Below are 112,891 nucleotides of genomic sequence, written 5' to 3' on the forward strand. Positions count from 1 at the left end.
AACGGTGAGGTCCCAGGTCGTGGTGTAGCTTTCGGTGGCCATCGGGTTTCTCGGTAGGGTCGGGTTGCTGACACCAACCTGAACCGAGGGATGCCCCCGATGACCAAACCCATGATGGACCTGCGTGCGCTGGTAGAGAAGAGCGCCGATGCCGACCTGCTTCGCGAGATGATCGGCTTTGCTGCCGAACGGCTGATGGAGTTGGAGGTCGGCGCCAAGACCGGTGCTGACTATGGTGAGAAGACCAGCGAGCGCCTGGCGCAGCGCAACGGGTATCGCGATCGGGACTGGCAGACCCGGGCCGGCAGCGTCGAACTGCGCATCCCGCGCCTGCGCACCGGCTCCTATTTCCCCTCGTTCCTCGAGCCGCGGCGCTCTGTTGAGAAGGCCCTGACGGCCGTGATCCAGGAGGCCTATGTCCACGGCGTCTCAACGCGATCGATGGACGACCTGGTGCAGGCCATGGGTGGCACCGGGGTGTCGAAGAGCCAGGTCAGCCGACTGTGCGAGGAGATCGACGAGCGCGTGGATGCCTTTCTGACACGGCCGATCGAGGGCGAATGGCCCTACCTCTGGATCGATGCCACCTATCTCAAGGTGCGCCAGGGCGGCCGGATCGTATCGGTTGCGGTCACGCTCGCGGTGGGCGTCAACACCGACGGCAGGCGCGAAGTGCTGGGCATGGCGATCGGGGCCTCCGAGGCCGAACCCTTTTGGACCGAGTTCCTGCGTGATCTCGTCCGCCGTGGCCTCAGCGGCGTGAAGCTTGTGATCAGCGATGCGCATGAGGGCATCAAGGCCGCCACCGCCCGGGTCCTGTCCACGACCTGGCAGCGCTGCCGCGTCCACTTCCAGCGCAATGCGCTCGCCCATGCCGGCAAGAACAGCCGCCGGGTGGTCTCGGCATTCATCGCCACGGCCTTTGCCCAGCCCGACCACGCGGCGGCGAAGGCCCAGTGGCGTCTCGTGGCGGACCAGATGCGCGGCAAGCTCCCCAAGCTGGCCACGCTCATGGACACGGCCGAGGAGGACGTCCTGGCCTATATGACCTTCCCGGCCCAGCATCGCACCAAGCTGCACAGCACCAATCCGATCGAGCGGCTGAACGGCGAGATCAAGCGACGCACGGACGTCGTCGGCATCTTTCCGAACGAGGCTTCGATCCGGCGCCTCGTCGGCGCGATCCTCATGGAGCAGACCGAGGAATGGACAGTCCAGCGCGCCAGATACATGACGCTGGAAACGCTCGCGCCCGTCTGCGATGATCTCGGTGTCAGTCTGCCTGCAGCGCAGAGCGACTGACCAGCTCGGCCCGCTCGAAAGCGCGAGGCCCATGAGGAGCTACACCACTTCCCGGGACATCATCCGGCGCATCCCGCCAGCGTAAGCCATTACGGTTTATGAAGATAATCCCGCTCAGCACACGTCTATCATCGACGCGAGGCTTGCCGTGGGACTTCGGGAAATAGGGTTCAAGACGCGCCATCTGCGCGTCGTTCAGCCAGAAGAGATCAGACATGTCACCGCTCGTTTTCCGAACGCTGAATCACGCTGCTCAGGGAAAATCAATGGGGCCTGAGCCTACGTCACCGAAGATGGAAGCGTATCTCCACAAAGGCAGCTTGTCGTTGCGATCTCAGAGTTGAAAGCTTGGGAGTCAACGCTGTAATAACCCGATAGGGATCTTCATCGTCTGATTGCAAAGGCCTTAGGTCTAGCTCGTAAATGCTACCCAAATGATACCCACAGCCAATCGCGCTGCCACTACAGCCCAAGCGAGAGGGCATAACGCCTTGCTTTTGTTGGGTTTTAATGGTGCCCGGGGGCGGAATCGAACCACCGACACGAGGATTTTCAATCCATGCTGCGGTCTGATCGAGTTCTTTGCATCAACGGTGTAGCTACGTAAATGCAAGTTCGCTTCCGGACGGAGTTGGGGGAGCTTTCGCGCACTTTGACTGCCGGTAGCGTGCCAGCTATTGCCCGAAGACAGCGTCGGCTTCGCCAGTGTCAGGCATGTCCGGAGTTGCAGCGCAGACGCATCATTTCCTTCGCGAAAGGGCTGCGCGCAGGTGCCTCGATCTATCTCGCGGCCGACCTGTTTCTATGAATCTGTTGCTCCCTCCAAAGCGTCACGGCGTTCCGGATACGCTTGGAACGGCCGTCAGGCTGGAACATCCGAATTCAGATGAAACATCACCCGATCCACAAGCTCATCGATTATTGCAATGCGATGCGAGCCGCTCGGGCGGATTGCGTAGTAGGAGACCGGTATGTTCGGCGAGAAGGGGATCGTCACCAGCCCAGCATTCGCAGCACGCGTAGAGATTTCGTCCACGATGGCGACACCCATGCCTTCCGCGGCAAAGTGGCAACAGTTCAGCATCGATGTTTCGATTACGCTCGCGGGAGCACTCATCGCTGTCGAAAGCGCGCTGTCGAAGGCGATGCGCACCGGAGAATTGCGGCCGGGGATCAGGATCCGTTCGTCGATCAGGTCATCGGGAGTGCAGACATCCTTGGTTGCGATTGGATGTGACGGCGGCACCGCGACGACAGCAGGCATCTGTCGCAACTTCAGGGCCCGATCACTCATGCGCTGGCGCCGATAGACGAAGCCGATGTCATACTGTGCCTTCTCGACCATCTCCCAGATGTGTCGGCTGTTTTCGACGTCGACGATCAGAGGGACATCCTTGCGGTCCCCGATGACCTCTCGGATCGCGGTCTGCAGATAGGGGCGCACCAGCGACGTCACCGTGCCGATGCGGATGACAATATTCTTGTGCGCGCGAATGTCTTCCGCCGCCTGTGCGATCTGGTCGAGGCCGAGATACAGTCTCTCGACCTCGCGATAGAGCATGAGGGCTTCGGCGGTCGGATCCAAACGGGCCCCACGACGACTGAAGAGTTGCAGGGCAAGGGTCTCTTCTAGATCCCGGACCAGGCGACTCACAGCCGGTTGGGTCACATGCATCAGGTCTGCCGCAGCAGTGATCCCTCCGCTCATCATAACGCAGCGAAACGCCTCAACTTGTCGGTGCTTCAAATGCATCTTAGAGCTCCAGTATAACATTTGGTCATGATGTAAGTATCAGATACAATTTTATCGCAGCTGTGAAGGCCGCTAGCTTGCGTTTTGCCCGATGGGAGAAAGCGGGCACAAAATCGAACGGAGGAGTTCCCTGATGAAACCTGTTGCCTTGGCCGCGCTGCTCGCGGCCAGCACCGCGCTCGCGCCTGCCGCCCTGTCAGCCCAGGAGCTGACGGTCGGTCTTGCCGCATCGACCACGTCGATGGACCCGCAGTTCTACGTCGTTGGTCCGAACAGCGCCATGGCTCGGAACATCTTTGACGGGCTTGTGAACCAGGACGAGAACCAGCAGATCGTGCCCGCTCTCGCGACATCCTGGAAGGTCGTTGATGACACCACATGGGAATTCACGTTGCGGGAAGGTGTCACGTTCCACGACGGGAGCGACTTCACCGCCGAGGATGTGGTGGCGAGTATCAACCGCGTGCCCCAAGCGTCGACCAACAGTCCCAGCTCCTTTATGCCCTACGTCAAGGCGATCACGGATGTGCAAGCCGTCGATCCGTCGACGGTCCGCATCACCACCGACGAGCCAACGCCGCTCCTGCTGAACAACCTCAGCCGGATCGCAATCCTGCCGGCCGAGGCCGCCGAGACTACCACCGAGCAGATGAACTCGGGCGAGGGCGTGATCGGCACCGGGCCGTTCCAGTTCGTCTCCTGGGTGCCCGACAGCGAAGTCGTGGTTGAACGCAACGACGCCTACTGGGCCGAGCCCGCAGCTTGGGAAGACGTGACTTTCAAGGTCTTCAAGAACAACAGCGCCCGCGTTGCTGCGATGCTCTCGGGCGACGTTGATATGATCGAGAGCATTCCCACCGCCGACACGCGTCGGCTTGTGGACGCTGACGATGTCGAAGTCGTCTCGGTTGCGGGCAACCGGGTCATGTATCTGCATATGGACCAGGGGCGTGAGGAATCTCCCTTTGCCACCGACGCCGAGGGCAAGAACCCACTGCGCGATCCGCGCGTGCGCCGTGCCCTGTCGCTGTCGCTGAACCGCGAGGCCATCGTCGATCGCATCATGGATGGGCAAGGGGTCCCCGCGGGTCAGCTCGTCCCTGAAGGCTACTTCGGCTATGACAGCGAGATCGCGCCGGATCCGTATGATCCCGAAGCGGCGAAGGAACTGCTGACCGAAGCGGGCTATCCCGACGGTTTCGAGCTGACCTTCCACGCCTCGAATGACCGCTATCCCAACGACAGCCGAGTTGCACAGGCCATCGGGCAGTTCTTCAGCCGCATCGGCATCGACACCTCGGTCGAGACGCTGCCAGCGAGCGTCTACTTTTCGCGGGCATCGAACCTCGAGTTCAGCTTCATCATGGGCGGTGCCGCGGTCGAGACAGGTGAGGCGTCGGGCGTTCTCGGGCCGTTGCTCGAGACCTATGGCGAGAGCGCCGGTCGCGGCAACCGCGGACGCTACTCCAACCCCGAGTTCGACAGCGCTCTCTCGGAAGCGCGCCAGACGCTTGACGAAGAAACGCGCCGCGAGCTTCTCGAGAATGCGACAGAGATCGCCATGACCGACCTTGGTGTGATCCCGGTCTTCTACCTCGCAAACACCTGGGCACTTGAAGACGGTATCGACTACCCTGGACGCTCGGATGGCTACACGTTGGCCTATGACGTGCGGCCCGAGTGATCCGGAGCCGTTCGGATGTCCTTTGAAGGAGTATTTCCTTACCTGGTCTCGCCGCTCAATCAGAGCGGCGAGGTGCGGGGCGATGTGATCGAAGCTCTGGTCGAACGCCTGATCACGGCAGGCGTCCACGGTCTGGCGCCGCTCGGCAGCACCGGCGAGTTCGCCTATCTCGATGGACGCCAGCGGTTGGCTGTGGCGAAATCTGTTATCAAGGCCTCGAGAGGACGCGTCCCGGTCATTCCCGGCGTGGCTTCGACATCAACCGCGGACGCGGTTTCTCAGACCCGTGCAATGGTGGAGGCCGGGGCGGACGGCATTCTTGCCATTCTCGAGGCTTACTTCCCCATCGATGAGGATGGCGTCGAGGCTTATTTCACCGCGATTGCCGAGGCGGCCGAGGGGCTGCCGGTCGTGCTCTATACCAACCCGAACTTTCAGCGCTCCGATTTGACATTGCCTGTGATCGAGCGACTGAGCCATTTCGAGAACATCCGCTACATCAAGGACGCTTCGTCGAATACAGGTCGTCTCCTGTCGATCATGGAACGGACCAAAGGTCGGCTCGAGGTCTTCGCGGCCTCCGCCCATATTCCGACTTGTGTCATGATGATCGGCGGCAAGGGCTGGATGGCGGGACCGGCGTGCATCGTGCCGGAGCAGAGCATCGCGCTTTACGAAGCCGCGAAAGCTGGCGACTGGGGCCGCGCGATGGAGTTGCAGAGACCGCTTTGGCGGATCAACGAACTCTTCGCCCGCCATTCTCTGGCTGCATGCATCAAGGCCGCGCTGGAGCTGCAGGGCTTCGAGGTCGGTGATCCGGTTGCCCCGCAGAAGCCGCTTGGCGCTGCCGCGCGCGATGAAGTGGCTTCGGCGTTGCGCGACTTAGGGGCTCTGTAGACCCACAGGCTCGGACAACGAGATTCCCAAGGAACCAGTATGACAATATCCACTCCCGTCATCTTCGATTGCGACCCGGGGATTGACGACAGCATCGCCTTGCTCGGTGCATTCGTCGCTCCCGAACTCGACATTCTCGCGATCACGCCGGTTTGCGGCAATCAGCCGCTTGATCGGACCGTGCGCAACGCGCTGCAGATCTGCGAGCTGGGCGGTCGTGCCGACATTCCGGTTCATGCTGGCTGCCATCGCCCTTTGTGCCGCGAGCCGATCCACGGGCAGTTCCACGGCACCACGGGTCTGGGGAGCACCGTGCTGCCCGATCCGAGCAAGACGGTCGAGCCGACCACGGCGGTTGAGGCACTGATTGCGCACCTCGGTCGTGCAGCACGCGGAGAGCGCAGCAAGATCACGATGTGCTGCCTTGGTCCGTTGACTAATCTTGCGCTGGCGTTGCGGATCTGTCCTGAGATCGCCGGCGGCATCGACCGGATCGTGATGATGGGGGGGGCCTTTCGCGAGCCGGGCAACCGGACCCTCACCTCGGAGTTCAACATGCTTGCCGATCCGCATGCCGCGCAGATCGTGTTCGCGGCAGGAGTTCCAATGACGACACTCGGACTCGACGCGACCCATCAGGTCATGCTGCTGCCGGACCATGTCGCGATGTTCGCGCAGAAGAGCGGCCGTATCTCGCAGACCGTGGCGGAACTCATGGCATTCTGGGACCGCAACGACGTCCGCCGTTACGGGTCCCGCGGGGGGCCGCTTCATGATCCGCTCGTGACGGCCTGGATGCTGAGCCCGAACTTTTTCGAGAGTGCGCCCGCCCGCGTGTTCGTCGAAACAGAAAGCCCTCTCTGCCTCGGACAGACCGTGGCGGACTGGTATGGGAAATCGGGCGAGCCCGCGAATGTCGATGTCGTGACGAAGGTGGATGCGCAGGGGGTCATCGACCTCTACCTTGACCTGATGTCCCGCTACGAGGAGCGCGGCGCTGCATGACCGTCACGCGGATCATCATAGACACCGATCCCGGCGTGGACGATGCGGCGGCCATCTGGCTGGCACTGGCCTCGCCCGAGATCGAGCTTCTGGGCGTCACAACTGTGGCCGGGAACGTGCCGCTCGAGGCGACATATGCCAACGCCTGCCGCATCGTGGGTCTCTCCGGACGTGCTGATGTGCCGGTCATGGCCGGGGCGCGGGGCCCACTGCTGCGTGACCAGGTCTTCGGGAAATACGCCGCCATCGGCGCCTTTCCGAAAGCGTTGGTGCCCGACAGCGGCATGACATCTTCGGATGAGAACGCCGTGGCCTTTATCGCCCGAACCGCACGCGGTGCCGCCCGAGAGGGCCGTCCCGTCACGATCTGTGCCATAGGGCCTTTGACCAATGTTGCCATGGCCTTGCGGCTGCACCCCGAGGTGGCCCAGGGCATCGAGCGGATCGTCGTCATGGGCGGTGCATTTCGTGCGCTCGGTCACCGCACGCCATGGGCCGAATTCAACGTCTATGCGGATCCGCACGCGGCGCAGATCGTCTTGGGTTCCGGCGTTCCCATAACGATGTTCCCGCTCGACGTGACTCTTCAGGCATTGTTCACGGCAACGCATATCGAAGAGCTTCGGGAGCAGGGAGGTGCGCCCGGATGCGCTCTGGCCCGCCTGTTGACCGAATTTGACCGCAGCGATCCCGAAAAATACGGTCGCCCTGGAGGACCGCTTCACGATCCCATGACAATTGCCTGGCTCGTCGCGCCCGAGCTTTTCTCGGGGCGGCGTGCAGCCGTGGGGGTCCAGGTGGGCGGGAGCACGAGCGGCCACACCTACGCAGATTTCAATGACAGTCAGGCACGAACCACCGTCATGACGGATGTGAACGAGCCGGGCTATATCGCGCTGGTTGTCGACCGGATCGCGGCGTTGGGCGCCGCGCCGGAGAGAACCGCGCAGGAGGAGACTAAAAAATGAGCGGATACCTGTTCAGCCGACTACTTCAGACCGCCGTGACGCTGTTCGTCATGTCGGTGCTGGTCTTCGGCGGCCTGCACATGGTGGGCAACCCAGTGGACGTGCTGTTGAGCCCCACCGCAACACCTGCGGAACGTCTTGAAGTGATCAAGTCCTTCGGCCTCGACCGGCCCGTGTGGGAGCAATACTGGATCTTCCTCAAGAACGCGCTCACCGGAAATCTCGGCAATTCCTTCGTGTTCAACCAGCCTGCGCTGGACCTGATCCTGCAGCGGATGCCGGCAACTCTGGAGCTGGCTGCTGCTGCCTTGCTCATGGCGCTGGTGCTGGGCATCCCGCTGGGCATTTACGCCGGGCTCAAACCTAACGGTTGGTTCGCCAAGTCGATCATGACGTTCTCGATCCTCGGCTTCTCACTTCCGACCTTCTGGATCGGTCTGGTGATGATCATGGTCTTCGCCGTGCAGCTCGGATGGCTGCCATCATCCGGACGCGGGGACACGGTGGATGTGCTGGGAGTGCCCGTCAGCATCTTTACAATGGATGGGCTCGCCCACCTTGCGCTGCCCGCCTTCAACCTGGCGCTCTTCAAGATCTCCTTGGTGATCCGGATTACCCGTGCAGGTGTGCTCGAGACCATGCAGCTTGATTTCGTCCGTTTTGCCCGGGCCAAGGGGCTGCCCGAAAAGCGCATCGTCACGGTGCATGTGCTCAAGAATACTCTGATCCCGCTCATTACCGTCATCGGTCTCGAACTCGGTTCGCTTATCGCCTTCGCGGTCGTGACCGAGACGATCTTCGCCTGGCCCGGAATGGGCAAGCTGATCATCGACGCCATCGCGGTGCTCGATCGGCCCGTCATCCTCGCTTACCTCATGATTACCGTCGTGATGTTCAGCCTCATCAACCTCGCCGTCGACATCCTCTACTCGGTGGTCGACCCGCGCGTCCGACTGGAGGGCAACTGATATGACCGACCTCTCTAAGACCACTTCGGTTCACACCGGCGGCAAGACCGACAAGAGCAGAAGCCACTCGGTTTCGCCTTTCCGTATCATCATGGGCAAACTGGTCCGCGATCCGCTCGCGCTCACGGGGCTCGTCATCGTCTCGATCCTCGTCCTCGCCGCGGTCTTCGCTCCGGTCATAGCGCCGCAAGATCCGTATGATCTCGCGCAGCTCGACATCATGGACGGCCGGCTGGCGCCGGGCGCTGAGAGCTTCACCGGCATGACCTACCTGCTCGGCACCGATGATCAGGGCCGGGACCTCTTCAGTGCCATCCTTTACGGGTTGCGCACGAGCATCCTCGTCGGTGTCGCGAGTGCGGCCATCGCTCTCCTGATCGGCGCCGCCGTGGGCCTGCTGAGCGCCTACGCCGGAGGGCGGACCGACGCCTTCCTGATGCGCGTGGTGGACATCCAGCTTAGCTTTCCGGCGATCCTTGTGGCGCTGATCCTGCTTGCGGTGCTGGGGCAGGGGGTCGACAAGATCATTCTCGCGCTGGTGGTGACGCAATGGGCATACTATGCCCGCACCATTCGGGGCTCTGCCCTGGTCGAGCGCAAGCGCGCCTACGTCGACGCGGCACGGTCGATGGCGCTGCCGGATCGCCGGATCCTGTTCCGGCACATCCTGCCGAATTGTCTCGCGCCATTGATCGTCGTGGCAACCATGCGCGTGGCCTACGCGATCATGCTCGAGGCGACCCTGAGCTTTCTCGGCATCGGCTTGCCGGTCACTGAGCCGTCGCTCGGACTTCTTGTGTCGAACGGGTTCGAATACATGCTCTCGGGCGACTACTGGATCAGCTTCTTCCCGGGTGTGGCGCTGCTGATCCTCATCGTGGCGATCAACCTCATCGGTGACTCGCTGCGCGACATTCTCAATCCGCGCCGGGAGGGCTGATCATGAATAACCCCATTCTTTCGGTTCAGGACCTTACCACCTCGTTCCGTGTGGACGCCCAATGGCGGGACGTGGTGCGGGGCGTGAACTTCGACATCGGTGAGCGCGAGACGGTGGCCGTCGTGGGTGAATCCGGCTCCGGCAAGAGCGTCACCGCCATGTCGATCATGCGACTGCTCTCGCCGGGGAATTCCCGCAGTGCCGGACGTATCGAGTTCGAGGGGAAGAACCTTCTCGACATGCCGCTCGATGCGATGCAGTCGATCCGCGGCAACCGCATCGGCATGATCTTTCAGGAGCCGATGACGTCGCTTAATCCGGTGCTCAAGATTGGCGAGCAGATCACCGAAGTGCTGCGCCAGCACCGCGGCATGGACGGCGCGCAGGCAGAGGCCGAGGCGGTGCGCTTGCTCGACAGGGTTCGGATACCGTCCGCGAAACAGCGTCTGAACGAATACCCGATGAACTTCTCGGGCGGCATGCGGCAGCGGGTCGTGATTGCGATCGCGCTGGCCTGCTCGCCGAAGCTGCTGATCGCCGACGAGCCGACGACCGCGCTCGACGTGACAATCCAGGCCCAGATCCTCGAATTGATCAAGACGCTGCAGGAAGAGGAGGGCATGTCAGTGCTCTTCATCACGCACGACATGGGGGTCGTTGCCGAGATCTCGGACCGCACCGTGGTGATGTTCCGCGGCGACGTGGTCGAGACTGCGTCCACCGCCGAGATATTCCGCGAGGCGCGTCACCCCTATTCGCGCGCTCTGCTCTCTGCGGTTCCGCAACTCGGCGCGATGACTGGAACCGACAGGCCGCTGCGGTTCCCACGCGTCGACATGTCTTCCGGAGAGATCCAGTCGCCGCCTGCAACGGCGGACACCGTGCGCGCCGACGCGCCGCCTGTGCTCAAGGTCGACAACCTCGTGACGCGGTTTCCCGTTCGCAAGGGGATCCTGCGCAGGGTCGTTGGCCGCATCCATGCGGTGGAGGACCTGTCATTCGAATTGCGGCAAGGCGAGACCTTGTCGCTCGTCGGCGAGTCCGGCTGCGGCAAGTCGACCACGGGGCGCTCTCTCATCCGGCTCGAGGAACCTGCGGGCGGCGCGATTTCGGTCGCCGGTCAGGATGTGCGTGGCGCTGGTCATTCGGATCTCACGAAAATCCGGCGGGATGTGCAGATGATCTTTCAGGATCCGTTCGAAAGCCTCAATCCGCGGATTCGCATCGGCGACGCGATCGCCGAGCCGATGGTCACTCACGGACTGGCCACCCGCCGCGATGCCGAGGCCAAGGTCACCGATCTGCTCGAGCGTGTCGGGTTGTCGGGCGACATGATCTCGCGTTTTCCGCACGAGTTCTCGGGCGGTCAACGTCAGAGGATCTGTATCGCGCGCGCTCTGTCCCTGGAGCCGAAGCTGATCATCGCCGATGAATCCGTGTCGGCTCTGGATGTCTCTGTGAAGGCGCAGGTGATCAACCTCATGCTGGACCTTCAGGAGCAATATGGCCTGGGGTATCTCTTCATCAGTCACGACATGGCGGTCGTTGAGCGCATTAGCCACCGTGTCGCGGTGATGTATCTTGGAGAGATTGTCGAGATCGGTCCGCGTGCGTCGGTTTTCGAAAATCCTCAGCACCCCTACACGCGCAAGCTCATCGCGGCGGTGCCCATTGCCGATCCATCCCGCCGTCAGCGGCGTCTGGCGACTGCTGACGAAATTGGAAGCCCCTATCGAACAGCCGATTTCGTGCCGCCGAAACGCCATTACCGCGAGGTGGGCGATGGCCATTTCGTGATGGTTGATGCTGGCGAGGTGGCTGCATGATTGTCACCTTCGGCTCGATCAACGCTGACCTGATCTTCGATGTCGAGACCCTGCCGACCGCAGGGCAGACCTTGATGGCAAAGAGCCTCCACACCGAGCCAGGTGGGAAGGGGGCCAACCAGGCGCTTGCCGCAGCACTGGGTGGCGCGGAAGTCCACATGGTGGGTGCCGTCGGCAAGGATGGCCTTGCCGACATCGCGCTGCAAGGACTGCGGCGGGCGGTGGATGTCAGCCTCGTGGCGCGTCTCGATGCACCGACGGGCTGTGCCTCCATCCATCGTGACCTGGACGGGGGGAACGAGATCGTCGTGGCGGGCGGAGCGAACCTCGCCGTTTCGTCGGACCTCGTGGACGACGCGCTGCTTGATCGGGCGAGCGTTGTCCTGTTGCAGATGGAGAATGACCCGCGAGAGACCGCGCGACTGATCCGTCGATGCCATGAAAGACAGACCCTCAGCATTTTGAACCTTGCGCCTGCCTATCGGCTCGATGCCGAAGTGCTCTCGCTTTGCGGACTTGTGGTCGTCAACGAGGACGAGGCAGAGGCGATGGCCGGCTGGCTTGGCTGCGGCAAGACTGCCGCGGCCCTCGCGGAGGCCACCGGAACCGGCGTGTTGCGCACGCTCGGGAGCGATGGGGCAGAGCTAGCCTGGCGCGGCGAGCATGTCTCGGTTCCCGCAGTCCCCTGCAAGGTGCAGGATACCACGGCTGCCGGAGATTGCTTCGTCGGCACCTTCGCGGCCGCTCTCGATCGCGGCCTGCCTCTCGCGGATGCCATGCATCGCGCAGCGGTGGCGGCGTCCCTCACCTGCGCTCGCAAAGGAAGCCAGGAAAGCATGCCGACCGCAGCGGACGTCGATGCACATGCGAGCCTCGTCTCTGGGTGAGCGCGGCGCGGTTCTTGCGCCGCGCCGGCTTGAACCTGACCTCGAACGAGCTTCTGGTGCGGTCTGGACTTGGCGATCTTGGGATCATGCGGCGAGGAGATCACTCTCGAGCTTCGCGAACATCGAGACATCCTCCTCAGCGTTCTCGAAGAGGTGCCCGTAGACGTCCATCGTCATCGTGATCGACGCGTGGCCGAGTAGCGTCTGGATCTTCTTCGGGTTCCAGCCCTGCTCGATGAAGAGCGACGCAGCGGCGTGTCGCAGCGCATGGAGGCCGAACTTCGGCTCACCGGCTGCGTCGACGATGCCGTTCGCGACGAGCATCGGCTTGAAGACGCGATTGTAGATGTTCGAATAGTTCTGGATCTTGCCCGCGCCATTCGGGAATACAAGGTTCTGCACTGTCACGGGCACCGTTCTTTGCCATTGCGCTAGTGTGTCGCGCACGAGCGGCGTCATAGGGATGTCACGGTGGCCGGCGCGGCTCTTGGGCTTGCCGAGCACGCAGTGCTCGTCGGCGCGCTGGCGAACATGCACAAGGCCGCGGTCGAGATCGACATTGTCCCAGGTCAGTCCGCGCAATTCCGAGATCCGCATGCCGGTGAAGATCGCGGCGATGAACATGGCGCGGTGCGAAGCCGGCGCGTTCTCGACGATCAACCTGATCTCGTCTTTCGTCGGGATGACGCGCTCGTCGCTTTCGGAGCGGCGCCGGCGGCGCATCTTCACGTCGGTGGCGACGTCGTGCTCGATCCACTCCCGCTCGACGGCTTCGGACAGCACGGCGCGGAGGCTGACCATGACCTTGCGCACGAGTGCTTGCGAGATGCCGTCATCGAGCAGCTCGTGCATGAAGTCCCGCACCTGACCCCGGGAAAGATCGCCGAGCAGAAGATCACCGATCTTCGGTTCAATATGAACGCGCGCGTGGCTGCGGTAAGCCTTCAGCGTCGACCGCTCGAGCTGATTGCGTTCGCAGGTCTTGAGCCAGCTCTCGCAGGCGTCGGTTACGGTTTTCGTCATCGTCTGGGGCATCTTGGCCTCTTCTTCGTTGCTGATGACTACATTATACCCTGCGTGGGCGCGTCCGTCGGGCGTAAACGCCACAACCTGAATTTTTTCCATATCGATTAGGGCGTTGGCGCTGTTGCCTCGCCGCTCTCGGCGCGACTGAGAGCATGCGATCTAGAACAGTTGTTGAACGTAACTTATACAGGAATTTGCCATTCTAGATCTTATACGGAGGCAAGGCTGGCGCATCGCGTCAACGTAGTCGAAACGTCAATGCAAAAACCTTTCACCGGATACCTGCTAGCAACACACGGACGGCGTGGCCTGCACCGCGATCATCCGGCCGTTCGCCAACAGATCGCCAACTTGGAGGCATTTGCCAAGCAATGGAGCCGGCATATAGAGATCGAGACCCACAGAACGGTCTTTATCGCTGACTACGCGCGTTCGGTGCGTGGGCTGAATTCGTTGCCGCGACTTCGTGACTATCTCCAACAAGGCGGACCGATTATCATCGATGATGCCAGCCGGCTATTCCGGGCTTGTCCTGATGCCGCCACTCAGCGCGCATTGTGGGAGGAGTTGTCTCCATATCACTCGGCCATACTCCACCTGCGTTTGATGAAGCCTTTGTCAGAAGTCACAGGCGCGAAAAGGGAACTCTTGGTGCGGGGAGCGCTACGAGCAGATTACTCTCTCGCTCCGCGGCGGCGGTCACAACTTGACCTTGAAGACCGTCGCGACCAAACGGCTTTGGCGACCACAGCGTCATCGAAAGCGAGGCGGCGAGCTTCGCACAAGGCTGGCGAGCAATTGTCGCGCGTGAAGGCATCGATTGAAAGCGATGACGAGACCGCGACGCTCGCGAAAATCGCGGCGCGTGCAAACGATGAGGGCCTACGGACCTCACGCGGGACGCTATGGCGAACTGATAGCGTGTCTCGCGCACTGAAGAGATACGACGGGGGCGAGGAGTAGCGCTAGGGCCATCATAAGCGCGCCAGGTGCGTGCCGCGCGACTATCTAGAGCAAAGGGGGCAGACGAGGCGGAACGCACACCTACGCGCGGTTCTGCGAGTTACAGCGCCCGGCATCGAAAACGCGGGAGCATTGGCTCTTGTGGATCGAGGTAGCATGCCTTGCCCGCCTCTCAGCCTAGACGCGTCGCTTGAAGCATGCGAGCAAGATGGTCTAAGAGCGAGAGGGGCGAGCGCAGATGGAAGAAGACGAGCCGAATGTCGTGATGTCGGGAAAGTGCCAGACCGTCACATTGAGCGGTTATCCCTTCTCCGTCGAGATCTACCGCCTGGAGACGGAGAGCTTGTGGACGCTCGAGGTCGTCGACTGCGACGGGACAAGCCACGTCTGGGACGACCAGTTCCGCTCCGACAAGGACGCACGCACCGCGGCGCTCGAGGCCATTCGGAGCGAAGGACCGATCGCGTTCATGCGCGGCAGCAATGTCATCCCATTCTCGCAGGACTGATCGGGGCAGGGGGCGCAGGTCTGGGGCGGCTGCTCGAGTTACAAGGATTGGGATGTTGGGCGGCGGCCGACGCATTGCTTGCGCCACGGCCGCGGCGACGCCTTGTATGCGCTGCGCGGCGCCCACGAGACCGACGCGCTTGCAACTTTTTGTCTCGGATCCTCAGCGCCCGACGCGGCGCGGCCGTCAACTGGGATCTCAATCTCGACCTTGCAGGCATGGCGCGGACGGGTTTGGCGCATGCCGTGACCAAGCGCCGCTGTCAGTCAGTCCTTATTGACTGGTTATTTCCCCTCCCGTGCTCCCGTCTCCATCACTCTTCAGCATCCTTACCCAGGCTCGTCTTCTACCTGAGGCAAGGACCCGAATACGGGCCGGGCCGCTGCCTCAGTGAGGCTTCTCTTGGAGGGTCACCTCGTTCAGAGCGAGGACGACCTTCTTGTTCAACGACGACCACATGCAGCTGTATCCTCTGCGGCCCAGCCTTCGAGGACCACCTTCTCGACGGGCGCTTGCGCCCGTGATCTTCGCATGGTCCCAATGCCCCCGCTGATAGAGATCCAGCCCCAGCGAGCCGCTCCGCTTCATCACCTCCACCTCCTCTTCCTTCGGCGCGCCCGTCGCGGCTCTTTCCATCGTCGGCAGCTGGAAGCCGAAGAATGCCTTGCGTAGCTTCTTGAACTCGAACGTTCGAAGATCCTCCACCCGCTCAATCTTCAGCCCGCCGAGGATGTTCAGCTCCTCGGAGTTTTTCATCTGGATCTCAATCCGCGAGCGTCGCTGGCTGGGTTCGAGATCGATCGCGGTCTCCCCCTTCCTCTGATCTTGCACCTTGTCCTGCAGCCGGATCATCAGCGTGCGGCTTTTGCCACCGATATACATCGTGGCGCTCAGCGGCACCGCCGAGTGCTGCTTCACATCTCGTGCCCACCAGCGGATCTCATCCATCTTCTTGCTGAGGTCTGGCGGCGTCCCCGGCTTCGGACGGATCAGCTTCTGCGTCTTCTTCTCCGCTTTCGTCATCCCTGGCTTCTGCAGCGTCTCCACGAACCGCGGCCAGTCGTCCTTCTCGCCGAAATCTTCGTGCTTGAGCCACTCACCATCGAGAATGACATGTTTGCGTAGCACGTCTGACATGACGGCACGCCGCGCCCAGAGATCCCTCGGCGTGTCGTCATCTCTCTTCTTCGGGTAGACGTCGACGAAGACCTCGAGCCCCACCACGCGGTGCTTCGGCATGAAGGTGCGCGGGGCCTGTAGCTTAGACCAGAGTGCAAGCAACATCTTGTGGATGCGCTCCTGTGTCGGGTCGTTCATCCTGATGATGAAGTCGGTGCCGGAGTAGTTCTCTTCCCACTTCGGCCCGAAGACGAACACTCCGCCTTTGCCAGCGCACTGCACCGCCGGCTTGATGATCGTGCGTAGCTCGCGCCAACTCGTCCAGCTTACGAGTGAGACCTGCACCGCGATCCAGTCGATCCCGGCTTCAAAGCTATAGTCATTCAAATCGATCACCGGCTCCGCGATGAGCCTGCCACGCGTCACGGGCTGACCGGCCGGCGCGTCCTTGAGAGTGTAGCGCAGAGACAAGTCTCTGAAGCCTGCTTCATCGTCGACGCGCTTTTGGTTGATTTCGATCGGGATCTTGAAGCTGTGCGGCATGGCGTCCAGTGCGTTGTGGAGCCGGTCATCTATGATCCGATCCCGGTCCGCACAAGTATGCGGAAACACGACAAAATCAGCTTATTTGGTCCGGTCCTCAAATCGGCCGCTGAAGCGCGTCTGACCCAGAGGGCGCTTAGGGTAGCTCCCGGGGCGAGGTGCCTAATTGGCAGCGATTTTGAAGGCTCTCAGAGCATTCTGAGTGCCGAAGGGCGCCAACGCGGAGCCGGCGCGCCCGATTTTCGACAGGTCAGACCATCTTCTCGACGTCGCCATCCCATACGTCGAGCAAGAGCCCAAGCATGTCGCCGTAGTTGCGGCGCTCGGTCTGGCAGACCGCCTTGAAGCGCTCGACGACCGCGCTGGGCGCGCGGATGTTGAGCTGAACTTCGTGCACCGGGACCGCGGTCGGCGCGAGCACGTTCCAAGTCTGCGGCATATACTCGGACATCGCGATACGGGTTAGCGCCAACGGGTCAATGCCCGTGGCGGCGGCGAAGGCAGGGATACGCTCGATTGGCATGCGCATCTCGCCGGATTTCAGCATGGAGATCACGTTGCCGCGCTCGAGGCCCATCTCGGTGGCGATCTCCCGCAGCGTCTTCCCGCTTGCCTCGACGGCGTCGGCGATCATGCGGGCGGTGGGACTGGTGGTCATGTCGAACCTCTTCATCTCGTTGACTTCGACGTGATGATAGAAGGCGCGGGGCGGGTCCTCGTCGGGGCGTGGTTGCAGGAAGTCCTAGGTGCGGTGGGGGTCTCCTTGAGGGGCATGCCGGGGCTCGGCTCACGGCCTGGTCGGATCCTTGGACTTTATAATGAAATGCGCCGGTTGAAGGTGGAGCAAGGCAGGTGGATATGCGGTGCGTCTTCCCTAAGTCTGCAACCAAGGCGCTTTTGCGGGCGGATTTTTCGTTGTGCCGCGCAGGTTGAGCCCGGAAAACGTTTGGAACTGGAACAAGGCAGGCAGCGCCTATCACGGGGCAGCGCAGACGTGCATCGTCAGACGCTTCTCCCAGTAGAAAGTCACCTGCGAGAACATATTCACAAAGAATTGCCTCATGGTTCTAAGTGCGTAGTATGAGCGGAAGAGTTGCGGAGGTCGTTCATGTCACGCTTATGGATTGTAGCGCTTTCGCTCTTGTCGAACGTCCTCGCGCTCGCCCTTCCGCTCACGCTCATACAGGTCTATGACCGGATCCTTCCGAACCAGGGGCTCGGCACTGCGGCGGTGCTGTTTTCAGCTGTTCTCGTCGCCTTGCTGTTCGACGGGCTCGCGCGTTTTGCACGTTCGGCGATCTTGGCGCGCATCGGTAGCGCCGAGGAGCACCGTCTGTCGCTTCAGGTGGCGCGCCATGTGCTGACAATGCCGCGCGCGGCGTTCAGTCGACTGGGGATCGGGAGGATCGACGGGCTGTTCTCGTCCGTCACACTGTCTCGTGACATACTTGAAGGGCGGACACTCATGGGGCTGTTCGACGCGCCCTTCGCAATCGTCTTCCTGCTTCTCGTCTGGTTCCTCGGAGGGGCGGTCGTGCTCGCGCCTTTGGCGGTGATTGTCGTGATCGGGGCATTGGCAAGCCGTGCCGCGCGGCTCAACAAGCAGGCTGTGGCTGATCGGTTCGAGGCCCAATCTTCGAAGACCTCCCTACTAACGGCGGGCTTCGCTTTCGCTGAGCTTTTCCGCACACAGGGGCTGCCCGGTCAGTTGATGGGCCGTCTGCGCCGCGCGACGATCTCGGAGGCGCAGGCCGTCGAACGTTCCGAGCGGCAGACCGGAAAACTGATCGATCTGACGCAGATTTCCAGCCTCGCAACGTCCGTTCTGGTGCTGGGCGTTGGTGCGCTGATGGTGCTAGAGGGCTCCATGACCGTCGGAGCCCTGGCGGCCTGCCTCATCCTTGGCCAGCGCGCTGTGGCTGGACTGGTCGGGCTATTCTCCGGGCTGGCCCGTCGGCAGACGGCTGCGTCCGCGTATCGGGGCCTGCAGGAGGCCCTGGCCGAGACGAAACCCGGATCCGGGAGCATTGCAAGAGATGAGGGCGCGCGCACGCCTCTCGGTCTGTCTTGGGTCGCGCCGGACGGGCGCCGGGTCGAGATCGCTCCGGGGCACGTGACGGTTGTTACCTTCCCGAATTTCGGCGCGGCGGACGCTGCCTTCTCGGCGTTCTACGACGCGCTGCACGAGACAGAGCAAGGCGCAGCTGACACGTTCGCGCTGAGCTCGGGTGCCGCGGATGAGGGCACGCCGCAGGCGCTTGCGTCGCGGATTGCCATGGTGCGCGCGATGCCGAGCCTGTTCCGCGGCACGATCCTCGACAACATTACCGGTTTCGATCCATCCCGGACCAACGTCGCTATGGAGCTCAGCGAGGCGCTCGGTCTGCAGCGGTCGGTCGGGCGCTTGGCAAAGGGCTATCAGACGGAGGTTGGCATCAGGCTCGGAGCGCCGCTTTCGAGTGGTGCCATCAAGCGGATTGGACTGGTCCGGGCCCTCGCCGGCAGGCCCAGCTTGGTGGTGCTGAACCATCCGGCCTACGCGCTCGACAAGGACGGCGTCGACCGGCTGTTTTCCGTCTTGCGGCAGGTGACTTCGACCACGACGATTGTCGTCCTCACCCGCGAGGAAGAGTGGGAGGATCGCGATCTGTCTGTTGTGGAAGGCGTAGACGGCACAATTGGTGGGCAGGCGGCAGCATGAACCTGAGCGGAGCTGACGAGGCAGAAAAGACCATCGTGCCACAGGGGGGCGGCACCCCTCCGGCGGAGGTCTCGACCCGTAGACGAAGCGCGCTCGAGCACCTGGTTCCGGAGGCTCTCGCGCGGTTGGGCTGGCAACGCGACCCGGCGGTGTTCGACAGCGCTTTGTCAGCGCAGGACACGCTTGAGACATTGGACGATGCGTCGATGCTTCTGACCGGCCTTGGCCTCGCCAGCGAGGTCGCCAGCATGCCCCCTCGCGTCTGGAAGGACGGGGGGGATGGGGCGATCGTGACGCTCAGTGGAGACGACGCGGTCGCCATTGTCCGGATCAATGGGCACGAGGTCATGCTGTCAACTCCGGAGCACACGTCCGACGATGTCCGCAAGGTCCTGAAAGAGACCGGACGTGTCCTGTTCGTTCATCGTTGTCGTGATGCTGGCGGCGATCAGACAACGCGCGATTTGCTCATGCGACGTCTTCGCCGGGGGCTGCGAACCGGGCTCGTCCTGTCCTTCTTCATCCATGTCTTCGCACTGCTCGTGCCGCTTTTTATCATGGCGGTCTTCGACAGGGTTCTGGGGGCAGGAGCGAGCCGCTCCTTGGTGCCGATCCTGTCCGGTGCCGTCATCTCGATCGGCTGCGTCGCGATCCTGCGCCTGGTGCGGGCGCGCTATTTCGCGGGCCAACACGCCAGGCTATCCGCACTTGCCTCCGCTGCCGCCGAGGCACGCCTTCTGAGCTTGCCCCTTCGAACCGTGCTCACGCAATCCAAGGAGAGTATCGAGGCACGCCTCAAATCAGCGCGCCGCGGGGCGGATCTCTTTGCGTCATCGAACACCGCAGCGGTCTTTGATGCGCCTTTCATCGTTCTGTCCGTTGTCATGGTCGGATTTCTCGGTGGGGTTCTGGTGCTGGTGCCGGCACTCTACCTGCTGAGCATGCTGGGGGTCGCCTTTCTGACCTCGAAGGAGCGCCCGTGGGGGGACCCGTTGTCGGCTCAGGCCGCGCGTGAACGCGCTGGCATGCTGCACGAGCTTGGGTCGAAAGCCCCGGAGATCATGGAAAGCCGGCTCGGCTCAGTCTGGTTGGGCCGGCTGGCTGAACAGGCCGCTCACGCCGCGCGCGCCAGCTATGCGAGAGGTGTGCGTTCGGCTTCTGTCACTGCGCTGGGAGCCGTTCTCGGGACCGGTGCGGCGCTGGCGACGCTCGCAGTCGGTGTCTGGCTGGCGATCGGCGGCACGATCAGCAGCGGCGCGCTTGTCGCGACCATGCTGCTAACTTGGCGGATCACCGGACCGGCGCAGGCGCTTTTTGTCGGCCTGCCGCGCCTGCGCTCCATTCGGCTTGCCCTTCGGGAACTTGAGGATCCGCTCGGTAGAGATGCCCCGGGACAGGCCGCAGCGGCATTTCGAAGGGCCCCACGCACCGCGCCGCAGGTCGAGTTGCAGGGGGCTTGGGTCCGCTATGACGCCGAGACCGAGCCGGCCCTGAACAATGTGACGTTCAACGCCGCGCCGGGGAGCGTCAACGCGATCGTCGGAGCCAACGGCGCAGGCAAGACCACGCTGCTGAGACTTCTGGCAGGCAGCCTTCCGCCCCAGTCCGGTCGAGTGCTCCTCGACGGTGTCACTCTGCGCCAATATGATCCCGCAGAGCTTGCGCTTGTCTCTCAGATCCTGCCGGCACTCCCCGATCGCGGATCAGTAGGTGACAGTGTGCCCTGGGAACCGTCGGAAGCGGACGGCTGGTCTCCGAAGGCCTCCGTCGATGCAGTGCTTGCCGGTGCGGTCGGACAGGACCACTCGACGAGCGAAAGCGCCGTTCAGCAATCGGACGATCCGGTGCTGGTGCTGCTCGACGATCCGACCGGCTGTGCCGATGCCGCAGAACGAGACGCGTTTCTCGCCTTCTTGGGACGCGCCCGTGGACGCGCGACCGTCTTCTTCTCCACGCACGACCTCTCGCTGATCCAGTCAGCGGACAACGCGATCTATCTCGACGAGGGGTTTCTGCGCCATTTTGGCCCCGTCCGTCACGACGAGGGCACTACAGAGGGGGCCGCCTGAATCCATGACAGACCGACCGAAACCCGACCCGTCCGAGCGGTTCGAACTGAACGACGCTCCGGTGGCGCGGCTGGCGCGGATCGCAAGCCTTGTGGTGTTGCTCTGCGTCGCGCTTCTCATCGGCTGGATGGTGGTGACGCCGGTCGACGAAATAGTGCGTGCCCGCGGGGAAGTGCAGCCCGAAAGCTCGACCCAGCGTCTCCAAAGCGAGTTCGGTGGGGCGGTCGGGGCGGTTCACGTAACCCTCGGCGACAGTGTCGAGGCCGGACAGCTGATCGTCGAGTTCAATGCAGCAGAGCTCGTGTCGCAACTGCGAGAGGCGCGTAGTCATGCCTTTGCTCTGGCTCTGGAGAGCGAGCGCCTGACCGCCCTCGTCGAGGAACGCGTCCCGGATTTCACGCCGATCCGATCCCGGGCCATTGCGCCGGATTTTCCATCTCTGCCGCAGGTCCCCAGTGAAAGGCCGCTCGGCCTTCCGGAGGACGATGTGGACGCTGCAATCGCGCGGGAGACCGCCGTGTTCGAGGCGCGCAAGGCCTACCTCGACACCGCGCGCAAGCTTGTGCGCCAACAGGAGAGCTCCGCCCGCGCAGAACTTGGCGCGATCGCGTCCGAGTGGCCAACCGTCCAACGTCAGCGCATGGTGGCGAGCGAGCGCATCGAGACGCTGCAGGATCTCGTCGATCGCAGTCTCGCGCCGCGCGCAGATTTGGTGGACGCGATCCAGACCCAAGCCGACTACGATTTTCAACTCTCCGAGTTGACCGGCCGCACGGCCGTCCTTCAGGCACGGATTGCAGAGCTTGAGCAGCGCCTGGCCGAGGTCGATGTCGGGGAGGCAGACAGCGCCAGCGCGCGGATTTCCGCAGTGAACAGCGAACTCTTCGAAGTGGCCGAGCGCATTGCCCGGCTGATCCGGCGCCTCGCTCAGACCGAGTTCAGGACCCCCGTTGCAGGGATCGTGCAAAGCTTGCCGGAGACGGTTGTCGGTCGCTTTATCGAGCCAGGCGGGCTGGTGGCTGAGATCGTTCCGCGCGACGTGAAGCTGCGCTTCGAGGGGGAGATCAGCCCGCGCGACGTGGGTTTCGTCACAATTGGCCAGCCGGTGCGGCTCAAGGTCGATGCTTTCGACTTCAGCCGCTTCGGGGCGCTGGAGGGGAAGGTCACCGAAGTCTCTCCGACGACCGTGCTCGATGATCAGGGGGCGCCACACTACAAGGTCCTGGTCGCGTTGCCGCGGCACTACCTCGGGAATGATCCGCAGCGCTTCACGCTGCTTCCGGGCATGACCGCCGAGGCCGACATCACCACGGGCAGCAAGACCGTGTTCGCGTATCTCTGGAAACCGATATTCACCAATCTCGATCTCGCCTTGAGCGAGCGCTAGGGGGACGACATGACCGGATCATCGCCTGAGGACGACGGGGCCGCGCGGGGCTTGCTGCATCGGCTCTGGGCGCGTCTCACCGGGGCACCGGAGGAAGCCAAGGACCCGCGCCACGTCCAGTCAGAGGAGGCGTTCGGCTGGCGCACCGAGACAAAGGAGGCACCTGAGACTGGCGATGAGGAAGAGCCCGCGCCAGAGGGCGGCGCGCCGGCGGTTTCTCCGGATGCCGGGTCACCGGAAGCTGGCGGCACGCGGGTAGAAGGCGGCCTTTCCCAAGAGGCCCCCGCGGTTCGGACAACCGAGCCGCAGCAGACGCCGACAGTTTCGCCACAGTCCCAATTTCCACCGGCGAGACCATTCGAGCCAGATGATGGCCCGCAACTTACCCCACAAAGGATGCCCTCGCCGGAGCCTCAGCCGTTGCCGCAGGGCACCCCGGTGCCGCAGCCCCAGCCGGTGGATCAGGGAGAGCCGACGGCAGAGCCTCAGCCGCTGCCGCAAGGCACTCCGGTGCCGCAGCCCCAGCCAGTGGAGCGGGGAACACCGACGCTGGAACCTCAGCCGTTGCCGCAAGGCACCCCGGTGCCGCAGCCGCAACCAGTGGATCAGGGGACGCCAACGCCGGAACCTCAGCCGTTGCCTCAGGGCACTCCGGTGCCGCAGCCCCAGCCGGTGGACCAGGGAGCGCCGACGCCGGAGCCTCAGCCGCTGCCGCAGGGCACCCCGGTGCCGCAATCCCAGCCGGTGGATCAGGGAGCGCCGACACCAGAGCCTCAACCGCTGCCGCAAGGCACCCCCGTGCCGCAGCCCCAGCCGGTGGACCAAGGAACGCCGACGCCAGAGCCTCAGCCGTCGCCGCAAGACACCCCGGTGCCGCAATCCCAGCCGGTGGATCAGGGAGCGCCGACACCAGAGCCTCAACCGCTGCCGCAGGGCACCCCGGCGCCGCAGCCGCAACCAGTGGATCAAGGGACGCCAACGCCGGAGCCTCAGCCGTTGCCTCAGGGCACTCCGGTGCCGCAGCCCCAGCCGGTGGATCAGGGAACACCGACGGCAGAGCCTCAACCGCTGCCGCAGGGCACCCCGGCGCCGCAGCCGCAACCAGTGGATCAAGGGACGCCAACGCCGGAGCCTCAGCCGTTGCCGCAAGACACCCCTGTGCCGCAGCCGCAACCAGTGGATCAAGGGACGCCAACGCCGGAACCTCAGCCGTCGCCGCAAGACACCCCTGTGCCGCAGCCCCAGCCGGTGGATCAGGGAACGCCGACGCCGGAACCTCAGCCGCTGCCTCAGGGCACCCCCGTGCCGCAGCCCCAGCCGGTGGATCAGGGAGAGCCGACGGCAGAGCCTCAGCCGCTGCCGCAAGGCACTCCGGTGCCGCAGCCCCAGCCAGTGGAGCGGGGAACACCGACGCTGGAACCTCAGCCGTTGCCTCAGGGCACTCCGGTGCCGCAGCCCCAGCCGGTGGACCAGGGAGCGCCGACGCCGGAGCCTCAGCCGCTGCCGCAGGGCACCCCGGTGCCGCAATCCCAGCCGGTGGATCAGGGAGCGCCGACACCAGAGCCTCAACCGCTGCCGCAAGGCACCCCCGTGCCGCAGCCCCAGCCGGTGGACCAAGGAACGCCGACGCCAGAGCCTCAGCCGTCGCCGCAAGACACCCCGGTGCCGCAGCCCCAGCCGGTGGAGCAGGGAGCGCCAACGCCGGAACCTCAACCGCTGCCGCAGGGCACCCCGGCGCCGCAGCCGCAACCAGTGGATCAAGGGACGCCAACGCCGGAGCCTCAGCCGTTGCCTCAGGGCACTCCGGTGCCGCAGCCCCAGCCGGTGGATCAGGGAACACCGACGGCAGAGCCTCAACCGCTGCCGCAGGGCACCCCGGCGCCGCAGCCGCAACCAGTGGATCAAGGGACGCCAACGCCGGAGCCTCAGCCGTTGCCGCAAGACACCCCTGTGCCGCAGCCGCAACCAGTGGATCAAGGGACGCCAACGCCGGAACCTCAGCCGTCGCCGCAAGACACCCCTGTGCCGCAGCCCCAGCCGGTGGATCAGGGAACGCCGACGCCGGAACCTCAGCCGCTGCCTCAGGGCACCCCCGTGCCGCAGCCCCAGCCGGTGGATCAGGGAGAGCCGACGGCAGAGCCTCAGCCGCTGCCGCAAGGCACTCCGGTGCCGCAGCCCCAGCCAGTGGAGCGGGGAACACCGACGCTGGAACCTCAGCCGTTGCCGCAAGGCACCCCGGTGCCGCAGCCGCAACCAGTGGATCAGGGGACGCCAACGCCGGAACCTCAGCCGCTGCCGCAGGGCACCCCGGTGCCGCAATCCCAGCCGGTGGATCAGGGAGCGCCGACACCAGAGCCTCAACCGCTGCCGCAAGGCACCCCCGTGCCGCAGCCCCAGCCGGTGGACCAAGGAACGCCGACGCCAGAGCCTCAGCCGTTGCCGCAGGGCACCCCGGTGCCGCAGCCCCAGCCGGTGGATCAGGGAGCGCCGACGCCGGAACCTCAGCCGCTGCCGCAGGGCAGCCCCGTGCCGCAGCCGCAACCAATGGATCAAGGGACGCCGACGCCGCAGCCTGATCGTCCAGCAGCGATCGGCGGACAAGACTCAGGTCAGGTGACTGAGGATACGGATGTCGTCCACGGTATGCTCGTCACTGGTGGGCAGCTGACGCTCCAGGATCCGGATCCCGGGCAGGCGGCATTCGTGCCGCTTACAGGTCAGGCCGGCACCTACGGCACCTTCACGCTGTTGGGCGACGGTTCATGGACCTACGAAGCCGAGAACGCGCTCGCGCAGATACAGCAGCTCGGAACCGGCGACAGGCTGACCGATACCGTAACCGTGTCCAGCGTTGACGGGACATTTCACGACATCACGGTAACCATCCTTGGCACCGATGATGCGCCGGTAGTGACCGGCGGGACAGGGACGATCAGCGAGCTCGATCCGAATGTCGATGCCTTGATCGGCGGGCTCACCGATGCTGGAAATCCGGACTTGGGTCTGCACCTGCAACAGGTGCCACCTCAGGTGCAGGAAGCCGTCGCGCAGGAGGTGCTTTGGGAGATCCAGCAGAACCCGAAGGACTTCGGTATACCACCGGGACAAGCGATGCATCTTGCGGACCTCGAGCCGAAGTTCGTTGCGCGCTGGTCGGACACGATCAACGATATCGTCCTGCAGAAACTGCAAGACCTGGGCTATCATCCGTCCATGGGACAAGGGCTGGTCGACACTCAAGCTCTGCCCGCCTCCCGGCTGGGTGACATGATCGACACTCCGGCGGCTGAGGCGGAATTCATCGAGATCAGTGGCCAGCTCACGATCCGCGATGCCGATTTTGGCGATCAGGGCTTTCAGGCGGACCGGATCGACGGACGATATGGCACGCTCGAGATTGCCGCCGACGGCCAGTGGCGCTACGCCGCGCACGAAAGCCAAGGAGCGATACAGGCGCTTGGACCTGATCAGCATCTGACCGACGTGATCGAGGTCACCACCGTTGACGGCCATCGCAGCGATGTCACGATCACCATCGAAGGCGCAATCGACGCACCGACGCTGTCGGTGCAGACGGTCGCGGCGGGGCAGACATCCACGGAGACGGTCACGGCTGGACTCTCCGAGTTGTCCATCGACGCCGTCGAGGATCAGCCGATCGCGCTCAACCTTTCGGGTCACCTCGGTGACGCCGACCCGAACGAGATCCTGACGTTCACGCTGTCGGGGCTGCCAGCCGGCGCGCGGGTGACCAATGCGACACTGAGCCCGGACGGCGCCTGGCACGTCCCGGCCACGACCCTTGGACAGGTTGAGGTGACGCCGCCGGCGGACTTCAACGGCCGAATCGATATCCTCATCGAGGCCACCGCCGAGATCGCGGGAGAGATCGCGCGCAGTGATCTTCTGCTACATGTGGAGGTGGCCCCGGAGGGTCACGGGGCCCTGATCACCGGCACCGACAGTGGCAGCGTGACCGAAGATCTGGACGTGATCCAGGGCGCTCTGATCACGTTCGGCGTGCTGGACATAAGGGATCCTGAAGCAGGTAGGTCCGCCTTCGTGCCGCAAACGGATCTCAGTGGCACCTACGGCAGCTTCGCGCTCGCCGCAGATGGGCGCTGGACCTACAGTGCGTTGAACAGTCAGGCCGCGATCCAGGCGCTTGGCGTGGGCGATAGGCTGACAGACAGCGTCACGATTAGCAGTGTCGACGGCACGACCCACGACCTGACTGTGATGATTCACGGCAGCAATGATGGCCCTGTCCTGACAGCCGACCCCTTGGAGGCATACGAAGATGGGCCGGTCGTGACCGGACATCTGACCGGATCGGACATCGACGTCGGCAAGACACTCGCTTACCGCCTCGAGGGCACGGCGCCGGCTGGCTTTGCCTTGTTGGCCGATGGGAGCTGGCGGTTTGACCCGTCGGACGCGGCCTATCAGTCGCTTGGTGAGGGCGATCAGCGGCTCTTGCAGATTCCGGTCAGCGTAACCGACGAGCAGGGTGCGCAGGCGTCCGCGATGCTCGAGATCACGGTTGTTGGGCAGAATGATCAGCCTGTCGTGTCGCGGGCGGTAACATTACCTGACGGGTATGAGGACAGTGCGCGGATCATCACCCCGACCCAGCTTCTTGCGATGATGCAGGATCCGGACGCAGGTGATGGACTGCATGTCATAGCCACTCCGATCGCGGATCATGGGACAGTGTCCCCCAATGTCGACGGCTCCTGGACCTTCCAACCCGACGCCGATTATGCCGGCCCGGTGACCTTCACCTTCGAGGGCGGCGATAACCATGGGGCAGTCGTTTCGGCGACGGCCATCATGGATGTGAAACCTGTCGGTGACCCCGCGTTGATTGCAGGTGCCGATAGAGGGGCCGTGACCGAAGATATGGTGCCAATTGCAACCGGACAGTTGACCGTGAGCGACCCGGATACCGGGGAAGCGACGTTCACACCAGTGTCTGGGGAAACAGGCTCCGGCGGCTACGGGCGCTTCTTCCTGGAGGAAACAGGGCAGTGGCGCTACGAGCTTGATAGCCCCTTGCCGGAGGTGCAGGCGCTGGTGCCCGGTCGAACGCTCGAAGACAGCCTCGCCGTCACCAGTGCTGACGGCACGTCGCACGATCTCATCGTGACCATTTCGGGAACCGAGGACGCTCCGGTTATCACCGGCATCGACAGCGGTGCCTTGACCGAAGACCTGAACGTGACCCAGGGCGCGCTGATCACGTTCGGCAAGTTGGACATCATTGATCCTGACGCAGGCGAGGCCGCCTTCGTGCCCCAAACGGACATAGCAGGAAGCTATGGCAGCTTCGCACTGGCTGCCGACGGCCGCTGGACCTACAGCGCGCTGAATGGTCAGGTGGCAATCCAGGGGCTCGGCTCGGGCGACAGCCTGACCGACAGCGTCACGATCACCAGCGTTGACGGCACGCCGCACGACCTGACCGTGACGATCGCGGGCAGCAACATGGGGCCGGTGGCCTCGCCCGCCGATCTTGGCACCACCCCAGAGGACCTGCCGCGCACCTTCACCACCGCCGAGCTGTTGCAAGCCGCAAGCGCCAGCGATCCGGACGGGGATGCCTTGTCCATCGCGGGGGTCAATGTCGATGCCGCGCATGGCACGGTCACGGACAATGGCGACGGTAGCTTCACCTTCACCCCGGCGGCGGATTTCGCTCGAGACGCCGTGCCGCTAAGCGTCACGATCAGCGACAGTTCAGAGCAGGTGACGGTGCCCGCGATGATCGATGTCACAGAGGTGACCGACGGCACCGCCCCGCGGCTGGTTCTGTCGGCGCAGCAGGAGGTGATCAACACCGGCCCGTCGAGTGATCTGGGACGCATCGAGATCGATCAGGTGCAAGGTGCCGCCGTTCCCGAGTTCACCATCGAGTTCACGGTCGTTGCCGATCCGGTCCCAGACACCAAGAACTACCAAGGTCCCGTGGTGTTCAACATGGGCTCTCCGAGCAACCCGAACCCGGACAGGCAGAACAACTTCCTGACGCTTTGGAACCCCGGCAACCTGAAGGTCGGCGGCGCGAACAACTATGCGACGGGTCTCAACCTCGGGGACGGGGACAGTCACCGCATAACGCTGACGTGGGACAGCCTGTCGGGCAATCTGAACCTCTACGACAATGGTGCCCTGAACGCCACCATGGGGGGCTATCACCAAGGCGAAACCATGCCCGCCGACCTTTACCTGATCGTCGGCGGGAAGGTGCAGCATGTGAACTCCGACAGCCCATTCTTCTACCCGCACGAACATTACGAGGGCGATATCTTCAATCTTGCCATGGTCGATCACAAGCTGAGCGACGGGCAGGTCGCCGCCGGGCCGCTGGCCTCGCAAGTGAGCGTCGAGGATGGGCTGCTGGTCGATGTTCGCAGCGTCGGCGGGCAGATCATCGATGCGGCGGGCATTCACAGCCTCTCGGAGTTTGGTGGTCTCAGCATGCGAACGATGCCCGTTGATACGGGGCTTGCGGTGCCGCCGCCGGGCGCGATGTTGCAGCTGGAGATTGATCCAGGCACACCGACCGATCCCGACGACCGCGTCACTGGTGTTGTCGTGTCGGGCTTTCTTGCCGGAACGGTGGTGAGCGACGGGACGAACGCCGTCACGGTCAGCGGACCTGCTCAGGAGATCAACCTCGCGGGATGGGCGACCGATGCGATGACGGCGCAGCTTCCGCCGGGAGACAACAGCGATTTCGATGTGGCGCTGGAGGTCGAGAGCACCGGGCCGGACGGCTCGGTCACAGTGACCGCGCTCGAAGAACCCGTGATGTTGGATCTCGGCGCCGCCGTGCCGGCCCCGGCGCCTCAGGGCGATACGATGCTTGACGATGCGCCGGAGGCTTCGATCACACCGGACAACGTGACCACTGTTGCCGAGCGCGGATCAGAGACTGCCGATGCTGAAGCCTTGGAGACGCTTACGTCCGAGGGCCGTGGGGCGGAGGGGGATGACCACATGGATGCCCCGTCTGTCCAGGGCGACCCCGACGTGCCCGAGGGTTATGCGACGCTGTCGGATCCGACTGACCCCTATCTCACCGCAATTGGGGCGGCGACTCCGCCGGAAGCCGGGCAGACACACCCGCTGCCCGATACGTCGACGGATCCTTACGCAGACGCTCTCGGGGTGCCTGCCGAGGGTGCTCCTCCGCTGGATGGGGTGGATGGCGCCCAACTGGTCGGGCTCGACGATGCACCGGCCCCCGCCGGCGATGACGACCAGACACTCGAGGTAGACATTCCGCCTGCGGATGACATGATCGACACCGACCCATCCGACCCACCACCGGATGACCATCAAGGATAACACGACGCGCGGCGGCTGGCTGGTCATCTTGTCCGGATTGCGGCCCGGTAATTTCCCGCGCGGAGTTCGCCCGCGCCACTTCCTGAATGAGGAGACCCGATCAATGACTTTTCGACCGATGCTCGCGGCGCTGTGCCTCGCGGCGACGCTGGCAACGCCGGCGCTGAGCCAGCCCACGGAAACCCGGCAGGTGCAGTTTGACGCGGGCACGTCCGGCACCGTGATCCGGGACAGCATCACGGGCTACGAGGGCATCGATTACAAGCTGGGCGCCAGCGCGGGCCAGCGCATGGTGGTGGACCTCAACACCTCGAACCTCAGCAACTACTTCAACATCATGGCTCCGGGTGCGGACAGCGCATTGTTCGTTGGCGCCTCGGACGGCACGCATTTCGACGGCATTCTGCCCGCGAATGGCGACTACACCATCCGGGTTTTCCTGATGCGCAATGCGGCGCGGCGCGAGGAAACCGCCGACTACGCGCTTTCGATCCATATCGGCGGCGCAATCACCCCGCCCGAACCGGACTTTGCCGACGGGAGTGCTGGCGGTCCCGATTTCTGGGAGGTCACTGCCAGCGGGCTGAATATCCGCTCGGGACCGTCTGCCGGCGGGGCGGTGGTCGGACGCGCGAACCACGGGCAAGTGCTGCGCAACCTCGGATGCCGGGGCAGCGGCGATGCGCGCTGGTGCCATGTTGAGACCCCGAATGGCCTTCTGTCGGGGTGGGCCGCGGGTCGTTTTCTTGCCGAATCCGGTGGTCCGGCGCAAGCCAGCGCACCTCAGGTCAGCACGGAAACCGCAGCCATGGGGCCGGATTTCTGGGAAGTGACGGGCGTTCCGGCGAACGATTACCTGAACATCCGCACCGGGGCCGGCACGGCGAACACCATCGTCGCCCGCGCGCCCAACGGCATGGTCCTGCGCAACCTTGGCTGTCGGGGCAGCGGCGATGCGCGTTGGTGTCATGTTCAGACACCGGACGGGGGCCAGGACGGATGGGTGTCCGGGGCCTACCTGCGCGAAAGCGCCGGGCCGGCGGCATCGGGCCAGCCCGGCGTCAGCATCCCCAGCAACAGCCCCGTGGCGCCGTCACTCTACGTGAGGCCTTCGGGCGAGATCGAGGCAAGCTGGTCATCGGGCTGCACGGTGTTGTTCAACCCGGCGAAACAGCGGATCAATGCGGGCTCCAGTTGCTCGGAGGCGGAGTTGATCTCGTCTGAGCTCTGGGTCGCCCGGATGCAGTGACCGGATGGAGGACCGGATGACATTTCGCACCATGAAGACCTCCGTCTTGGGCCTCGCGTTGCTCGGTCTGTCCGGTTGCATGAACGCCCAGCCAGAGGCCGACTGGAACAGTGCGCCGGCCGAACGGCCCGCCTATGACCAATCATCCGAGGCCACGCAGCTGGCCGAGGCTGCCTGCCGTGCGGCCTTGGCGTCAAAGACCGGCCAGACGCTTGACGACACGCGCGTCGACTATGTGCTCCGCTCCGAAGCGGGCCTGGGTGTTTGGATGAGCGCCCGGGGCGCTCAGACCCAGTGGCTCTGCCAGTCAGACAGCGCAGGAAATGTTTCGGGTCTCGGGGAGGCGCCGGTCCCGTGATGCCGATCAGGACCAAATTCCAGAGAAAGGATCGAAACACGATGCTGAACCGACGCATGTTCGCCAAGGGCGCTGCCCTTGGTGGCCTGTCATTGATGGCGGGGCCTCTGGCAGGCCAGCATGTCTTCAAGGAGATCACGGCGCTGCAACCGGGCGAGTTCACATGGCATCCGGAGCGCTCGCCCTACGGACCGGTCTCGGTGGTGGTTTCGCTTGATGAGCAGCGGGTGCATGTCTATCGCAACGGCATTCGGATCGCAGTCTCGACGTGCTCGACGGGCAAGCCGGGGCACGAGACCCCGACCGGGGTCTTCGTGGTGTTGCAGAAGGATCGAGATCACCGCTCCTCGACCTACAACAACGCGCCGATGCCCAATATGAACCGCCTGACATGGGACGGCATCGCGCTTCATGCGGGCAATCTGCCCGGATACCCCGCGAGCCATGGCTGCGTTCGCCTGCCGCTGGATTTCTCAGCCCGGCTGTTCGACGTGACCCATCTGGGCACGCCGGTGATCATCGCGAGATCTGGCAGCGCTCCCGAAAGCGTCGTGCATCCGGGCCTTGTTCTCGGGACGTATGAGGCGCAGGAATTCGAGAGCATCATATCGACCCTCGAGGCCCGGAAGCATCCCTCCGACTGGGATCTGGACGAGGCGCATCCGATCACCTCGTTGATCGCGTCGTCGCATGACGAGCGCGTCCTTCTGATCGAGAACGACCGCGAAGTCGCCGAAGGTCCGCTTCTCTCGGACGGACGTCCGCTGGGGCCGCATGTCTACATGCTGCACGGGCCCGATGACGGCACGAGGGGGACGCACTGGCAGGCGCTGACCTATGATGATGCCGCGACCGTGGAGCATGACCTGACCCGTGTGCGTTCTGACGAGGCGTTCTCGAAGCTGGTCGCGGATCACAGCCACCCCGGCATGATCCTTGTGTTCACCGACTTGCCGCTGCACCCCGATCAGCGCTCGGGCCGTGACTTCGTCATCATGTCATGAAGGGGCTCGGATGCTAAGACTTGCAATATTACTTGCTCTTGCCGCTGCTCCCGCCGCCGCGACAGGCTGGCGCATCACCGCGTTGAATGGAACACCGACCAGTGGTGACCCCGTTCTCAGTCTCGACGAGCGGGGTGTGCTCTCCGGCAGCACGGGATGTAACCGCATTTGGGGCAGTGGAGAGATCGAGAACGGCAGACTGACGCTCTCGGGTCCGCTTGCGACGACACGCATGGCCTGTCCGGCGCCTCTGTCGGAGCAGGAGGCACGGTTGCTCGAGCTTCTAGGGGGCGAGGTGGTCGTCGAGCCAGAGGGGGATGGGTTTCGGCTGCTCGGGGGCGGTGTAACCGCCACACTCGTGGCGCAGGAGCCCGCTCCCGACCTGGGCGAGGCGTCCTATGTGATCGTGACCGGTGTGGATGCCGCGCTGAACATCCGGGCCGAGCCCGGCACGCAAAGCGGTGTGCGCGCCCGTGCCTCTCTCGGGCGCGTGATGCAGAGCGAGGGGTGCGAGGATCGGCCCGACCGCCTATGGTGTCGCGTTCGCTTCCTCGACAGCAGCGGCACCGAGGGCTGGGCGGCTGCGGACTACCTGACCGTCGCGACCGCGATGCGACGCGCCGCAGCCGAGCTTTTCGACGAGATCGGGCGGCTCGACTGTCAGCCCTTCGGCGGCGCGGCAGACCGTTGCGAGTTCGGGGTCGCGCGGGACGCTGGTGTCACTGGCGCCATGCTTGTCTACCTTCCGGACAACCATCGCCTGCTGCTCAGCTACGATGGTAGTGATCTTTCGGTGTCGGACGGGGAGAGCGAGGTCGCAGCGGACGTCACCCCGAGTGGCGACGGCCTGAGAGTGGCGACAGATTTGGCGGTGCTGAGCGTGCCGCTCGCGCCGTTTGCGCGCCGATAGGAATGCCGGTAATCGTCAGGCCGCAGGAGTATGAGGCAGCGAAATGGACCGACGGTATCTCCTCATTTTCAGGGCCGTGTTCCTGCTGGCGGCGGCCCTGAGTGCCGGGCTCGCAGCGCTGATCGTCGCAAGTGTGTTTCTCGCGGAGGGTCCAGTCCTCGCGTCACGGTTCACGTTTGTCAGCGCGTTGGTGGGCGCGATTTTCCTCGGTCTTGCCGCTCTGCTTCATGGCGTCGGGAGGCATGTCGCCGCGCTGTCGTCCGACATCGGGACATGTGGAGGCGAGAGACAACAGGGCCTTCATCGCTCTCTGTCGCGCCTCGCAAGGTTGTTGCTGATTGCAGGCGTCGCCTTGGCGATCTTGCTGGGGGGCATCAATATCGGTGTGATCGCCCGTATCCAAGACGGATCTGCGGTGTTTGGCTGACGCTGGGTCGCTAATGCTGACTGATCTGCGCCGGTAAGGGCCGATGAAGGCATGATCTGGCCAGAAGCGCGTGTCGCCCATGAGGCAAGCGACACGCGCCCGGGGAGCGGCTTAGAACCGGACGGTTCCGCTGCCGATCTCGAGCCCGCCATAGCTTGCGCTCTTTGGGTTGCCAGCCGCGTCGTAGAGGACGGTGGCGTTGCCGCTTTGGCCGCCCGTGCAGGAGAGCGGGCGGATCTCGCTGCCATTGGGCTCGGGCGAACTGTAGATCGCCGAGCAGAAGGCGCCGTCTCCCACCGTCACGCCGAGCGCGTAGCTGCCATCCGAGCGCTCCCGGAGCGTGCCCGACGCGGTGCCACCGCTGCTGTTCGCGCCGGTTCCGCTCACGGTGTCTTCAACACAGCCCGCACAGAGCAGCAGGACCGTGGCAGTGATGAGGTGTGACTTCATTGGATACTCCTGTCATTCCAGTCGTCTCGTGGATTTGGTGTCTTTGGAACCGGTTCACTCGGTCCCGGATGGCGGTCCCGACGTCGGTCAGCGGCGCGCGGATCACCAGGCAGCGATCCTTTCCTCGGGCGGCAGCCACATCGGATCGCCTTCCTCGATGCCGAAGGCCTCGTAGAACGCCGGCAAATGCTGGAGCGCGGCAATGGCCCGATAGGGAGAGGGGGCGTGCGGGTCTCCGGCGACCAGCAGACGGTCGTAGGCTTCGGTCGATTTCGAGGTCCAAGTCTGCGCCCAGGACAGGAAGCAGCGCTGTTCCGGGGTGAAACCGTCAATCTCGACGTTATCCTCCGGGTGCTCGGCAAGATAATCGAGCAGCGCCTCGTGCGCGAGCGTGATGCCCCCCAAGTCTGCCATGTTTTCGCCGACTTCGAGGGGGCCATTGGCCATCAGGCCGGGGGCGATCTCATAATTGTTGGCCTGTTCCACCAGCTTTTCGGCCTTCTCGGCGAAGCGCACGCTGTCATCGAAGGTCCACCAATCCCGAAGGTTTCCATCTGCATCATACTGGCGACCGGAGGAATCGAACCCGTGTGTCATCTCGTGTCCCAGGATGGCGCCCATCCGGCAGAACCAGACCGGTGCGTCTTTCTCCGGCTCGAAGAAAGGGGGCTGCAGGATCGCCGCCGGAACCTCGTAGCCGTTGATGCCTGGGCTGTAGGCGGCATTGACGGTGGTCGGCCATGTCGAAGAGTTGTTGAAAGCCTCGCGCACCACCGGGCCGCCGTATTGCGCCATGTAGCGCTCATGCTCGAATGCGGCGATCGCGATCAGGTTGGCGACCGGATCGGGGCCGATCTCGACACTGGAATAGTCGATCCATTCCTCTGGCCCGCCCATCTTCGCGGTCAGCGCGTCGAGCTTCTCCGCCGCCTCCACGCGGGTCTCCTCGCTCAGCCAGTCACGCGTCGGGATGCGCTCGGAGAACACCGCCTTGATGCGGGCGAACATCTGCTCGGCGGTTGTCCTTGCATCTTCGCTCAGGACTGCCTCGACATAGAGCTGTCCGAGCGGATGGGCGAGCCTGTCGGCGATGAGCGCGAAGGCTCGCTCCTCGCGCGAGGGGGCTTCCGTGCTGCCCAGAAGCGCTGCATTAAACGCCTGGTTCGCCTCCTCGAACGCGGTCGACATCACCGGCGCAAAGGTCAGGATCACCCGAAGCTTGAGGTAGTCCTTGATCTCCTCGAAGGGGCGCGTGCGCAGGAGCTCGGACAGGACCGGCAGGTAACGTGGGGAGACAAGAACGACGTCCTCGATGCCCTCCGGGTAGCCCGCCTGCTCCAGCAGGTCTGTCAGGTCGATCTCGGGGATCTGCGCCTGCACCTCGGCCAGCGTCATGGGGTTGTAGCGCATCTGGGGATTGGCGCGCTCGACCGGCGACAGCATTCCGGAATGCAGCACGCGCTCGATGTCGACGGCATCGTGAGCAATGCGGCTGGCGTCGCCAGCGGGGTATCCGGCAGCCATGAGCGTTTGAGCCAGGAAGGTCCGGTAGGCGGTCAGACGAGCGCCGTTGTCGGGCTCTTCCAGAACGCTGGCAAAGCGCGGATTGATCGCGAAGCCGCCGCTGCTGAAGGCAATCTCGTATTGGCTGTTGTCGAGTGCGCCCTCGGTATGGCCGAAGCCAAGCAAGACGCCGGCGACGCCAATCTCGTCCATGCGCAGCAAGAAGGGCACCAGATCCGGAAGGCCTGTCATGGCATCTACGCGGTCAAGCTCGGCCTCGATCGGGGCGATGCCGCGGGCGTCGATTGCCGCAGTATCCATGTAGGCGCGATAGAAATCGCCGACCAGCTGGGACGGGCTGCCATCCGGCGCCTCGTCCGCCTCCTCCGCAGCGTGGGCGAAGATCTCGGAGACCTGCGCCTGAACAAGCTCTCCGGTCACGGTGAAGATGCCGTATTTTGGATGCTTCTCGGGACGTTCAATACGGTCTAGCCAGCCTCCGGACGCGTAGCGGTAGAAGTCTTCCGCAGGGTCGACGCTGGGGTCCATGTTCTCGACCGAAAAGACAAGTTGGTCGGGCCCGACAGCTTTCGTGTCCTGCGCGTCGACGGCCATGGCCGTGCCAAAAGACAGGCCGACGGCTGCGGCGATGGTTGCGGTAAGACCAGAGTAGTCGGTCATGCGTGCTTCACCTTCCTGAATGGGCGTGACGTTGAATCCCTGCCGTCAACGCTACCGGGCGATGTGCTGACCGGCTATCCGAATTGCGCGAAAGGTTATCCACGCGGCCCTTTCGACCTTTCGCCTCACGGAGGCAGGGCCTGCATTTCATGGCAGGCGGCAAACAGGCGTCCTCCGGCCTTGTCTCCATATGGCACCGAACGTCCTCAGGGACCTGCGAAAGGGCGCGACATCCGTCAGAGGATTGATAGTCTGTTCGTAGCGAGAATGAGCCGGGATCGCGCGCAAAGATGTTGGACTATGCCGAAAAGCACTGGGAAGAAAAAGTGAGCCTGCGTGGCGATTTCAGAGCCACTTTGTTCAGCGCGCCCGAACGTTTCACCATGTCTCGTGGGCGCGATCGTCACCTCAAGGTCGCATCGGCCAGCTTTCCGGCGATCGGGACCAGTTTGATCGATGTCGCCTCGTCTGGCCATGAGATCGAACTCGCCGATGACAACTTTCTCACGATCATGCTCCCAACGCACGGCGTCACACGGGTGCGCATGGATCGCAAGGAGCAGATCATTGAGGAAAATTCCGCACTTGGGCTTGGTCCGTCAGAGCGGTGGACGCAGGTCGACCGTCTTGAGCATCGGGATTTCCGCGCCAACCTCGCCAAGATCGACCTGCAGCATGCGCGACAGACGATGATGATCCGGGCGTTCATGGACGACCCGGTCGTGCCGATCGCGTCCGAGGCGCTGGCAGGGTTTCGCGGGCTGATGCGGTATCTCTTCGCCGATCTTTCATCACCCGCACCGACGCTTGTCCAGAAACCCGCATCAGACCTGTTCGCGGCGCTTGTTGCCGAACATCTGCGCCATCTGTTGGCGACGGGTCGTTCCGCTCCGATGGCGGACCGGGCGCAGGCAGAGCTTGTCCGTCAAGCAGTCGATTACATGGCGGCCTTTCTCACGGAACCGATGACAATGCCGTCGATCGCCGAGGCGGTCGGCGTGTCGACCCGTCGGCTTCAGGATGCCTTCCGCCTGATCACGGGCCAGACACCCTGGCAACAGCTGACCGCGCTCCGCCTCGAGAAGGCGCGCGCACGGCTTCTCGCCGGAGCCGGGGCGTCGGTAACGACGATCGCACTCGAATGTGGCTTCTCTCATCTGGGCCGTTTCTCCCAGGCCTACCGAGCCAGATTTCACGAGCTGCCTTCCATGACCTTGAGCCGCGCGCGGGAAGGACAATCGACCTTGCGCCCGCCATCCGGATCGTGCCCGCGCAGTTCGGACAGCCCGACTTGAGGCAGTCGAATAAGCTTCGGTCGGGGACGTCGGCCGCCCGACGACCGTCAGGGGCAGGCCCGCGGCATTTGGAAGGAACGAGGGGGCGTCGATGTCCGTGAACGAGCAGCGAGCCGATAGGGACGCCTTCTTCTCTTTCGAGAGGGTGGGGGATGATCTGCCTTATTATCGCGGCGGCTCGGACGGCTTGAGCCCGGCTGGCTGGCTTGTCGTCATCTGAGCTGTCGCCGTCTCTTTCGCCGCGTTTATCAAAGCCCAGCCACTGTTCCACAGCGGCACCGCCGGTTTCATTCCGCCCCTGCTGTTCGTTCTCATCCCGCTTGTCGCGCTGGCTGCAGTCGCCGGGCCACGAGCGCCTTGCGCCCTGTTCCGTGCGCTCGTTTTCAGGGACATCGCCATCCTCCTCGGCTTCTTTGTCCTGAACGCGATCGTGACCGTGGTCGTTGGCTTGCTGATCACCGGCCTGTTCCACCCGCGGCAAACCCGGCCGGGGAGCTTGTGGCCACGTCCTCAGGCGCAGATCGAGTGCTTTTCTTCGGCTGGACAGGCGTCCAGTTGCTGGGCGAAGAGATCTTCACTGTCCTGACCTTCCTTTGCAGCTTGTCGCTGCTGTATCGCTTCGTGTCTCGAAAGCCCGCGCTGTGCCTCGCGGCGTTTGTCGCGGCAGTTATCTTCGGGCTTGTTCACCTGCCGAGCTATCAATGGAACTTTGTGCAGGCGATCGGGCTGATCCCGGTGCGGCTCGTGCTTCTGATGCCCTATATCATCACGCGCAACATCTGGCTCTCCACCGGGGTCCACATCCTGAACGACTGGACAATTTGCGGCCTGTCTGCGGTCGCTGCGATGGATCCGGGCTGACCTCCGGCGGAGTGGGAGCCGGACCGCATTGGGTCTTTGTCATCATGGCCTGTTGCACCATTGAGCCTTGTGGAGGCGAGGAAGAGGGCGGTGCCAGCCTTCGAGCGTATCGCTTGTAGGTCAGCCTGAACAGGTCGGGGCAGGACGCCCTGCCTGTTCCTTCGAAATCGCGTGAGAAATTCGCAATCTGGGGAGGTGCAGACTATCAAACTGCCAATGGCCTCGGAGCCGCGCGACTGGCCTGAGCCAGGTTCCGCAACGCCACGTCTCCTTCCGCGGGGGCTCGCAATGTGCTGCGCGCTCAGCCGGATCAAAGTCCCGCCGTCTGTTGTGCGCGGTTTGGGCAGGTCGTGGTCGCGAGGGTCTGATGGCGTCGAGGCACGCGGCAGTCCGGCGCGTATCTATTGCGGCGACGCTTTAGGCCCAACGCGAGCGAGGCTCGTCGCGGAGCGACATATGACCACTTGGAGGAAGTGGTGCCCGGGGGCGGAATCGAACCACCGACACGAGGATTTTCAATCCACTGCTCTACCCCTGAGCTACCCGGGCACTGGGTGAAGGGCGCTGCCCCTCGGGTGGAGGCGAGATAGCCGAGGCGGATGGTGGTGTCCAGAGGCCAAAGGCGAAAAAATCACCTCGCCGTGCAGAAAACCTGAAGCGGCTTCTCTCCGCCGGAAGAGCGCGCTACATCTGCGGCCATGACGCGCGCCTTCTCATCCCTTCCCGACATGCTCAACCACGGCTTCGACACCGTCATCGACGTGCGCAGCCCTGCAGAATTCGCCGAGGACCACGTGCCCGGTGCGATCAGCCTGCCCGTGCTCGACAACGAAGAGCGCGCCCGGGTGGGCACGATCTACAAGCAGGAAAGCCCGTTCCTTGCCCGCAAGCTTGGCGCGGCGCTGGTGTTCCGCAATGCCGCCGCCCATATCGAGGGGCCGCTGGCGCATCACGAGGGGGGCTGGCGGCCGCTGGTCTATTGCTGGCGCGGCGGACAGCGTTCGGGCTCGTTCGGCTGGATGCTGCAGCAGATCGGCTGGCGGGCCGAGGTGGTGCAGGGGGGCTACAAGACCTTCAGGCGGCTCGTCACCAAGGCGCTCTATCAGGATCCGCTGCCGCACCGCTTCGTGCAACTCGGCGGCTATACCGGCACCGCCAAGACGGCGCTGTTGCCGCGGCTGGCGGCGCGCGGGGTGCAGGTGATCGACCTCGAAGGGCTGGCGCGGCATCGTGGCTCGCTGCTGGGCGACATGCCCGGCGGGCAGCCAAGCCAGAAATGGTTCGAGACCTGCCTTGCGCAGGAGCTGTCGCAGCTCGACCCGGACCGCCCGGTGCTGGTCGAGGCGGAGAGCAGCAAGGTCGGGCAGATCCTGCTGCCGCCGTCGCTCTGGGAAGGCATGAAGCAGGCGCCCTGGATCGAGGTCGCGGCGCCGCTCGACGCGCGGGCGGTCTATCTCGACGAAGCCTATGACGACATTCTCTCGGACGGGGCGCGGCTCAAGGCGCAGCTGGCGCCGCTGCGCTACCATCGCGGCCACGCGCTGATCGACCAGTGGGAAGCGCTGATCGATGCCGGCGAGCGGCTGGCGCTCTGCCGGTCTCTGGCCGCCGATCACTACGACCCGGCCTACGAGAAATCCATGTCGGCGATGACGCCGCGGGTGCTGCAGCGCTTCGAGACGCCGACGCTGGACGCCGCCGGTCTTGACGCGCTGGCCGACCGCATCGCCGACGCGTTTCACACGATGGAGATCTGACCGGGCCAGTCGCCGTCGATGCGCCCGATCACCGCCGCCTCGTAGCCCGCCGCGCGCAGCTCGGCCACGTGGGCGGCGCCGTCGGGGATCGCGGCAAGCAGGCCGCCTGCGGTCTGCGGGTCGAAGAGCAGGTCGGCGCGCGCCCCCTCAAGCCTCAGTCCGAGGACGGCATCGCGGTTCTTCGGGTAGAGCGTCGAGCGGATCCCTTGCCCTGAGAGCTGCAAGGCGCCGGGCAGCAGGGGGATGGCGTCGAGATGCAGCTCGGCGCTGACGTTGGAGGCCATGCAGATGCCGTGCAGGTGGCCGGCGAGCCCGAATCCGGTGACGTCGGTCATTGCGTGCGCGTCTTGCAGGATCTTCGCCGCGTCACCCTGTGGGCGGGTCATGCTGGCAAGCGCGGCTGACACCCAGTCGCCGCGCGCAGCACCCTGCATCTCGGCCGCCATCAGCACGCCGGAGCCCAGCGGCTTGGTCAGCACGAGATCGTCGCCGATCTGCGCGCCGCCAAGGGTGATCGGGTCGCGCTCGCAAAGCCCGGTGAGGGTGAGGCCGATGGTCATCTCGTCGCCCATCGAGGAATGGCCGCCGACGATCTCGGCGCCTGTGTCGCGCAGGATCTCAGAGGCGGCGGTCAGGATCTCGGTGAGGGTGCGCTGCGCCAGTTCCTCGGACATCCGGGGCAGGGTTAAGCTTGCTGTGGCGGCCTGCGGGGCCGCGCCCATGGCCCAGATGTCTCCAAGCGCGTGCACGGTGGCGATGCGGGCCATGATCACCGGGTCCTCGACGAAGGCGCGCAGGTGATCGGTGGTCATGACCTGGCGGGTCCCCCCGGTGAGCAGCAGAGCCGCGTCGTCGCCGGGCAAGGCGGTGACATCGGACCGAACGGGTGCGGGCAGGTGGGAGAGCGCGGCGGAGAGCGCATCGCGCCCGACCTTGGCGCCGCAACCGCCGCACATCGGCTTGTCGCCAAGCGCCTCTCGGCTGCCGGCGGCGCGGGGGCTCGGCAGCGGCGGCGGGGCCATCTGCGGCAGGTCACGGAACTTGCGCATGAAGGTCTGGTCGATGTGATCCTTCCAGCGCCACAGGGCGGGCCCGGACAGGGCAAGGCCGAAGCGGTCGGCAAGGGCGGATTTCTCGCCCAGCGAGATCAGTTTGAGGTAGTCGCGCTGCGGGCGGTAGGGGCGGGGCGTGCCCTCGCCGGAGAGGCGCTTGCGGAGGTTGTCGAACAGTACCGGGGCCTGCCGCACCGCATAGACCCCGGCCTTGGGGCGCGGCGTCTCGGCCATGTGGGCGCAATCGCCGGTGGCGAAGATGTCCGGGTCGGAGCTTTGCAGCGTGGGCGAGACGGTGACGAAGCCGTCGGTGAGCGCAAGGCCGCTTGTCTCAAGCCAGCCGTGCGGGCGGGCGCCGGCGGCCCCGGTGATGAAGCTCGCGTCGATCTCGTGCCCGTTGGCCAGGCGCAGCCCGTCTGCGGTCACCTCCGCGATCTCCGTGTGTTCGTGCAGGGTGACGCCTTGCGCAGTGAGCGCGGCACGCAGCTTTGACGCGGCTTGCGGGCGCAAAGCCGAGAGGGCGGTGCCGTTGTCGACGAGGTGCACCTGGGCCGCGCGGCCGCGCGTTCGCAGCGCGAAGGCCATCGCCGCGGCCAGCTCGGCGCCGGCGACGCCGCCGCCGATCACCGCCACCGAGGCGGGGCCGTCCTTGGCGCGGTAGCGGTCCCAGGCTTCGGCGAACGGGCCGAGGGGCTTGGCGGGAATGGCATGTTCGGCGAAGCCCGGCAGGGCGGGCATGGCGGAGGTGATGCCCATGTCGATCGAGGCCACGTCGTAGCCGACCGGCGGACGGCCGGGCACGTGGATTTCGCGCGCGGTGCGGTCGATGCCGGAGGCCGCGCCGAGGATCACCCGCGCGCCGGAGAAACGGGCGAGTTGCACGAGGTCGATATCGAGCGCATCGCGGTCGTAATGTCCGGCGGCGAAGCCCGGAAGCATGCCGGAATAGGGCGCTGTGGGGCCGGGGTTGATCACGGTCAGCCGGGCGCCGGGGAGTGGGTTCATGCCCCACATGCGCAGCACCAGTGCGTGGCTGTGGCCGCCGCCGATCAGCACGAGGTCGCGGGTGAGGGGCAGGGCTGGGGTCTTCATCGCGTGGGCTCCGGGCTTGCTCCGGGGGGCATGTAGCACGCGGTGTGCGCCGCGCCCATGCGCCTTGTCGCGCAGGCTGGCGCGGCCCGGGGAGGGGCGCTGCCCCCCTGCCGCCGGGGCGGCATTCACCCCGGGATATTTTTGGCCAGAAGAAGTCAGGGGCGCGCGTGGCTTGCGGCGGGCGCGGGGTTTGTTAACACTCGAATGAGTTTTTCCTTGGAGGACAGACCGTCATGGCGCTGGATCAGCCCGGCTTTCCGATCATCCGCACCGCCGGCATCGACGGCATGCTCGTGAGCTTCGGCGACCGGCTGGACGAGGCGGCGAACCGGGCCGCCATCGCCTTTCGCGCCGAGGTCGAACGCGCCGGCTGGGAGGGGGTGCAGGAGAGCTCGTCCTCGCTGGTGTCGTGCTACCTGCGTTTCGATCCGCTGGCATTGTCGCATGCTGATCTCGAGGCGCGGTTGCGGGAGGTGATGGCATCGCGCGACTGGTTGCAGGCGGACCTGCCCGCGGGGCGGCGGCTGCACCGGATTCCCACGGTCTATGGCGGCGCGCTGGCGCCGCAGCTTGGCGAGGCGGCCTCGGAGGCTGGCCTCTCGGAGGCGCAGGCGGTGGAAATGCTCTCGGAGGCGCAGGTGCGGGTGACGGCGCTGGGGTTTGCGCCGGGGCAGCCCTATCTCGGGCTGCTGCCGGAGGTCTGGAACATCCCGCGCCAGTCGGCGCTGACGCCGAAGGTGCCGAAGGGCGCGCTGGTGCTGGCGATCCGGCAGTTGGTGCTCTTTGGCGTGACCGCGCCCACCGGCTGGCGCCACGTGGGCCAGACCGCGGCGGAGCTGTTCCGGCTGGGCGATGAGCGACCGTTCCTGCTGGCGCCGGGCGACGAGGTGATCTTCCCGGCGGTGAGCGAGGCGGAGTTCGAGGCGTTGCGCCGCGCGCCGGGCGGTGGCGCAAGCTGGGAGGCGCTGGCATGAGCCGGGAGCTCATCGTGCACCGCGCCGGGCCGGCGCTCAGCCTGCAAGACGAGGGCCGTCCGGGCTGGATCACCTATGGGCTGTCGCGCGGGGGCGCGATGGACCGGCTGGCGCTGGCCGAGGGCACGGCGCTGCTGGGCCAGCCGCCGGGCACGGCGCTGGAGATGGGCGGCATGGGCGGGCGCTTCGAGGCCAGCGAGGACATGCGCATCGCGCTGACCGGGGCGCCGATGCGCGCCACGCTCGACGGCGCGCCGCTGCTCTGGCACGGCGCGCATCTTCTTCCCAAGGGGGCGGTGCTGGAGATCGGGCCGGTGACGGGCGGCGCCTATGGCTATCTCAGCGTAGGCGGCGGTTTCGCGGAGCCGGAGATCCTCGGCGCGCAATCGGCGCATCTGACCGCCGGGCTCGGCGCCCCGGTCGCCTCGGGAGCGCGGCTGGCAGTCGGGCCCGACCGCGGCGGCGAGACCGGGTGCAAGCTCGCGGTCGAGGAGCGCTTCAACGGCGGCACGCTGCGCGTGGTCGAGAGCCTGCAGACGGCGATGTTCTCGGAGGCGCAGCGGGCGCGCTTCGGAGAGGAGGGCTTCACCCGCGACAACCGGGCCAACCGCATGGGGGTGAAGGTCAATCCCGACGGCGAGGGCTACGGCGTCGAGGGCGGGCTCTCGGTGGTCTCGGAGGTGATCTCGCCCGGCGACATCCAGATGACCGGCGACGGCGCGCCCTTCGTGCTGATGGCCGAGTGCCAGACCACCGGCGGCTATCCGCGGCTCGCCACGGTGATTCCCGCCGACCTGCCGCGCGTGGCGCAGGCCCCGGCAGGGGCGCGGCTCACCTTCCGCTGGATCACGCTGGACGAGGCGCTGAGCGTCGAGGCGGGCTATCGCCGCCACATGGCCGAGCTGCACCGAAAGGTGGAGCCGGTGGTGCGGCACCCGGGCGACGTGCCCGATCTTTTGTCGCACAAGCTGGTGAGCGGGTTCTCCAGCGGCGATCATCACGACCATTGAGAAAGGCTTTCATATGACATCGGTGGATCTCAACGCGGATATGGGAGAAAGCTTCGGCCCCTGGGTGATGGGGCAGGATGCAGAGTTGCTCGAGGTCATCACCTCGGCCAACATCGCCTGCGGCTTCCATGCCGGCGACCCGGACGTGATGGCGCAGACCATGGCGACCGCGGTGGCGCGCGGCACCGGCATCGGCGCGCATCCGGGCTTTCCCGATCTGCAGGGCTTCGGACGGCGCAAGATGCAGCTTTCGCAGGACAGCCTGCGCAACCTCGTGGCCTACCAGTTCGGCGCGGCGCGGGCGATGGCCCATGCCGCCGGCGGCGAGGTGCGGCACCTGAAGCTGCACGGCGCGCTGGCCAACATGTGCTCGGCCGACGAGGCGATGGCGCGGGCGGCCTACGAGGGGGCGCTCTCGGTCGACCCGGAGATCATCGTGATGGTGCTGGCGGCCACGGCGCAGCAGCGTGCCGTCGAGGCGCTGGGGTGCCGCTGGGCTGGTGAGATCTTTGCCGACCGGGCCTATAACGACGACGCCACGCTGGTCGACCGGTCGCAGCCCGGCGCGGTGATCCACGACGCCGAGCTCGCGGCACGCAGGATGGTGGCAATGGTGCAGGCCGGCGCCATCATCACCGAAAGCGGCAAGCAGATCCCCGCGGCGGTGGACACGATCTGCCTGCACGGCGACGGCAAGACCGCGCTGGAGATCGCGCGCCACGTGCGCCGCGCGCTTGAGGCGGCGGGCGTGACGCTCGAGACCTTCCCGGGGCGCCGCGGCACGGTTTGAGACGACGAGGGCTTTGGCCCATCACAGGGTCAGGCGGCGCGGGGGATCGCGAGGCGAGGGGGCGCTGCCCCCTGTCGCACCGGAGGTGCGCCTCGAGAGGGAAGAGAAGGGGGCGCTGCCCCCTCTTGGCGCTGTGCGCCAATTTACCCCCGAGGTATTTTGGAACCAGAGAAGGCAGGAGCGCTGCGCCCCTGGCTTCTCTTCGTCAAAAATACTCCCGCCGGAGGCATCTGCCCGTGCCGTGTGCGCCGTGGCCGGGCTTGCGGGGGCGGGGCGTGCTGGGCTATAGCGCTGGGCGAAGTTTCAACACCACGTTTACAAGGCAAGGGGCATCCATGGCCGGCCATTCCAAATGGGCAAACATCCAGCACCGCAAGGGCCGTCAGGACGCGGTGCGCGCTAAGCTGTTCTCGAAATTCTCCAAGGAGATCACCGTCGCCGCCAAGATGGGCGATCCCGATCCCGACAAGAACCCGCGCCTGCGGCTCGCGATCAAGGAAGCCAAGTCGCAGTCCATGCCCAAGGACAACATCGAGCGCGCCATCAAGAAGGCGTCCGGCGGCGAGGGCGACGATTACGAGGAGATCCGCTACGAGGGCTACGGCCCGAACGGCGTGGCGGTGATCGTCGAGGCGATGACCGACAACCGCAACCGCACCGCCTCGAACGTGCGCTCGACCTTCACCAAGAACGGCGGCAACCTCGGCGAGACCGGCTCGGTGGCGTTCATGTTCGAGCGCAAGGGCGAGATCGTCTACCCGGCCGACGCCGGCGACGCCGACACGGTGATGATGGCCGCGATCGAGGCTGGCGCCGAGGATGTGGAAAGCTCGGATGAGGGCCACGTGATCTACTGCGCCGACAGCGATCTCAACGACGTGGCGACCGGACTCGAGGCCGAGCTGGGCGAGTCGGAAAGCACCAAGCTGATCTGGAAGCCGACCACCACCACCGAGCTCGATCTGGACTCGATGCAGTCGCTGATGAAGCTGGTCGATGCGCTCGAGGATGACGACGACGTGCAGCGCGTCACCACCAACTTCGAAGCCTCGGACGAGGTCATGGCGCAGCTCTGAGCCGCGCGGTTTGACCGGAACGAGAAAGGCCCGGGAGGTATCGCCTCCCGGGCCTTCGTGTTTTCAGCGCGTCCAACGGCTCAGTTCATCGCCAGCTGGCTGTGCAGGGCTTCACCGGTGATGGTGACGGCGCCGGCCTCGTGGGCGAAGCTCCAGGTGGCGCCGCTCTGGCCGGGCAGGCCGAAGACCACGCGGTCGCCCTCGGTCAGGCGCATGCGCAGCGGCTGCGGCGCCGCGCCGCCGGTGGTGTAGTAGGCCACGAGCTCGGCGGCGTCACCATCCTCGACCCAGTAGGCCGAGAGGTCGGTGCCGGCGGCGCGCACGGTGCCGCCCGCGAGCGGGGTGGCGAGGGTGAGGCTGTCGGCGAGGCTGGCGACGGGGGCGGCGGCGATCAGTGCCGCGAGGGTGAGGGCTTTCATCAGCGATCCTTCGGATGTGTTCGGATAGGAGGCGCCGCGGGGAGGGCGGCAGGAGTTTCTGCAGTGCAGCATTTCACGTCCGGCCGAGGCGGGAAATGCTCAATCCGGAATGCCGGATATGCATTGAAATCAATGCGTTGCTGTATGCGGTCGTCGACCATGGCGTGCCGTGCCTGGCAAGGCTCTGTGGGCAAACGGAAAATCCGTATCGCGATGAGACCGGCGGCGCGCGACGCGAAACCCGGTTGCATCGCGCCACGCGGCGGGGTCACAGTCGGCGCAATCACGCACGGAGGTGACGAACATGGCTGAGACCGCCTATCTCGACGGGCCGAACGCCCGGCTGGCCTATGCCCACACGCCCGGAGAGGGGCCGACCGTGGTCTTCCTGTCGGGCTACAAGTCGGACATGGAGGGCACCAAGGCGGTGCATCTCGAGGCCTGGGCCGAGGCGCGTGGCCGCGCCTTCCTGCGGCTCGACTATTCCGGCCATGGCCAGTCCGGTGGCGTTTTTGAGGAGGGCTGCATCGGCGACTGGGCGCAGGACGCGCAGGCGGTCATCGAGGCGGTGACCGAGGGGCCTCTGGTGCTGGTGGGCTCGTCCATGGGGGGCTGGATCGCCTGCCTGCTCGCCAAGCGGCTGTCGGCACGGCTGGCGGGGTTCGTCGGCATCGCCGCGGCGCCGGATTTCACCGAGGACGGCTTCTGGGCCGGCTTCTCGGACGAGGAGCGGGAGAAGGTGATGACCGAAGGGGTGACCTATCTGCCCTCGGCCTATGGCGATCCTTACGCCGTCACCAAACGGCTGATCGAGGACGGGCGCGAGAACCTCGTGCTGCGCGCGCCGCTGCCGATGGCGGTGCCGGTGCGGCTGATGCAGGGGACCGAGGACGAGGCGGTGACCCGCGAGACCGCGCTGCGTCTGCTCGATCACATCGAAGGTGACGATGTGCAACTGTGCTTCGTGAAGGGCGCGGATCACCGGTTCTCGGAGCCGGAGAACCTCGCGATGATCGAGGTGGCGATCGTGGAGGTCGGCGGGTGAGGCAGCTGTTCTACGTCTCGCATGCGGAGGTCGAAATTGACCCGAAGGTGCCGGTGCCTGACTGGCATCTGTCGCGCAAGGGGCGGGCCCGGCACGCGAATTTCGCCGAGCGCTGCGCCGGGGTGACCTCGATCTATTGCAGCAATGAGCGCAAGGCGCGGGAGGGGGCCGAGCTGATGGCTGGGCTGCTCGAGCTCGATGTGCAGGTGATCGACGCGCTGCACGAGAATGACCGGTCGGCCACGGGCTATCTGCCGTCGGAGGCGTTCGAGCGCATGGCAGATGCGTTCTTTGCCCGGCCCGAGGAAAGCGTCGAGGGCTGGGAGCGCGCGGTCGACGCGCAGGCGCGGGTGCTGACGGCGCTGCGGCGGCTGGTGGCGCGGGACGACCGGCCCGGCAACATCGCGGTGATCGGGCACGGCGGCGTGGGTGCGCTGCTGCGGGCGCACCTGTTGAAAGAGCCCATCGCACGCAGCCATGATCAGCCTGCGGGCGGTGGCAATGTCTTGCGGGTGGCGCTGCCGGACTGGCGCCTGCTCGAGGGATGGGTGCCGATGGAGCGGTTCAGCCGCGACCGGGAATTCGAGGAGTAGCGCGCATGCAGCAACGGATCAGTCTCATCACTCTGGGGGCGCGCGACATGGCGCGCGAGGCGGCGTTCTACGACGCGCTGGGATGGCAGCGCGCGAACGGGCCCGAGGGGGTCATCGCCTATGACCTGCTGGGGCAGACGCTGGGCCTGTTCGGGCTCGAGGATCTTGCCAAGGATATTGGCGTGCCCGTGGAGACGCTGGGCCATGGATCGCTGACACTGGCGCACAACCTTGGCAGCCGCGAGGAGGTCGACGCGCTTCTCGCTCGCGCCGAGACCGCTGGGGCGACGATCCTGAAGCCCGCGCAGGAGGTGTTCTGGGGCGGCTATCACGGCTATTTCGCCGATCCCGAGGGCCATATCTGGGAGATCGCGCACAACCCGTTTTCGCCGCTGCGCGCGGAGGATGGGGCGTTTCGCTGGGAAGGCTACGGCGAGGGGTAAGGCTCCTGGCGCATGCGCGGCGCTCCGCCCGTGCGGCGGTTTCCCGCTTTTCCTCGCTCGCCTGCGTGCTAGGATTCAATGAAACACCCAAAAAACCAAGAGGCAGGGCATGTTGGTCTCCGGCGCGGGACGGATCCGGATTTTCGGGGGACGGAATGGCTGAACCTCTCGTTCTGCTGCCCGAACTGATGTGCGACGCGCGGCTCTTCGGGCCGCAGATCGCCGATCTGTCCCGAGACATGGCCGTCATGGTCGCCCCGATCAACACCGGCGAGCGGGTCGAGGAAGTGGCCTCGGGTCTGCTCGACGTGCTGCCGCGAAGGTTTGCGCTGGCCGGGCTTGGCCTTGGCGGTGTCGTCGCGATGGAGTTGCAGCGCCGGGCGCCGGACCGGGTGGCGCGGCTCATGCTGATCAACACAACGCCCTTGGCCGACACGCCGCAACAGGCCGCAGACCGTGATGCGCTGATCATCAAGGCCCGCGCCGGGCGGCTCGATCAGGCCGTGCAGGCCCTGATCCCGTCGGAGTGCTACGCGCCGGGCCCCTACAAGCTCGAGATCCAGGCCATGCTGATGGACATGGCCCAGACCCTCGGCCCGGAGACCTTTGTGCGGCAGGTCCGGGTGTTGCAGCGTCGGCGTGACCAGCAGGGCACGCTGCGCAAGCTGCGGGTGCCGGTGACGGTGCTCTGCGGTGCGCATGACACGCTGCATCCCGAGAAGCGCCAGAGTTTCCTCGCCGAGCTGATTCCCGGCGCGACGCTCGAGGTGGTCGAAGAGGCCGGGCACCTGCTCCCGCTCGAGGCGCCTGACCGGCTCAGCGACCTGATCCGCGACTGGATGGGCGCGCCGATGCTGCTGCGCTGAGCGCGCGATCGGCGATTGACGCGCCATGCCCCCGCGCCTATGTCGGGCCGGCGTGGAGGGCTGGGCGGCCGCCGCCTTCGGGGTGACCCGTCGGGGGAGGAAAGTCCGGACTCACCGAAGCGCCGGTGCCGGGTAACGCCCGGGCAGGGCAACCTGACGGACAGCGCCACAGAGAACAGACCGCCGTCCTTCGGGGCGGTAAGGGTGAAACGGTGGAGTAAGAGACCACCGGGGGACGGGCAACCGGACCCGCATGGCAAGCCCCACCGGGAGCAATGCCAAATAGGGACCTCGCGCGGGCATGATCCTTCGGGATATCACCGCAGGGCTGCTTCGGCCCGAGAGGTCCGGGTTGGCAGCTTGAGCGCGCGGGCAACCGCGGGCCTAGAGGAATGGTCGCCGAGGGGCGGGGAGACCCGCTCTGAACAGAATCCGGCTTACAGGCCCTCCACGCATAATTTTCCGGGTCATTCCCGGTTGACTCGGACGCCCGCTTGGGTAAAAGGCGGGCTTCAAGGATTTCTACGGGGCGCGGGCCAAGGTGCGCGCTTGCCCGTCGCAGGAGAAGAACCATGGCGAAGCCTACCACAATCAAGATCCGCCTGAACTCGACCGCGGGCACCGGCCACTTCTACGTGACCAAGAAGAACGCCCGCACCATGACCGAGAAGATGACCGTGCGTAAGTACGATCCGGTCGTGCGCAAGCATGTCGAATACAAAGAAGGCAAGATCAAGTAAGCCTTACCTCGTAAGGGACAGTGATCTGGGCCGCGCGGGATAACACCCGCGCGGTCTTTCTCTATCCGGGGCATGGCAGGCGCGGGGGCTTTGATGCGCACAGAGGCGTTCAGCGGCGTTCTGGTCGAGGCCGGACCTTGCGGCGCGCCGGCGCTGTTTTCCAACCCGCTCGAGATCGTCACCTGCGGGCAGGGCGATGACCCTGCGGCCGCGCTCGAGCGACTCGAGGCGGCACGGCGCGCGGGCTTCTGGATCGCCGGCGTGGCCTCCTATGAACTTGGCCATGCGCTCGAGCCAAAGCTTGCGGCGCTCGCGGCGCAGGGTGAAGGCCCGCTCCTGACCTTCGGTATCTTCGAGCGGCCCTCCGATGCCGCGCCGCTGCTGGCGCAGGCCGAGGCCGAGAGCGCCGATGTGACGGTTTCAGAGGTGACGCCGCTCTGGGATCGCGCCGCCTATGCCGAGCGATTCCACGAGATCAAGGCGATGATCGCCCGTGGCGATCTCTACCAAGTCAATCTCACCATGCCGATGACGCTGCGGTTCAACGGCGCGCCGCTCGGGCTCTGGGGGGCGATGCGGCGCTTCCAGCCGGTAGGGCACGGCGCCTATGTCGCGCTGGGCGACACGCAGATCCTGTCGCGCTCGCCGGAGCGATTCTTCCGGCTCGAAGCAGACGGGCGCATCATGGTGGCGCCGATGAAGGGCACCGCCCCGCGCGCAGCTGATCCCGAGCGCGACGCCGCCCTGCGCGACGCGCTGGCGCAGGACGCCAAGAACCGCGCCGAGAACATCATGATCGTCGACCTGATGCGCAACGACCTGTCGCGCCTCTCGCGCGTGGGCTCGGTGACCGTGCCGGCGCTGCTCGAGGTTGAAACCTACGCCACGGTGCACCAGATGGTGAGCCGGGTCGAGGCGCAGCTCGAGGGAGCGCCGTCACTGCCCGAGCTGATGCGGGCGCTGTTCCCCTGCGGCTCGATCACCGGCGCGCCCAAGATCGCCGCCATGGAGGCGATCCACCGGCTCGAGCGCTGGCAGCGGGGCGCCTATTGCGGCGCCATCGGTTGGGCCGGGCCGGATGGCCGCGCCGATTTCAACGTCGCGATCCGCAGCCTGACGGTGACCGGCACGGGACGCGCACAAATGGGCGTCGGAGGTGGTATCGTGCACGACAGTGTGTGCGATGACGAGTACGAGGAAGCACTGTGGAAATCCCGCTTCGTGACCGGTCTGATCCCGCGCTGAGAGTGATCGAGACCATGCTATGGCTGCCCGGTTCAGGGGTGACCCGGGGCGGGATGCACATGGCCCGCGCCGAACGCAGCTGCGTGGCGCTTGGCTTTGCCTTCGACCGCGCGACGGCCTGGCAGCGGATCGAGCGGATTTCGGGCGACGCGCCGCTGCGGCTGCGCATGACCGTCGGGCGCAAGGGCGATATCGAGCTCGACCAGCAGCCCTTCAACCTCGCTTCGTCTCCCGAAAACGGCATGGTGACGATTTCGCCGCACCGGCTCGACGCCAACGATCCGTTCCTGAGGCTCAAGACCACCCGACGTCATCTCTATGACGAGACGCTGCGCCAGAAGCCGCGCGCCGTCACAGATGTGCTGTTCTTCAATCAGCATGACGAGCTCTGCGAGGGTGCCTATACCAACGTCTTTCTGAGCCGGGGCGGGCGTATCCTCACGCCGCACGCGGAATGCGGCCTGCTGCCCGGCGTGCTGCGCGAGAGCCTGCTGCTGAGCGGCGAGGCGCAGGAGGCCGTGCTGGGGATGGAGGATCTTGAGCGGGCCGAGACCATCTGGATCGGGAATTCGCTGCGCGGGCTGATCCCGGTGCGGCTGGGCTCTGCGCTGGGCTGACCTGCATACGCACATGAGGCTTTGCTACGAAAAAGGCCCCGGGCAATCGCCCGGGGCCTTGTCATTTTGTGCCGGTGGCGGCGCGATTATTCGCGATTGCCAAGCAGTTGCAGCAGGAACATGAACATGTTGATGAAGTCGAGGTAGAGCTGCAGGGCGCCCATGATGGCGGCCTTGCCGAGCCACTCGCTGTCGCTATGCGCTGCGTGCTGCAGGTAGGTGTTCTTGATGTTCTGCGTGTCGTAGGCGGTCAGGCCGGCGAAGATCAGCACACCCAGGATCGAGATCGCGAAGTAGATCGCGGGCGATGCCAGGAAGATGTTGATGATCGAGGCCACGAGGATGCCGATCACACCCATGATCAGGAACGAACCCCAGCCGGAGATGTCCTTCTTGGTGGTGTAGCCCCAGAGCGACAAGCCCGCGAAGGCGATCGAGGTCACGAGGAACACCTGCGCGATCGAGAAGCCGGTGAAGGCCACGAAGATCCAGCTCAGCGACAGGCCCATCACGGCGGCGAAGCCGAAGAAGAACAGCTGTGCGCCAGCGGCGGAGATGCGGTTGAGGATCGCGCCGAAGGCAAACGCCATGATCAGCGGAGCAAACATGACGATCCAGCCGAGGATGTTCGGCTGCAGCGTGGCGGGGTCACGGAACACGGCCAGCAGTTCGGGGCTCGTGCCCACTGCCCAGGCGACTGCGAAGGTCAGCAGCATCCCAATGGACATGGTCCCGTAGACCTTGTTCATGTGGGCGCGCAGACCCTCGTCAATCTGGGCCGCGCTCGCGCTTCCGGTAGCGGTCCGGATTGTTCTGTATTCAGCCATTCATGCCTCCAAGCTGTGTCTCAGGTATCGAGATGGATTTATTGCCTTCGATATTGGCAGAGCGGGGCGGCATTTCAAGATGGAAGGCACCGGAAAACCGGTGCTTTCGATACGTCTTTTGCGGCCTGCTCGCGGCTTAGCCGCGCCAGTGGGCGGGGGCGTCCCAAGGTTTGCGGCTGGCCTCGTGCAGGGCATCGGCGCGGCTGATGCCCATGTCGCGCAGCGCGGCGTCGTCGAGCTCGGCCAGGCGGCGGCGCTGGCGCCACAGCGCCTGCAGGTCGAGCAGTCGGTGCAGAAGGGGGCGGCGCTGCGCGGACGGCTTGCAGGCGGCGCGGGGCAGGGCGGTGTCACGGGGCATGATGGTGTCCTTCACGAAATGTGATGTGGATTTCTGTATTCATGTCTTCATGTGATCGGTATGCTCTTGGCCAACCCATCTGTAAAACGAATATCCCTGATCCCTCCCATCACGAAATCCGATTCATGCGCAATCTAGACATCACCACGCTCCGTTCCTTCCTCGCTGTCGCAGAGGCCGGCGGGGTCACCCGCGCCGCCGGGTTCCTCAACCTCACGCAATCGGCGGTCTCGATGCAGCTCAAGCGGCTGGAGGAGTCTCTTGGGCTGGCGCTGCTCGACCGCTCGGGGCGCGGGGTCAGTCTCACGCCCGCGGGCGAGCAACTGCTGAAATATGCGCGCCGCATGGTCGAGCTGAATGACGAGATCTACGCAAGGCTGACGGCGACCGACTGGGAGGGCGAGCTGGTGCTCGGCGTGCCGCATGACATCGTCTACCCGGTGATCCCGCGCGTGATGAAGAAGATGCAGCGCGATTTCCCGCGGGTGCGGCTACAGCTGATCAGCTCCTACACCGCCGGGCTTAAGGAGCAGTTCGCCCGGGGCGAGGTCGACGTGATCCTGACCACCGAGACCGAGCCCGGCGACGGCGCCGAGCCGCTGCTCGAGGTGCCGCTGCGCTGGTACGGTGCGCCGACCGGCACCGCATGGAAGACCCGGCCCCTGCGCATCGCCTTTTCACGGCGTTGCGGTTTCCGCCCGGTTGCGATCTCGCTGATGGAGCGCGAGGGGTTCGACTGGGAACTGGCAGTGGACAGCGAGAGCGACCGCACCATCGAAGTGTCGGTGTCGGCCGATCTCGCGGTGACGCCGATCCTCGAGGGCCACGCGCCGGCGCATTTCGAACTGATCCCGCCGGGAGAGTTGCCGGAACTCGGCAAGCAGTCGATCTGTCTCTACGCGTCGAGCGCGCGCCCTCAGCTCATCGAGCCCCTTCTTGGGGCGCTGCGGGCAGAGTTCGGCGTGCTGCGCGGTCGGCGCGAAATCGCCGCCGCGTAGGCATTCGCACCGAAAGCTTGACTTGAGCGCGCGGTTCAGGGCGTTTTGTCGCGCCCTGCGCTTCGGCGCTGCGGTAAGCTGTCTCAGTTTCAGGAAATTGGAATATGTCCGGCGCTAACCGTCGATGCGGATCACAACCTTGCCGGTCGACTTGCGGTCGCGCAGCAGGGCGAGCCCGTCGGCGACCTCTTCCAGCGGAAGCACGTGACTCACATGCGGACGAATCTTCTTCTGGTCGTACCATGCGAAGAGCTGTGCCAGAGATCCGGTGAGAATCTCCGGCCGGAAGGTCAGGTAGCCGCCCCAGTAGAGCCCCATGACGGTGAGATTCTTCACCAATAGGTGGTTCGCCTTGATCTGCGGGACCTCTCCGCTTGCAAAGCCGATGGTCAAAATCCGCGCCTCGGGCTTGCAGGAGCGGAACGCGGCAGTGAACTGGTCGCCTCCGACCGCGTCGTAGACAACGTCCGACCCGCCGAGCGCGAGCACCGCCTCGCGGATGTCCTCGGTGCGGGCATCGATGAGGTGATCCGCGCCCGCCTGACGGGCGACCTCGAGCTTTTCCGGTCCCCGCGCGCAGGCGATCACGGTGGCTCCCATGAGCTTGCCGATCTCGACCGCCGTGAGCCCCACACCGCCCGCCGCGCCGAGCACGAGGAGGGTCTCACCGGGTTGGAGACGTGCACGATGATCGAGCGCCAAGTGACTGGTTCCATACGCAATCTGGAAGGCGGCCGCGTCTTCGAAACTCATGCTGTCGGGGATCTTCACAGCGCGCGCGGCGTCGAACACGCCATACTCGGCCAGCCCGCCCTTTCCGCCGAAGACCGCCACGCGATCGCCCGGCGCAAACCCGGTCACACCGGTGCCGACGGTGTCGATCGTGCCGGCCACTTCCATGCCCATGGTGAACGGAACCTTGGGCGTATCCTGGTACTTCCCCTCAATCATCAGGAGATCCGCGAAATTGAGCCCACAGGCCCCGATCCGCAGCCTGATCTGCCCTGACGCGCATTCAGGAATGTCTATATCCGTTAGGGTAGGTTGCTTTTCATGCGAGCTGAGAAGAAAAGATAGCATACGGGCCTCGTGGATCGTGATCGTGAATGTGATGGTGCTTTTGTTGAATTGTCAAATCTCGATCCGCCCCCATATGTGCTTAAGTGGTACGTGCTCCTGCAACCTTTAGGTGCACATAGTCGACTGTATTTACCGTATCAGGCGCGTCGTGCTTGATCACAACGCCTCTGACGATGTACTGTCCGCAGGCTGGTAAAAAGATCGCTGGGTGCGTGTGTGTGTGCCCAGAGCAGGTTGCGCCGGTGGCGCAGGAAGAATTAGTCGCCCCTGGTACGGGGTGTGGTAGAAGGAAACGCCAATGACGCATCCCGTGGACGTCCATGTGGGCAAACGCATCCGTCACCGCCGCTGGCTGGTGGGGATGACGCAACAGCAACTTGCCGAGCAGGTCGGGATCAAGTTCCAGCAGATCCAGAAGTACGAGACCGGCGCCAACCGCGTCAGCGCCTCCCGCCTCTGGGATATCGCGGACGCACTTGAAGTGCCGGTGAGTTTCTTCTTCGAAGGCATCGACGCCGAGCAGGAGGCCCCGGAAGAGGCAGCCGCCCCGGCCGCAGCGATGCCGGCCGACATCCTCGGCGACAAGGAAGCGCTCGACCTGGTGCGCTCCTATTACGCGATCCCCGAGAACCAGCGCCGCCGCTTGTTCGAACTGGCCCGCGTCCTGTCCGACGTGGCTTGAGCCTGCGTCGCCGCTGCGCTAGCTGATTTGCAAGAAAATCAGCGAGGTGGCGGCGATGGCCGATATATCCGAAAATCTGGCCAACGAGCTTTGGGACACGGCGCATGCGCTGGCTGATGCCGCGCGTGCGGCGATCCTGCCGCATTTCCGGGCCCACGGCCTTGATGCCGAGAACAAGCAGGCCGAGGGCTTCGACCCGGTGACCGTCGCCGACCGCGCTGCCGAAGAGGCGATGCGCGGCCTGCTCGCGGCGCGCCGGCCCGAGGATGGCATTCTCGGCGAAGAGCTTGGCATCACCAGCGGCAGCAGCGGGCTGACCTGGGTGCTTGATCCCATCGACGGCACCCGTGGCTTCCTGAGCGGCACACCCACCTGGGGCGTGCTGATCGCTCTTTCCGACGAGACCGGGCCGCGGCTCGGGATCATCGACCAGCCTTATACCGGCGAGCGGTTTTGCGGCGGGCTTGGCCGCGCCGAGTGGAGCGGCCCGCTGGGCGACTTCGCGCTCTCGACACGCCGCCCGCGTGGGCTCGACGAGGCGATCCTCTTCACCACCTTCCCCGAGATCGGCACAGATGTCGACCGCACCGCCTTTACGCGGGTGAAGGACCGCGCCCGGCTGACCCGCTATGGCATGGATTGCTACGCCTACGCGCTGCTCGCGGCGGGGCAGATCGACCTTGTGGTCGAAGCCGGGCTCTATCCTTATGACGTGCAGGCGCCGATCGCGGTGATCGAGGCGGCGGGCGGCATCGTCACCGACTGGGAGGGCGGCCCGGCGCACGAGGGCGGGCGCGTTCTCGCCGCCGCCAACGCGGAGCTGCACGCAGAGGCGCTGGCGCTGCTCCAGGGCTGAGCGGGAGACGGTCACGGTCACGGGCGAAACCGCCCGGATCGTGAGGTCGCAACTTCCATTCCGGTGCGGAACCGGCCACTCTCCGGGCAAACCCCAAGGAGTGCCTCACCATGTCCGAGACCCTGATCCGCAACGCCCATAGCGTGCTCACCATGGATGATGCCGGCAGCGAGTTTGCCGGCGCCGACGTGCTGATCCGGGACGGCGTGATCGTGCAGATCGGCGAGGGGCTCACGACCGCGGGCGAGGTGGTCGAGGCCGCGAATTGCGTGGTGACGCCCGGGCTGGTGAATACGCATCACCACCTCTACCAGACCCTGACCCGCGCGGTGCCCGGCGGTCAGGACGCGCTGCTCTTCGGCTGGCTCCAGACCCTCTACCCGATCTGGTCCCGCTTCGGACCCGAGGAAATGCGCATCTCGGCGCTGACCGGGCTGGCCGAGCTGGCACTTTCGGGCTGCACCCTCACCTCGGACCATCTGTATCTTTATCCCAACGGTGCGCGTCTCGATGACACGATCGACGCCGCGACCGAGATCGGGCTGCGCTTCCATGCCACCCGCGGCGCCATGAGCATCGGCGAGAGTGACGGCGGCCTGCCGCCCGATGCGCTGGTCGAGCGCGAGGAGGCCATTCTCGAGGACTGCATTCGCGTCATCGATGCCTTCCACGACCCGAGCGAGGGCGCGATGGTGCGCGTCGGCGTGGCGCCGTGCTCGCCGTTTTCGGTGAGCCGCGAGCTGATGCGCGACGCGGCACTTCTGGCCCGCGACAAGGGAGTGATGATGCACACGCACCTTGCCGAGAACGACGAGGACATCGCTTATTCCGAGGCGCAGTTCGGCTGCCGGCCCGGTCAATACGCCGAGGAGTTGGGCTGGACCGGCCCTGATGTCTGGCACGCACATTGCGTGAAGCTCGACGGGCAGGAGGTTGATCTCTTTGCACAATCTCGAACCGGGGTGGCGCATTGCCCGTGCTCGAACTGCCGGCTCGGCTCGGGCATCGCGCCGATCCGCGACATGGTCGACGCGGGCGTGCCGGTGGGGCTCGGCGTTGACGGGTCGGCCAGCAACGACAGTTCCAACCTCGTCGCCGAGGCGCGGCAGGCGATGCTCTTGCAGAGGGTGTCGCGCGGGGCCGACGCGATGAGCGCCCGCGAGGCGCTGCGGCTTGCGACCCGGGGCGGGGCCGAGGTGCTCGGCCGCCACGATTGCGGCCAGATCGCGCCGGGCAAGCGCGCCGATCTGGCGCTCTGGGATGTTACGGGGATCGACAGCGCCGGCAGCTGGGACAAGGCGGCCCTGTTGCTCGCCGGTCCGCAACGGGTGCGCCACCTGTTCGTCGAAGGACGGCAGGTGGTGCGCGACGGGCTGCTCACCACCATCGACCTCGGCGCGACTCTGGCGCATCAGGACGCGCTGGCTCTGAGGCTGGCCGAACAGCCGTGAACGAAACATTAGGGAGTTCCCGGCAAGGATCTGATGACGGTACGAAGGAAGACGCATTGAAACGGATGATCACCACAGCCGCGCTGCTGCTCACGGCGGGCTGTGCCGCGCCAACGCCTGACATCGCCAGCCGGAGCGGGCCAATGGAGCCTGCCGCCACCGCACAGATCGAGCCGGAGCCGGCGGCAGCGGTGCCCTCGCTCAACGCGTTCCGCGCGTCGCATGGCCTGCGTCCGCTGACCCGCTCCGCCACGCTCGAGGCCGTTGCCGAGGCCCATGCGCGTGACATGCAGGCCATGGACCTGATGACCCATACCGGCTCGGACGGCAGCCAGATGACCGACCGGCTCGAGCGTGAAGGCTATCGGTACCGCGCCGCGGCCGAGAACGTGGCGCAGACACACCAAGGCATGGACAACGCCATGCGCCTCTGGATCAATTCTCCGGGTCACCGCAGGAACATGCTCAAGACCAATGTCACGCAATACGGTCTGGCCCGGGCGGGCGATTTCTACGCCATGGTTCTGGCGGCGCCGCGCTAGGCGGCGCTTTCCCGCACACGGCGTCTGGAGGGTGTGGCCGTTGGCTTGGCGCGGCGCTATCTGGAGGCCAAATGCCAAGTCCGCCAACCAGCCCGCCAAAAGGTGATCCGATGAAGCTCCTCGCGCCCCTGTTGCTGCTCGCCCCTCTCGCCGCCTGCGTGGAAATCGACGTGCGCGATGATGTGCCGGCAGCCCGACCCGAGGCGGGTGCCGTGGCTGCTCAGACCGCCGGGGCGCCCGGCCTCCGCGCGGGCGAGAACGCGCCGACGAAGTCGGTCTTCAGCGGCACCGGCTGCCCCGCGGCCAGCGGCCAGAGCGCGGATCAGAGCTTTGCGGCCTACCGCGCCGCGCGGGGATTGCCCGCGTTGCGACGCTCATCGGCGCTGGAAGCGGCGGCGGCGACCCATGCACGCGACGTGGCGCGCTTGCAGACCGTGACACATGTGGGCTCTGACGGCAGCAAGGTCGGGCAGCGCGCCAGCGCAGCCGGTTACCCCCTGCGCCACGTGCACGAGAATGTCGGCTGGACGCCGTGCGGCTTCGACTTCGTGCTCGAGAGCTGGACCGACTCGCCGTCGCACCTCCAGACCATGATCCGCACCGATGTCAGCGATTACGGCATCGGACGGTCGGGGGATTACTGGGTGCTGATCACCGGCCAGCAGGGCTAAACCAGACCTCAGACCTCAGACCTCAGCGCTTGCGTCCCGCGACCCATGTCGAGGTGACGGCACGGTCGTCGCCCATCATGATCGTCGGGAACAGCGCCTCCCAGATGTCGCCCGCCTGCGCCACGCGCTGCGCGATGGCGGGTGTCGAGGCCAGGTCGAGCACGATGAAATCCGCCTCCATTCCGGCGGCGAGGTTGCCGATGCGGTCGTCGACATGCAGCGCCCGCGCCGAGCCCTGCGTCGCCAGCCACAGCAGCTCCGAGGCGTGCAGCGGGCGGTGCCTGAGCTGGCCGATCTCGTAGGCCGCGGCCATTGTGCGCAGCATGGAGAAAGACGAGCCGCCGCCGGTATCGGTTGCAAGCCCGACGATCTGGCCTTCGCGCGTCAGCCCGCCCATGTCGAACAGGCCCGAGCCGATGAAGGTGTTCGAGGTCGGGCAATGGATCAGCGAGGCGCCAACCTCGCGCAGCCGGTCGCGCTCGCGTGGTTCCAGATGGATGGCATGGCCGTAGAGGCCACCGGCCCCCAGCAGGCCGTGGGCCTCGTAGGTATCGAGGTAGTCCCGTGCCGAGGGGTAGAGCGATTTCACCCACGCGATCTCATCGACCTGCTCGCTCAGGTGGGTCTGCATCAGGCAATCCGGGTGCTCGCCCCAGAGCGCCCCCAGCGCCTCGAGCTGCGCCACCGTCGAGGTGGGCGAGAAACGCGGCGTGATCACGTAGGAGGCGCGGCCGGTGCCGTGCCAGCGCTCAAGCAATGCCTTGCTGTCGTCATACGCCGATTGCGCGCTGTCGCGCAGGCCCTCGGGCGCGGTGTCGCGGTCCATGCAGGTCTTGCCGGCAAAGACCCGCATCCCGCGCGCCTCTGCGGCCTCGAAGATGGCGTCCACCGAGGCAGGGTGGATGGTGCAGTAGGTGCAGACAGAGGTGGTGCCGTGGTCGAGCAGCAGGTCGAGGTAGCGCCCGGCCACCGCGCGGGCATGGGCAGGGTCGGCAAAGCGCATCTCTTCGGGGAAGGTATAGTGGTTCAGCCAGTCGATCAGCCGCTTGCCCCAGCTCGCGATCATGCCGGTCTGAGGGTAATGGGCGTGGGCATCGACGAAGCCCGGCACGATCAGCCCGTCGCCGTGGTCGATGACCTCGGCCGCGGGATGCGCCGCGCGCATCGCATCGGCGGGGCCGACGGCGAGAATGCGATCGCCCTCGACCGCCAGCGCGCCGCGGCGCTCATGCCAGACGGCGTCGTGGCCCTCGTCGAAGGGCGAGCCGTCGAAGCTCAGGACCTGTCCCAGATGTAGCGTCGCCATGGTGTCTCCGATGCAAACCCGCCGCAACATGACGGCGAGGGCGCCGAAGCGCAATGTGCTCTGTTGCTTGCCGTCGCGATCCCCTAATCTGCGGCCAAACGGCAGGCAGCGGAGCAGCGATGACCCAGGAACCGGAACAGGCCGTCGAGGACACCGACGCGCGCGAGGACGACGCCTACGCGCTGCAGCCGAAGAACGTCGCGGCAATCCTCTTTGCCGTCGATACCGGCGAGCGCGAAAAGCTCATCGAGCTGATGGAGCCGCTGCACCCGGCCGACATCGCCGACCTTCTCGAGCAGATCAACGCCTTCGACCGGATGCGCTTGATCAAGCTCTACGGCAAAGAGTTCGACGGCGACATCCTGTCGGAACTCGACGAGTCGATCCGCGAGGAGGTGATCCGCACCCTGCACCCAGAGGTGCTGGCGGATGCGGTGCGCGAGCTCGAGTCGGATGACGTGGTCGACCTGCTCGAGGATCTCGACGAGGCCCAGCAGGAAGCCATCCTCGAGGTGCTCGAGGACAGCGACCGGGTTGCCGTCGAGCAGTCGCTGACCTATCCGGAATATTCCGCGGGCCGCTTGATGCAGCGCGAGGTGGTGATGGCCCCCGAGCACTGGAACGTGGGCGAGGCGATCGACTACCTGCGCTCGACCGACGATCTGCCCGAGCAGTTCTATCACATCGTGCTGGTCGACCCGAAGCTGCGCCCGATCGGCAATGTCGGGCTGGGCCGGCTGATGGCCTCGCGCCGCGAGGTGTTGCTGCGCTCGCTGATCTCCGAGACGTTCCACGTCTTCCCGGTGACCCGGCCCGAGGGGGAGGTCGCCTATGCCTTCAACCAGTACCACCTGATCTCGGCCCCGGTGGTCGACGAGAGCGAGCGGCTGGTCGGCGTGATCACCATCGACGATGCCATGTCGGTTCTTGATGAAGAGCACGAGGAGGACATCCTGCGCCTCGCCGGTGTCGGCGAGGAGAGCCGGCTGTCGGACGGCACGGTCGAGACGGTGCGGCAGCGCCTGCCGTGGCTCGCGGTGAACCTCGCGACGGCGGTGCTGGCCTCGTTGGTCATCGCGCAGTTCGAGGACGTGCTGGCGACGGTGGTGGCGTTGGCGGTGCTGATGCCGATCGTGGCCTCCATGGGGGGCAACGCGGGCACGCAGGCGCTGACGGTGGCGGTGCGTTCGCTGGCCACCAAGGACCTGACCTCCAGCAACGTCTGGCGCATCATCCTGCGCGAGCTGTCGGTGGGGCTGGTGAACGGGATCTGTTTCGCTGTGGTCATGGGGGTGCTGGCGCTGCTCTGGTTCGGCTCGCCGGTGCTCGGGGGCGTGATCGCGGTGGCGATGATCATCAACCTGGTCGTCGCGGGGTTGGCCGGCATCGGGGTGCCGGTGGTGCTGGAACGCTTCGGTGTCGACCCGGCGCTTGCCTCGGGCACCTTCGTGACCACGGTCACCGACGTGGTGGGCTTCTTCGCCTTCCTCGGCCTCGCGTCGGCGGTGCTGCTGTGAGCGAGGCGGCTCTGGCCGAGGTCAAGGCGGCGGCCCGCAAGGCCGCCTTCGCGCGGCGCAAGGCGGCGCATGAGGCCGATGCCGGCGCCGGGGCAGGGCGGCTCTCGGAGCTCTTGGCGGGCCATCGCGGCGTGCCGCTGGCGGGCTACCTGCCGATCCGCAGCGAGATCGATCCCCGCCCGGCGATGGCCGAGGCCTCGGCCTATGGGCCCGTGGCGGTGCCGGTGATCGAGGCCGCCGGCCAGCCGTTGCGCTTCGCGCTCTGGGAGCCTGAGATGCCGCTGGTGCCGGGTCCGTTCGGTGCCATGGTCCCGGAGGCGCCCGAGTTCGTCACCCCCGAGATCCTGATCGTGCCGCTGGTGGCCTTCACCCGTGCCGGCGCCCGCCTGGGCTATGGCGGCGGCTTCTACGACCGCACGCTGGCGGGGCTGCGCGGGCAGGGCGCGGCACTGGCGATCGGCTTCGCCTACGGCGCGCAGGAAGCCGAGACCCTGCCACTCGATCCGTTCGACCAGCCGCTCGACCTGATCGTCACCGAAACCGAGGTGATCTCTCCGATCTGACGGAACCCGCGCGGCGGTCGCGACGTTGACAGACCGAAGCCCGGGTCCGCCCGGGGGCGCCCCCTCCACACACCCGGGTGCCATCCCCTGTTGACGACTAGGAGTGAGAGATATGCCGCAGAATTTTGTTCCCTTCCTGAGCGAAAACGCCCGCACCGAGATGATCGGCGTCCTCAATGATCGTCTTGCCGACACCATCGATCTGTCGCACGCGGTGAAGCAGGCGCACTGGAACCTCAAGGGCACCGGTTTCATCGGTGTGCACGAGCTGCTCGACGACGTCACTGCCCACCTGCGCGAAGGATCGGACATGATGGCCGAGCGCGTGGCGATGATGGGCGGTCTGGCGCAGGGCACCACCCAGACCGTGGCCGAGAAGAGCTCGCTCGAACCCTATCCCACCGAGCTGGTTTCGGTCGAGGACCACGTTCAGGCCCTCGTGAGCCGCTTCAACGACTACACCGTGAAGCTGCGCCAAGCCATGGAAGCCGCCGACGAGGCTGGCGATGAAGACACTGCCGACCTTCTGACCGAGGTCAGCCGCAACGCCGAGAAGGACGCCTGGTTCATCGGCTCGAACAGCGCCAAGGCCGCCTGATCCCGGCGAGCCCAACCGTCCGGCACTGAAAAAAGGGCGCTCCCGCAACGGAGCGCCCTTTGCCATGCAGCAGGACGGCGCGCGCCGGCCCGCCACCGGGCCCGAAGGCCGTCATCCAGCGCGTCCCCCGTCTTCTCTGGTTCTAAAATACCTCGGGGGAGTCGCAGCTTTGCTGCGACGGGGGCAGCGCCCCCGAGCTTCATGATCGTCAAGCTCTACGCGACGGGGACATACCTCTGAGCAGTTCAGCCCGAAGCGCGCGCCCTCAGAGCGCCCGCCAGCCGATGTCGCGCCGGCAGAACCCCTCCGGCCAGTCGACCCCGTCCACCAGCGCGTAGGCGCGCTCCGCGGCTTCGGCCAGCGTCGCGCCGCGCGCCGTTGCGTTGAGCACTCGACCGCCGCTGGCCACCACCTTGCCGTCCTTCTTCGAGGTCCCGGCGTGGAACATCTGGTGGAAGCTGTCCTCGGTCAGCCCGTCGAGCCCGCCGATCACCGTGCCCTTCTCGTAGGATCCCGGGTAGCCCTCGGCGGCCAGCACCACGGTCATGGCGTGATCGTCGGCCCAGGTCACCTGCGCCTCCGCCAGACGCCCCTCGGCGCAGGCATGGATCAGGTCGAGCGCCTGCGCGCCCAGACGCATCATCAGCACCTGGCATTCCGGGTCGCCGAAGCGGACGTTGTACTCGACCAGCCGCGGCTGGCCGTTCTCGATCATCAGCCCGGCATAGAGCACGCCGGAATAGGGCGTGCCGCGCCGCGCCATCTCGCGCATGGTGGGCTTCACGATCTCCTCGAGCGCCTTCTCGGCCACTGCGTCCGACAGCACCGGGGCAGGGGAGTAGGCGCCCATGCCGCCGGTGTTCGGCCCGGTATCGCCTTCGCCGACGCGCTTGTGGTCCTGCGCGGTGCCGATCGGCAGCACGTCCTCGCCATCGACCAGCAGGAAGAAGCTGGCTTCCTCGCCGGTCATGAACTCCTCGATCACCACCTCGGCCCCGGCGCCCCCGAAGGCGCCGCCGAACATGTCGTCGATGGCGGCCTCCGCCGCTTCCACGGTCTCGGCGATGATGACGCCCTTGCCGGCGGCAAGCCCGTCCGCCTTGACCACGATCGGCGCGCCTTGGTCACGCACGTAGGCCTTCGCGGCCTCCGCATCGGTGAAATGCCCGTAGGCCGCGGTGGGCGCCTTCGCGGCGTCGCAGATTTCCTTGGTGAAGCTCTTCGAGGCCTCGAGCTCGGCGGCGGCCTTCGAGGGGCCGAAGACCGGGAAGCCCGCGTCGCGCAGCGCGTCGGCCACGCCGGCGGCCAGCGGCGCCTCGGGGCCGATGATGATCAGGTCGATGGCGTTCTCGCCGGAGAACTCGACCACCGCGCCGCCATCCTCGATGTCGAGCGAGGCGCATTCGGCGATCTGCGCGATGCCGGCATTGCCCGGCGCCACGATCAGCTTGTCGCATTTGGGGTTCTGCATCACCGCCCAGGCCAGCGCGTGCTCCCGTCCGCCGCCACCGAGAATGAGAATGTTCATGTCCGAAACCCCTTCCGCTTGGTTCTTTCGCCGTCCTAGCCCCGGCTCCGCAAGCGCGCAAGACGCGGCGGCGCCGCGCGCGCCGGCAAACCGCCCCTCGCGGGCGCGAAATCGCGCTTGGAAGGCATTTTCTTCCCCGTGCCGCGCCGCTAGTCTGCGCCACATGGATCTTCTCGACGACGACACCGGCAACACCCCCGAATTTTCCGTCTCCGAACTCTCGGGGGCGGTCAAACGCACGATCGAGGGCGAGTTCGGCCATGTTCGCGTGAAGGGCGAGGTCGGGCGGGTGTCGCGGCCGCGCTCGGGCCATATCTACCTCGACCTCAAGGATGACCGCTCGGTGATCTCCGGCGTGGTCTGGAAGGGCGTGTCGGCGCGGCTCGAGACCCAGCCCGAGGAGGGCATGGAGGTGGTCGCCACCGGGCGCCTCACCACCTTCCCGGGCCAGTCCAAGTACCAGATCGTCATCGAGGACATCCGCCCGGCCGGGCTCGGCGCGCTGATGGCGATGCTCGAGAAGCGCAAGGCGCAACTGCAGGCCGAAGGTCTCTTCGATCCCGCCCGCAAACAACCCTTGCCTTACCTGCCCGAGATCATCGGGGTGGTGACCTCGCCCTCGGGCGCAGTGATCCGCGACATCCTGCATCGTCTGCGCGACCGCTTTCCGCGCAAGGTGCTGATCTGGCCGGTGGCGGTGCAGGGCAAGTCCTGCGCCCCCGAGGTCGCCCGCGCCATCGAAGGCTTCAACGCGCTCAGCCCGGGTGGTGCGATGCCGCGGCCCGACCTGCTGATCGTCGCCCGCGGTGGAGGCTCGGTGGAGGATCTCTGGGGCTTCAACGAAGAGATCGTGGCGCGCGCCGCCGCCGCCTCCGACATCCCGCTGATCTCTGCCGTGGGGCACGAGACCGACACCACGCTGATCGATTACGTCTCGGACCGCCGTGCGCCGACCCCGTCCGCCGCCGCCGAGATTGCCGTGCCGGTGCGGATGGAGCTGCTGGGCTGGACCGGCGAGGCCGGCGCCCGCATGACCCGTGCCATGGGCCAGCGCATCGAGCTGCGCAGCCAACGCCTGCGCGATCTCTCCCGCGCGCTGCCGCGGGCCGAAACCCTGCTCGATCAGCCGCGCCAGCGCCTCGACCTGCTGGGCGAGCGCCTGCCGCGCGGCCTGATCCGCGGCACCGAGCAGCGCCGCGTCGTCCTGTCCGATGCGGCGGGCGCGCTGCGCCCCTCGCTTCTGTCGCGGGTTATCGCCCATGGTCGCGAATCCTTGGGCCGCCGCACCGACCGCCTGTCGCTGCGCCCCATCGAGCGCGAGATGCGCCAGGGCCGCGAGCGCCTCGCCACGCTGACCCGCCGCCTCGACGAGGCCGGCACCCGCCGCCTCGAGACCCCGCGGGGCACGCTCGACGGGCTCACGCGCTTGCTTGAGACGCTGAGCTACAAGGGCACGCTGCAACGCGGCTACGCGGTGGTGCGCAGCGGCGAGAACGAGATCCTGACCCGTAAGTCCGCAGCCGAGGCTGCCGCCTCGCTCGAGATCGAGTTCGCCGATGGCCGCCTGTCGCTCGGCGCCCCGGGCGCGGCCTCCGCCCCGGCCAGCGCCCCGACCTCTGCGGCCAGGTCCAAACCCGCCGCGGCGCGCCAGAAACGCAAGCCCACCGACACACCGGACCAAGGCAGCCTGTTCTGAGCCCGAGGGCCGGTCACGGCGCCCCTGTCTTCTCTGGTTGAAAAATACCTCGGGGGAGGCCGCGCTCGCGCGGACGGGGGCAGCGCCCCCTCAGACCCCGATCTCGGGGCCGAGGCACATCATCGGGGCCTCGTCCTGACGCGCCTCGTAGAGCACCGTGCTTTCGGGGTCGTTCTCGAACACCGCCCTGAGCCCCGAGCCCTCGCGGAAAAAGCTCCAGCATTGCGGGGTCGGTTGGTCGTCGTAGACGAAGCAGATCTGTCCTGCGTCCTCGTACCAGAGGCCGTCCTTGCACTTGCCGTCAAGGAAGGACCAGCGCACGCGGCGGTCGGGGAGGTATTCCTCGACCCCGTAGGCGCTGCCGGCGAGCCCGAAATACAGCGTCTTGCCGAGGGTGTAGCGCTCGAACTCGGCGCCGCTCATCGGCTCGGCGGCGAGGCCGGGCAGGGGCAGGCACATGAGGAGGAGCAGGAGGATCTGGCGCATGGTCCAACCCTGCCAGAGCTTGCGCGCCCGGGGAAGGGGCATGCGCCATCAGGTTGGCCAATCCGAGCGAAAATATCGGGTTTGACTGCGCCCGAGCCAAGCAAAAGACTCGGGATTTGAAGGCTGAGTAATTCTATCAACCATATGAATTCATTGAAGAAAAATCTTGACGGTCTGGCCGGGAGCACCTATCTAACACTCAACGCCAGCCAGCCACGCACCCAGCGAAACGCCCGGTCCGCAGCCCGCCAGCGATTTTCCCGATTTTGCCCCGGAAGGAGTCCAGCCATGGCCACTGCAGCCTGCAAGACCTGTGCATTCTACGAAGATCACGTCGCCAACGATGCCCACACGCTCGACGATGCGGGCCTGTGCCGCGCCAACCCGCCGGTGAGCCAGACCCAGCCCGACAGCCGCGGCCTGTGGCCGGTGGTCAATGCCACCGACTGGTGCGGCAAGTTCGCCACCGGCTTTGCGGCCGAGTGAGGCCGCAGCGCCTTTCATGACATACGGCAACGGGGCGGGCCATCGCGGCCCGCCCCGTTGCGTTTGGCCTCAGGCGCCGCTCCAGCGCCGGGCGCGGCGATCCATCAGGCGCCGCCAGACCGGCGGAATGAGGGCGAGCACCGCCATGACTGGCAGCGCGTGCGGCAGGATCGGCATCGCATCCCGGTCGATCTCGAGCCCCGGATAGGGGCGGGCCGGGCGGGCATGGTGGTCGGAATGGCGCGGGGCGTTCAGCATCAGCGCCGAGGAGGCCGGCATCGGGGCGTTCCAGCTGTGCTGCGGCCCCACCGGCTCACGCCGCCCCGGGGCCAGCTCCCGCCGCCGCAGCCCGTAGTGCTGCACGTAATCCGACAGCAGAAGCTGCGCCTGCGCGTAGGCGCAAAGCCCGAACAGCGCCAGCATCCCGGCGCCGCCCGCCAGCAACCATGCCAGGCCCAGCGACAGCACCGCGCCACCTGCATAGATCCCATAGGGATGAAGCCCTCGGCGCGATGAGGCGCGGCGGCGCAGCGCGGTCTCGGCGCGTAGTCCCTGCCGGAAGCTGCCGATCCAGGCGCGTGGCGCGAAGGCGTAGTAGCTCTGTCCCAGCGGCGCCGAATTGGGGTCGGCATCGGTGGCCGCATGCACGTGATGCACCCGCAGGTGCGCCGAGACGTGGTGGCCGAAAAGCAACGAGGAATAGACCGCGATGCCCAGTCGGCGCAGCCGGCGGTCTGGGCGGTGGATCAGCTCGTGGGCGTTCGAGTTGCCGACCTGCCCGAGAAACAGCGACAGCGCGAAGAACAGCGCCACGCGGGCTGTCGCGTCGTGCCCGCCGCCGCCGGAGATGGCCCAGACCCCGCCGTAGAGCAGCGGAAAGTGCAGCAGCCCCAGCGCAACGGCAAGCCCGTCCCCGGCGGGAAATTCCTCACCCGGATGGTCCGGGGCCGCGAGTGCGGTCAGCTTGTCCAGCGCGAACACCCCGACGGTGATCCCGAGCAGCGCCGCCAGCGCCCAGACATCGCTCCACGCCCCGTTCGAGACGATCGTCGCGCCGAGGAGCGCCGCCATTGTCAGTGTCGCGAACGCGAAACGCGCCATCTGTCGTCCTCTCAACCGTCACGCCTCAGGAATTGCTGAACACGGCGCAGGTGCAGCCGCTTTTCTTGAGCCGCGCGCAGAGCTGGAACGCCTCGCCGCGGTCGCGCCGTCCGATCCGCGCCATCCAGTAACCGCCCTTGGGGCTGGCGCGGCTCTTCTGCCAGACGAGGTCGGGCTCCTCGCCCCGCACGAGCGAGGGGCAGATCCGCGTACGGTCGCGATATTGCGACAGCGCGCGGGTCTTCGTGGTGCCATAGGCCAGCTGCACCCCCCACGGCGCGAGGCGGGGTTCGGGCTCGGGATAGGCGGTGAGGCGGCGGTCCCGCGCCAGCTCGAAGCACGCCTCGGCGAAGGGCTTGCCGGGCTGCAGGCTGTAATCGTGGGCCTCGGGCGGGTCCTCGGCCCAGTCTTCCGCCGCGACACCGGTGATGATGCGCACATAGTCCACCGTCTCGCGGGGCAGGGCGGCAGTGCTGTCGGCCACCAGCGCCTCGGCCCGGCGCTCGCCGCCGTTATAGGCCACCGCCGCGAGGCCGGGATTGCCGAAGCGGCGGGCCAGTTCGCCAAGATACTCGGCGGAATATTCCATCGCTTCGGCGGGATTGTAGGGATCGACCAGCCCGCGCAGCTCGGCGGTGGAGGGGATGAACTGCGCGATCCCCTGCGCATTGGCATGGCTCAGCGCGTTGGGATCGAAGCGGCTTTCCTGCCAGAGGAGCCGGGCGAAGAAGCCCGGGTCGAGCCCGTGACGGGCGGCAAAATGGCCGATTGCCTGGCAGGTGTCGTGCACCGCATGGCTGGGACGGATGCACTGCACCGGCCCGAAGGCACCGGCCGAGCAGAGCGTGCCGGGCTCGTCCGGTGGCGGTGTCTGATCGGCCGCGAGCGGGCCGGTCAGGAAGAAAAGGGAGAACAGGATCGCGACACGCCACATGTGGTTCACTTGGCCTCGCGGGCCTGCGCAGGTCAACTCACACTTTTCACTGACGCCCGGGCGTATTACTTGGGGAGCAGGTACAAAAGGGGTCCGCCACATGTCCTTCTTCGGCAAGCTCAAGAGCAAGCTGTTCAAGTCGTCCTCGAAGCTCGAGGAAGGGCTCGACGCCATCGTGCAGGAGGGCGGGTCGGAAGACGCGCCCGAACCGAGCGCGCCGGAGCCCGCTGCACCGCCGGCCCCGACGCCGTCCGCACCGGAGCCGACACCCTCCGCGCCGCCGGCCCCGGCGGATGTGCCGCCGCCGCCTGCCGAGACGCCGGAGCGCCCCTCCGAGACTCCGCCGGTCGCGCCCGACGAGGCCCCGTCCGAGGCGCCAGAGGAGGCCCCCGCACCGGTCGACCCGACGCCGAGCCCGCTGCCCGACCCGGCAGAGACGCCGGAGCCGGGCCCCGACGTGACGCCGCCCGCCGATCCGATCCCGGGGCCGCCCTCCGAGATCCCGTCAGCCCCGCCGCTCGAGATGCCGGCGCCGCTCGATCCGACGCCGGTGGCACCGCCGCAGGAGACGCCGACCCAGACGCCCTCCAGCGCGCGGCCCGGCCTGCTGGGCCGGCTTTTCGGCCGCGAGACGCCGAGCGCGCCGGTGGTGCGCCGGGTGCTCGACGACGACATGCTCGAAAGTCTTGAAGAGCTGCTGATCGCCTCTGACATGGGCGTCGACACCGCCCTGCGGGTCTCGGCCAACATCGCCGAAGGCCGCTACGGCAAGCGGGTCTCCACCCAGGAGATCAAGGCCGCGCTGGCCGCCGAGGTGGCGCGGGTGATGGACCCGGTGGCCAAGCCGCTGCCGCTCTATCCCAAGAAGCCTCAGGTTGTTCTGGTGGTCGGGGTGAACGGCTCCGGCAAGACCACCACCATCGGCAAGCTCGCCTCGCAGTTCCGCGCCGCCGGCAAGTCGGTGGTGATCGCCGCGGGCGACACCTTCCGCGCCGCCGCGGTCGAGCAGCTTCAGGTCTGGGGCGATCGCGCCGGGGTGCCGGTGCTGACCGCGCCCGAGGGCTCGGATCCGGCAAGCCTTGCCTTCGATGCGATGACCAAGGCGCAGGCCGAGGGCGCGGACCTTCTGATGATCGACACCGCCGGACGGTTGCAGAACCGGCAGGACCTGATGGAGGAGCTGGCCAAGATCGTCCGGGTGATCCGCAAGAAGGATCCCGACGCGCCGCACAACACGCTTCTCGTGCTCGATGCCACGACCGGTCAGAACGCCCTGACGCAGGTCGAGATCTTCCGGCAGGTCGCGGATGTGTCAGGTCTGGTGATGACCAAGCTCGACGGCACCGCCAAGGGCGGCGTTCTGGTGGCGCTGGCAGACAAGTTCGGCCTGCCGATCCATGCCATCGGCGTGGGCGAGCAGATCGACGATCTGGCGCCCTTCGACCCCGAGGAGTTCGCCGCCGCGCTCACCGGGCTTGAGCAGGGCTGAGCGCGGGCTGATTTCCGAACGTCTGTCGAGGACCGCGTTAGCGGCCCTCGCCGCTCACTCGTCGCGCGCCTGCTCGGGCCAGAACCATGTCTCGAAGGCGCGCACGATCGTGAGTACCACAACGACGATCAGCGTCGTCATGGCTGCAAGCGGCATCTGCCCTGCGCCGCAGCCAAGCCCCACCGCGCCCGCGAGCCACAGCGACGCGCCGGTGGTGGTGTTGCGCACCTTGCCGCCGCTGGTGAAGATGATCCCGGCGGCAAGGAAGGCCACGCCCGCGGTCACCGCCTCGATCATCCGCAGCGGATCGTTGCGCTGCTCGTCTCCGCCGAACTCCATCGCTGCCAGTTCGCGCCCGAGGATCACGAAGAGGCAGGCGGCGACCGAGACGAGGATGTGGGTGCGCAGCCCGGCCGGCTTGCCACGCCGTTCGCGTTCGAAGCCGATGCACGCGGCCAGAAAGATCGCCGCCAGCAGACGCGCGAAGGCCACTGAGGGCGGCACCGCAGAAAAGGTGCCCGTGAATTCGTCTAGGATCTGCTCGAACATGTCCCCTCCGCTTTGACGTGTGGGCTCAACCCACGGTGAAGCGTCCGGGTTCCCATTGTGAAGGGGCGGGGCAGGGGCTATCTCTGCGGCGACAGAACCGGAGGCCGCATGAGCGCGAAACAGATCAACCCCTTCCTCAAATCGGCGCTCGAGATCGGCCCGATCATCGTCTTCTTCGCCGCCTACCTGCTGCTGAAGGACCGGGTCTTCACCATCGGCGGCACTGACTATCAGGGCTTCATCCTTGTCACCGCCGGCTTCATTCCCTTGATGCTTGTCTGCACCGCGGCGCTGTGGAAGCTCACCGGCCACCTGAGCCCGATGCAGATCGTCACCGCGGTGCTGATCGTGGTCTTCGGCGGGCTCTCGGTCTGGCTCAATGACGAGCGCTTCTTCAAGATGAAGCCCACCTTGATCTATCTGATGTTCGGCGTGGCACTGGGCATCGGCCTGCTGCGCGGCGAGAGCTACCTGCGCAAGGTGATGGAAGGCCTAATGCCGCTGCGCCACGAGGGCTGGATGATCCTGACCAAGCGCGTCACCGCGCTTTTCTTCGGGCTGGCGCTGCTCAACGAGGTGATCTGGCGCACCATGAGCACCGAGACATGGGTCTATTTCAAGACCTTCGGCCTGACCGCGGCGGTGTTCCTGTTCTTCATGACGCAAGGCAGCCTGTTCAAGCGCTACGGGCTGGAGCAGGAGGGCGAATAGGCCCTTGCGCTTCCTCAGATCTCTGCAAATGCAAAACGGGGCCGGCAGTCTTGCCGGCCCCGTATCGTTTCAGACGTTGGCGTCCTGGAAGGCGTCTTGTCTCAGACCTTGCCGCGGGCGCTTGCCACGATGCAGAACAGCGTCACCAGCGCTGCCGCCAGCAGGTAGTAGCCGACATAGGCAATGCCGTATGTGCCCTGCAGCCAGGTCGCGATGTAGGGCGCGAGCGAGGCGCCCACGATGCCCGCGAAGTTGAAGGTGATCGACGAGCCGGTATAGCGCACACGGGTCGGGAAGGGCGCCGCCAGCGCGGTACCGATCAGGCCGTAGGTCATCCCCATCAGCGCCATCGCCAGCGTCACGAAACCAAGGATGCGGGCCTCGTTCTCGACCATCAGCACCGGCACGAGGAACGAGAAGGCTGCAATCGCCAGCGTGGTGCCGATCAGCACCTGGCGGCGGCCCAGCCGTTCGGCGGTGAGGCCCGCCACCGGGATGAACAGGCCGAAGACGATCGCACCCCAGATCTGGATCGCCAGCGCGTCGGTGAACGGGATCTGCACGACCTTGACGTTGTAGCTCAGCAGGTAGGCGGTGCTGAGATAGAACAGCACGAAGGTCGCCAGCGCCACGAAGGTGCCGAGCACGATGGAGATCTTGTGGTTGGCAAAGAGCTCGATCACCGGGACCGCCACGCGCTCCTCGTTGTCGATGGCCTTCTGGAAGTCCGGCGTCTCGGTGATCGAAAGCCGCACCCAGAGCCCGACGATGATCAGCAGGATGGAGGCGAGGAACGGGATCCGCCAGCCCCAGCTCAGCAGGGTTTCCTCGGGCATGAACTGCAGCAGCAGCCAGAACATTCCCGACGACAGGAACAGGCCCACCGGCGCGCCGAGCTGCGGGAACATGCCGTACCAATTCTTCTTGCCCTCGGGTGCGTTCTCGGTCGCCATCAGCACCGCGCCGCCCCATTCGCCGCCGAGGCCGAAGCCCTGACCGAAACGGCAGAGCGCCAACAGCGCCGGTGCCGCCACGCCGATCTGGGCGTAGGTCGGCAGCAGGCCGATCACCACGGTCGAGATGCCCATGGTCAGCAGCGCCGCAACCAGCGTCGCCTTGCGGCCGATGCGGTCGCCGAAATGGCCGAACACGATGGCCCCCAGTGGACGGGCGAAGAAGGCGATCGAGAAGGTGGCAAAGGAGGCCAGCAGCGCCGTCATCGGGTCGCTGTTGGAAAAGAACAGCGCCGGAAACACCAGGACTGCCGCCGTGGCATAGACGTAGAAGTCGAAAAATTCGATGGTGGTTCCCACAAGGCTCGCGAGCAGAACCTTGGCAGGAGAGTTGAGCGCCGGCTGCCCCGCGGGGGCGGCCGTTTCAAATTCGGCGGTGCTGTCAGTCATTTTCTTTCTTATCCGTTCGCGTCCGGGACATATTTCTCTTGTGCATGTTCCGTTAACGCGAACACCGGCGAGTGTTAACGCCACCTTCTCTGCTCATTTTACAGTCCCGCCATGTGTCTGCTGCATTGCCCTGGGGCGGGCGGCACAAAGAAACCCGTATACAAACGCCCGCATCTGCGTTAGAGGAGCGCCTTCCTGACGCGATGCGCCCTTCTTGAGTCGGCCCGTTCCGCGTCCCACTTCCTCGCAGATCGGCCTCCCATGATTCAGACCCTTTCCGATGCGCTCGCAGAGCGTGGCTATGACACGTTGACCCCCGTTCAGGAGGCGGTCACCAACCCCGACCTTCAGACCTCCGACCTTCTGGTCTCGGCCCAGACCGGCTCCGGCAAGACCGTGGGCTTCGGCCTCGCCATCGCGCCGACCCTGCTCGACGAGGCCGGGATGCTGGGTGAGGCGAGCCTGCCGCTGGCGCTGATCGTGGCGCCCACGCGCGAGCTGGCCTTCCAGGTCAAGCGCGAGCTCGAGTGGCTCTATGCCAAGGCAGGCGCCCGCGTCGTCTCCTGCGTCGGTGGCATGGACATGCGCGACGAGCGCCGGGCGCTGGAGCGTGGCGCGCATATCGTCGTCGGTACTCCGGGGCGCCTGGTCGACCACATCCAGCGCGGCTCTTTCGACATGAGCGCGCTGCGCGCCATCGTGCTCGACGAGGCCGACGAGATGCTCGACCTCGGCTTCCGCGAGGATCTCGAGTTCATGCTGGGCGAGGCGCCGGAAGAGCGGCGCACGCTGCTGTTCTCGGCCACCGTGCCGCCGATGATCGCCACGCTGGCGCAGCTTTACCAGCGCGATGCCGTGCGCGTGACCACGATCTCCGAGCGCAGCCAGCACGCCGACATCACCTATCAGGCGCTGCGCGTGGCACAGCATGACGCCGAGAACGCCATCATCAACATGCTGCGCTACCACGATGCGCAGAACGCCATCGTCTTCGCCAACACCCGCGCCACGGTGAACCGGCTGACCGCGCGCTTCAGCAACCGCGGCTTCGCGGTGGTCTGCCTTTCGGGCGAGCTCAGCCAGACCGAGCGCAGCCACGCGCTGCAGGCGATGCGGGACGGCCGCGCCAAGGTCTGCGTCGCCACCGACGTGGCGGCGCGTGGCATCGACCTTCCCAACCTCGAGCTGGTGATCCATGCCGAGCTGCCCTCGAACACCGAGGGCCTGCTGCACCGCTCCGGCCGCACAGGCCGGGCCGGGCGCAAGGGCATCTCGGCCCTCGTGGTGCCGCCGAAGCTCACCAAGAAGGCCGAGCGCCTGCTGAAATGGGCCAAGGTCACCGCCGAATGGATCGAGGCGCCGAGCGCCGAGGAGATCCTGCGCCGCGACGAGGAGCGCCTGCTGGCCGATCCCACCTGGTCCGAGGAGATCACCGAGGACGAGGCCGGGTTCGCCGCGCGCCTGCTGGCCGAGCAGTCGCCCGAGACCGTGGCTGCCGCCTATCTGCGCCTCTACCGCGATCGCCACTCGGCGCCCGAGGAGCTCTCGGCACCGGATGCGCGCCCCGAGCGCCCCGAGCGCAAGGAGCGCGCGGCGTTCGGCCCGAGCCGGTGGGTTGCCCTGTCGGTCGGCCGCGATGACCGTGCCGAGGCGCGCTGGCTGCTGCCGCTGCTGTGCCGTGCCGGCGGGCTCGACAAGGATGCCATCGGCGCCATCCGGGTGCAGGACAGCGAGACCTTCGTGGAACTCTCCGAGCCGGTGGTCGAGGGCTTCCTCGGCGGTCTCGGCGACGGCAGCACGCTCGAGGACGGTGTGACTGTACGCGCCGTCGAGGGCACGCCGGAATTCGCCAGCCGCCCGCCGCGCCGCGACGGCCCGCGCTCCGACGGTCCCCGCAATGACCGCCCGCGCAAGGACGGCCCGCGCAAGCCGCGCCCCGAGGGCGATGCGCCGGCGCGCAAGCGTCCCGATGGCGAGGCCTGGGGGGCCAAGGGCGGCTCTGCCAAGGGCGACAAGCCGAAGGGCAGCTTCAAGCGCGACGACCGTCCCAAGGGCGACAAGCCCAAGTACGACAAGCCGCGCGGCGATAAGCCCTGGGGCGACAAGCCGCGTGGTGACCGTCCGAAGAGCGACAAGCCCTGGGGGGACAAGCCCCGCGGCGAGGGTGGCAAGGACTGGAAACCGAAGCGCGATGGCGAGGGCGGCGGCAAGCCCTTCAAGTCCAAGCGCCCTGGCGAGGGCCGTGACGGCCCGTCCAAGGGCTTCGGCGGCAAGCCGGGCGGGCGTCCGGCGCGTCCGGCGGCGCAGGGTGACAAGCCCAAGCGTCCGGCCAATGCCGCCGACACCTCGCAGCGCTTCGACCCGACCGGCCGCGCCTCCAAGGGCGCGCGCCCGGGAAAGCCGCGCCAGGGCGGCATGCAGCCGCCGAAGCGCGGCAAATCCTGACGCGCCAGGCGTGACGAATTGAAAGGGCCCCGTCCGGCTGGACGGGGCCCTTTGTCATTTCAGGATGTCAGGCTGGCTCAGGGCAGAAGGTGCAACCACACCCAGCTGGTGAAGAGACACAGGCCGGTGGCCAGCAGCACCGAGGACGCGGCGACGCGCTTGGCCCGGCCATACATGTTGGCAAAGACATAGGCGTTCACCCCTGGTGCCATCGCCCCGGTCATCACCGCCGAGCGCAGCGAGTCGGTCGAGAGGCCGAAGCCGTGGCCGAGCGCGAAGGTGATCGCCGGGTGCAGCGCCAGAGAGATCGCGCAGACATAGAGGATGGTCCGCAGGTCGCCCTCGGGGCGGTAGCGGAACAGCACGCCGCCGAGCGCGAAGAGCGCCGCCGGCAGGGCGGTGCGGGTGATCATGTCGAGCGCCTGCATCACCGGGGCGGGCAGGGTGACGTTGCCGAGGTTGAAGGCGACGCCGATCATGATGCCGATCACCAGCCCGTTGCGGAACATGGCGCGGCCGACGGTCAGCGGCAGATGGCGCAGTTCCGTTCCGCGGGCGCGGGCGATCTCCATCGCGGTGATGCCGAGCGCGTAGCAGAACGGCGAATGCATGGCGATGATGGCGTAATTGCCCGAGAGCGCATCCGGCCCGTAGGCGCGCTCGGTGATCGGCAGGCCGAGCAGCAGTGAATTGGAGAACAGGCAGGCAAAGCCGATGGCGACGGAATCTTCCCAGTCGCGTCCAAAGATGTAGCGCGCCCCGAGCAGACCGGCGACGAAGCCGCTGGCGGCCCCGAGATAGAAGGAGATCAGGATCGGCGGGGAAAAGTTCGTCCCGAGGTCGAGCTGCCAGATCGCGGTGAAGAGCAGGCAGGGAATGGCGATGGTCTGGGTGAAGCCCATCAGCCCGTCGACCGCATTGTCGGGCAGCAGGCCGCGCCAGCTGGCGAGGTAGCCGGCGCCGATGACCAGGAAGACCGGCAGAATGATGTCGAAAAGAGCTTGCATGTCAGTCTCTTGCGAAGAGGTTTTGCGCCGCGCTGCGCGCGTCGCCGGGGGCGCGCCGGTTTGGCGCTGCGCCCGGGTCCCGGCGGCGGGAGGGCCGGTCGGGGCGGAGTTGAGTATTTGCGACGTAGAGAAGATGGTGGCGCGACGTGAGGCGGCGAGGGGGGCGTGCTTGTCGGGACGCGCTGGTGTCCCGGCGGCGGGAGGGCCGGAGAGGGCGGATGTGAGTATTTGGGACGTAGAGAAGATCAGGACGCGGCGCGGGGAGGCGAAGGCGGCGCGGTTTGTGAGCGTGGGGGAGCACGCTCCTGGTCCGGTGGCGAGGTTTGCTGAGACGGGTCTTGTGAGGCTGCGGGCTTCGGGCGTGGTCGGTCTCAGAGCGCATAGCGCAGGACCATGCCGTCATAGGCCGGGCGGATGTGATCCGGGGTCTCGGCGGCGACGATGTCATGGTCGAGATCGATATGCATGTTGGTGAGCACAGCCTCTTTCGGCTGCGCCTTGGCGATCCATTCCAGCGCGAGGTCGAGATGCGCGTGGGTCGGATGCGGGGTGCGGCGCAGCGCGTCGAGGATCCAGCAGTCGAGCCCCTGAAGATGCGCCCAGCTGGCCTCGGGGATGCGGATCACGTCGGGCAGGTAGGCGACGTCGGCGATGCGGAAGCCGAGCGCGTCGATGCTGCCGTGGTCGACCTCGAAGGGCGTGAGCGTGATCGGGCCGCCGGCGCCTTCGATTGTGAACGGCCCGTCGCCGATCGTGTGCATCTCGAGGATCGGCGGGTAGGGGCTGCCTTCGGGCTGCACGAAGGCGTAGCCGAACCGCGCGAAGAGCGCGTTCTGGGTGTCGCCATCGGCCCAGACCGGCAGCCGGTCGCGCCGGTTGAAGACGATCTGGCGCAGGTCGTCGAGCCCGTGCGTGTGATCGGCATGGCTGTGGGTCCAGGCCACCGCGTCGAGATGGCCGATGCCGGCGTCGAGCAGCTGCTGGCGCATGTCTGGCGTGGTGTCGATCAGCACCCGCGTGGTGCCTTGGGCACCGTCGCGCTCGACCAGCATCGAGCAGCGCCGCCGTGTGTTTCGCGGGTTGGCCGGGTCGCACTCGCCCCAGTGGCCGCCAAGGCGCGGCACGCCGCCCGAGGAGCCGCAGCCCAGGATGGTGAAACGCAACTCGCTCATGCGGTCTCCGGGGCCCAGGCGGCGGCCTTGGCGAAGAGGCGCTCGAAGTTCGCTTCGGTGGCGCGGGCGAAGTCGTCGTAAGACAGGCCGAAGGCCTCGGCGCCGACCCTGGCGGTGTGCACGGTGTAGCCGGGCTCGTTGCGCTTGCCGCGATAGGGCGGCGGCGCGAGATAGGGACTGTCGGTCTCCACGAGGATGCGCTCGAGCGGTGCGCTCGCGAAGATCTCGCGCAGCTCTTTCGACTTCGGAAATGCCGCGATGCCGGACATCGACAGGTAGAAGCCGCAATCGAGCGCCGTTTTGGCGAGCTCCGGGGAAGAGGAGAAGCAATGCATCACGCAAGCATAGGGCCTGGCGCGGTAGGCCTCGGAGAGGATTTGCGCCATGTCATCGTCGGCGGCGCGCGCGTGGATGATCAGCGGCAGGCCGGTTTCCTGCGCCGCCTCGATATGAATGCGCAGCGAGGTTTTCTGAACCTCGGCGCTCTCGGCGGTGTAGTGATAGTCGAGACCGGTCTCGCCGATGCCGACGAATTTCGGGTGCTGCGACAGGGCGACCAGTTCGCCCACGGACGCCAGCGGCTCTTCGGCGGCGCTCATCGGGTGGGTGCCGGCGGCGTAGAACACCGGGTCGTTGGCCTCGGCGATGGCGCGCACCTGCGGCTCGTTGCGCAGGAGGGTGCAGATTGTCACCATGCGGTGCACGCCGGCGTCAACGGCGCGGGCGATGACGTCCGGGCGCTCGGCGTCGAAATCCGGGAAGTCGAGGTGACAGTGGCTGTCGGTGATCAGGGGAGTGGTCATGGTCATGTCCTTTGCGCCGGTTGTGGGGGATGGCGCCGGCAGGGTCAAGCGGATGCGGCTGGCGTGCTGGCGCTGCGGGGCGGGGCGCTCACGCGGCGGGCAGGCGGCTCAGCCCAGCACGTCGAGCGCCTGTAGCAGCGGGCCGTCCGCGGTGTCCAGCATGTGGCCGCGCAGGTGGAAGACCTCGGCCAGCCGGGCCTCGCTCAGCACCTCGAGCGGCGGGCCGTCGGCGGCGATGCGGCCGCGATCGAGCAGGATGAGCCGGGTACAATGGCGCGCCGCCAGCGTCAGGTCGTGCAACGAGACGAGCACCGCGTGGCCCTCCTTTGCGAGGTCCTGAAAGACCCGCAGCGTGGCGATCTGCGCCGCCGGGTCGAGCCCGGCGATGGGCTCGTCGGCCATCAGCAGCGGCGCCTCCTGCGCCAGGGCGCGGGCGATCAGCACGCGAGCCTGCTCGCCGCCCGAGAGCTCGGTGGCGCGGCGCTGTGCGAAGGCGGTGAGGCCCATGCGATCAAGGGCGCGCAGGACGGCTTCGGCGCGCAGGTCTCCGGCGCGGCTGTCATGCGGCAGGCGGCCAAGCGCCACCAGCGTCTCGACGGTCACCGGCCAGGCGATCTCGCGCGCCTGCGGCAGCCATGCGGCGGCGCGGGCGCGCTCGCGGGCGGGCAGGTCGGTGAGCGAGGAGCGGCCCTCGTGCCTCATGAGGCCGAGGGCGGCGCGCATCAGGGTGGTCTTGCCGGCGCCGTTGGGGCCGATCAGCCCGACGCATTCACCGGGCGCGATCTGCAGGCTGACGCCGTCGACCACCGGGCAGGGGCCGCGCTTGACCGTCAGCGCCTCGAGCGACAGCAGGCTCATCCGCCCCTCCGTGTCTTGTAGATCAGGTGCAAAAACAGCGGAGCGCCGATCAGCGCCATGACCACGCCGAGCTTGAGGTCGCGCTCGGGCAGCACCAGCCGCACCGCGATGTCGGCGGCGAGCAGCATCGCCGCGCCGCCGAGCGCCGAGGCCCAGAGCAGCCGGGAGGGCCGTGCGCCGCAGAGTGGGCGCAGCAGGTGCGGCACCACGAGGCCGACGAAGCCCATCGCACCGGCCACTGCCGTCGCGGCGCCAACGGCGGCGGCGGTGCCGAAGAGCAGCTTCAGGCGCAGCGCCGTCATCGACACGCCAAGCGCCTGCGCCCCGTCCTCGCCCAGCGTCAGCGCGTCGAGCCCACGGCCCAGCGTCAGCAGCACCGCGGCCCCGATCGCCACCAACGGCGCAGCAAGGGCGAGGTGGTTGAGCGAGCGGTCGGCGACCGAGCCCATCATCCAGAACACGATCTCGAAGGTGGCATAGGGGTTCGACGAGAGGTTCAGCGCCAGCGACGTCAGCGCGCCCGCCAGCGCCGAGACCGCGATGCCTGCGAGGATCAGCGTCAGCGAGCCGCCGCGCGGGCCGGCGAGCAGCAGGATCAGCGCCACCGCGGCAAGCGCGAAGAGCAGCGCCATCAGCGGCAGGGCGAGCGCGAAGGCCGCCGACAGGCCAGTCTGCAGCGCGAGCACCGCGCCGAGCGCCGCGGAACCCGAGACGCCGATCAGCCCCGGTTCGGCCAGCGGATTGCGCAGGTAGCCCTGCATCGCGGCGCCCGAGAGCCCGAGAGCGGCACCCACCAGCGCGGCGAGTGCGGTGCGCGGCAGGCGGATCTCCTGCATCACCATGACATGCAGCGGATCGCCATTGCCCAGAACGCCGCCGAGCACGGCGGAGAGCGGCAGCGGCGCATATCCCAGCGACAGCGAGGCGAGCAGCAGAGCCAGCACGAGGGTCGAGAGCGCGAGGGCCAGTTTCATCGGGTGGCCTCCCAGTCGCGGCGCAGGTTGCGCATCGCTTCGACCGCATCAAGAACAAAGGGCGTGCCACAGATCCAGTTCTGCCCGTCGGGGATCTCGTGCAGGGTGCCGGTGGACCGCAGTACCGGGTGCTGCAGCAGCGCTGTGGCCTGCGCCGGGCTGTCATAGGGCTGGCCCACGAGGATCATGTCGGGCTGCGCGAGCACCAGTTCCTCGAGCGGCAGCCGGCCGCCATAGGGCAGGCCGCGCGACTCGGAGATGTTCGCCATCCCGGCAGCGGCAAGGATCTCGCCGGTGAGCGACTGGACCCCGGCGGTCTCGTTGAAGGGCAGGTAGTAGGCCACGACCGGGCGTGTCTCGGGGGCATCGCTCAGCTCGGCGAGGCGGGCGTCGAAGTTTGAGAGCAGGGCGTCGGCCTCGGTCTCGCGCCCGAGCAGGGTGCCCATGCGCAGGATGTTGTCGCGCACATCCTCGAGGGAGTTGGCCGGGTTGAAACGTTCGACGCGGTAGCCGAGCTGGTCGAGCATGTCGGTGGCGGCGCGGGCGGTGAAGTTGCCGGCGAGAACGAGATCGGGCTCGAGCAGGGCGATCTCCTCGGCATGGGCGTGATTGGCGGGCAGGGCACCGGCCTCGCGCGCCATCGCCGAACTGCGCGGGTCATGCGCGAGCGGCGAGACCGAGATCAGCTGGCCGGGCGCCGCGAGCAGCAACGCGAGCTGGTCGGTGCAGACGTTGAGAGAGACGACGCGGGCCGGGCCCGCGTCGTCGGCCGCCGCCGCGCCTGCCATGAGGAGCAGGGCGGCGGCGAGCGTGGTGGGCCTAGAAGCGCGCACGGATCCCCGCGTAGTAGGCGCGGCCCGTGGTCTGGTAGTCCGGCACGATCTGGTAATCCTCGTCAAAGAGGTTCTCGATGCGGACGTAGCCCTCGAAGCCGTTGCCGAAATCGTAGCTCGCCTGCGCGTTGACCACAGTGTGATCGTCGCTTTCGTCCTGAACCGTCACGCCCCAGGTTTCGGCATAGTCGGCCTTGTGCACAACGCTGAGGCCTGCGCGCAGCTGGTCGGTGATGTCGGCATCGAGGCGCATGGCGAGATCGTAGCGCGGCACGCGTGCCAGCGGATCATCGTCGTCGTCGCGCGCATCGGTGTAGGTGTAGCTGCCCGAGAGCGTGAAGCGGTCGCCGAGCGGCACGCTCCCGGCAAGCTCGAGGCCCTTCGACACGGAGGTGCCGGAGACCTGGGCGTAGCCTGTCCCCTCGTATTGGATCAGGTCGTCGATCTCGGTGTAGAACCAGGTCGCGCCCAGCGTGGCGCCATTTGCAAAGGCATAGTCCGCGCCGATCTCGCCACCGCGGCTGGTTTCCGGCTCGAGGCCGTCATTGCCGTAGGACGGGCTGTAGAGCTCGTAGAGCGACGGGGCACGATAGCCCTTGGCGAGGGCGCCGCGCAGCGTCAGCGCCTCGGTGGCACGCCAGGACACGGTCGCGCGACCGCTCCATTCGCCGCCGAACTCGGAATGATCGTCGTGGCGCACGGTGACCACGGCATCGACATCCGGCGTGAAGGCCCAGGCAAGCTCGGCATAGGCGCCGGTGTTGTCGATCGACTCGCTGTTTTCCGCGGTGCCGACGCGCGAGAAGAAGGCATCATAGACCGGAGCGCTGAAATCGGCCTCTTCGAGGCTGTGATCGGCGCCGAAGCTCAGGCTGCGGCCGGCGGCGAATTCCCATGTGCCGCTATAAGTCCACTTGTCGCGGGTCGAGCCGAAGCTGTCACTCCAGCCGGCGGCGTCGGTGTCACGGTCGATCTGGTAGCGCGAGTAGGCTAGCTCGTGCGCCACGGCACCGGTCTGCAGCTGGGCATAGGCGCGCAGGCCATAGCTCTCGGTGTCGGTCGTGCCACTCTCGGGGGCGGTCCAGTCGTTGGAGTCGTAGTCGCCCTCGGCGTCGAAGCGGAAGCCCGAAAGGCCGACGCGCAGATCCGGTGTCGCCTGGAAATAGCTGTCGAAGGCCAGCTGGGTCGCCGCAAAACCATCATCCTCGTCGTAGTCGTCGGCCTCGACCGCCGAGAACCCGTCGGTCACGAAGCGCGTCGCGCTGAACGCGACACCGGCACGCTCGGTCGCGGCGCCGTAGCTCAGGGCCGCGCTCTTGGTGTTGTAGGTGCCGGCCTCGGCGCCCACCTTCGTGGTCTGGCCGGGCTCTTCCGGCGCACGGGCGAGGTCGATCGCGACGATCCCCGCGACCGCATCTGCACCGTAGAGCGCCGACTGAGCACCTTTGAGCACCTCGACGCGGCTCACGCCGCCGGGAAGGATGTTGCCGAAGTTGAAGCTGCTCTGCGTCGACGAACTGTCGGTCACTTCGATGCCGTTGATATAGACCGGCGCATAATAGGAGGGCAGGCCGCGGATGCTGACCGCGCTGCTGGTGCCGGGGCCGCCATTGGTTACGACGTTGACGCCGGGCAGCGTGTCGAGCGTATCGGCCAGCGTGGTCTCGGGGCTGTCGTCCAGATCGCGCTCGGTGAGGACCGACACCGAGGTGCCGGTGCGGCCGAGCTCGAACGGCGTGCTGTTGGCATAGAGCGTCAGCGTCGGGAGTTGGTAATACTCGGCATCCTGCGCGAGCAGGGGCGTGGTGCTCAGAGCGAGCACCGAGGCGGAGGTGAGGACATGCTTCATCCCTGTCCATCCTTTCCATGTCGGCCCTTCAGGCAGAAGGGCGGCTGTCGTGGTGTTCGCGGAAAGAGAGGACGGAGTCCGGATCCCGTGAACGGTGCGGATGTCACCACGAACGGAAAGACCGTACCCCGAAGCGCAGCCCCGCGCATGGGGAGGGTGATCACCTTGGCAGGTCTCCTGACTTGCGGGTCATCGCGCGACGCGGGCCTTCCCGGGCGTTTCGCCCAGTGGCATATGCCGGTCGCACTCACCGCTCACAGTTGCGGGGGCAGTCGCGGGTTTGCACCGCGTTCCCTATTCTCCGGACAAGGCCCGGAACCGAGGCCCGCTCCGCTTAATGCGGCGCGTCGCACCACACAAGTGCTTCCTTGGTGCCAGCCGCCGGGCGCGTGGATTCGGGGCCGCATGGGAATGGATGGCACCGCGCATGGGATTGCATGGAACTGATTTGGGAAATACTGCCCCCGCGTGGGTCAGAGCGCGCATCACGGCCGGATTTTCAGGTGATTCATCGGGTCTGGTGCGCCCGAATCCGGGTTGATCTCAGGAGGCCTAAATTCGTGTGTTTCGCAAGAAAACATTTTTGGGATTTTGCGGCCCGTGACATCCTCACGACAGCGTGACTATATGTAGTTGCGTGCAGGTTCCCGCTTACCACATGTTTGTGAGATTTTGTCGAATGGGCCTCTACATGTTGTTTTCCACAGGGGGTGTGGACAAGAACTTGTGCTTTCTCCCGAAATTCCCCGTTGCCTCCCATGAATTCCCATGACATACCTTTAACCACGATGAGGGACGGGACAGAGGGCAAAAAACAAAGCCCCGGCAAACACCCACAATAATAAAAGAGCAGGTTCATACAGGCACCCGCCCTCATCGAAACACAGAGATCCGGCGCGCGAGCGAGCAGACATCCCCCCCAGGTGGCGCGCGCAGCTGGACCAGCCCGCACAGCGGGTCAAGGCGGCGGGTTGATCGGTGGCAGCAGATCAACCCGCCGTATTTCGTTTCAAGGGGCGTGAGTAGGGACAGTGGGCCGCAGGCTGAGGTTCAGAGGCGAAAGTCGGCACAAGGTCGACAGCAAGGGCAGGGTGTCCATCCCGGCCTCTTTTCGCCGTGTGCTTGAAGCCGGTGATCCCGACTGGACCGAAGGTCTGAGCCCCAATTTCGTGATCGTCTACGGCGACCAGCGCCGCAAGTATCTCGAATGCTTCACCATCCAGGAAATCGAGGCCATCGAGGACCGCATCAGCAACATGAAGCGTGGCTCGCGCAAGCGGCGCCTGCTCGAGCGGCTGATCTCGGGCCAGTCGGTCACGTCGAGCGTTGACGACACCGGTCGGATCGTGATTCCTGTCAAGCTGCGCGACAAGATCGCGCTCGAGAACGAAGCGCAGTTCATCGGCACCGTCGACACCTTCCAGATCTGGGAGCCCGCGGCCTACGAGGCCGATCTCGAGGAGACCGAGGACGAACTGGCCGATTTTGACGGCGACCCGCTGGAACTGCTCGATGAAGACGATGAGGACGAGGAGATCTGAGATGGCACCTGCGGCGGATCAAGATAACGGCGCGCCGCATGTCCCGGTTCTCCTGCGGCCGCTTCTGAAGGCCGTGGCGCCGGTCAGCGGCACCTGGGTCGACGGCACCTTCGGGGCAGGGGGCTACGCCCGCGGTCTGCTCGAGGCCGGGGCCGACAAGGTGATCGGCATCGACCGCGATCCGCTGGCACACCAGATGGCGCAGGCCTGGATCGGCGACTATGGCGACCGGCTCGAGCTGGTCGAGGGCAATTTCGCCGACATGGACAAGGTTATCAGCGGCGCCGACGGGGTGGTGCTGGACCTTGGTGTGTCGTCGATGCAGCTCGATATCGCCGAACGCGGGTTCTCGTTCATGAAGGACGGTCCGCTCGACATGCGCATGGAGCAGTCGGGCGAGAGCGCCGCCGATCTGGTCAAGCGGCTCGACGAGACGGCGCTGGCCGACGTTCTCTATACCTATGGCGAAGAGCGCGCCTCGCGCCGCATCGCGCGGGCCATCGTGAAGGCCCGCGACCAGGAGCCGATCGAGACCACGGCGCGGCTGTCTTCGATCGTCGAGGCCTGCCTGCCGCGTCCGAAGCCCGGCCAGTCGCATCCGGCCACCCGCAGTTTCCAGGCGCTGCGCATCGCGGTGAACGACGAGTATGGCGCGCTCTGGCGCGGGCTGATGGCGGCCGAGCGGGCGCTGAAGCCCGGCGGCTGGCTCTGCGTCGTCACCTTCCATTCCGTCGAGGACCGCATGGTCAAGCGCTTCTTCCAGGCGCGCACCGGCCGCCTCGACACCGTCAGCCGCCACGCCCCGGTCACCGAGACCGAGGCGCCGCGCTTCGAGCTCCTCACCCGCAAGGCCGTCGGCCCTGATGACGAGGAACTCGCCGCCAATCCGCGCGCCCGCTCGGCCCGGCTGCGGATCGGAAAACGCACCGACGCCGCGCCCGGCGAGATCGGCGCGGACAAGCTCAACATGCCTCAGCTCAAGGGGAAACGCTGATGCGGACGCTGCTCTACGTGACCACGTTCCTCGGCCTGATCGGCCTCGCCTTCTGGGCCTATCGCGAGAATTACGAGACCAAGGCGGCGCTCGACAATGTCGAGCGCCTGCACCGTGACATTGCCGACGCGCGCGCGAGGCTGGCGATCCTCAAGGCGGAATGGGCCTATCTCAACCGCCCCGACCGGCTGCGGGATCTGGCCGAGATCAACTTCCCCCGGCTCGAGTTGCTGCCGATGCGGCCCGACCAGTTCGGTCGCGTCGATCAGGTCTCCTACCCGGTGACCCAGCCGCTGGTGGTGATGGAGCCGATCGACGTCTCGAGCGCGGGGGCAACGCAATGACCCGCACGCCGCTCCGCCCGCTCGCCCGCATTCTCGAGGCTCGCCAGAAGGGCGAGAACCCCGACGCCATCGAACGCGAGAACCTGCGAATCCGCCACGAGCAGATGCGCGACAAGGCGCGGGTCCGGGCCGAGGGCCGCCTGCTGGTGATGAGCGTGATGTTCCTCGTGGCCTTTGCCGTGGTCGGCGCCCGCATGGGCATGCTTGCCGCCTCCGAGCCGGCCGAGCCGCGCGCCCATGCCAGCGGCGCCTCGATCATCGCCAGCCGCGCCGACATCACCGACCGGCACGGCCGCATCCTCGCGACCAACATGGAGACCCACTCGCTCTACGCCCACCCGCAGCAGATGATCGAACCGCTGCGCGCCGCCAAGGAGCTGAAGGCGATCTTCCCGGATCTCGAAGAAGAACGCCTGGTGAAGGATTTCACCGACCCCAAGCGCAAGTTCCTTTGGGTGAAGAAGAAAATCAGCCCCGAGCAGATGCAGGCGGTGCACGATATCGGCGAGCCGGGCCTGCTGTTCGGCCCGCGCGAGATGCGTCTCTACCCCAACGGCGCGCTGGCCTCGCACGTCATGGGCGGCGCCAGCTTCGGGCGCGAGGGTGTGGCCTCGGCAGAGGTGATCGGCACCGCCGGCATCGAGAAGTTCTTCGACGCCGAACTGCGCGACCCGGCTCGTGGCGGGGCACCGCTGGAGCTGTCCATCGACCTATCCGTGCAGGCCGCGAGCGAGCGCGTGCTCGACGCCGGGATGCGACTGCTCAACGCCAAGGGCGCCGCTTCGGTGCTGATGGACGTCCATACCGGAGAGGTGATCTCGATCGCGTCGCTGCCGGATTTCGACCCCAACGACCGCCCGCGCCCGCCGACCTCGGGCAGCCCTTCGGACAGCCCGCTGTTCAACCGTGCTGTGCAGGGGGTCTACGAGCTGGGGTCGACCTTCAAGATCTTCGCGGCGGCGCAGGCGATGGACCTGGGCCTCGTGCGGCCCGACACCATCATCGACACCCGCCCGCCGTTCAAGGTCGGCGGCCACCGCATCGGCGAGTTCGAGGGCCACAACTACGGCGAGATCCCGGTCGAGGAGATCATCATCAAGTCCTCGAACCGCGGCACCGGCAAGATGGCGCTGGCCATCGGCATCGACCGCCAGCAGGACTTCCTCAAGAAGCTGGGCTTCTTCGAGCCGACACCGCTCGAGATCGTCGAGGCGGCGGGCGGCAAGCCGCTGCTGCCGGCGCGCTGGACCGATCTGTCCTCGGTGACGATCTCCTATGGCCACGGCCTGTCGTCCTCGCCGCTGCACCTCGCGGCGGCCTATTCGGCCATCGCCAATGGCGGCACGCTGGTGAAGCCCACGCTGCTCAAGCAGCAGGGCGCACAGTTCGGCGACCGGGTGATGTCGCCGCAGGTGGCGGCGGCCTCGCGCGACATGCTGCGCAAGGTGGTGAGCACCGGCACGGCAAGCTTCGGCGAGGTGCCGGGCTATCACGTGGGCGGCAAGACCGGCACCGCCGACAAGCCGCGCGAGCAGGGCGGTGGCTATTACAAGGACAAGGTCATCGCCACCTTCGCCGCGATGTTCCCGGCGCATGATCCGAAATACGTGCTCATCGTGACGCTGGACGAGCCGGTCGAAACCTCGGGCTCGAAGCCGCGCCGCACCGCCGGCTGGACCGCCGTTCCGGTGGCCGCCGAGATGATCGGCAGGATCGCGCCGCTTCTGGGCTTGCGTCCGGATTACGATATGGGAGAAGTGGCAGAGGTCACGCTGGTCCGGCAGTGACGCCGCCACGGGCTCCCGCCGGATCCGGACCTCCCTAAACCACCAAACGCTTCGGGGGCAGATATGAGCGGTGAGGAAAAGAGCCTGTCGGATCTCGGCCTGACGGCCCGCGGCGGCCGCGACGCCCGGGTCACGGGCATTTCGGTCGACAGCCGCGCGGTGATGCCGGGCCATCTCTTTGCGGCGATGCCGGGCACCAAGGTGCACGGCGCAACCTTCATCGACACTGCGCTGGCGCAGGGCGCCGTGGCGGTGCTGACCGATGCCGAGGGGGCGCGCCTCGCCGAGGCGGCACTGGCCGAGAGCGACGTGGCGCTGGTGATCGCCGCCGAGCCGCGCGCGGCGCTGGCCTATGCCTGCGCGCTGTTCTTCGGCGCGCAGCCGGCGACGATGGTCGCGGTGACGGGCACCAACGGCAAGACCAGCGTGGCGAGCTTCGTGCGCCGGCTCTGGCAGGAGCTGGGCTACCGCGCGGTCAATCTCGGCACCACCGGGGTCGAGGGCGACTGGCAGGCGCCACTGCGACACACCACGCCCGAGCCGATCACCCTGCACAAGGCACTGGCCGAGGCCGCGAGCGCCGGCGTCGAGCACGCCGCGATGGAGGCCTCTTCGCACGGGCTCGACCAGCGCCGGCTCGACGGCGTGCAGCTGGTTGCGGCGGGCTTTACCAACTTCACCCAGGACCACCTCGACTATCACGCGGACTTCGAAGAGTACTTTGCCGCCAAGGCCGGTCTCTTCGCCCGCGTGTTGCCCGAAGAGGGCACCGCGGTGGTCAATATCGACGATGCCCGCGGCATCGACATGCTCGCCATCGCACGCGCCCGCGGGCAGGAGGTGCTGACCGTGGGCGAGAGCGAAGGCGCCGACCTGCGCCTGCTGGGCCAGCGCTTCGATGCCACCGGGCAGGAGCTGCGCCTGAGCTGGCATGGCGTGGTCGAGCAGCTCCGCCTCAACCTCATCGGCGGCTTCCAGGGGCAGAACGCGCTGGTCGCGGCGGGCCTCGTGATCGCCTGCGGCGCCGAGGCCGAGGACGTGTTCCGCGCGCTGCCCCGGCTCGAGACGGTGCATGGCCGGATGCAGCTCGCCGCGACCCGCGACAGCGGCGCGGCGGTCTATGTCGATTACGCCCACACGCCCGACGCGGTGGCCACCGCCATCAAGGCGCTGCGCCCGCATGTCATGGGCCGGCTGATCGCCATCGTCGGCGCCGGCGGCGACCGTGACGCCGGCAAGCGCCCGCTGATGGGCCGCGCCGCCGCCGAGAACGCTGATCTCGTCATCGTCACCGACGACAACCCGCGCTCCGAGGATCCGGCGGCGATCCGCGCGCAGGTGCTCGAGGGGGCGCCCGAGGCCACCGAGGTGGGCGACCGCGCCGAGGCGATCCTGCGCGGTGTCGATCTGTTGCAGCCGGGCGACGCGCTGCTGGTCTGCGGCAAGGGCCACGAGACCGGGCAGATCGTCGGCGACACGGTCTATCCGTTCGACGATGTCGAACAGGCCAGCGTGGCCGTGGCGGCGCTGGACGGGAGGGGCCTGTGACACTCTGGACGGCCAAGGACGCGGCTGCCGCCACCGGCGGGCAGGTCGCGGGCGACTGGGAGGCCAACGGCGTCTCCATCGACACCCGCACGATCGCCAAGGGCGATCTCTTCGTGGCGCTGAAGGCGGCGCGGGACGGGCATGATTTCGTGGCGCAGGCGCTGGAGAACGGTGCGAGCGCGGCGCTGGTCAGCCGCATCCCGGAGGGCGTGGACCCGGCGAATCTGCTGATCGTGGATGACGTGCAGGCCGGGCTCGAGGCGCTGGGCCGCGCCGCGCGGGCGCGCACGCGGGCCAGGGTCGTGGCGGTCACCGGCTCGGTCGGCAAGACCTCGACCAAGGATATGCTGCGCGTGGTGCTCGGCGCGCAGAGCCGCGTGCACGCCGCCGAGAAGAGCTACAACAACCACTGGGGCGTGCCGCTGACACTGGCGCGGATGCCCGAGGATGTGGATTTCGCAGTCATCGAGATCGGCATGAATCACCCCGGCGAAATCGCCCCTCTGTCGGACATGGCGCGCCCTGATGTGGCGATGATCACCATCGTGGCGCCGGCGCACCTTGCCGCGTTCGAGAGCCTCGAGGGCATCGCGCGCGAGAAGGCGGCAATCTTCGAGGGGCTGGAGCCCGGCGGCACGGCGGTGGTGAACGGCGATCTGCCAGTCTCGCCGCTGCTGGTGGCGGCCGGGGAGGCGAGGGCCGCGCATGTGATCACCTTCGGCGAGGCCGAGGGCAACCATCACCGTGTCACCCATGTCGATATCGGCGACAGCACCACGGTGGTGCAGGGCCGGGCCTGGCGCTCGCCAGTGCTGTTCAAGGTCTCCGTGCCGGGGCGGCATTTCGCGGTCAACGGCATGGGCGTGCTGGCTGTGGCGCATGCGCTAGGGCTAGACCGGGCTCTGGCGGTCACCGCGCTGGGGCAGTGGACCGCTGGCGCCGGGCGCGGCCAGCGCGAGACCATCCTGCTCGACCCGGTGGAGACCCATCTCTCTCTCGAGCTGATCGACGACGCCTACAACGCCAACCCGGCCTCGCTCGCCGCCTCGCTCGAGGTGCTGGCGGGCGCAAAGACCCGAGACGGGGTGGGGCGCGTCTCGCATGGGCGGCGCATCGCCTATCTCGGGGACATGAAAGAGCTCGGCGCCACCGAGGCGGCATTGCACCGCGCGGTGGCAGATCTGCCGGCCATGGAACGGATCGATCTCGTGCATTGCGTTGGTCCGCTGATGCGCACCCTGTGGCAGGCGCTGCCGCAGCACAAGCGCGGCCACTGGACCGAGACCGCCGATGGCATGGCGGCGCGGGTGCGGCATGATATGGATGCGGGCGATGTCGTGCTGGTGAAGGGCTCGCTCTCCACCGGGCTCGGGCGCGTGGTTGACGCGATCCGGCGCATGGGCGTATCCCCCGCGGGCGGCAACGGGTAACGAGGACCACAGCATGCTTTACTGGCTCACCGAACTGAGCGACGGCGGCGACCTGTTCAACCTGTTCCGCTATATCACCTTCCGCGCCGGCGGCGCCTTCCTGACCGCTCTGATCTTCGGCTTCATCTTCGGACGCCCGCTGATCGACGTGCTGCGCAAGCGGCAGGGCAAGGGCCAGCCGATCCGCAACGACGGCCCCGAGGGGCATTTCGTCAAGGCCGGCACGCCCACCATGGGCGGGCTGCTGATCGTGGGCGCGCTGCTGACCTCGACGCTGCTCTGGGCGCGGCTGGACAATCCCTTCGTGTGGATGGTGCTCTTCGTGACCATGGGCTACGCCGCCATCGGCTTTGCCGACGATTACGCCAAGGTGGCCAAGCAGAACACCGCAGGCGTTTCCGGCAAGATCCGGCTTTTGCTGGGCTTTCTGATCGCCGGTCTGGCCGCGGGATGGGCCGCATGGCACCACCCGGCCGAGTTGACCGGCGAGTTGGCCTTCCCGGTGTTCAAGAACGCGCTGCTGGATCTGGGGATTTTCTTCGTGCCCTTCGCGATGATCGTCATCGTGGGGGCGGCAAACGCGGTGAACCTCACCGACGGGCTCGACGGGCTCGCCATCATGCCGGTGATGATCGCCGCGGGCACGCTGGGCATCATCGCCTACGCGGTGGGCCGCACCGACTTCACCGAGTATCTCGACGTGCACTACGTGCCCGGCACCGGCGAAATCCTGATCTTCTGCGCCGGCCTGATCGGAGGCGGGCTCGGGTTCCTGTGGTACAACGCGCCGCCCGCAGCGGTGTTCATGGGCGATACCGGCTCTCTGGCGCTCGGCGGCGCGCTGGGGGCGATCGCCGTGGCCACCAAGCACGAGATCGTGCTGGCCATCGTCGGCGGGCTCTTCGTGGTCGAGGCGCTCTCGGTCATCATTCAGGTGTTCTACTTCAAGCGCACGGGAAAGCGGGTGTTCCTGATGGCGCCGATCCACCACCATTACGAGAAGAAGGGGTGGGCCGAGCCGCAGATCGTGATCCGGTTCTGGATCATTTCGCTGATCCTCGCGCTGATCGGGCTCGCCACGCTCAAGCTGCGCTGATTTGGCGGCGCGCGTCCGCGGGCCGCGCACAGGTCACGTCGACCGGGGGCGTGGCCCCGGTCTCCACGGCTCTGGCGGGCGTGACGCCTTTGCCGCGAGCGGTTCCGATTGCGCCGGACGGCCTGCCTCCGGCGGGAGTATTTTCGACGAAGAGAAGCCAGGGGCGCGGCGCTCCTGGCTTCTTTGGTTCAAAAATACGTCGGGGGTGAATTGGCGCACAGCGCCAAGAGGGGGCTGGCCCCCTCACGCGCCGCGCTCGAGCCGTTCGCTGCTCTGGTCATGGTGCGGCGCTTGCGGTAGCGCTGGGGCGAATGTGAGAGAGCGAGGGCAGGGCGAATGATTCCGGTAACCGGGTTCAATGGTCAGACGGTGGCGGTGCTGGGGCTCGGGCGCTCCGGCCTCTCGGCGGCGCGGGCGCTGCGCGAGGGCGGGGCGCAGGCGCTGTGCTGGGACGACAACCCCGCGGCACGAGCCGCGGCGGAGGCCGAGGGTTTCGAGACCCGCGATCTTTCCGCGCAGGGCGGTTTTGACGGCGTCGCCCGGCTGGTGGTGTCGCCCGGCATCCCGCATCTTTATCCTGCTCCGAACCCGGTCATCGCTGCGGCGTGGGAGGCAGGCGTGCCGGTCGACAATGACATCGGCCTGTTCTTCCGCTCCTTCGGCAGCGGCGCGTGGGAGATGTTCGACCAACCTCCCAAGGTGGTTGCGGTCACCGGGTCCAATGGCAAGTCGACCACCTCGGCGCTGATCCATCACATCCTGCAGAGCGCCGGGCGCGGCAGCCAGCTTGCCGGCAATATCGGCCGCGGCGTGCTTGACATCGAGCCGCCGGAGGAGGGGGGCGTGGTCGTGCTCGAGCTGTCGAGCTACCAGACCGATCTCGCCCGCGCGCTGACCCCGGACGTGGCGGTGTTCACCAATCTCTCGCCGGATCATCTCGACCGGCATGGCGGCCTCGGGGGCTACTTCGCCGCCAAGCGCCGGCTCTTTGCCGAGGGCGGCCCGGACCGCTGCGTCATCGGCGTCGACGAGGCCGAAGGCCGGTACCTGGCGAACCAGCTTGCCGAGGGGGCGGTGGATGACCGGCTCATCCGGGTCTCGGCGGCGCGCAAGCTGAGCGGACCCGGCTGGGATGTCTTTGCCCGCAAGGGCTTCCTCACCGAGTGGCGCAAGGGGCGGCAGGTGGCTTCGATCGACCTGCGGCAGGTGCGTGGGCTTCCCGGCGCACACAACCACCAGAATGCCTGCGCGGCCTACGCGGCGGCGCGCGCGCTGGGGGTGGCGCCGCGGGTGATCGAGGCGGCGTTCCACTCCTTCGAGGGGCTGCCTCACCGGTCCCAGATCGTCGCCGACGCCGGCGGCGTGGTCTATGTCAACGACAGCAAGGCGACCAACGTGGACGCGGCGCTGAAGGCTCTGCAGGCCTTCCCTCGGATTCGCTGGATCTGCGGCGGGCTGATGAAAGAGGGCGGGCTCGAGGCGCTTGCGCCGGGTTTCGACCATGTCGCCAAGGCCTATGTCATCGGCCGTGAGGCAGCGGGCTTTGCGCTCGGGCTTGCCGGGGTCGAGGCCGAGGTCTGCACCGACATGGACACCGCCGTGGCGCGTGCCATGGCCGATGCCGAGCCGGGGGAGACGGTGCTTCTGGCGCCGGCGGCGGCGAGCTTCGACCAGTACGACAATTTCGAGCAGCGCGGCGACGACTTCGCCGCCCGCGTCAAGGCGCGGCTGGCGGGCTGAGGCTCAGGCGCCGGTGCCGATCCGGGACCGGCGCAGCGGCGCGTAGAGCCCCTTTTTGACGGCATCCCGGTGCACGGCGCCGATCTGAACCGGGATTTCGGGGAGCTCGAGGATCTGCGCGATCGCGAGGCGGTGGATGCCGCCGCTTGCCGCGCGCAGCGGAGCGCCGTTGCGGTCGATATGGATCAGGATGCCGCCATGCTCGCGGCGGAAGAAATCGGGCAGCTCGGCCTTGCTCAGGAGGCGCCCGCGGCGACGGGTCTCTTCGAAGACCCGATCCAGCGACTCGTAGCGGTTGAGGATGTCGTCGCGGCTGGCGCATTCGTCGGGTCGCTCGCCGGCGGCGATCTTGCCCATCAGGCTGTCGAAGAGCGGGGTCTGCTCCCAGTCGACGCCATCGAGATAGCGCATACGGCAACTCACCACCTTGACGTTGCCGCCGAAGGTCGTGCGCGACAGGTCCCAGTCGCCTGCGACGACCATGCCGCTCTGGCGCCGGCGCAGGCGGGGGCCGCCCGGCATTGTCCGGCAGGTTTCCCGCACCGCCAGCGGATCGATGTAGATCGCCTCGTCCGACAGCGGCGCCTCAGCGCCGTAAAGTGCCTTGTTCCACGCATCGCGGACGAGCTTGCGCGGCACCTGTGCCTTGAGGTCGCGAATCCAGTTCGTCGGGTGCAGCGTGGGATGATCGGCGAACGCCATCGGCTCGTCTCCGTAACAAACAGACGACGAAAATGTAACGTTTCGATCTCGTTTTCAAGAGGCGGCGCGGCGGGAGGCGATCTCGCGACCGCAGGCGGTGCCGGAAGACCACGCCCACTGGAAATTGTAGCCGCCAAGCCAGCCGGTCACGTCGACCGCCTCGCCGATGGCGAAGAGGCCGGGGACGGACTTGGCCTCCATGGTCTTCGACGACAGCGCCGCGGTCGAGATGCCGCCGAGCGTGACCTCGGCGGTGCGCCAGCCCTCGGTGCCCTGCGGGCGCAGGTGCCAGCCCTGAAGCGCCTCGGCCAGTTCGGCGATGCGGCGGTCCGACAGGTCGGCGAGATTGCCCGCGAGCGGCAGGCTCTCGGAGAGATGCGCCACCAGCTTCGGCGGCAGCAGGTGCCCCAGCGCGGTGGTGACGGCGCGGCGACCGTTCTCGCTGCGGGCGGTTTTCAGCGCTGCCGCCAGATCCTGTCCCGGCAGCAGGTCGACAGCGATGTCCTCGCCCTCGTGCCAGTAGCTCGAGACCTGCAGCATCGCCGGGCCGGAGAGCCCGCGATGGGTGAACAGCATCGCCTCGTCGAACGCCGCCTGTCCGGCGCGTGCCCGCACCGGCAGCGACAGGCCCGAGAGCGTCGAGAAGCGTCCGTCGGGGAAGGTGAAGGGCACCAGCCCGGCGCGGGTCGGCACCAGCGGCAGACCGAACTGCGCGGCAATGTCGTAGGCCAGCCCGGTGGCGCCCATCTTCGGGATCGACTTGCCGCCGGTGGCGAGCACGAGGTTGTGCGCTTTCACTGTCTCCGAGCGGCCCTCGCGGGTCAGTCGCGCGATGAAGCAGCTGCCATCGTGGCTGAGCTCGGCCAGCTCGGTGGAGAGCCAGAGCTCGGCGCCCGCGGTCTCCATCTCGGCGCGCAGCATGGCGACGATCTGGGTCGCCTTGTCATCGCAGAACAGTTGGCCGAGGGTCTTTTCGTGCCACGCGATGCCGTGACGGCTGACCAGCTCGATGAAATCCCACTGTGTGTAGCGCGCCAGCGCGGATTTGCAGAAATGCGGGTTCCCGGAGAGGAAGCGCGCCGGTTCGACCTCGAGATTGGTGAAGTTGCAGCGCCCACCGCCGGAAATGCGGATCTTTTCGCCCGGGGCGCGGGCGTGGTCGATGACCAGCGTGCCGGGCCCGGCATGGGCGGCACACATCATGCCGGCGGCACCGGCGCCGAGGATGAGCGTTTCGATCTGCATGAGGCGCTCAGGAACACGGATCGCCGCGCCGCGCAAGGGCTTGGGGCTGTCCCCGGCTGCGCGGGCGGGCTTTGCCGGCTGCCGACACGCGCCGCAACCAGCGCTTCCCAACCGGGCCGGGCTTTGCTAAGCTTTTTCCACAAGATCCGGGACAACCCGGACGATACAGGCAGTTTGCCGGCTCTGCGCCGGCCATCACGAGCGGTGATCCCATGACGGAAATGGTTTACGGCACGGTGTCCTCCGTGCGCGAGGGCGAACCCGTTCTGCCCAAATGGTGGCGGACGGTGGATCGCTGGGCATTGTCCTGCATTCTCATGCTCTTCGGCGTCGGCATCCTGCTGGGGCTGGCCGCGTCTCCGCCGCTGGCCGAACGCAACGGCTTTGGCCATTTCCATTACGTGCAGCGGCAGGCCTTCTTTGGCGGGCTGGCGCTGACCGCAATGCTTCTGACCTCGATGATGACGCCGGTGCAGGTGCGCCGGATCGCGGTGATCGGCTTCCTCGGCGCCTTCATCGCGCTGCTGGGGCTGCCCTTCCTCGGCACCGATTTCGGCAAGGGCGCGGTGCGCTGGTACTCGCTGGGCTTTGCCAGCGTGCAACCCTCGGAGTTCCTCAAGCCGCTCTTCGTCATCGTCGTGGCCTGGCTGATGGCCGCCAGCCAGGAGATCGGCGGCCCGCCGGGCAAGCTCTGGTCTTTCGGGCTCACGGTGACCATCGTGCTGACGCTGGCGCTGCAGCCGGATTTCGGGCAGGCCTGCCTGGTGCTCTTCGGCTGGGGCGTGATGTGGTTCGTGGCAGGGGCGCCGATGCTGCTGCTGGTGGGGCTTGCCGCGCTCGTGGTGCTGGGCGGCATGGTCGCCTATAACAACTCCGAGCACTTTGCCCGCCGCATCGACGGCTTCCTCACCCCCGAGGTCGATCCCACCACCCAGCTCGGCTACGCCACCAATGCCATCCAGGAAGGCGGCTTCTTCGGCGTGGGCGTGGGCGAGGGCACGGTGAAATGGTCGCTGCCCGATGCCCATACCGATTTCATCATCGCCGTGGCGGCGGAGGAATACGGCCTGATCCTCGTGCTGGCGATCATCGCGCTCTACACCACCGTGGTGGTGCGCTCCATGATGCGCCTGATCCGCGAGCGTGATCCGTTCATCCGCCTCGCTGGGACCGGCCTTGCCGCGATGTTCGGCGTGCAGGCGATGATCAACATGGGCGTGGCGGTGCGGCTGCTGCCCGCCAAGGGCATGACGCTGCCCTTCGTGAGCTATGGCGGCTCGTCGCTGATCGCCGGGGGCATTGCGCTTGGCATGCTGCTGGCCTTCACCCGGACCCGCCCGCAAGGCGAGATCGGCGAAATCCTGCGCGGGCGCGCCCGCTAGGCTGGGTTTTCCCCGCCGCCTGTGCTCTGAGGCGGCGTCGGGCCGCAGGGGCGGCCTGCAGGCAATGAACAACAGCCGGCGCGGCGCTCAGCCGCGCTTCGGCGGACAAGAACGGGAGATCACGGGATCATGGCAGAGCAGTTCCGGCGCCCTCTACTGGTCATCGCGGCGGGCGGCACCGGCGGGCACATGTTTCCGGCGCAGGCGCTGGCGGAGATCATGCTGCGGCGCGGCTGGCGGGTGAAGCTCTCGACCGACGCGCGCGGCGCGCGCTACACCGGCGGCTTCCCCCATTCCACCGAGATCGAGCAGGTGAGCTCGGCCACCTTCGCCCGGGGCGGGGCGCTGTCCAAGCTCGGCGTACCGTTCCGCATCGCCGGCGGCGTGCTGTCGATGATGCGGCGCTTCCGTCGCGACCGGCCCGACGTGGTGGTGGGGTTCGGAGGCTACCCCTCGATCCCGGCGCTGGGGGCGGCGCACCTGATGAAGCTGCCGCGGATGATCCACGAGCAGAACGGCGTGCTGGGCCGCGTCAACGAGATCTTTGCCAAGAAGGTCGACTGCGTCTGCTGCGGCACCTGGCCCACCAAGCTGCCCGAAGGCATCGAGGGCGTGCACACCGGCAACCCGGTCCGCATGGCGGTGCAGGAGCGCGGCGGCGCGGGCTACATCGTGCCCGGTGACTACCCCATGTCGCTGTTGGTGATCGGCGGCAGCCAGGGCGCGCGCATCCTGTCGGACATCGTGCCGCCCGCCATCGAGCGCCTGCCTATGGAGATCCTGCGCCACCTCCGTGTCAGTCATCAGGCGCGCGACGAGGATGGCGAGCGGGTCGCGGAGTTCTACCACCAGCACGGCATCGACGCCGACGTGCAGCCGTTCTTCACCGACATTCCCGCCCGCATGTCCGAAGCGCAGCTGGTGATCTCGCGCTCGGGCGCCTCGTCGGTGGCGGATATCTCGGTGATCGGGCGGCCCTCGATCCTCGTGCCGTACGCGGTCGCGGCGGGCGACCACCAGACGGTGAACGCGCAGGGGCTCGTGGATGCGGGCGCCGCGATCCGCATGCCCGAGAGCAAGCTCAGTGTCGACAGCATGGCCGAGGCCATCGCCGCCGTGCTCGGCAATCCCGAGGGCGCGCTGCAGATGTCGCGCGCGGCGCTGTCGGTGGCGAAACCGAACGCAGCAGAGCATCTCGCGGTTCTGGTGGAGCATCTCGCGGGATTGGGACAGGAACAGGCAGCAGAGGACGGGCAGGCATGAAACACGAACGCGCAGACGCAGGGGGCATGATGAACGCCGCAACCAAACTTCCCGGCGATGTCGGGGCGATCCATTTCGTCGGCATCGGCGGCATCGGCATGTCGGGCATCGCGGAGGTGCTGCTCAACCATGGCTACACCGTGCAGGGCTCGGACCTGAAGGCCTCGAAGATCACCGAACGGCTGGAGAGCCTCGGCGCGCATGTGTTCGAGGGCCAGCGGGCCGAGAATCTCGAGGCCGCCGAGGTGGTGGTGATCTCCTCGGCGATCAAGCCCGGCAACCCCGAGCTCGACGAGGCGCGGCGGCGTGGCCTGCCGGTGGTGCGCCGGGCCGAGATGCTGGCCGAGCTCATGCGGCTGAAATCGAACGTCGCGGTGGCCGGCACGCATGGCAAGACGACCACCACGACGATGGTGGCGACGCTGCTCGATGCGGGCCAGCTCGACCCCACTGTGATCAACGGTGGCATTATCCACGCCTACGGCTCCAACGCCCGCGTCGGACTTGGGGAGTGGATGGTGGTCGAGGCCGACGAGAGCGACGGCACTTTCAACCGCCTGCCGGCGACCATCGCCATCGTCACCAATATCGACCCCGAGCACATGGAGCACTGGGGCTCGATCGAGAACCTGCGCGACGGCTTCTACCAGTTCGTCTCGAACATCCCGTTCTACGGTCTGGCGGTGTGCTGCACCGACCATGCCGAGGTGCAGGCGCTGGTGGGTCGGGTCAGCGATCGTCGGGTGACCACCTACGGTTTCAACGCCCAGGCCGACGTGCGCGCGGTCAACCTGCGCTACGAGAAGGGCATCGCCCATTTCGACATCCTGCTGCAGGGCGAGGACAGCAAGATCGAGGAGTGCACCCTGCCGATGCCCGGCGATCACAACGTGTCGAACGCGCTGGCCGCCGTGGCGGTGGCGCGCCATCTCGGCATGACGCGCGAAGAGATCCGCGCGGCGCTCGCGGCCTTCGGTGGCGTCAACCGCCGCTTCACCCGCGTGGGAGAGGTCAACGGGGTGACGGTGATCGACGATTACGGCCACCACCCGGTTGAGATCGCCGCGGTGCTCAAGGCTGCGCGCCAGGCCAGCGAGGGCCGGGTCATCGCGGTGCACCAGCCGCACCGCTATTCGCGCCTGCACACGCTGTTCGACGATTTCTGCGCCTGCTTCAACGAGGCAGACGTGGTCGCAATCGGCGATGTCTACGGCGCTGGCGAGGACCCGATCGAGGGCGCCAGCCGCGACGATCTCGTCGCCGGGCTGATCCGCCACGGCCATCGCCATGCCCGCGCCATCCACGACGAGGACGATCTCGAGCGGCTGGTGCGCGAGCAGGCGCGCCCGGGCGACATGGTGGTCTGCCTCGGCGCCGGCACGATCTCGAGCTGGGCCAACAACCTGCCGGATCGTCTGAGCCGCGAGGCCTGAGCCGGCGAAGATTTTTCGTCCGAAAAATCTTGTCCGACCCTGCGCCTGACAGGAATTTTCGTACGAAAATTCCTGTTTCTTCCGCTTGCGGGGGGGAGGCCGGCGGGGCAGGCTAACCACGTCGTCACCGCGAAAGGACCGCCCCATGCCCGTCTCGCTGTTGCTGGCCTGCGCCTGGGGCATCGTGGCCAATCTCGCCGCCATGCTGCCCTCGCGCGACAACCACTGGACCCGCGCCTATCTGCTGATCGCCAGCGGCCTGCCGATCCTCGGCTACGTGGTCTGGGAGAGCGGCCCGTGGATCGGGCTGGTTGTCTTGCTCGCGATGATGAGCGTGTTGCGCTGGCCGGTGCTCTACCTCTGGCGATGGCTGCGCCGGCGGTCTCGTCCCGGCGCATGACAAAGGGGGCACACGGCCCCCTCTGGTGATCTTGGTTCTGCGAGCGTCGCTCAGTCGGCGGCGCAATCCGAGATGCGGGTCGCCAGATCCCCGATCAGAGCAGGGTAGAATCCCGCACCGGGCTCGAGCGCCATGCCGAGCGGGTCGAGCTCGGCGACTTTTACCTCCGTGCCCTCGGTGACCGCATCGATCAGCCGCGAATCGAACTGCGGCTCGGCAAAGACACAGGTGGCACCGGTTTCGGCAATGGCATCGCGCAGTTCCGAGAGGCGCGCAGGGCTCGGCGCGGTGGCGTCCGAGAGCTGGATGGCGCCGAGCACGTTGAGGCCGAAAGTGTCCTCGAAATACTGGTAGGCGTCGTGGAACACCACGAACCGGCTGTCCCGAGCGGCGTCCAGCTGCGCGCGCGCCGTGGTGACGGCGGCATCGATCTCCGCTTGCGCCGCCTCGGCATTGGCACGGTAGGCGCCGGCATTCTCACGGTCGGCCTCGGCCAGTGCGTCGGCGATCACGCCGAGCCAAGCGCGGGCATTGGCGGGCGAGAGCCAGACATGCGGATCTTCCGGGCCGTGATCGTGGCCATGGGCGTCCGCGGCGTGATCGTCGTCGTCGTGATGCGCGTCAGAATGGCCTTCATGATCGTGATCATCATGGTCATCATCGTCGTGGTCGTGGTCGTGGTCGTGGTCGTGGTCGTGGTCGTGGTCGTGGTCGTGGTCGTGGTCTTCGTGCGCATGCTCTCCATGCGCGTGCCCGTCGTCCCCATGGTCATGATCGTGCTCGAATAATGCCCCGTCGCGGGTGGCGAGATGCGCGGTGACCTCGGCGTCGAACAGCGCCAGCTCGGCAGCGCTGCCGGCGATGGCGTCGATCTTGCGGCCGATGCCCGGCGACAGTTCGGCGCCGATCCAGACCACCAGATCCGCATCCTGAAGGTTGCGGGCCTCGGACGGGCTCAGCGCGTGATCATGCGGCGAGGCCCCTTGCGGCACCAGCAGTTCGGGCGTCCCCAGATCGCCCATCACCGAAGCCACCAGTCCCTGCACGGGGGCGATGTCGGTGACCACCTTGGGCACCTCGGCGCAAAGCGGGCTGGCCAGGAAGAGCGCGGGGAGGAGCGGTTTCAGCATCGTCTTCATCTCGTTATAGTATAACATCGCGGGCTTGATACTGGCCACGCTATAACATATCAAGCCCATAATTGATGGAGGCCGCCATGGACGCGCTCGGGTTCACCCACCACGATCACCAGCATTGCATCTCGCAGGCGATGAGCGCCGCCGAGGAAACCTGCGCCGAGCAGGGGCTCCAGCTCACCCCGCAGCGCCGCCGGGTGCTCGAGATCCTGCTCGAGAAGCATCGCGCCATGGGCGCCTACGAGCTGCTCGACGTGCTGCGTGCCGAGGGGATCGGCGCGCAGCCGCCGACGGTCTACCGGGCGCTGGATTTCCTCGTGGGCAACGGCTTTGCACACAAGATCGAGCGGCTGAACGCCTTTGTCGCCTGCGCCCATCCCGGCGAGCGCCACGCCCCCGCCTTCCTGATCTGCTCGGACTGTGGCGCGGTGGCCGAGATGCCTTCGCGCGAGATCGCGCAGGCGGTGCGCAAGGCTGCCGGCACGCTCGATTTCGAGGTGGCGCGCATGGTGATCGAGGCCGAGGGACGCTGCCCAGACTGCCGGACGGCCGCGGCATGAACCTGATCGAGGCGCAGCGTCTCGAGGTGACGCTCGGCAGCCACAAGGTGCTGAGCCATGTCGACTTTCACGTCGCGCCGGGCGAGATCGTCACCATCGTGGGCCCGAACGGGTCGGGCAAGTCGACCCTCTTGCGGACGCTGTTGGGCGCGCTGCGCCCGGATGCAGGCAAGGTGACCCGCAAGCCCGGCCTGCGGCTGGGCTACGTGCCGCAGAAGCTGATGATGGATCCGACCCTGCCGATGAACGTGATGCGCTTCCTGTCGTTGCCGAAGCGCGTACCGGCGGCCGAGCGGCAGGCGGCGCTCGACGAGGCTGGGGCGGGCACGCTCGGCGAGCGGCCGATGTCCGGGCTCTCGGGCGGGCAGTTCCAGCGCGTGTTGCTGGCGCGCGCGCTGCTCGAAAAGCCCGACCTGTTGCTGCTCGACGAGCCGACGCAGGGGCTCGACCAGCCCGGCTCGGCGGCGTTCTATAGGCAGGTCGAACATATCCGCGAGCATCTGGGCTGTGCCGTGGTGATGGTCAGCCACGAGTTGCACGTGGTGATGAGCGCCTCGGACCGGGTGGTGTGCCTGAATGGCCATGTCTGCTGTCAGGGCCACCCGGAGGTGGTGGCGCAGGCGGCGGAGTACCGGGCGCTTTTCGGCACCGGCACCGCCGGCGCGCTGGCGCTCTATCGGCATGAGCACAGCCATCGCCATGATGCGGCCTGCGATCACGATCATGGTCACGCGCACGATCACGGCCACGCGCATACCCGTTCGGAGGCAAGCTGAATGCTCGACGATTTCCTCGTGCGTGCCGCGCTGGCGGGGCTGGGCCTTGCCCTCGCGGCGGCGCCGCTGGGCTGTTTCGTGGCGTGGCGGCGCATGGCCTATTTCGGCGATGCCACCGCCCATGCGGCCATCCTCGGCGTGGCGCTGTCGCTTGCCCTGTCGCTGCCGGTGGTCATCGGCACGATGGTCGTGGCGCTGCTGATGGCCTTTCTGGTGGGCTCGCTCACCGACCGGGGGCTGGCGATGGACACGGTGCTGGGGGTGCTGGCCCATAGCGCGCTGGCCCTGGGTCTCGTGGCGGTGACCTTCGTGCCCGGGGTGCGACTCGATCTCTCGGCCTATCTTTTCGGCGACATCCTCGCGGTGACCAAGGTCGACCTCGCGGTGATCTGGGCCGGGGCGGGCGCGGTGATCGCGCTGATCGCGTGGCGCTGGCAGGCGCTGCTGACGGCCACGGTCTCGCCGGATCTGGCCTATGCCAGCGGGCTCGACCCGCGGCGCGAGCAGCGCATCCTGACGCTGGCGCTGGCGCTCACCGTGGCGGTCGCGATCAAGGTGGTGGGGGCGCTGCTGGTCAGCGCCATGCTGCTGATTCCCGCCGCCGCCGCCCGGCCGCTGGCGCGCAGCCCGGAGGGCATGGCGCTGATCGCCGCCGGCATCGGCGCAATGGCGGCGCTGTCCGGGCTGTGGGGGGCATTCCTGCTCGACACGCCGGCGGGCCCGTCGATGATCAGCGCCGCGGCCCTGCTTTTTGCCGCCACCAGCGCGGTGCGTCTTCTGAAGAAATAAGCCCGGCGCCCTCCGGGGCGTCGCAACGATTCGCGGCACACCGCGCGCGACAGAGCCCGTCGATCAGGGACGCGGCAACCCGCGATCAGGCACCAAAATCTTGGAGGGGGAGGGTGGTACCGCCTTCCCGGTTCGAACGGGAGACCTCTTGATCCACAATCAAGCGCTCTAACCTACTGAGCTAAGGCGGCACGTTGGGGGGAAATACCGTCGGCTCCGGAGGATTGCAAGTCAAAATCCGGACCTTGTTCCGGCGATCAGAGTGGGCGCTCCCAGACCTGCTCGACCAAGGCCTGGCCGTAGTTCCGGATCGGTGTCGAACGCGTGCAGGCAAAGCCGTTCCGGGCATAGAGCGCACAGGCCGCGCGGTGGCTTTCATGGGTGCCGAGAACAATCTGGCGATAGCCATGCCCGCGTGCGAAGCCCATGCAGGTCTCGAGCAGGCGTCGGCCTTGGCCAGTGCCGCGCGCCTCCGGTTCCAGCAGAAACAGGCGCAGCCGCGCGGTGCGGTCGTCCTCGCGAACGCAGAAGATGCTGCCGAGCCGACGCGCCCCGTCGCGCAGGATCCAGCCGCGCTCGCACGTGGGGTCGTGAGCCGTCTCGAAATCCCGCAGAACCGCATCGACCACGACCGGGAAGCTGGCATCGAAGCCGTTCTCGGCGGCGTAGAGGCGGCCATGGGCCTCGACCAGCCAGTCATGATCGGCGCTGGTATAGGGGGTGATCTCGGGCAGGGTCATGGCAGTCATGGCGCCACGGTTCCACCGCGCGGCTTGCAAATCAAGCCCGCCGGGGCTACCTCGCAGGGATGCCGCGCGGGGTTGCGCGGCCAGACGAGGACGAGGCCATGGGTATCAACACCGAACGCGACATCGAAGCCAACCTGCAGATCGGTCCGACGGATCAGGCCATGGTCCGGATCTTCGTGGCCGCGGGAGACGCCGAGATCCCGATGGATTTCGAACCCGAAGAGGCCGAGGAAATCGCAGAAGAGATCCGCGCCGCCGCCGCCGCCGCGCGCAAGATGAAGGGCCGCCGCTAAGGCCTTGAAATGCAGCCGGCCTAGCCGATCCGGCCATCCAGCATCGCGCCGGGATCGCGCAACGCCTGCAGCCGGCGTGCCGCGTGGATCGCGAAACGCCGGGTGAGCGCGTTGCGTCGGGCGCCCGCGAGCTTGCTCTCGGGGCCCATGCGCAGGATTTCCGCGTCGTAGGCATCGGCGATGATCAGCCCGGTGCCCTCGGGCAGCAGATCGGTCGGAAACGCCTCGTCCACCGCCCAGAAATAGCGGTCGCACCAGTCGAGATAGCCCTGCCACTTGCCGTCCGACATGAAATCGGCGCGGCTGCTCTTGCACTCGATCACCCAGATCTCGCCCTTCGGTCCCAGCGCCATCACGTCGACGCGCTTGCCGCGCTCGGGCACGAACTCTTCGACCACGGCGAAGTTATGCGCCCCCGAGAGGTGACGGCACACGCCGCGCGCCAGAAGCTGGCCGGGCATCAGGACGGGATCGGACTGAAGGGTCATGGCGCAAGTATGAACAATCCGTGAACAAACGCAAGCATCTGCCCCGTCACTCTTCCTTGAGCGCTGGAAGCCCCTAACTTCTTACAAATGTGCTTACGGGAGACCCGCGTATGAGTGACGAGAGGATGAGCGACGAGACGGGGATGCCCCGCCATCAGGCGCGGCGCGTGCGCCATGCCCGCGAATTGCAGGACCACCTGAACTGGCTCGACACGTTTTCGGGCACCGCGCTCGGCGTGCTGGCGGTGGCGTCCGGGATCTACACCTATCTCGGCGTGTCCTCGCTGCTCGACGACAACGGCGCGATGACGGTGTTTGCCGCCATCGCTTACTCCGTCGCCGTCTCGGTCGGGATCTTCGTGTTCTGGTCCTACCTGATGCGACTGTTCCCGGCGGTGCGCACGGCGCGGGCGCGGATCGGCCTGCTGGGCGCGATGGGGCTCGGCAGCCTCGCCATCGTGGCCATGTCCTCGTGGCTCAATGCCGCGGCGCTGGCGGGCTCGGCAGCCATCGAGCAGCATCTCGCCAAGACCGTGCAGGATTACCAGTCCTCGCTCGAGCGCACCCATGAGATCGCGCTTTCGGCGCAGGCGCTGGAGCGTGACGTGTCGCGGGTGCGCCAGAGCTTCGAGGACCTCTCCGAGCAGGAGGCGCAGGGCACGCTTTCGGGGCTTGCCGGGCGCGGTGCGGTGTTCCGGGTGCTGCGGCAGAAGGCGGCGGAGCTCTCGGCGCTCGAAACCCAGATCGCGGGTCAGACGCCGCTGGTGCAATCCGCCTTTACCGAAGGCAACACCATCCTGTCGCAGATGCGGGCGCTGACGGTCGAACCCGGCCCGGTCGAGGCGCGCTCGGTCGAATTCTCCGAGGCGGCGGTGCAGCTGCAGGGGCTGATCGCGCAGCTGCGGCAGCTCTCGGTGGCACCGCTGGTGGAGCGCGCGGCGCAGGATCTCTCGGCGTCCGTGGTGCTGCCAGAGCTCGACGGCAGCACCGAGGAAATCCGCGGCAACCAGACCGCCACCATCGACTCGGTGCTCGAGGCGCTGGCCAGCCGGGCGGCGACGCTGGAACAGGCGGCGCGCGAGGTCATGGCGATGACGCCCGCGGCGGAGGTGACCTACACGCCGGTCTCGGCGGCGGATGCGGTGATCCTCTACGCCCGCAACTTCGTGCCCTCCTGGGCCGGGGCCATCGCCATCGACCTGTTGCCGGCGGTGCTGGTGCTGATCCTCGCCGTGACGCAGGCGGCGATCCGCGAGAACCGCGAGGATGCCGCCATCGAGGACACCATGACGCTCAGCGAGCTGCGCTCGGCGCTCTCGGCGCTGCGCGACGTGGAAACCGACATGTCGCGGATGCCTGAGGTGCGCGACCGGGCAGGGGATCCGCCCGGCGATCTGCCCGAGAGCACCGCACGGCCGATCTCGCCCGCGGTGGAGGAGGCTGAGTCGCCAGACCCATCGCCCACTCGTCGCGAAGCGGATGTGGCGCGGCTCAAGGGCGCGGGCAGCTGATGCGCGGGCTGACGGTCGGGCGGGTGCTGACCGGCATCCTCGCCTTCCAGATCACCATCGGCGCCTTCCTCGTTCTGGGCGACATGCGCGCCAACGGCTTTCGCCTGCCCAGCATGACCCCCGCGGCGCCGCGCTTGTCCGAGCCGGTGCGCCCGGGCGATCAGCGCCGGGTCTTCGATCCGTCGCGTCAGCGTCCACCGCTCGACCCGGCGCGCGATGCCGGTGAGTTGCCCGAGCGGCTCACGCTGACGGAGACCGGCACCGGCGGGGAATGGCGGCTCGAGGGGGCCATCGCGCCGGGCGATGGCGCGCGCGTGATCGGGCTGATCGAGGCGGCCGATCCGGCGGTCGAGACGCTGGTTCTGCAAAGCCCCGGCGGCTCGGTGGGCGATGCGCTCGAGCTTGGCCGGCACCTGCGCGAGGCCGGTATCGGGACGCGGATGTTGCGGGGCGAAATCTGCTATTCGGCCTGCCCCTATCTTCTTGCGGGCGGTGCGCGCCGCGACATCGAGGAGGGCGCCTCGGTGGGCGTGCACCAGCACTACTTCGGCAAGAGCACCATTCTCCCGGCCTTCGTGGCGGTCGAGGACATCCAGCGCGGGCAGGGCGAAGTGATGATCTATCTCGAGGAGATGGGCATCGACCCGCTGGTGATGAGCCACGCTCTGACCACGCCCTCGGACGAGATCTACCTGCTGCTGCCGGAAGAGCTGGAGCGTTACAATTTCGTGACGGTCGAAGAAGGCTGAATTCGCAGCAAGCCCTTGCCGAACCGGCTGGTCGCGACTATCTCGCGCTCAGGCGGGTTCTGCCCTTCTCGTTCATGGTTGCATTCCGGTGGCCTTAAGCAATTCCGAGGGAGTTGGCTCTGTCCGGGCCCTGGTCCGGTTATCTGACGCCCACCTGTATATACAGGTCCTCGGGAATGAGATAACCCCACGGTTGGTGTGGTTCCCGCCGCTATCCCACAGCACTCACTTGATCGACAGGCGCGATGTGCCTGCGAGTCCGCTATCGGCGGAAGGGAAACCGGCCTGTGCCAAGTTCGGTTGGGCGCGTGTCGCCCACAAGGCCTGAAGGGCTTTTCCCTCAAAGCGTTGCGGCGCGATCCTCATGCTGTTCGGCGGGGCGATCTCAGGTCTTTTCGTCGTCCGACGACCGGTTGATCTCGGGGTCATTGTAGTCGTTGGGATCGTAATCCACGGGATCGTAGGCTTCTTCGTGCTCGGGGATCCCGGTGACATGCGTGGTGCCGGTTTCTTCGTTGTAGACCAGCCCGTAGCTGGCGCGGCCCTCGGTGCGGTATCTCAGATATTCGTGGATGCATGCGTAGAGGAAGGCCAGTGCGAAGGGCACGATGATCAGGAAGGCAATCGTCTGAGCTTGCAAGGAGGAGGTCCTCTTCGTTGTGATCGGTCGATTGTCGGCTGCGGTCGCCGCACCGTGCGGGCCGCGGCCGGCGGCATCCGAGGACGCGCGCACCGGCACCGTAGGATGAAACAACGTTACCAAACTGTCATTGTTCCTGTCTAAGCCCAAGGCCATATGGCCAGAACAGACAAAAGCGCCCCATGGGGCGCTTTTTCCGTCTCCGGATAACGGGACCGTGACGTTTAGGCTCAGTGACGGCGACGCGTCAGCTGGTTGCGGGGCGCCTGATCCACCGGCACGCGTACCGGCTGGTAGTCGAGCACCATGTCGCGCTTGCCACCGGACGGGGGCGTGCCGTTGTCCTGCATGCGCATCACCGAGATGGCGAACTGGACACCGGCAAAGACCAGCCCGTTGAACAGCCAGAGCAGGAAGACGGCCAGCAGGCCGGCCTCGGTATGGGTGACGAGATGGTAGAGATTCGCGACGTTCTGCCAGAGAAGGATGCCGACGAATACGGTCGACAGGCCGAAGCCGGCAAGGATCTGAAGGATGTACAGACGGATCAAACGGGGCATTGCGAAGTCTCCTTCCTCTTGAAGGCAAGGTATCTCACATCGGTCCGATGGCAAGCGCAAAGCGCCTCTCGAGACCGTTATATCTCTAATGTGGAATGCATTGGCCGGTTTTGCAAGCAGTGCGCCACCGGAGGGCAGGCTTGCGCTGCGGTGTCGGGATTCTTTTCGAAACATGCGACGGAAACTGGCCTTTGCATCGTGTTAGACCAGTTGAGCAGAACTCGAGACAATCGAACGAGAGGTTTCATGCACCGAGCTTGCGTCTATCGCCCGTCATGGCTTGCAGGATTTTCCATGGCGACAGTCATCTTGTCGTCTTGGGGAGGAGACAGCAGCGCACAACAGGCCGGAGGCGCCCAGGGGGGAGGGGCGACCGAGGTCGGGGTCATCACGTTGGAGCGCGAGCCGGTGCCCTTCACCACCACCGTGCCGGGCCGCGCCGTGGCCTACCAGCAGGTGGATATCCGGCCGCGGGTCGGGGGGATGATCTCGGAGATCGTCTACGAGTCGGGTCGCCCTGTCGCGGCGGGCGACGTGCTCTTTCGCATCGAGGACGACACCTACCGCGCCGATGTCGCCTCGGCGCAGGCCGCCGTCGATCTGGCGCAGGCCTCGGTCGATGCGGCGCAGGAGACGGTGACCCGCTACGAGAACCTGCTCGGTACCGGCGTCACCGCCGAAGATATGGCCACCGCGCGCGTCTCGCTCAAGCAGGCCGAGGCCGATCGCAGCTCGGCGCAGGCGGCTCTCGAGGTGGCGCGGCTCGATCTCGAACGCACCGAGATCACCTCGCCGATCTCGGGCTATGCCACGGTGCCGACCGTCTCGGTGGGGGCGCTGGTGACCGAGAACCAGACCGATGCGCTTACCACGGTCACGCGGCTCGATCCGATCTATGTCGACGTGGCCGAATCGAGCCGCCGCGTCGGAGAGATCCGCAACCGTTTCGACACCGGCTCGTTGCAGCGCGGCGACCGGCTCGAGATCAATCTCGAGCTCGAGACCGGCGACACCTATTCCGGTGAGGGCGAAATGGTGTCGCCCGGCACCACCGTCTCGACCACCACCGGCACCACCGAGATGCGCCTGCGCTTCGAGAATGCCGAGCGCCGCATCATGCCGGGCCAGTACCTGCGGGTCGACATCACGATCGGCACGATTCAGGCGGTGCTGGTGCCGCAGGGCGCCACCTCGCGCGCCTCGAACGGCGAGTTGACCGCCTTCGTGGCCGTGGACGGCCTTGCGGAGGAGCGTGTGCTCGAGGATCAGGGCAGCTACCGCAATGCCTGGGTGGTGACCGAGGGTGTCGAGGCCGGCGAGAGCCTGATCGTCGACGGGCTCAGCAACCTGCAGGACGGCGCGGCGGTGAGCACGCTGCCGGTGACGATCTCGGAGGACGGGGTCGTGACCGAGGTCCAGGACAGCGCGGACGAGGGCTGAGACAGTGGGAACCTTCTTTATTCGCCGCCCGGTCTTTGCCTGGGTGCTGGCGCTCATGACCATGCTCGCCGGAGCGTGGTCCTTCCTCTCCCTGCCGGTGTCGCAGTATCCCGATATCGCCCCCACCACCGTGCGCGTCTCGGCCAGCTATCCCGGCGCCACCGCCGAGGCGGTCGAGAACTCCGTCACCCGGGTGATCGAGGATTCGATGACCGGGCTCGAGGGCATGATCTACATGACCGCGCGCTCCTCCCAGGGCTCGGCCTCGTTGTCGCTGACCTTCGATGACAGCGTCGATCCGATCGATGCTCAGAACGAGGTGCAAACCAAAGTCAGCCAGGTCGAGAGCCAGCTGCCCTCGGCGGTGCAGAGCCAGGGTGTCAGCATCCGCCGCTCGACCTCGTCGATCCTGATGGTCGGTGCGCTGGTCTCGACCGATGGCGCGCATTCGACGCTCGAACTGGGCGACATCCTGAGCGAGACCGTCGAGGGGCCGATTCAGCGTACCGACGGCGTGGGCGGCATCAACGTCTTCGGCTCGGGCTATGCCATGCGCATCTGGCTCAAGCCGCTGGCGCTGGCGCGCTACCAGCTGACCCCGTCGGATGTGGTCGCGGCGGTGCAGAACCAGAACACCACCGTCTCGGTCGGCTCGCTGGGTGAGCAACCCACGGTCCAGGGCCAGCAATTCACCGCCACCATCACCGCGCAGAGCCAGCTTACCGGCGTCGAGCAGTTCGAGCGGATTCTGCTCAAGACCGAGGAGGATGGCGGCGCCGTACGGCTGGCCGACGTGGCCGATGTGGAGATCGGGCAGGAGAGCTACGGCGGCGACTCGCGCTTCAACGGACTCAACGCCGCGGGCTTCGGGGTCAACCTCGAGACCGGCGCCAATGCCGTCGACACCGCCAATGCGGTCAAGGCGACGATGGCGCGGCTCGAGAACACGCTGCCCGAGGGCGTCGCGTTCCGCATCTCCTACGACACCTCGCCCTTCGTCGAGCTGTCGATTGAACAGGTCTATCACACCCTGATCGAGGCGGTGGTGCTGGTCTTCCTCGTGCTGATCGTCTTCCTGCAAAGCTGGCGCGCCACGCTGATCCCGCTGATCGCGGTTCCTGTGGTGCTTTCGGGCACTTTCGCGGTGCTCTATGCCACCGGCTTCACCATCAACACGCTGACCATGTTCGCCATGGTGCTGGCCATCGGCCTTCTGGTCGACGATGCCATCGTGGTGGTCGAAAACGTCGAGCGCATCATGGACGAGGAGGGGCTTTCGGCCCGGGAGGCCACCAAGAAGAGCATGGGGCAGATCACCTCGGCACTTCTCGGCATCAACGTGGTGCTGGCGGCGGTGTTCCTGCCGATGGCGTTCTTCGGCGGCTCTACCGGTGTGATCTACCGGCAGTTCTCGATCACCATGGTGACGGCGATGACCCTGTCGCTTCTGGTGGCGATCATCCTGTCGCCGCCGATGTCTGCCAAGCTGCTGCGCCCGCGCGACGAGATGATCCGCTTCGCACCGGCGCGCTGGTTCAACCGCAGCCTCGACCGCGTCACTGACGCCTATGGCGGGGGCGTCAAGGCGAGTCTGCGCGCGCCTGCTGTGATGCTGGGGCTGCTGGCGCTGGTGCTGGGCGGCGCGTGGTGGGTCAACGAGCGGCTCGAGAGCTCGTTCATCCCGACCGAGGATCAGGGCGTCCTGATCACCATGGTGTCGCTCTCGGAAGGCGCGACCTCGCAGCAGACCCTGGAAACCGTCAAGGAGGTCGAGACCTATCTGCTTGAAGAGGAGGGCGAGGCGGTCGAGGCGACCTTCGCGGCGCTGGGCTTCGGCTTCGGCGGCAGCGGACAGAACAGCGCGATGGTCTTCGTGAAGCTGCGCGACTTCGAGGCGCGGCAGGACGATCCCGCGCTCTCTGCCGCCAATGTCTCGGCCCGCGCCAACGCGCGCTTTGCCGGGCACCGGGCGGGGCGGGTGATGATCATGCAGCCTCCCGCGATCCCGGGCCTCGGCAACACCGGCGGCTTCTCGATGTATCTCATCGACCAAGCCGGCAACGGCGCCGAGGCGCTCAAGACCGCGGCGGAGCAGCTGGTGGCGCTGGGCGAGGAGAACGCGCTGGTGACCAATGTTGATGCCCGCGGCACCGAGGAGGACAGCGC

General features: G+C 66.6%; 99 protein-coding genes, 2 tRNA genes, 1 other RNA gene, 1 pseudogene and 1 riboswitch (1 of these 104 running past the window's edge). Of the genes and pseudogenes, 68 read left to right on the forward strand and 35 right to left on the reverse strand.

Annotated elements, in window-relative coordinates:
* The first annotated feature begins 99 nt into the window (after positions 1-99).
* Positions 100-1,302 carry an IS256-like element ISPebe1 family transposase gene (locus R2601_RS12790; RefSeq protein WP_007792467.1) on the forward strand — a complete coding sequence of 401 codons (1,203 nt, stop codon included), beginning with the start codon at positions 100-102 and terminating at the stop codon, positions 1,300-1,302.
* Between the two features lie 58 nt (positions 1,303-1,360).
* On the opposite strand, the pseudogene R2601_RS26505 reads toward R2601_RS12790, so the two are convergent.
* Together R2601_RS26505 and R2601_RS12795 are read right to left on the reverse strand one after the other, a co-directional pair.
* Positions 1,361-1,519 (reverse strand): annotated as a pseudogene (locus R2601_RS26505) (transposase); the annotation flags it as partial.
* A gap of 645 nt (positions 1,520-2,164) precedes the next feature.
* Positions 2,165-3,055, reverse strand: a complete 891-nt coding sequence (locus tag R2601_RS12795) for a LysR substrate-binding domain-containing protein (RefSeq protein ID WP_040545355.1) — start codon at positions 3,053-3,055, stop codon at positions 2,165-2,167.
* Between the two features lie 133 nt (positions 3,056-3,188).
* On the opposite strand from R2601_RS12795, the gene R2601_RS12800 reads away from it, so the two are divergent.
* The 8 genes from R2601_RS12800 to R2601_RS12835 are packed head-to-tail and all read left to right on the forward strand — an operon-like array spanning position 3,189 to position 12,230.
* Positions 3,189-4,739: an ABC transporter substrate-binding protein gene (locus R2601_RS12800; RefSeq protein ID WP_007799035.1), complete on the forward strand. Its 1,551-nt coding sequence runs from the start codon at positions 3,189-3,191 to the stop codon at positions 4,737-4,739.
* Positions 4,740-4,754: 15 nt separating this feature from the next.
* Positions 4,755-5,636, forward strand: coding sequence for a dihydrodipicolinate synthase family protein (locus R2601_RS12805; RefSeq protein ID WP_007799036.1), 882 nt, complete (start codon positions 4,755-4,757; stop codon positions 5,634-5,636).
* Between the two features lie 39 nt (positions 5,637-5,675).
* Positions 5,676-6,641 carry a nucleoside hydrolase gene (locus R2601_RS12810; RefSeq protein WP_007799038.1) on the forward strand — a complete coding sequence of 322 codons (966 nt, stop codon included), beginning with the start codon at positions 5,676-5,678 and terminating at the stop codon, positions 6,639-6,641.
* The gene (locus tag R2601_RS12815; RefSeq protein ID WP_007799040.1) at positions 6,638-7,609 is read left to right on the forward strand and encodes a nucleoside hydrolase; all 972 of its coding nucleotides are present in this window, start codon (positions 6,638-6,640) and stop codon (positions 7,607-7,609) included. Before R2601_RS12810 ends, R2601_RS12815 begins: the two co-directional genes overlap by 4 nt.
* On the forward strand, positions 7,606-8,577 hold the full coding sequence (locus R2601_RS12820) for an ABC transporter permease (protein WP_007799042.1): 972 nt from the start codon (positions 7,606-7,608) through the stop codon (positions 8,575-8,577). Before R2601_RS12815 ends, R2601_RS12820 begins: the two co-directional genes overlap by 4 nt.
* Before the next feature lies 1 nt (position 8,578).
* Positions 8,579-9,517 (forward strand): ABC transporter permease, encoded by a 939-nt coding sequence (locus tag R2601_RS12825; RefSeq protein WP_007799044.1) that lies wholly within the window; start codon positions 8,579-8,581, stop codon positions 9,515-9,517.
* A gap of 2 nt (positions 9,518-9,519) precedes the next feature.
* A complete protein-coding gene (locus tag R2601_RS12830) occupies positions 9,520-11,343 on the forward strand; it encodes an ABC transporter ATP-binding protein (protein WP_007799046.1) in 1,824 nt (607 codons plus the stop codon).
* On the forward strand, positions 11,340-12,230 hold the full coding sequence (locus tag R2601_RS12835) for a ribokinase (protein WP_007799048.1): 891 nt from the start codon (positions 11,340-11,342) through the stop codon (positions 12,228-12,230). The genes R2601_RS12830 and R2601_RS12835 overlap by 4 nt, the downstream gene beginning before the upstream one ends.
* Positions 12,231-12,314: 84 nt before the next feature.
* On the opposite strand, the gene R2601_RS12840 is transcribed toward R2601_RS12835, so the two are convergent.
* Positions 12,315-13,265, reverse strand: a complete 951-nt coding sequence (locus R2601_RS12840) for a tyrosine-type recombinase/integrase (RefSeq protein ID WP_007799049.1) — start codon at positions 13,263-13,265, stop codon at positions 12,315-12,317.
* A gap of 1,192 nt (positions 13,266-14,457) precedes the next feature.
* Here R2601_RS12840 and R2601_RS12845 point away from each other — a divergent pair.
* Entirely contained in the window at positions 14,458-14,727 is a 270-nt protein-coding gene (locus tag R2601_RS12845) for a hypothetical protein (protein WP_007799050.1), read from the forward strand.
* Between the two features lie 387 nt (positions 14,728-15,114).
* On the opposite strand, the gene R2601_RS12850 is transcribed toward R2601_RS12845, so the two are convergent.
* Together R2601_RS12850 and R2601_RS12855 are read right to left on the reverse strand one after the other, a co-directional pair.
* Entirely contained in the window at positions 15,115-16,389 is a 1,275-nt protein-coding gene (locus tag R2601_RS12850; protein WP_007799051.1) for a hypothetical protein, read from the reverse strand.
* A gap of 250 nt (positions 16,390-16,639) precedes the next feature.
* Complete coding sequence (locus R2601_RS12855; RefSeq protein ID WP_040544680.1) at positions 16,640-17,047, reverse strand: helix-turn-helix transcriptional regulator; 408 nt, start codon at positions 17,045-17,047, stop codon at positions 16,640-16,642.
* A 450-nt stretch (positions 17,048-17,497) separates the two neighbouring features.
* On the opposite strand from R2601_RS12855, the gene R2601_RS12860 reads away from it, so the two are divergent.
* The 9 genes from R2601_RS12860 to R2601_RS12910 all read left to right on the forward strand — a co-directional run bounded on the left by R2601_RS12860 (position 17,498) and on the right by R2601_RS12910 (position 33,847).
* Entirely contained in the window at positions 17,498-19,090 is a 1,593-nt protein-coding gene (locus tag R2601_RS12860) for an ABC transporter transmembrane domain-containing protein (protein ID WP_007799054.1), read from the forward strand.
* On the forward strand, positions 19,087-21,159 hold the full coding sequence (locus R2601_RS12865) for an ATP-binding cassette domain-containing protein (RefSeq protein ID WP_007799059.1): 2,073 nt from the start codon (positions 19,087-19,089) through the stop codon (positions 21,157-21,159). Before R2601_RS12860 ends, R2601_RS12865 begins: the two co-directional genes overlap by 4 nt.
* A 4-nt stretch (positions 21,160-21,163) precedes the next feature.
* Positions 21,164-22,546, forward strand: coding sequence for an HlyD family type I secretion periplasmic adaptor subunit (locus tag R2601_RS12870; protein ID WP_007799060.1), 1,383 nt, complete (start codon positions 21,164-21,166; stop codon positions 22,544-22,546).
* A gap of 2,220 nt (positions 22,547-24,766) precedes the next feature.
* The gene (locus R2601_RS25940) at positions 24,767-29,899 is read left to right on the forward strand and encodes a VCBS domain-containing protein (RefSeq protein WP_195903852.1); all 5,133 of its coding nucleotides are present in this window, start codon (positions 24,767-24,769) and stop codon (positions 29,897-29,899) included.
* A complete protein-coding gene (locus tag R2601_RS27340) occupies positions 29,883-31,148 on the forward strand; it encodes an SH3 domain-containing protein (protein WP_254656051.1) in 1,266 nt (421 codons plus the stop codon). Before R2601_RS25940 ends, R2601_RS27340 begins: the two co-directional genes overlap by 17 nt.
* 31 nt (positions 31,149-31,179) lie before the next feature.
* Positions 31,180-31,506, forward strand: a complete 327-nt coding sequence (locus R2601_RS25510) for a hypothetical protein (RefSeq protein WP_217626370.1) — start codon at positions 31,180-31,182, stop codon at positions 31,504-31,506.
* A gap of 41 nt (positions 31,507-31,547) precedes the next feature.
* Positions 31,548-32,510: a L,D-transpeptidase gene (locus tag R2601_RS12900; RefSeq protein WP_007799071.1), complete on the forward strand. Its 963-nt coding sequence runs from the start codon at positions 31,548-31,550 to the stop codon at positions 32,508-32,510.
* Positions 32,511-32,520: 10 nt separating this feature from the next.
* On the forward strand, positions 32,521-33,420 hold the full coding sequence (locus R2601_RS27005; RefSeq protein ID WP_083793929.1) for an META domain-containing protein: 900 nt from the start codon (positions 32,521-32,523) through the stop codon (positions 33,418-33,420).
* Between the two features lie 43 nt (positions 33,421-33,463).
* Positions 33,464-33,847, forward strand: coding sequence for a hypothetical protein (locus R2601_RS12910; RefSeq protein WP_007799075.1), 384 nt, complete (start codon positions 33,464-33,466; stop codon positions 33,845-33,847).
* 111 nt (positions 33,848-33,958) lie between these two features.
* On the opposite strand, the gene R2601_RS12915 is transcribed toward R2601_RS12910, so the two are convergent.
* On the reverse strand, positions 33,959-34,297 hold the full coding sequence (locus R2601_RS12915) for a hypothetical protein (protein WP_007799076.1): 339 nt from the start codon (positions 34,295-34,297) through the stop codon (positions 33,959-33,961).
* Between the two features lie 102 nt (positions 34,298-34,399).
* Positions 34,400-36,481, reverse strand: coding sequence for a M13 family metallopeptidase (locus R2601_RS12920; protein ID WP_007799078.1), 2,082 nt, complete (start codon positions 36,479-36,481; stop codon positions 34,400-34,402).
* A 290-nt stretch (positions 36,482-36,771) separates the two neighbouring features.
* On the opposite strand from R2601_RS12920, the gene R2601_RS12925 reads away from it, so the two are divergent.
* Both R2601_RS12925 and R2601_RS27345 read left to right on the forward strand, forming a co-directional pair.
* The gene (locus R2601_RS12925; protein ID WP_007799082.1) at positions 36,772-37,776 is read left to right on the forward strand and encodes an AraC family transcriptional regulator; all 1,005 of its coding nucleotides are present in this window, start codon (positions 36,772-36,774) and stop codon (positions 37,774-37,776) included.
* A gap of 525 nt (positions 37,777-38,301) precedes the next feature.
* A complete protein-coding gene (locus R2601_RS27345) occupies positions 38,302-38,637 on the forward strand; it encodes a CPBP family intramembrane glutamic endopeptidase (RefSeq protein ID WP_007799086.1) in 336 nt (111 codons plus the stop codon).
* 474 nt (positions 38,638-39,111) lie between these two features.
* Here the strand turns inward: R2601_RS27345 and R2601_RS12935 are convergent.
* Positions 39,112-39,186 (reverse strand) — tRNA-Phe (locus R2601_RS12935).
* A gap of 149 nt (positions 39,187-39,335) precedes the next feature.
* On the opposite strand from R2601_RS12935, the gene mnmH reads away from it, so the two are divergent.
* A complete protein-coding gene (gene mnmH, locus R2601_RS12940) occupies positions 39,336-40,394 on the forward strand; it encodes a tRNA 2-selenouridine(34) synthase MnmH (protein WP_007799087.1) in 1,059 nt (352 codons plus the stop codon).
* Here mnmH and R2601_RS12945 read toward each other — a convergent pair.
* Entirely contained in the window at positions 40,376-42,538 is a 2,163-nt protein-coding gene (locus R2601_RS12945) for a slr1591 family oxidoreductase (protein WP_007799089.1), read from the reverse strand. The two genes, mnmH and R2601_RS12945, sit on opposite strands and share 19 nt — an antisense overlap.
* A gap of 233 nt (positions 42,539-42,771) precedes the next feature.
* Between R2601_RS12945 and R2601_RS12950 the strand changes: the two genes are divergently transcribed.
* The 4 genes from R2601_RS12950 (at position 42,772) to R2601_RS12965 (ending at position 46,388) form a co-directional block, all read left to right on the forward strand.
* The gene (locus R2601_RS12950) at positions 42,772-43,512 is read left to right on the forward strand and encodes a 5-oxoprolinase subunit B family protein (RefSeq protein WP_007799091.1); all 741 of its coding nucleotides are present in this window, start codon (positions 42,772-42,774) and stop codon (positions 43,510-43,512) included.
* Entirely contained in the window at positions 43,509-44,522 is a 1,014-nt protein-coding gene (locus R2601_RS12955) for a 5-oxoprolinase subunit C family protein (protein ID WP_007799093.1), read from the forward strand. Before R2601_RS12950 ends, R2601_RS12955 begins: the two co-directional genes overlap by 4 nt.
* A gap of 13 nt (positions 44,523-44,535) precedes the next feature.
* Complete coding sequence (locus R2601_RS12960; RefSeq protein ID WP_007799094.1) at positions 44,536-45,312, forward strand: LamB/YcsF family protein; 777 nt, start codon at positions 44,536-44,538, stop codon at positions 45,310-45,312.
* Positions 45,313-45,647: 335 nt separating this feature from the next.
* Positions 45,648-46,388, forward strand: coding sequence for a YebC/PmpR family DNA-binding transcriptional regulator (locus tag R2601_RS12965; RefSeq protein ID WP_007799096.1), 741 nt, complete (start codon positions 45,648-45,650; stop codon positions 46,386-46,388).
* A gap of 80 nt (positions 46,389-46,468) precedes the next feature.
* Here the strand turns inward: R2601_RS12965 and R2601_RS12970 are convergent, their stop codons facing one another.
* Complete coding sequence (locus R2601_RS12970; protein ID WP_007799098.1) at positions 46,469-46,807, reverse strand: hypothetical protein; 339 nt, start codon at positions 46,805-46,807, stop codon at positions 46,469-46,471.
* A 304-nt stretch (positions 46,808-47,111) separates the two neighbouring features.
* On the opposite strand from R2601_RS12970, the gene R2601_RS12975 reads away from it, so the two are divergent.
* From R2601_RS12975 to R2601_RS13005, 8 genes are all read left to right on the forward strand, one after another.
* On the forward strand, positions 47,112-47,852 hold the full coding sequence (locus R2601_RS12975) for an alpha/beta fold hydrolase (protein ID WP_007799099.1): 741 nt from the start codon (positions 47,112-47,114) through the stop codon (positions 47,850-47,852).
* A complete protein-coding gene (locus R2601_RS12980; RefSeq protein ID WP_007799101.1) occupies positions 47,849-48,445 on the forward strand; it encodes a histidine phosphatase family protein in 597 nt (198 codons plus the stop codon). The genes R2601_RS12975 and R2601_RS12980 overlap by 4 nt, the downstream gene beginning before the upstream one ends.
* Positions 48,446-48,450: 5 nt before the next feature.
* Entirely contained in the window at positions 48,451-48,888 is a 438-nt protein-coding gene (locus R2601_RS12985) for a VOC family protein (RefSeq protein ID WP_007799103.1), read from the forward strand.
* Positions 48,889-49,043: 155 nt separating this feature from the next.
* Positions 49,044-49,754: an alpha/beta fold hydrolase gene (locus tag R2601_RS12990; protein WP_007799105.1), complete on the forward strand. Its 711-nt coding sequence runs from the start codon at positions 49,044-49,046 to the stop codon at positions 49,752-49,754.
* Between the two features lie 52 nt (positions 49,755-49,806).
* An RNA gene (gene rnpB / locus R2601_RS25630) (RNase P RNA component class A) lies at positions 49,807-50,210 on the forward strand.
* A gap of 116 nt (positions 50,211-50,326) precedes the next feature.
* Positions 50,327-50,494: a 50S ribosomal protein L33 gene (rpmG, locus tag R2601_RS12995; RefSeq protein ID WP_007799108.1), complete on the forward strand. Its 168-nt coding sequence runs from the start codon at positions 50,327-50,329 to the stop codon at positions 50,492-50,494.
* A gap of 93 nt (positions 50,495-50,587) precedes the next feature.
* Positions 50,588-51,739, forward strand: coding sequence for an aminodeoxychorismate synthase component I (locus R2601_RS13000; RefSeq protein ID WP_040544689.1), 1,152 nt, complete (start codon positions 50,588-50,590; stop codon positions 51,737-51,739).
* Positions 51,740-51,753: 14 nt separating this feature from the next.
* Positions 51,754-52,356, forward strand: coding sequence for an aminotransferase class IV (locus R2601_RS13005; RefSeq protein ID WP_083793966.1), 603 nt, complete (start codon positions 51,754-51,756; stop codon positions 52,354-52,356).
* A gap of 86 nt (positions 52,357-52,442) precedes the next feature.
* Here the strand turns inward: R2601_RS13005 and R2601_RS13010 are convergent, their stop codons facing one another.
* Positions 52,443-53,183 carry a Bax inhibitor-1/YccA family protein gene (locus tag R2601_RS13010; protein ID WP_040544693.1) on the reverse strand — a complete coding sequence of 247 codons (741 nt, stop codon included), beginning with the start codon at positions 53,181-53,183 and terminating at the stop codon, positions 52,443-52,445.
* 136 nt (positions 53,184-53,319) lie between these two features.
* Entirely contained in the window at positions 53,320-53,541 is a 222-nt protein-coding gene (locus R2601_RS13015) for a DUF1127 domain-containing protein (RefSeq protein ID WP_007799112.1), read from the reverse strand.
* 125 nt (positions 53,542-53,666) lie between these two features.
* Here R2601_RS13015 and R2601_RS13020 point away from each other — a divergent pair, with 125 nt between their 5' ends.
* On the forward strand, positions 53,667-54,539 hold the full coding sequence (locus tag R2601_RS13020; protein WP_007799114.1) for a LysR family transcriptional regulator: 873 nt from the start codon (positions 53,667-53,669) through the stop codon (positions 54,537-54,539).
* Positions 54,540-54,653: 114 nt separating this feature from the next.
* On the opposite strand, the gene R2601_RS13025 is transcribed toward R2601_RS13020, so the two are convergent.
* Positions 54,654-55,619: an NADPH:quinone oxidoreductase family protein gene (locus R2601_RS13025; RefSeq protein WP_040544695.1), complete on the reverse strand. Its 966-nt coding sequence runs from the start codon at positions 55,617-55,619 to the stop codon at positions 54,654-54,656.
* A 298-nt stretch (positions 55,620-55,917) separates the two neighbouring features.
* Between R2601_RS13025 and R2601_RS13030 the strand changes: the two genes are divergently transcribed.
* The 5 genes from R2601_RS13030 (at position 55,918) to R2601_RS13050 (ending at position 59,821) form a co-directional block, all read left to right on the forward strand.
* On the forward strand, positions 55,918-56,301 hold the full coding sequence (locus R2601_RS13030) for a helix-turn-helix domain-containing protein (RefSeq protein ID WP_007799117.1): 384 nt from the start codon (positions 55,918-55,920) through the stop codon (positions 56,299-56,301).
* 55 nt (positions 56,302-56,356) lie between these two features.
* Positions 56,357-57,157 carry a histidinol-phosphatase gene (hisN, locus tag R2601_RS13035; protein ID WP_040544697.1) on the forward strand — a complete coding sequence of 267 codons (801 nt, stop codon included), beginning with the start codon at positions 56,357-56,359 and terminating at the stop codon, positions 57,155-57,157.
* 110 nt (positions 57,158-57,267) lie between these two features.
* Positions 57,268-58,608 carry an 8-oxoguanine deaminase gene (locus R2601_RS13040; protein WP_007799119.1) on the forward strand — a complete coding sequence of 447 codons (1,341 nt, stop codon included), beginning with the start codon at positions 57,268-57,270 and terminating at the stop codon, positions 58,606-58,608.
* A gap of 65 nt (positions 58,609-58,673) precedes the next feature.
* On the forward strand, positions 58,674-59,150 hold the full coding sequence (locus R2601_RS13045; protein WP_007799120.1) for a CAP domain-containing protein: 477 nt from the start codon (positions 58,674-58,676) through the stop codon (positions 59,148-59,150).
* A 110-nt stretch (positions 59,151-59,260) separates the two neighbouring features.
* Positions 59,261-59,821, forward strand: a complete 561-nt coding sequence (locus R2601_RS13050; protein ID WP_007799121.1) for a CAP domain-containing protein — start codon at positions 59,261-59,263, stop codon at positions 59,819-59,821.
* A gap of 22 nt (positions 59,822-59,843) precedes the next feature.
* Here R2601_RS13050 and guaD read toward each other — a convergent pair whose 3' ends face one another.
* Positions 59,844-61,127 (reverse strand): guanine deaminase, encoded by a 1,284-nt coding sequence (gene guaD / locus R2601_RS13055; protein WP_040545361.1) that lies wholly within the window; start codon positions 61,125-61,127, stop codon positions 59,844-59,846.
* A 119-nt stretch (positions 61,128-61,246) separates the two neighbouring features.
* On the opposite strand from guaD, the gene mgtE reads away from it, so the two are divergent.
* From mgtE to dps, 3 genes are all read left to right on the forward strand, one after another.
* A complete protein-coding gene (gene mgtE / locus R2601_RS13060) occupies positions 61,247-62,644 on the forward strand; it encodes a magnesium transporter (protein ID WP_007799123.1) in 1,398 nt (465 codons plus the stop codon).
* Positions 62,641-63,207, forward strand: a complete 567-nt coding sequence (locus R2601_RS13065; RefSeq protein WP_007799124.1) for a 5-formyltetrahydrofolate cyclo-ligase — start codon at positions 62,641-62,643, stop codon at positions 63,205-63,207. The genes mgtE and R2601_RS13065 overlap by 4 nt, the downstream gene beginning before the upstream one ends.
* A gap of 112 nt (positions 63,208-63,319) precedes the next feature.
* Positions 63,320-63,805, forward strand: coding sequence for a DNA starvation/stationary phase protection protein Dps (gene dps, locus R2601_RS13070; protein ID WP_007799125.1), 486 nt, complete (start codon positions 63,320-63,322; stop codon positions 63,803-63,805).
* A gap of 265 nt (positions 63,806-64,070) precedes the next feature.
* On the opposite strand, the gene purD is transcribed toward dps, so the two are convergent.
* Positions 64,071-65,333 carry a phosphoribosylamine--glycine ligase gene (purD, locus tag R2601_RS13075; protein WP_007799126.1) on the reverse strand — a complete coding sequence of 421 codons (1,263 nt, stop codon included), beginning with the start codon at positions 65,331-65,333 and terminating at the stop codon, positions 64,071-64,073.
* A 163-nt stretch (positions 65,334-65,496) separates the two neighbouring features.
* Here purD and xseA point away from each other — a divergent pair, with 163 nt between their 5' ends.
* Entirely contained in the window at positions 65,497-67,029 is a 1,533-nt protein-coding gene (gene xseA, locus R2601_RS13080; protein ID WP_007799128.1) for an exodeoxyribonuclease VII large subunit, read from the forward strand.
* Positions 67,030-67,119: 90 nt separating this feature from the next.
* Here the strand turns inward: xseA and R2601_RS13085 are convergent, their stop codons facing one another.
* The gene (locus R2601_RS13085) at positions 67,120-67,515 is read right to left on the reverse strand and encodes a hypothetical protein (RefSeq protein WP_007799132.1); all 396 of its coding nucleotides are present in this window, start codon (positions 67,513-67,515) and stop codon (positions 67,120-67,122) included.
* 288 nt (positions 67,516-67,803) lie between these two features.
* On the opposite strand from R2601_RS13085, the gene R2601_RS13090 reads away from it, so the two are divergent.
* Positions 67,804-68,001 (forward strand): hypothetical protein, encoded by a 198-nt coding sequence (locus R2601_RS13090; RefSeq protein ID WP_007799134.1) that lies wholly within the window; start codon positions 67,804-67,806, stop codon positions 67,999-68,001.
* A gap of 69 nt (positions 68,002-68,070) precedes the next feature.
* On the opposite strand, the gene R2601_RS13095 is transcribed toward R2601_RS13090, so the two are convergent.
* Both R2601_RS13095 and R2601_RS13100 read right to left on the reverse strand, forming a co-directional pair.
* Positions 68,071-69,102, reverse strand: a complete 1,032-nt coding sequence (locus R2601_RS13095; protein ID WP_007799135.1) for an alkane 1-monooxygenase — start codon at positions 69,100-69,102, stop codon at positions 68,071-68,073.
* 25 nt (positions 69,103-69,127) lie between these two features.
* The gene (locus R2601_RS13100) at positions 69,128-70,036 is read right to left on the reverse strand and encodes a lytic transglycosylase domain-containing protein (RefSeq protein WP_007799136.1); all 909 of its coding nucleotides are present in this window, start codon (positions 70,034-70,036) and stop codon (positions 69,128-69,130) included.
* 100 nt (positions 70,037-70,136) lie between these two features.
* Here R2601_RS13100 and ftsY point away from each other — a divergent pair, with 100 nt between their 5' ends.
* Complete coding sequence (gene ftsY, locus R2601_RS13105) at positions 70,137-71,525, forward strand: signal recognition particle-docking protein FtsY (RefSeq protein ID WP_007799138.1); 1,389 nt, start codon at positions 70,137-70,139, stop codon at positions 71,523-71,525.
* A gap of 54 nt (positions 71,526-71,579) precedes the next feature.
* On the opposite strand, the gene R2601_RS13110 is transcribed toward ftsY, so the two are convergent.
* Positions 71,580-72,074: an MgtC/SapB family protein gene (locus R2601_RS13110; RefSeq protein WP_007799140.1), complete on the reverse strand. Its 495-nt coding sequence runs from the start codon at positions 72,072-72,074 to the stop codon at positions 71,580-71,582.
* Between the two features lie 108 nt (positions 72,075-72,182).
* On the opposite strand from R2601_RS13110, the gene R2601_RS13115 reads away from it, so the two are divergent.
* Positions 72,183-72,785 (forward strand): inner membrane-spanning protein YciB, encoded by a 603-nt coding sequence (locus R2601_RS13115; RefSeq protein ID WP_007799141.1) that lies wholly within the window; start codon positions 72,183-72,185, stop codon positions 72,783-72,785.
* Positions 72,786-72,886: 101 nt separating this feature from the next.
* Here the strand turns inward: R2601_RS13115 and R2601_RS13120 are convergent, their stop codons facing one another.
* Positions 72,887-74,188, reverse strand: a complete 1,302-nt coding sequence (locus R2601_RS13120) for an MFS transporter (protein WP_007799142.1) — start codon at positions 74,186-74,188, stop codon at positions 72,887-72,889.
* Between the two features lie 261 nt (positions 74,189-74,449).
* On the opposite strand from R2601_RS13120, the gene R2601_RS13125 reads away from it, so the two are divergent.
* Positions 74,450-76,633, forward strand: coding sequence for a DEAD/DEAH box helicase (locus tag R2601_RS13125; RefSeq protein WP_007799143.1), 2,184 nt, complete (start codon positions 74,450-74,452; stop codon positions 76,631-76,633).
* 77 nt (positions 76,634-76,710) lie between these two features.
* On the opposite strand, the gene R2601_RS13130 is transcribed toward R2601_RS13125, so the two are convergent.
* The 7 genes from R2601_RS13130 to R2601_RS13160 form a co-directional block, all read right to left on the reverse strand.
* Entirely contained in the window at positions 76,711-77,640 is a 930-nt protein-coding gene (locus R2601_RS13130) for an AEC family transporter (protein WP_007799144.1), read from the reverse strand.
* Between the two features lie 371 nt (positions 77,641-78,011).
* Positions 78,012-78,812, reverse strand: a complete 801-nt coding sequence (locus tag R2601_RS13135; RefSeq protein ID WP_007799145.1) for an MBL fold metallo-hydrolase — start codon at positions 78,810-78,812, stop codon at positions 78,012-78,014.
* Positions 78,809-79,615, reverse strand: coding sequence for a TatD family hydrolase (locus R2601_RS13140; protein ID WP_007799146.1), 807 nt, complete (start codon positions 79,613-79,615; stop codon positions 78,809-78,811). The genes R2601_RS13135 and R2601_RS13140 overlap by 4 nt, the downstream gene beginning before the upstream one ends.
* Before the next feature lie 108 nt (positions 79,616-79,723).
* Positions 79,724-80,473 (reverse strand): ABC transporter ATP-binding protein, encoded by a 750-nt coding sequence (locus R2601_RS13145; protein ID WP_007799147.1) that lies wholly within the window; start codon positions 80,471-80,473, stop codon positions 79,724-79,726.
* Entirely contained in the window at positions 80,470-81,447 is a 978-nt protein-coding gene (locus R2601_RS13150; protein WP_007799148.1) for a FecCD family ABC transporter permease, read from the reverse strand. Before R2601_RS13150 ends, R2601_RS13145 begins: the two co-directional genes overlap by 4 nt.
* Entirely contained in the window at positions 81,444-82,280 is an 837-nt protein-coding gene (locus R2601_RS13155) for an ABC transporter substrate-binding protein (RefSeq protein WP_110740013.1), read from the reverse strand. The genes R2601_RS13150 and R2601_RS13155 overlap by 4 nt, the downstream gene beginning before the upstream one ends.
* Positions 82,267-84,129 (reverse strand): TonB-dependent receptor plug domain-containing protein, encoded by a 1,863-nt coding sequence (locus R2601_RS13160; RefSeq protein WP_007799151.1) that lies wholly within the window; start codon positions 84,127-84,129, stop codon positions 82,267-82,269. The genes R2601_RS13155 and R2601_RS13160 overlap by 14 nt, the downstream gene beginning before the upstream one ends.
* A gap of 150 nt (positions 84,130-84,279) precedes the next feature.
* Positions 84,280-84,467, reverse strand: a riboswitch (cobalamin riboswitch).
* A gap of 693 nt (positions 84,468-85,160) precedes the next feature.
* Between R2601_RS13160 and mraZ the strand changes: the two genes are divergently transcribed.
* The 8 genes from mraZ (at position 85,161) to murD (ending at position 94,609) form a co-directional block, all read left to right on the forward strand.
* A complete protein-coding gene (gene mraZ / locus R2601_RS13165) occupies positions 85,161-85,670 on the forward strand; it encodes a division/cell wall cluster transcriptional repressor MraZ (protein ID WP_083793931.1) in 510 nt (169 codons plus the stop codon).
* 1 nt (position 85,671) lies between these two features.
* Positions 85,672-86,664: a 16S rRNA (cytosine(1402)-N(4))-methyltransferase RsmH gene (rsmH, locus tag R2601_RS13170; RefSeq protein ID WP_007799155.1), complete on the forward strand. Its 993-nt coding sequence runs from the start codon at positions 85,672-85,674 to the stop codon at positions 86,662-86,664.
* Complete coding sequence (gene ftsL, locus R2601_RS13175) at positions 86,664-87,008, forward strand: cell division protein FtsL (RefSeq protein ID WP_007799157.1); 345 nt, start codon at positions 86,664-86,666, stop codon at positions 87,006-87,008. The genes rsmH and ftsL overlap by 1 nt, the downstream gene beginning before the upstream one ends.
* Positions 87,005-88,795, forward strand: a complete 1,791-nt coding sequence (locus R2601_RS13180; RefSeq protein WP_007799159.1) for a peptidoglycan D,D-transpeptidase FtsI family protein — start codon at positions 87,005-87,007, stop codon at positions 88,793-88,795. The genes ftsL and R2601_RS13180 overlap by 4 nt, the downstream gene beginning before the upstream one ends.
* 63 nt (positions 88,796-88,858) lie before the next feature.
* Positions 88,859-90,343: a UDP-N-acetylmuramoyl-L-alanyl-D-glutamate--2,6-diaminopimelate ligase gene (locus tag R2601_RS13185; RefSeq protein ID WP_007799161.1), complete on the forward strand. Its 1,485-nt coding sequence runs from the start codon at positions 88,859-88,861 to the stop codon at positions 90,341-90,343.
* Positions 90,340-91,773 carry a UDP-N-acetylmuramoyl-tripeptide--D-alanyl-D-alanine ligase gene (locus R2601_RS13190; RefSeq protein WP_007799163.1) on the forward strand — a complete coding sequence of 478 codons (1,434 nt, stop codon included), beginning with the start codon at positions 90,340-90,342 and terminating at the stop codon, positions 91,771-91,773. The genes R2601_RS13185 and R2601_RS13190 overlap by 4 nt, the downstream gene beginning before the upstream one ends.
* Positions 91,774-91,786: 13 nt before the next feature.
* A complete protein-coding gene (gene mraY, locus R2601_RS13195) occupies positions 91,787-92,869 on the forward strand; it encodes a phospho-N-acetylmuramoyl-pentapeptide-transferase (RefSeq protein WP_007799165.1) in 1,083 nt (360 codons plus the stop codon).
* A gap of 336 nt (positions 92,870-93,205) precedes the next feature.
* On the forward strand, positions 93,206-94,609 hold the full coding sequence (gene murD, locus R2601_RS13200) for a UDP-N-acetylmuramoyl-L-alanine--D-glutamate ligase (RefSeq protein ID WP_007799166.1): 1,404 nt from the start codon (positions 93,206-93,208) through the stop codon (positions 94,607-94,609).
* Between the two features lie 3 nt (positions 94,610-94,612).
* Here the strand turns inward: murD and R2601_RS13205 are convergent, their stop codons facing one another.
* Together R2601_RS13205 and R2601_RS13210 are read right to left on the reverse strand one after the other, a co-directional pair.
* Positions 94,613-95,311 (reverse strand): hypothetical protein, encoded by a 699-nt coding sequence (locus tag R2601_RS13205; protein WP_007799168.1) that lies wholly within the window; start codon positions 95,309-95,311, stop codon positions 94,613-94,615.
* A gap of 54 nt (positions 95,312-95,365) precedes the next feature.
* Positions 95,366-96,556, reverse strand: coding sequence for a BaiN/RdsA family NAD(P)/FAD-dependent oxidoreductase (locus R2601_RS13210; RefSeq protein WP_040544700.1), 1,191 nt, complete (start codon positions 96,554-96,556; stop codon positions 95,366-95,368).
* Positions 96,557-96,768: 212 nt separating this feature from the next.
* Between R2601_RS13210 and R2601_RS13215 the strand changes: the two genes are divergently transcribed.
* From R2601_RS13215 to R2601_RS13230, 4 genes are all read left to right on the forward strand, one after another.
* Positions 96,769-97,938 carry a peptidoglycan glycosyltransferase FtsW gene (locus tag R2601_RS13215; RefSeq protein WP_040544702.1) on the forward strand — a complete coding sequence of 390 codons (1,170 nt, stop codon included), beginning with the start codon at positions 96,769-96,771 and terminating at the stop codon, positions 97,936-97,938.
* Between the two features lie 129 nt (positions 97,939-98,067).
* A complete protein-coding gene (locus R2601_RS13220; RefSeq protein ID WP_007799174.1) occupies positions 98,068-99,201 on the forward strand; it encodes a UDP-N-acetylglucosamine--N-acetylmuramyl-(pentapeptide) pyrophosphoryl-undecaprenol N-acetylglucosamine transferase in 1,134 nt (377 codons plus the stop codon).
* 29 nt (positions 99,202-99,230) lie between these two features.
* Positions 99,231-100,634, forward strand: coding sequence for a UDP-N-acetylmuramate--L-alanine ligase (murC, locus tag R2601_RS13225; protein WP_040545362.1), 1,404 nt, complete (start codon positions 99,231-99,233; stop codon positions 100,632-100,634).
* A 145-nt stretch (positions 100,635-100,779) separates the two neighbouring features.
* Entirely contained in the window at positions 100,780-101,034 is a 255-nt protein-coding gene (locus tag R2601_RS13230) for a DUF2484 family protein (protein WP_007799178.1), read from the forward strand.
* A gap of 50 nt (positions 101,035-101,084) precedes the next feature.
* Here R2601_RS13230 and R2601_RS13235 read toward each other — a convergent pair whose 3' ends face one another.
* The gene (locus R2601_RS13235; RefSeq protein ID WP_007799180.1) at positions 101,085-102,164 is read right to left on the reverse strand and encodes a zinc ABC transporter substrate-binding protein; all 1,080 of its coding nucleotides are present in this window, start codon (positions 102,162-102,164) and stop codon (positions 101,085-101,087) included.
* Between the two features lie 86 nt (positions 102,165-102,250).
* Here R2601_RS13235 and R2601_RS13240 point away from each other — a divergent pair, with 86 nt between their 5' ends.
* From R2601_RS13240 to R2601_RS13250, 3 genes are read left to right on the forward strand one after another with little or no spacing between them, the layout of a single operon-like run.
* On the forward strand, positions 102,251-102,730 hold the full coding sequence (locus tag R2601_RS13240; RefSeq protein ID WP_040545363.1) for a Fur family transcriptional regulator: 480 nt from the start codon (positions 102,251-102,253) through the stop codon (positions 102,728-102,730).
* The gene (locus R2601_RS13245; protein WP_007799182.1) at positions 102,727-103,506 is read left to right on the forward strand and encodes an ATP-binding cassette domain-containing protein; all 780 of its coding nucleotides are present in this window, start codon (positions 102,727-102,729) and stop codon (positions 103,504-103,506) included. The genes R2601_RS13240 and R2601_RS13245 overlap by 4 nt, the downstream gene beginning before the upstream one ends.
* A complete protein-coding gene (locus tag R2601_RS13250; protein WP_007799183.1) occupies positions 103,507-104,295 on the forward strand; it encodes a metal ABC transporter permease in 789 nt (262 codons plus the stop codon).
* A 114-nt stretch (positions 104,296-104,409) separates the two neighbouring features.
* Here the strand turns inward: R2601_RS13250 and R2601_RS13255 are convergent.
* A tRNA-His gene (locus tag R2601_RS13255) sits at positions 104,410-104,486 on the reverse strand.
* Between the two features lie 66 nt (positions 104,487-104,552).
* Positions 104,553-105,044, reverse strand: a complete 492-nt coding sequence (locus R2601_RS13260; protein WP_007799184.1) for a GNAT family N-acetyltransferase — start codon at positions 105,042-105,044, stop codon at positions 104,553-104,555.
* Between the two features lie 98 nt (positions 105,045-105,142).
* On the opposite strand from R2601_RS13260, the gene R2601_RS13265 reads away from it, so the two are divergent.
* Positions 105,143-105,337: a DUF6324 family protein gene (locus R2601_RS13265; RefSeq protein WP_007799185.1), complete on the forward strand. Its 195-nt coding sequence runs from the start codon at positions 105,143-105,145 to the stop codon at positions 105,335-105,337.
* A 20-nt stretch (positions 105,338-105,357) separates the two neighbouring features.
* On the opposite strand, the gene R2601_RS13270 is transcribed toward R2601_RS13265, so the two are convergent.
* A complete protein-coding gene (locus R2601_RS13270) occupies positions 105,358-105,825 on the reverse strand; it encodes an MmcB family DNA repair protein (RefSeq protein ID WP_007799186.1) in 468 nt (155 codons plus the stop codon).
* A 125-nt stretch (positions 105,826-105,950) separates the two neighbouring features.
* Here R2601_RS13270 and R2601_RS13275 point away from each other — a divergent pair, with 125 nt between their 5' ends.
* Positions 105,951-107,336, forward strand: coding sequence for a hypothetical protein (locus R2601_RS13275; RefSeq protein ID WP_040544704.1), 1,386 nt, complete (start codon positions 105,951-105,953; stop codon positions 107,334-107,336).
* On the forward strand, positions 107,336-108,085 hold the full coding sequence (locus R2601_RS13280; protein ID WP_007799188.1) for a COG3904 family protein: 750 nt from the start codon (positions 107,336-107,338) through the stop codon (positions 108,083-108,085). Before R2601_RS13275 ends, R2601_RS13280 begins: the two co-directional genes overlap by 1 nt.
* Positions 108,086-108,470: 385 nt before the next feature.
* Here R2601_RS13280 and R2601_RS13285 read toward each other — a convergent pair whose 3' ends face one another.
* Together R2601_RS13285 and R2601_RS13290 are read right to left on the reverse strand one after the other, a co-directional pair.
* Positions 108,471-108,725, reverse strand: coding sequence for a hypothetical protein (locus tag R2601_RS13285; protein ID WP_007799193.1), 255 nt, complete (start codon positions 108,723-108,725; stop codon positions 108,471-108,473).
* A gap of 230 nt (positions 108,726-108,955) precedes the next feature.
* On the reverse strand, positions 108,956-109,285 hold the full coding sequence (locus tag R2601_RS13290) for a hypothetical protein (protein ID WP_007799195.1): 330 nt from the start codon (positions 109,283-109,285) through the stop codon (positions 108,956-108,958).
* 294 nt (positions 109,286-109,579) lie between these two features.
* Between R2601_RS13290 and R2601_RS13295 the strand changes: the two genes are divergently transcribed.
* Both R2601_RS13295 and R2601_RS13300 read left to right on the forward strand, forming a co-directional pair.
* Positions 109,580-110,725, forward strand: coding sequence for an efflux RND transporter periplasmic adaptor subunit (locus R2601_RS13295; RefSeq protein ID WP_083793932.1), 1,146 nt, complete (start codon positions 109,580-109,582; stop codon positions 110,723-110,725).
* Between the two features lie 4 nt (positions 110,726-110,729).
* A protein-coding gene (locus R2601_RS13300; RefSeq protein ID WP_007799199.1) for an efflux RND transporter permease subunit crosses the window boundary here: on the forward strand, positions 110,730-112,891 show its 5' portion. 952 nt of this gene lie beyond the right edge of the window; 2,162 of the gene's 3,114 nt are visible here — the first part of the coding sequence; it begins with the start codon at positions 110,730-110,732; its stop codon lies beyond the right edge, outside the window.

It is taken from the genome of Salipiger bermudensis HTCC2601 (assembly GCF_000153725.1).
Lineage (GTDB): Bacteria > Pseudomonadota > Alphaproteobacteria > Rhodobacterales > Rhodobacteraceae > Salipiger > Salipiger bermudensis.

What these genes read in the sequence shown, in the direction of transcription:
- R2601_RS12790 (WP_007792467.1), top strand. Translation starts at nt 100, where the DNA reads ATGACCAAACCCATGATGGACCTGCGTGCGCTGGTAGAGAAGAGCGCC.
- R2601_RS12795 (WP_040545355.1), bottom strand. Translation starts at nt 3,055, where the DNA reads ATGCATTTGAAGCACCGACAAGTTGAGGCGTTTCGCTGCGTTATGATG.
- R2601_RS12800 (WP_007799035.1), top strand. Translation starts at nt 3,189, where the DNA reads ATGAAACCTGTTGCCTTGGCCGCGCTGCTCGCGGCCAGCACCGCGCTC.
- R2601_RS12805 (WP_007799036.1), top strand. Translation starts at nt 4,755, where the DNA reads ATGTCCTTTGAAGGAGTATTTCCTTACCTGGTCTCGCCGCTCAATCAG.
- R2601_RS12810 (WP_007799038.1), top strand. Translation starts at nt 5,676, where the DNA reads ATGACAATATCCACTCCCGTCATCTTCGATTGCGACCCGGGGATTGAC.
- R2601_RS12815 (WP_007799040.1), top strand. Translation starts at nt 6,638, where the DNA reads ATGACCGTCACGCGGATCATCATAGACACCGATCCCGGCGTGGACGAT.
- R2601_RS12820 (WP_007799042.1), top strand. Translation starts at nt 7,606, where the DNA reads ATGAGCGGATACCTGTTCAGCCGACTACTTCAGACCGCCGTGACGCTG.
- R2601_RS12825 (WP_007799044.1), top strand. Translation starts at nt 8,579, where the DNA reads ATGACCGACCTCTCTAAGACCACTTCGGTTCACACCGGCGGCAAGACC.
- R2601_RS12830 (WP_007799046.1), top strand. Translation starts at nt 9,520, where the DNA reads ATGAATAACCCCATTCTTTCGGTTCAGGACCTTACCACCTCGTTCCGT.
- R2601_RS12835 (WP_007799048.1), top strand. Translation starts at nt 11,340, where the DNA reads ATGATTGTCACCTTCGGCTCGATCAACGCTGACCTGATCTTCGATGTC.
- R2601_RS12840 (WP_007799049.1), bottom strand. Translation starts at nt 13,265, where the DNA reads ATGCCCCAGACGATGACGAAAACCGTAACCGACGCCTGCGAGAGCTGG.
- R2601_RS12845 (WP_007799050.1), top strand. Translation starts at nt 14,458, where the DNA reads ATGGAAGAAGACGAGCCGAATGTCGTGATGTCGGGAAAGTGCCAGACC.
- R2601_RS12850 (WP_007799051.1), bottom strand. Translation starts at nt 16,389, where the DNA reads ATGCCGCACAGCTTCAAGATCCCGATCGAAATCAACCAAAAGCGCGTC.
- R2601_RS12855 (WP_040544680.1), bottom strand. Translation starts at nt 17,047, where the DNA reads ATGACCACCAGTCCCACCGCCCGCATGATCGCCGACGCCGTCGAGGCA.
- R2601_RS12860 (WP_007799054.1), top strand. Translation starts at nt 17,498, where the DNA reads ATGTCACGCTTATGGATTGTAGCGCTTTCGCTCTTGTCGAACGTCCTC.
- R2601_RS12865 (WP_007799059.1), top strand. Translation starts at nt 19,087, where the DNA reads ATGAACCTGAGCGGAGCTGACGAGGCAGAAAAGACCATCGTGCCACAG.
- R2601_RS12870 (WP_007799060.1), top strand. Translation starts at nt 21,164, where the DNA reads ATGACAGACCGACCGAAACCCGACCCGTCCGAGCGGTTCGAACTGAAC.
- R2601_RS27340 (WP_254656051.1), top strand. Translation starts at nt 29,883, where the DNA reads ATGACCATCAAGGATAACACGACGCGCGGCGGCTGGCTGGTCATCTTG.
- R2601_RS25510 (WP_217626370.1), top strand. Translation starts at nt 31,180, where the DNA reads ATGAAGACCTCCGTCTTGGGCCTCGCGTTGCTCGGTCTGTCCGGTTGC.
- R2601_RS12900 (WP_007799071.1), top strand. Translation starts at nt 31,548, where the DNA reads ATGCTGAACCGACGCATGTTCGCCAAGGGCGCTGCCCTTGGTGGCCTG.
- R2601_RS27005 (WP_083793929.1), top strand. Translation starts at nt 32,521, where the DNA reads ATGCTAAGACTTGCAATATTACTTGCTCTTGCCGCTGCTCCCGCCGCC.
- R2601_RS12910 (WP_007799075.1), top strand. Translation starts at nt 33,464, where the DNA reads ATGGACCGACGGTATCTCCTCATTTTCAGGGCCGTGTTCCTGCTGGCG.
- R2601_RS12915 (WP_007799076.1), bottom strand. Translation starts at nt 34,297, where the DNA reads ATGAAGTCACACCTCATCACTGCCACGGTCCTGCTGCTCTGTGCGGGC.
- R2601_RS12920 (WP_007799078.1), bottom strand. Translation starts at nt 36,481, where the DNA reads ATGACCGACTACTCTGGTCTTACCGCAACCATCGCCGCAGCCGTCGGC.
- R2601_RS12925 (WP_007799082.1), top strand. Translation starts at nt 36,772, where the DNA reads ATGTTGGACTATGCCGAAAAGCACTGGGAAGAAAAAGTGAGCCTGCGT.
- mnmH (WP_007799087.1), top strand. Translation starts at nt 39,336, where the DNA reads ATGACGCGCGCCTTCTCATCCCTTCCCGACATGCTCAACCACGGCTTC.
- R2601_RS12945 (WP_007799089.1), bottom strand. Translation starts at nt 42,538, where the DNA reads ATGAAGACCCCAGCCCTGCCCCTCACCCGCGACCTCGTGCTGATCGGC.
- R2601_RS12950 (WP_007799091.1), top strand. Translation starts at nt 42,772, where the DNA reads ATGGCGCTGGATCAGCCCGGCTTTCCGATCATCCGCACCGCCGGCATC.
- R2601_RS12955 (WP_007799093.1), top strand. Translation starts at nt 43,509, where the DNA reads ATGAGCCGGGAGCTCATCGTGCACCGCGCCGGGCCGGCGCTCAGCCTG.
- R2601_RS12960 (WP_007799094.1), top strand. Translation starts at nt 44,536, where the DNA reads ATGACATCGGTGGATCTCAACGCGGATATGGGAGAAAGCTTCGGCCCC.
- R2601_RS12965 (WP_007799096.1), top strand. Translation starts at nt 45,648, where the DNA reads ATGGCCGGCCATTCCAAATGGGCAAACATCCAGCACCGCAAGGGCCGT.
- R2601_RS12970 (WP_007799098.1), bottom strand. Translation starts at nt 46,807, where the DNA reads ATGAAAGCCCTCACCCTCGCGGCACTGATCGCCGCCGCCCCCGTCGCC.
- R2601_RS12975 (WP_007799099.1), top strand. Translation starts at nt 47,112, where the DNA reads ATGGCTGAGACCGCCTATCTCGACGGGCCGAACGCCCGGCTGGCCTAT.
- R2601_RS12985 (WP_007799103.1), top strand. Translation starts at nt 48,451, where the DNA reads ATGCAGCAACGGATCAGTCTCATCACTCTGGGGGCGCGCGACATGGCG.
- R2601_RS12990 (WP_007799105.1), top strand. Translation starts at nt 49,044, where the DNA reads ATGGCTGAACCTCTCGTTCTGCTGCCCGAACTGATGTGCGACGCGCGG.
- rpmG (WP_007799108.1), top strand. Translation starts at nt 50,327, where the DNA reads ATGGCGAAGCCTACCACAATCAAGATCCGCCTGAACTCGACCGCGGGC.
- R2601_RS13000 (WP_040544689.1), top strand. Translation starts at nt 50,588, where the DNA reads ATGCGCACAGAGGCGTTCAGCGGCGTTCTGGTCGAGGCCGGACCTTGC.
- R2601_RS13005 (WP_083793966.1), top strand. Translation starts at nt 51,754, where the DNA reads ATGCTATGGCTGCCCGGTTCAGGGGTGACCCGGGGCGGGATGCACATG.
- R2601_RS13010 (WP_040544693.1), bottom strand. Translation starts at nt 53,183, where the DNA reads ATGGCTGAATACAGAACAATCCGGACCGCTACCGGAAGCGCGAGCGCG.
- R2601_RS13015 (WP_007799112.1), bottom strand. Translation starts at nt 53,541, where the DNA reads ATGCCCCGTGACACCGCCCTGCCCCGCGCCGCCTGCAAGCCGTCCGCG.
- R2601_RS13020 (WP_007799114.1), top strand. Translation starts at nt 53,667, where the DNA reads ATGCGCAATCTAGACATCACCACGCTCCGTTCCTTCCTCGCTGTCGCA.
- R2601_RS13025 (WP_040544695.1), bottom strand. Translation starts at nt 55,619, where the DNA reads ATGCTATCTTTTCTTCTCAGCTCGCATGAAAAGCAACCTACCCTAACG.
- R2601_RS13030 (WP_007799117.1), top strand. Translation starts at nt 55,918, where the DNA reads ATGACGCATCCCGTGGACGTCCATGTGGGCAAACGCATCCGTCACCGC.
- hisN (WP_040544697.1), top strand. Translation starts at nt 56,357, where the DNA reads ATGGCCGATATATCCGAAAATCTGGCCAACGAGCTTTGGGACACGGCG.
- R2601_RS13040 (WP_007799119.1), top strand. Translation starts at nt 57,268, where the DNA reads ATGTCCGAGACCCTGATCCGCAACGCCCATAGCGTGCTCACCATGGAT.
- R2601_RS13045 (WP_007799120.1), top strand. Translation starts at nt 58,674, where the DNA reads ATGATCACCACAGCCGCGCTGCTGCTCACGGCGGGCTGTGCCGCGCCA.
- R2601_RS13050 (WP_007799121.1), top strand. Translation starts at nt 59,261, where the DNA reads ATGAAGCTCCTCGCGCCCCTGTTGCTGCTCGCCCCTCTCGCCGCCTGC.
- guaD (WP_040545361.1), bottom strand. Translation starts at nt 61,127, where the DNA reads ATGGCGACGCTACATCTGGGACAGGTCCTGAGCTTCGACGGCTCGCCC.
- mgtE (WP_007799123.1), top strand. Translation starts at nt 61,247, where the DNA reads ATGACCCAGGAACCGGAACAGGCCGTCGAGGACACCGACGCGCGCGAG.
- dps (WP_007799125.1), top strand. Translation starts at nt 63,320, where the DNA reads ATGCCGCAGAATTTTGTTCCCTTCCTGAGCGAAAACGCCCGCACCGAG.
- purD (WP_007799126.1), bottom strand. Translation starts at nt 65,333, where the DNA reads ATGAACATTCTCATTCTCGGTGGCGGCGGACGGGAGCACGCGCTGGCC.
- xseA (WP_007799128.1), top strand. Translation starts at nt 65,497, where the DNA reads ATGGATCTTCTCGACGACGACACCGGCAACACCCCCGAATTTTCCGTC.
- R2601_RS13085 (WP_007799132.1), bottom strand. Translation starts at nt 67,515, where the DNA reads ATGCGCCAGATCCTCCTGCTCCTCCTCATGTGCCTGCCCCTGCCCGGC.
- R2601_RS13090 (WP_007799134.1), top strand. Translation starts at nt 67,804, where the DNA reads ATGGCCACTGCAGCCTGCAAGACCTGTGCATTCTACGAAGATCACGTC.
- R2601_RS13095 (WP_007799135.1), bottom strand. Translation starts at nt 69,102, where the DNA reads ATGGCGCGTTTCGCGTTCGCGACACTGACAATGGCGGCGCTCCTCGGC.
- R2601_RS13100 (WP_007799136.1), bottom strand. Translation starts at nt 70,036, where the DNA reads ATGTGGCGTGTCGCGATCCTGTTCTCCCTTTTCTTCCTGACCGGCCCG.
- ftsY (WP_007799138.1), top strand. Translation starts at nt 70,137, where the DNA reads ATGTCCTTCTTCGGCAAGCTCAAGAGCAAGCTGTTCAAGTCGTCCTCG.
- R2601_RS13110 (WP_007799140.1), bottom strand. Translation starts at nt 72,074, where the DNA reads ATGTTCGAGCAGATCCTAGACGAATTCACGGGCACCTTTTCTGCGGTG.
- R2601_RS13115 (WP_007799141.1), top strand. Translation starts at nt 72,183, where the DNA reads ATGAGCGCGAAACAGATCAACCCCTTCCTCAAATCGGCGCTCGAGATC.
- R2601_RS13120 (WP_007799142.1), bottom strand. Translation starts at nt 74,188, where the DNA reads ATGACTGACAGCACCGCCGAATTTGAAACGGCCGCCCCCGCGGGGCAG.
- R2601_RS13125 (WP_007799143.1), top strand. Translation starts at nt 74,450, where the DNA reads ATGATTCAGACCCTTTCCGATGCGCTCGCAGAGCGTGGCTATGACACG.
- R2601_RS13130 (WP_007799144.1), bottom strand. Translation starts at nt 77,640, where the DNA reads ATGCAAGCTCTTTTCGACATCATTCTGCCGGTCTTCCTGGTCATCGGC.
- R2601_RS13135 (WP_007799145.1), bottom strand. Translation starts at nt 78,812, where the DNA reads ATGAGCGAGTTGCGTTTCACCATCCTGGGCTGCGGCTCCTCGGGCGGC.
- R2601_RS13140 (WP_007799146.1), bottom strand. Translation starts at nt 79,615, where the DNA reads ATGACCACTCCCCTGATCACCGACAGCCACTGTCACCTCGACTTCCCG.
- R2601_RS13145 (WP_007799147.1), bottom strand. Translation starts at nt 80,473, where the DNA reads ATGAGCCTGCTGTCGCTCGAGGCGCTGACGGTCAAGCGCGGCCCCTGC.
- R2601_RS13150 (WP_007799148.1), bottom strand. Translation starts at nt 81,447, where the DNA reads ATGAAACTGGCCCTCGCGCTCTCGACCCTCGTGCTGGCTCTGCTGCTC.
- R2601_RS13160 (WP_007799151.1), bottom strand. Translation starts at nt 84,129, where the DNA reads ATGAAGCATGTCCTCACCTCCGCCTCGGTGCTCGCTCTGAGCACCACG.
- rsmH (WP_007799155.1), top strand. Translation starts at nt 85,672, where the DNA reads ATGGCACCTGCGGCGGATCAAGATAACGGCGCGCCGCATGTCCCGGTT.
- ftsL (WP_007799157.1), top strand. Translation starts at nt 86,664, where the DNA reads ATGCGGACGCTGCTCTACGTGACCACGTTCCTCGGCCTGATCGGCCTC.
- R2601_RS13180 (WP_007799159.1), top strand. Translation starts at nt 87,005, where the DNA reads ATGACCCGCACGCCGCTCCGCCCGCTCGCCCGCATTCTCGAGGCTCGC.
- R2601_RS13185 (WP_007799161.1), top strand. Translation starts at nt 88,859, where the DNA reads ATGAGCGGTGAGGAAAAGAGCCTGTCGGATCTCGGCCTGACGGCCCGC.
- mraY (WP_007799165.1), top strand. Translation starts at nt 91,787, where the DNA reads ATGCTTTACTGGCTCACCGAACTGAGCGACGGCGGCGACCTGTTCAAC.
- murD (WP_007799166.1), top strand. Translation starts at nt 93,206, where the DNA reads ATGATTCCGGTAACCGGGTTCAATGGTCAGACGGTGGCGGTGCTGGGG.
- R2601_RS13205 (WP_007799168.1), bottom strand. Translation starts at nt 95,311, where the DNA reads ATGGCGTTCGCCGATCATCCCACGCTGCACCCGACGAACTGGATTCGC.
- R2601_RS13210 (WP_040544700.1), bottom strand. Translation starts at nt 96,556, where the DNA reads ATGCAGATCGAAACGCTCATCCTCGGCGCCGGTGCCGCCGGCATGATG.
- R2601_RS13215 (WP_040544702.1), top strand. Translation starts at nt 96,769, where the DNA reads ATGACGGAAATGGTTTACGGCACGGTGTCCTCCGTGCGCGAGGGCGAA.
- R2601_RS13220 (WP_007799174.1), top strand. Translation starts at nt 98,068, where the DNA reads ATGGCAGAGCAGTTCCGGCGCCCTCTACTGGTCATCGCGGCGGGCGGC.
- murC (WP_040545362.1), top strand. Translation starts at nt 99,231, where the DNA reads ATGAACGCCGCAACCAAACTTCCCGGCGATGTCGGGGCGATCCATTTC.
- R2601_RS13230 (WP_007799178.1), top strand. Translation starts at nt 100,780, where the DNA reads ATGCCCGTCTCGCTGTTGCTGGCCTGCGCCTGGGGCATCGTGGCCAAT.
- R2601_RS13235 (WP_007799180.1), bottom strand. Translation starts at nt 102,164, where the DNA reads ATGCTGAAACCGCTCCTCCCCGCGCTCTTCCTGGCCAGCCCGCTTTGC.
- R2601_RS13240 (WP_040545363.1), top strand. Translation starts at nt 102,251, where the DNA reads ATGGACGCGCTCGGGTTCACCCACCACGATCACCAGCATTGCATCTCG.
- R2601_RS13245 (WP_007799182.1), top strand. Translation starts at nt 102,727, where the DNA reads ATGAACCTGATCGAGGCGCAGCGTCTCGAGGTGACGCTCGGCAGCCAC.
- R2601_RS13250 (WP_007799183.1), top strand. Translation starts at nt 103,507, where the DNA reads ATGCTCGACGATTTCCTCGTGCGTGCCGCGCTGGCGGGGCTGGGCCTT.
- R2601_RS13260 (WP_007799184.1), bottom strand. Translation starts at nt 105,044, where the DNA reads ATGACTGCCATGACCCTGCCCGAGATCACCCCCTATACCAGCGCCGAT.
- R2601_RS13265 (WP_007799185.1), top strand. Translation starts at nt 105,143, where the DNA reads ATGGGTATCAACACCGAACGCGACATCGAAGCCAACCTGCAGATCGGT.
- R2601_RS13270 (WP_007799186.1), bottom strand. Translation starts at nt 105,825, where the DNA reads ATGACCCTTCAGTCCGATCCCGTCCTGATGCCCGGCCAGCTTCTGGCG.
- R2601_RS13275 (WP_040544704.1), top strand. Translation starts at nt 105,951, where the DNA reads ATGAGCGACGAGACGGGGATGCCCCGCCATCAGGCGCGGCGCGTGCGC.
- R2601_RS13280 (WP_007799188.1), top strand. Translation starts at nt 107,336, where the DNA reads ATGCGCGGGCTGACGGTCGGGCGGGTGCTGACCGGCATCCTCGCCTTC.
- R2601_RS13290 (WP_007799195.1), bottom strand. Translation starts at nt 109,285, where the DNA reads ATGCCCCGTTTGATCCGTCTGTACATCCTTCAGATCCTTGCCGGCTTC.
- R2601_RS13295 (WP_083793932.1), top strand. Translation starts at nt 109,580, where the DNA reads ATGGCGACAGTCATCTTGTCGTCTTGGGGAGGAGACAGCAGCGCACAA.